This is a genomic window from Variovorax paradoxus (genome assembly GCF_030811855.1).
GTDB lineage: Bacteria > Pseudomonadota > Gammaproteobacteria > Burkholderiales > Burkholderiaceae_C > Variovorax > Variovorax paradoxus_L.
The window spans coordinates 279,780-393,700 of record NZ_JAUSRN010000002.1 but is presented as its reverse complement, the minus strand read 5'-3'; the positions used below and the strand labels follow the sequence as shown (position 1 = coordinate 393,700).

General features: G+C 65.5%; 100 protein-coding genes (2 of these 100 cut by a window edge). 68 read left to right on the top strand and 32 right to left on the bottom strand.

The window, feature by feature from the left end; all coding sequences use genetic code 11:
• Window positions 1–272, top strand: partial view of a CBS domain-containing protein gene (locus J2X92_RS06660; protein WP_307574394.1) — the 3' portion only. Its footprint begins 202 nt before the window's first position; the window shows 272 of its 474 coding nt (coding positions 203–474); its start codon lies beyond the left edge, outside the window; it ends in the stop codon at window positions 270–272.
• A gap of 74 nt (window positions 273–346) precedes the next feature.
• Here J2X92_RS06660 and J2X92_RS06655 read toward each other — a convergent pair whose 3' ends face one another.
• On the bottom strand, window positions 347–943 hold the full coding sequence (locus tag J2X92_RS06655; RefSeq protein ID WP_307574392.1) for a cysteine hydrolase family protein: 597 nt from the start codon (window positions 941–943) through the stop codon (window positions 347–349).
• A gap of 586 nt (window positions 944–1,529) precedes the next feature.
• Here J2X92_RS06655 and J2X92_RS06650 point away from each other — a divergent pair.
• The 3 genes from J2X92_RS06650 (at window position 1,530) to J2X92_RS06640 (ending at window position 11,115) form a co-directional block, all read left to right on the top strand.
• Window positions 1,530–6,683: an ESPR-type extended signal peptide-containing protein gene (locus tag J2X92_RS06650; protein ID WP_307574390.1), complete on the top strand. Its 5,154-nt coding sequence runs from the start codon at window positions 1,530–1,532 to the stop codon at window positions 6,681–6,683.
• Window positions 6,684–6,793: 110 nt separating this feature from the next.
• The gene (locus J2X92_RS06645; protein ID WP_307574737.1) at window positions 6,794–10,267 is read left to right on the top strand and encodes a DUF637 domain-containing protein; all 3,474 of its coding nucleotides are present in this window, start codon (window positions 6,794–6,796) and stop codon (window positions 10,265–10,267) included.
• 11 nt (window positions 10,268–10,278) lie between these two features.
• On the top strand, window positions 10,279–11,115 hold the full coding sequence (locus tag J2X92_RS06640) for a hypothetical protein (protein ID WP_307574389.1): 837 nt from the start codon (window positions 10,279–10,281) through the stop codon (window positions 11,113–11,115).
• Here the strand turns inward: J2X92_RS06640 and J2X92_RS06635 are convergent.
• Window positions 11,105–11,596 carry a hypothetical protein gene (locus J2X92_RS06635; RefSeq protein ID WP_307574388.1) on the bottom strand — a complete coding sequence of 164 codons (492 nt, stop codon included), beginning with the start codon at window positions 11,594–11,596 and terminating at the stop codon, window positions 11,105–11,107. The genes J2X92_RS06640 and J2X92_RS06635 overlap by 11 nt on opposite strands.
• 55 nt (window positions 11,597–11,651) lie before the next feature.
• Here J2X92_RS06635 and J2X92_RS06630 point away from each other — a divergent pair, with 55 nt between their 5' ends.
• From J2X92_RS06630 to J2X92_RS06605, 6 genes are all read left to right on the top strand, one after another.
• On the top strand, window positions 11,652–12,101 hold the full coding sequence (locus J2X92_RS06630; protein WP_307574386.1) for a hypothetical protein: 450 nt from the start codon (window positions 11,652–11,654) through the stop codon (window positions 12,099–12,101).
• 74 nt (window positions 12,102–12,175) lie between these two features.
• A complete protein-coding gene (locus tag J2X92_RS06625; protein WP_307574385.1) occupies window positions 12,176–14,410 on the top strand; it encodes a DUF637 domain-containing protein in 2,235 nt (744 codons plus the stop codon).
• 2 nt (window positions 14,411–14,412) lie between these two features.
• Entirely contained in the window at window positions 14,413–14,817 is a 405-nt protein-coding gene (locus tag J2X92_RS06620) for a barstar family protein (protein ID WP_307574384.1), read from the top strand.
• Between the two features lie 218 nt (window positions 14,818–15,035).
• Window positions 15,036–16,742: a ShlB/FhaC/HecB family hemolysin secretion/activation protein gene (locus J2X92_RS06615; RefSeq protein WP_373424802.1), complete on the top strand. Its 1,707-nt coding sequence runs from the start codon at window positions 15,036–15,038 to the stop codon at window positions 16,740–16,742.
• 170 nt (window positions 16,743–16,912) lie between these two features.
• Complete coding sequence (locus J2X92_RS06610; RefSeq protein ID WP_307574382.1) at window positions 16,913–17,605, top strand: AP2/ERF family transcription factor; 693 nt, start codon at window positions 16,913–16,915, stop codon at window positions 17,603–17,605.
• A gap of 18 nt (window positions 17,606–17,623) precedes the next feature.
• Window positions 17,624–18,046 carry a hypothetical protein gene (locus J2X92_RS06605; RefSeq protein WP_307574380.1) on the top strand — a complete coding sequence of 141 codons (423 nt, stop codon included), beginning with the start codon at window positions 17,624–17,626 and terminating at the stop codon, window positions 18,044–18,046.
• Between the two features lie 118 nt (window positions 18,047–18,164).
• On the opposite strand, the gene J2X92_RS06600 is transcribed toward J2X92_RS06605, so the two are convergent.
• Entirely contained in the window at window positions 18,165–18,368 is a 204-nt protein-coding gene (locus J2X92_RS06600) for a hypothetical protein (RefSeq protein WP_307574378.1), read from the bottom strand.
• Window positions 18,369–18,640: 272 nt separating this feature from the next.
• Between J2X92_RS06600 and J2X92_RS06595 the strand changes: the two genes are divergently transcribed.
• The 6 genes from J2X92_RS06595 to J2X92_RS06570 all read left to right on the top strand — a co-directional run bounded on the left by J2X92_RS06595 (window position 18,641) and on the right by J2X92_RS06570 (window position 22,516).
• Entirely contained in the window at window positions 18,641–18,766 is a 126-nt protein-coding gene (locus J2X92_RS06595) for a hypothetical protein (RefSeq protein WP_307574377.1), read from the top strand.
• A gap of 15 nt (window positions 18,767–18,781) precedes the next feature.
• Window positions 18,782–19,954 carry a DUF3182 family protein gene (locus tag J2X92_RS06590; RefSeq protein ID WP_307574376.1) on the top strand — a complete coding sequence of 391 codons (1,173 nt, stop codon included), beginning with the start codon at window positions 18,782–18,784 and terminating at the stop codon, window positions 19,952–19,954.
• Window positions 19,935–20,714: an alpha/beta hydrolase family protein gene (locus J2X92_RS06585; protein WP_093011491.1), complete on the top strand. Its 780-nt coding sequence runs from the start codon at window positions 19,935–19,937 to the stop codon at window positions 20,712–20,714. The genes J2X92_RS06590 and J2X92_RS06585 overlap by 20 nt, the downstream gene beginning before the upstream one ends.
• 8 nt (window positions 20,715–20,722) lie before the next feature.
• Entirely contained in the window at window positions 20,723–21,211 is a 489-nt protein-coding gene (locus J2X92_RS06580; RefSeq protein WP_307574374.1) for a hypothetical protein, read from the top strand.
• A gap of 118 nt (window positions 21,212–21,329) precedes the next feature.
• Entirely contained in the window at window positions 21,330–21,827 is a 498-nt protein-coding gene (locus J2X92_RS06575) for a hemerythrin domain-containing protein (protein WP_307574372.1), read from the top strand.
• A 95-nt stretch (window positions 21,828–21,922) separates the two neighbouring features.
• Window positions 21,923–22,516, top strand: coding sequence for a hemerythrin domain-containing protein (locus J2X92_RS06570; protein WP_307574371.1), 594 nt, complete (start codon window positions 21,923–21,925; stop codon window positions 22,514–22,516).
• A 17-nt stretch (window positions 22,517–22,533) separates the two neighbouring features.
• Here J2X92_RS06570 and J2X92_RS06565 read toward each other — a convergent pair whose 3' ends face one another.
• Both J2X92_RS06565 and J2X92_RS06560 read right to left on the bottom strand, forming a co-directional pair.
• Window positions 22,534–23,847, bottom strand: a complete 1,314-nt coding sequence (locus J2X92_RS06565) for an NAD(P)/FAD-dependent oxidoreductase (protein ID WP_307574370.1) — start codon at window positions 23,845–23,847, stop codon at window positions 22,534–22,536.
• The gene (locus J2X92_RS06560; protein WP_307574368.1) at window positions 23,848–25,272 is read right to left on the bottom strand and encodes a homospermidine synthase; all 1,425 of its coding nucleotides are present in this window, start codon (window positions 25,270–25,272) and stop codon (window positions 23,848–23,850) included. It lies immediately after the preceding gene.
• 204 nt (window positions 25,273–25,476) lie between these two features.
• Between J2X92_RS06560 and J2X92_RS06555 the strand changes: the two genes are divergently transcribed.
• Window positions 25,477–27,132: a phospholipase D family protein gene (locus J2X92_RS06555; protein WP_307574366.1), complete on the top strand. Its 1,656-nt coding sequence runs from the start codon at window positions 25,477–25,479 to the stop codon at window positions 27,130–27,132.
• 13 nt (window positions 27,133–27,145) lie between these two features.
• On the opposite strand, the gene J2X92_RS06550 is transcribed toward J2X92_RS06555, so the two are convergent.
• From J2X92_RS06550 to J2X92_RS06535, 4 genes are all read right to left on the bottom strand, one after another.
• The gene (locus J2X92_RS06550) at window positions 27,146–27,649 is read right to left on the bottom strand and encodes a murein hydrolase activator EnvC family protein (RefSeq protein WP_055804502.1); all 504 of its coding nucleotides are present in this window, start codon (window positions 27,647–27,649) and stop codon (window positions 27,146–27,148) included.
• A gap of 130 nt (window positions 27,650–27,779) precedes the next feature.
• Window positions 27,780–28,295 carry a CreA family protein gene (locus J2X92_RS06545; protein ID WP_307574364.1) on the bottom strand — a complete coding sequence of 172 codons (516 nt, stop codon included), beginning with the start codon at window positions 28,293–28,295 and terminating at the stop codon, window positions 27,780–27,782.
• Between the two features lie 5 nt (window positions 28,296–28,300).
• A complete protein-coding gene (locus J2X92_RS06540; RefSeq protein WP_055804497.1) occupies window positions 28,301–28,852 on the bottom strand; it encodes an NUDIX hydrolase in 552 nt (183 codons plus the stop codon).
• Window positions 28,853–28,873: 21 nt separating this feature from the next.
• Window positions 28,874–29,575 carry a fumarylacetoacetate hydrolase family protein gene (locus tag J2X92_RS06535; RefSeq protein ID WP_307574363.1) on the bottom strand — a complete coding sequence of 234 codons (702 nt, stop codon included), beginning with the start codon at window positions 29,573–29,575 and terminating at the stop codon, window positions 28,874–28,876.
• A gap of 88 nt (window positions 29,576–29,663) precedes the next feature.
• Here J2X92_RS06535 and maiA point away from each other — a divergent pair, with 88 nt between their 5' ends.
• Together maiA and pgeF are read left to right on the top strand one after the other, a co-directional pair.
• Window positions 29,664–30,302 (top strand): maleylacetoacetate isomerase, encoded by a 639-nt coding sequence (maiA, locus tag J2X92_RS06530; RefSeq protein WP_307574361.1) that lies wholly within the window; start codon window positions 29,664–29,666, stop codon window positions 30,300–30,302.
• A 21-nt stretch (window positions 30,303–30,323) separates the two neighbouring features.
• Complete coding sequence (gene pgeF / locus J2X92_RS06525) at window positions 30,324–31,109, top strand: peptidoglycan editing factor PgeF (RefSeq protein ID WP_307574733.1); 786 nt, start codon at window positions 30,324–30,326, stop codon at window positions 31,107–31,109.
• Here pgeF and J2X92_RS06520 read toward each other — a convergent pair.
• On the bottom strand, window positions 31,041–31,373 hold the full coding sequence (locus J2X92_RS06520; RefSeq protein ID WP_307574360.1) for a hypothetical protein: 333 nt from the start codon (window positions 31,371–31,373) through the stop codon (window positions 31,041–31,043). The two genes, pgeF and J2X92_RS06520, sit on opposite strands and share 69 nt — an antisense overlap.
• Window positions 31,374–31,487: 114 nt before the next feature.
• Between J2X92_RS06520 and phaC the strand changes: the two genes are divergently transcribed.
• Together phaC and J2X92_RS06510 are read left to right on the top strand one after the other, a co-directional pair.
• Complete coding sequence (gene phaC / locus J2X92_RS06515; protein WP_307574359.1) at window positions 31,488–33,242, top strand: class I poly(R)-hydroxyalkanoic acid synthase; 1,755 nt, start codon at window positions 31,488–31,490, stop codon at window positions 33,240–33,242.
• Between the two features lie 55 nt (window positions 33,243–33,297).
• The gene (locus J2X92_RS06510; protein WP_307574358.1) at window positions 33,298–34,476 is read left to right on the top strand and encodes an acetyl-CoA C-acetyltransferase; all 1,179 of its coding nucleotides are present in this window, start codon (window positions 33,298–33,300) and stop codon (window positions 34,474–34,476) included.
• Window positions 34,477–34,677: 201 nt separating this feature from the next.
• Here J2X92_RS06510 and J2X92_RS06505 read toward each other — a convergent pair whose 3' ends face one another.
• Complete coding sequence (locus J2X92_RS06505) at window positions 34,678–35,589, bottom strand: LysR family transcriptional regulator (RefSeq protein WP_307574357.1); 912 nt, start codon at window positions 35,587–35,589, stop codon at window positions 34,678–34,680.
• A gap of 107 nt (window positions 35,590–35,696) precedes the next feature.
• Between J2X92_RS06505 and J2X92_RS06500 the strand changes: the two genes are divergently transcribed.
• The 5 genes from J2X92_RS06500 to J2X92_RS06480 are packed head-to-tail and all read left to right on the top strand — an operon-like array spanning window position 35,697 to window position 40,712.
• Window positions 35,697–36,680, top strand: a complete 984-nt coding sequence (locus J2X92_RS06500; protein ID WP_373424796.1) for a tripartite tricarboxylate transporter substrate binding protein — start codon at window positions 35,697–35,699, stop codon at window positions 36,678–36,680.
• A 19-nt stretch (window positions 36,681–36,699) separates the two neighbouring features.
• Window positions 36,700–37,596, top strand: coding sequence for an FAS1-like dehydratase domain-containing protein (locus J2X92_RS06495; protein WP_373424795.1), 897 nt, complete (start codon window positions 36,700–36,702; stop codon window positions 37,594–37,596).
• A gap of 20 nt (window positions 37,597–37,616) precedes the next feature.
• Complete coding sequence (locus tag J2X92_RS06490) at window positions 37,617–38,798, top strand: CaiB/BaiF CoA transferase family protein (RefSeq protein WP_307574354.1); 1,182 nt, start codon at window positions 37,617–37,619, stop codon at window positions 38,796–38,798.
• A 2-nt stretch (window positions 38,799–38,800) separates the two neighbouring features.
• Entirely contained in the window at window positions 38,801–39,658 is an 858-nt protein-coding gene (locus tag J2X92_RS06485) for an HpcH/HpaI aldolase/citrate lyase family protein (RefSeq protein WP_307574352.1), read from the top strand.
• 49 nt (window positions 39,659–39,707) lie between these two features.
• Entirely contained in the window at window positions 39,708–40,712 is a 1,005-nt protein-coding gene (locus J2X92_RS06480; protein WP_307574350.1) for a tripartite tricarboxylate transporter substrate-binding protein, read from the top strand.
• Here J2X92_RS06480 and J2X92_RS06475 read toward each other — a convergent pair.
• A complete protein-coding gene (locus tag J2X92_RS06475) occupies window positions 40,709–41,227 on the bottom strand; it encodes a CinA family protein (RefSeq protein WP_307574348.1) in 519 nt (172 codons plus the stop codon). The genes J2X92_RS06480 and J2X92_RS06475 overlap by 4 nt on opposite strands.
• Window positions 41,228–41,436: 209 nt before the next feature.
• On the opposite strand from J2X92_RS06475, the gene J2X92_RS06470 reads away from it, so the two are divergent.
• The 4 genes from J2X92_RS06470 to ybaL all read left to right on the top strand — a co-directional run bounded on the left by J2X92_RS06470 (window position 41,437) and on the right by ybaL (window position 46,907).
• Window positions 41,437–42,681, top strand: a complete 1,245-nt coding sequence (locus J2X92_RS06470; RefSeq protein ID WP_307574346.1) for a glycerophosphodiester phosphodiesterase — start codon at window positions 41,437–41,439, stop codon at window positions 42,679–42,681.
• Window positions 42,682–42,945: 264 nt separating this feature from the next.
• Complete coding sequence (phbB, locus tag J2X92_RS06465; protein ID WP_307574344.1) at window positions 42,946–43,683, top strand: acetoacetyl-CoA reductase; 738 nt, start codon at window positions 42,946–42,948, stop codon at window positions 43,681–43,683.
• A gap of 128 nt (window positions 43,684–43,811) precedes the next feature.
• Window positions 43,812–45,155, top strand: a complete 1,344-nt coding sequence (locus J2X92_RS06460) for a dicarboxylate/amino acid:cation symporter (RefSeq protein WP_307574342.1) — start codon at window positions 43,812–43,814, stop codon at window positions 45,153–45,155.
• Window positions 45,156–45,203: 48 nt separating this feature from the next.
• Window positions 45,204–46,907 carry a YbaL family putative K(+) efflux transporter gene (ybaL, locus tag J2X92_RS06455; RefSeq protein WP_307574341.1) on the top strand — a complete coding sequence of 568 codons (1,704 nt, stop codon included), beginning with the start codon at window positions 45,204–45,206 and terminating at the stop codon, window positions 46,905–46,907.
• A gap of 21 nt (window positions 46,908–46,928) precedes the next feature.
• Here ybaL and J2X92_RS06450 read toward each other — a convergent pair whose 3' ends face one another.
• On the bottom strand, window positions 46,929–47,333 hold the full coding sequence (locus tag J2X92_RS06450; protein WP_307574339.1) for a hypothetical protein: 405 nt from the start codon (window positions 47,331–47,333) through the stop codon (window positions 46,929–46,931).
• A gap of 386 nt (window positions 47,334–47,719) precedes the next feature.
• On the opposite strand from J2X92_RS06450, the gene J2X92_RS06445 reads away from it, so the two are divergent.
• The gene (locus tag J2X92_RS06445; RefSeq protein WP_307574337.1) at window positions 47,720–49,081 is read left to right on the top strand and encodes a homoserine dehydrogenase; all 1,362 of its coding nucleotides are present in this window, start codon (window positions 47,720–47,722) and stop codon (window positions 49,079–49,081) included.
• Between the two features lie 104 nt (window positions 49,082–49,185).
• On the top strand, window positions 49,186–49,527 hold the full coding sequence (locus J2X92_RS06440; RefSeq protein WP_307574335.1) for a DUF1090 family protein: 342 nt from the start codon (window positions 49,186–49,188) through the stop codon (window positions 49,525–49,527).
• 9 nt (window positions 49,528–49,536) lie between these two features.
• On the opposite strand, the gene J2X92_RS06435 is transcribed toward J2X92_RS06440, so the two are convergent.
• Window positions 49,537–50,388 carry a PA4780 family RIO1-like protein kinase gene (locus J2X92_RS06435; protein WP_307574334.1) on the bottom strand — a complete coding sequence of 284 codons (852 nt, stop codon included), beginning with the start codon at window positions 50,386–50,388 and terminating at the stop codon, window positions 49,537–49,539.
• Window positions 50,385–51,482, bottom strand: coding sequence for a GNAT family N-acetyltransferase (locus J2X92_RS06430; RefSeq protein ID WP_307574333.1), 1,098 nt, complete (start codon window positions 51,480–51,482; stop codon window positions 50,385–50,387). The genes J2X92_RS06435 and J2X92_RS06430 overlap by 4 nt, the downstream gene beginning before the upstream one ends.
• Before the next feature lie 451 nt (window positions 51,483–51,933).
• Here J2X92_RS06430 and J2X92_RS06425 point away from each other — a divergent pair, with 451 nt between their 5' ends.
• From J2X92_RS06425 to J2X92_RS06410, 4 genes are all read left to right on the top strand, one after another.
• Window positions 51,934–53,328: an acyclic terpene utilization AtuA family protein gene (locus J2X92_RS06425; RefSeq protein WP_307574332.1), complete on the top strand. Its 1,395-nt coding sequence runs from the start codon at window positions 51,934–51,936 to the stop codon at window positions 53,326–53,328.
• Window positions 53,325–53,696, top strand: coding sequence for an AtuA-related protein (locus J2X92_RS06420; RefSeq protein WP_307574331.1), 372 nt, complete (start codon window positions 53,325–53,327; stop codon window positions 53,694–53,696). The genes J2X92_RS06425 and J2X92_RS06420 overlap by 4 nt, the downstream gene beginning before the upstream one ends.
• Before the next feature lie 47 nt (window positions 53,697–53,743).
• A complete protein-coding gene (locus tag J2X92_RS06415; RefSeq protein ID WP_307574330.1) occupies window positions 53,744–54,712 on the top strand; it encodes a Bug family tripartite tricarboxylate transporter substrate binding protein in 969 nt (322 codons plus the stop codon).
• Window positions 54,713–54,773: 61 nt separating this feature from the next.
• Window positions 54,774–56,870 (top strand): alpha/beta hydrolase domain-containing protein, encoded by a 2,097-nt coding sequence (locus tag J2X92_RS06410; protein ID WP_307574328.1) that lies wholly within the window; start codon window positions 54,774–54,776, stop codon window positions 56,868–56,870.
• On the opposite strand, the gene J2X92_RS06405 is transcribed toward J2X92_RS06410, so the two are convergent.
• Window positions 56,867–57,664, bottom strand: a complete 798-nt coding sequence (locus J2X92_RS06405; RefSeq protein WP_307574327.1) for an NAD(P)H-dependent oxidoreductase — start codon at window positions 57,662–57,664, stop codon at window positions 56,867–56,869. The genes J2X92_RS06410 and J2X92_RS06405 overlap by 4 nt on opposite strands.
• A gap of 63 nt (window positions 57,665–57,727) precedes the next feature.
• Between J2X92_RS06405 and J2X92_RS06400 the strand changes: the two genes are divergently transcribed.
• Window positions 57,728–58,621 carry a LysR family transcriptional regulator gene (locus J2X92_RS06400; protein WP_307574326.1) on the top strand — a complete coding sequence of 298 codons (894 nt, stop codon included), beginning with the start codon at window positions 57,728–57,730 and terminating at the stop codon, window positions 58,619–58,621.
• A gap of 30 nt (window positions 58,622–58,651) precedes the next feature.
• On the opposite strand, the gene J2X92_RS06395 is transcribed toward J2X92_RS06400, so the two are convergent.
• A complete protein-coding gene (locus tag J2X92_RS06395) occupies window positions 58,652–59,458 on the bottom strand; it encodes a helix-turn-helix transcriptional regulator (RefSeq protein ID WP_307574323.1) in 807 nt (268 codons plus the stop codon).
• Between the two features lie 571 nt (window positions 59,459–60,029).
• On the opposite strand from J2X92_RS06395, the gene J2X92_RS06390 reads away from it, so the two are divergent.
• The 5 genes from J2X92_RS06390 (at window position 60,030) to J2X92_RS06370 (ending at window position 70,087) form a co-directional block, all read left to right on the top strand.
• The gene (locus J2X92_RS06390; protein ID WP_307574322.1) at window positions 60,030–63,710 is read left to right on the top strand and encodes a DUF5801 repeats-in-toxin domain-containing protein; all 3,681 of its coding nucleotides are present in this window, start codon (window positions 60,030–60,032) and stop codon (window positions 63,708–63,710) included.
• Between the two features lie 88 nt (window positions 63,711–63,798).
• Entirely contained in the window at window positions 63,799–65,595 is a 1,797-nt protein-coding gene (locus J2X92_RS06385) for a type I secretion system permease/ATPase (protein ID WP_307574320.1), read from the top strand.
• Window positions 65,592–67,325, top strand: coding sequence for a type I secretion system permease/ATPase (locus tag J2X92_RS06380; protein WP_307574318.1), 1,734 nt, complete (start codon window positions 65,592–65,594; stop codon window positions 67,323–67,325). The genes J2X92_RS06385 and J2X92_RS06380 overlap by 4 nt, the downstream gene beginning before the upstream one ends.
• 45 nt (window positions 67,326–67,370) lie before the next feature.
• Complete coding sequence (locus J2X92_RS06375) at window positions 67,371–68,744, top strand: HlyD family type I secretion periplasmic adaptor subunit (RefSeq protein WP_307574317.1); 1,374 nt, start codon at window positions 67,371–67,373, stop codon at window positions 68,742–68,744.
• Window positions 68,741–70,087 (top strand): TolC family outer membrane protein, encoded by a 1,347-nt coding sequence (locus tag J2X92_RS06370; RefSeq protein WP_373424794.1) that lies wholly within the window; start codon window positions 68,741–68,743, stop codon window positions 70,085–70,087. Before J2X92_RS06375 ends, J2X92_RS06370 begins: the two co-directional genes overlap by 4 nt.
• Before the next feature lie 11 nt (window positions 70,088–70,098).
• Here J2X92_RS06370 and J2X92_RS06365 read toward each other — a convergent pair whose 3' ends face one another.
• Window positions 70,099–70,593, bottom strand: a complete 495-nt coding sequence (locus J2X92_RS06365) for an Lrp/AsnC family transcriptional regulator (protein WP_307574313.1) — start codon at window positions 70,591–70,593, stop codon at window positions 70,099–70,101.
• 65 nt (window positions 70,594–70,658) lie between these two features.
• Between J2X92_RS06365 and ilvB the strand changes: the two genes are divergently transcribed.
• On the top strand, window positions 70,659–72,449 hold the full coding sequence (ilvB, locus tag J2X92_RS06360; RefSeq protein ID WP_307574311.1) for a biosynthetic-type acetolactate synthase large subunit: 1,791 nt from the start codon (window positions 70,659–70,661) through the stop codon (window positions 72,447–72,449).
• A 152-nt stretch (window positions 72,450–72,601) separates the two neighbouring features.
• Here the strand turns inward: ilvB and J2X92_RS06355 are convergent, their stop codons facing one another.
• The 3 genes from J2X92_RS06355 to J2X92_RS06345 all read right to left on the bottom strand — a co-directional run bounded on the left by J2X92_RS06355 (window position 72,602) and on the right by J2X92_RS06345 (window position 79,557).
• On the bottom strand, window positions 72,602–73,615 hold the full coding sequence (locus J2X92_RS06355) for an alpha/beta fold hydrolase (protein ID WP_307574309.1): 1,014 nt from the start codon (window positions 73,613–73,615) through the stop codon (window positions 72,602–72,604).
• A 113-nt stretch (window positions 73,616–73,728) separates the two neighbouring features.
• Window positions 73,729–74,205, bottom strand: a complete 477-nt coding sequence (locus tag J2X92_RS06350; RefSeq protein WP_307574307.1) for a MarR family winged helix-turn-helix transcriptional regulator — start codon at window positions 74,203–74,205, stop codon at window positions 73,729–73,731.
• A gap of 150 nt (window positions 74,206–74,355) precedes the next feature.
• Entirely contained in the window at window positions 74,356–79,557 is a 5,202-nt protein-coding gene (locus J2X92_RS06345) for a beta strand repeat-containing protein (protein WP_307574305.1), read from the bottom strand.
• A gap of 461 nt (window positions 79,558–80,018) precedes the next feature.
• Here J2X92_RS06345 and J2X92_RS06340 point away from each other — a divergent pair, with 461 nt between their 5' ends.
• The 7 genes from J2X92_RS06340 to fae (J2X92_RS06310) all read left to right on the top strand — a co-directional run bounded on the left by J2X92_RS06340 (window position 80,019) and on the right by fae (J2X92_RS06310) (window position 86,697).
• Window positions 80,019–81,062, top strand: coding sequence for a beta-ribofuranosylaminobenzene 5'-phosphate synthase family protein (locus J2X92_RS06340; protein ID WP_307574303.1), 1,044 nt, complete (start codon window positions 80,019–80,021; stop codon window positions 81,060–81,062).
• A 47-nt stretch (window positions 81,063–81,109) separates the two neighbouring features.
• Window positions 81,110–82,027 carry an NAD(P)-dependent methylenetetrahydromethanopterin dehydrogenase gene (locus tag J2X92_RS06335; protein WP_307574301.1) on the top strand — a complete coding sequence of 306 codons (918 nt, stop codon included), beginning with the start codon at window positions 81,110–81,112 and terminating at the stop codon, window positions 82,025–82,027.
• Window positions 82,028–82,043: 16 nt separating this feature from the next.
• Window positions 82,044–83,192, top strand: a complete 1,149-nt coding sequence (locus J2X92_RS06330; RefSeq protein ID WP_307574299.1) for an ATP-grasp domain-containing protein — start codon at window positions 82,044–82,046, stop codon at window positions 83,190–83,192.
• Window positions 83,189–84,196: a methenyltetrahydromethanopterin cyclohydrolase gene (gene mch / locus J2X92_RS06325; RefSeq protein WP_307574297.1), complete on the top strand. Its 1,008-nt coding sequence runs from the start codon at window positions 83,189–83,191 to the stop codon at window positions 84,194–84,196. Before J2X92_RS06330 ends, mch begins: the two co-directional genes overlap by 4 nt.
• A gap of 10 nt (window positions 84,197–84,206) precedes the next feature.
• Window positions 84,207–85,163, top strand: a complete 957-nt coding sequence (locus J2X92_RS06320) for an ATP-grasp domain-containing protein (protein WP_307574295.1) — start codon at window positions 84,207–84,209, stop codon at window positions 85,161–85,163.
• Entirely contained in the window at window positions 85,163–86,101 is a 939-nt protein-coding gene (locus J2X92_RS06315) for a triphosphoribosyl-dephospho-CoA synthase (protein WP_307574293.1), read from the top strand. The genes J2X92_RS06320 and J2X92_RS06315 overlap by 1 nt, the downstream gene beginning before the upstream one ends.
• A gap of 83 nt (window positions 86,102–86,184) precedes the next feature.
• On the top strand, window positions 86,185–86,697 hold the full coding sequence (gene fae, locus J2X92_RS06310; protein ID WP_307574291.1) for a formaldehyde-activating enzyme: 513 nt from the start codon (window positions 86,185–86,187) through the stop codon (window positions 86,695–86,697).
• Window positions 86,698–86,792: 95 nt separating this feature from the next.
• On the opposite strand, the gene J2X92_RS06305 is transcribed toward fae (J2X92_RS06310), so the two are convergent.
• Complete coding sequence (locus J2X92_RS06305) at window positions 86,793–87,224, bottom strand: dihydroneopterin aldolase (RefSeq protein ID WP_307574730.1); 432 nt, start codon at window positions 87,222–87,224, stop codon at window positions 86,793–86,795.
• Window positions 87,225–87,508: 284 nt separating this feature from the next.
• On the opposite strand from J2X92_RS06305, the gene J2X92_RS06300 reads away from it, so the two are divergent.
• Genes J2X92_RS06300 through J2X92_RS06280 form a run of 5 tightly spaced genes read left to right on the top strand, consistent with a single transcriptional unit; the run spans window position 87,509 to window position 92,981 of the window.
• A complete protein-coding gene (locus J2X92_RS06300) occupies window positions 87,509–89,557 on the top strand; it encodes a sigma-54-dependent Fis family transcriptional regulator (RefSeq protein ID WP_307574289.1) in 2,049 nt (682 codons plus the stop codon).
• Between the two features lie 19 nt (window positions 89,558–89,576).
• On the top strand, window positions 89,577–90,236 hold the full coding sequence (locus J2X92_RS06295; RefSeq protein ID WP_307574287.1) for a flavoprotein: 660 nt from the start codon (window positions 89,577–89,579) through the stop codon (window positions 90,234–90,236).
• The gene (locus tag J2X92_RS06290) at window positions 90,215–91,702 is read left to right on the top strand and encodes a DUF6513 domain-containing protein (RefSeq protein ID WP_307574285.1); all 1,488 of its coding nucleotides are present in this window, start codon (window positions 90,215–90,217) and stop codon (window positions 91,700–91,702) included. Before J2X92_RS06295 ends, J2X92_RS06290 begins: the two co-directional genes overlap by 22 nt.
• Window positions 91,699–92,280, top strand: a complete 582-nt coding sequence (locus J2X92_RS06285) for a DUF447 domain-containing protein (RefSeq protein ID WP_307574282.1) — start codon at window positions 91,699–91,701, stop codon at window positions 92,278–92,280. Before J2X92_RS06290 ends, J2X92_RS06285 begins: the two co-directional genes overlap by 4 nt.
• Complete coding sequence (locus J2X92_RS06280) at window positions 92,277–92,981, top strand: (5-formylfuran-3-yl)methyl phosphate synthase (RefSeq protein WP_307574280.1); 705 nt, start codon at window positions 92,277–92,279, stop codon at window positions 92,979–92,981. Before J2X92_RS06285 ends, J2X92_RS06280 begins: the two co-directional genes overlap by 4 nt.
• 26 nt (window positions 92,982–93,007) lie before the next feature.
• Here the strand turns inward: J2X92_RS06280 and J2X92_RS06275 are convergent, their stop codons facing one another.
• Genes J2X92_RS06275 through J2X92_RS06265 form a run of 3 tightly spaced genes read right to left on the bottom strand, consistent with a single transcriptional unit; the run spans window position 93,008 to window position 95,683 of the window.
• The gene (locus J2X92_RS06275) at window positions 93,008–93,607 is read right to left on the bottom strand and encodes an amino acid kinase family protein (protein WP_307574279.1); all 600 of its coding nucleotides are present in this window, start codon (window positions 93,605–93,607) and stop codon (window positions 93,008–93,010) included.
• Complete coding sequence (locus J2X92_RS06270; protein WP_307574277.1) at window positions 93,607–94,707, bottom strand: hydantoinase/oxoprolinase family protein; 1,101 nt, start codon at window positions 94,705–94,707, stop codon at window positions 93,607–93,609. Before J2X92_RS06270 ends, J2X92_RS06275 begins: the two co-directional genes overlap by 1 nt.
• Window positions 94,694–95,683: an ATP-grasp domain-containing protein gene (locus J2X92_RS06265; RefSeq protein WP_307574275.1), complete on the bottom strand. Its 990-nt coding sequence runs from the start codon at window positions 95,681–95,683 to the stop codon at window positions 94,694–94,696. Before J2X92_RS06265 ends, J2X92_RS06270 begins: the two co-directional genes overlap by 14 nt.
• 29 nt (window positions 95,684–95,712) lie before the next feature.
• Here J2X92_RS06265 and J2X92_RS06260 point away from each other — a divergent pair, with 29 nt between their 5' ends.
• The 8 genes from J2X92_RS06260 to J2X92_RS06225 all read left to right on the top strand — a co-directional run bounded on the left by J2X92_RS06260 (window position 95,713) and on the right by J2X92_RS06225 (window position 104,554).
• Window positions 95,713–96,450: a HisA/HisF-related TIM barrel protein gene (locus tag J2X92_RS06260; protein WP_307574274.1), complete on the top strand. Its 738-nt coding sequence runs from the start codon at window positions 95,713–95,715 to the stop codon at window positions 96,448–96,450.
• Window positions 96,451–96,681: 231 nt separating this feature from the next.
• Window positions 96,682–97,914 carry a formylmethanofuran dehydrogenase gene (locus J2X92_RS06255; protein WP_307574273.1) on the top strand — a complete coding sequence of 411 codons (1,233 nt, stop codon included), beginning with the start codon at window positions 96,682–96,684 and terminating at the stop codon, window positions 97,912–97,914.
• Window positions 97,911–99,599 carry a formylmethanofuran dehydrogenase subunit A gene (locus tag J2X92_RS06250; RefSeq protein ID WP_307574272.1) on the top strand — a complete coding sequence of 563 codons (1,689 nt, stop codon included), beginning with the start codon at window positions 97,911–97,913 and terminating at the stop codon, window positions 99,597–99,599. Before J2X92_RS06255 ends, J2X92_RS06250 begins: the two co-directional genes overlap by 4 nt.
• Window positions 99,596–100,552, top strand: coding sequence for a formylmethanofuran--tetrahydromethanopterin N-formyltransferase (gene fhcD / locus J2X92_RS06245; protein ID WP_307574270.1), 957 nt, complete (start codon window positions 99,596–99,598; stop codon window positions 100,550–100,552). Before J2X92_RS06250 ends, fhcD begins: the two co-directional genes overlap by 4 nt.
• A complete protein-coding gene (locus J2X92_RS06240) occupies window positions 100,549–101,376 on the top strand; it encodes a formylmethanofuran dehydrogenase subunit C (RefSeq protein WP_307574269.1) in 828 nt (275 codons plus the stop codon). Before fhcD ends, J2X92_RS06240 begins: the two co-directional genes overlap by 4 nt.
• 31 nt (window positions 101,377–101,407) lie before the next feature.
• Entirely contained in the window at window positions 101,408–101,941 is a 534-nt protein-coding gene (gene fae / locus J2X92_RS06235; protein WP_307574268.1) for a formaldehyde-activating enzyme, read from the top strand.
• Window positions 101,942–101,943: 2 nt separating this feature from the next.
• Entirely contained in the window at window positions 101,944–103,866 is a 1,923-nt protein-coding gene (pabB, locus tag J2X92_RS06230; protein ID WP_307574266.1) for an aminodeoxychorismate synthase component I, read from the top strand.
• A 31-nt stretch (window positions 103,867–103,897) separates the two neighbouring features.
• Complete coding sequence (locus J2X92_RS06225) at window positions 103,898–104,554, top strand: HAD family hydrolase (protein WP_307574264.1); 657 nt, start codon at window positions 103,898–103,900, stop codon at window positions 104,552–104,554.
• A gap of 24 nt (window positions 104,555–104,578) precedes the next feature.
• Here the strand turns inward: J2X92_RS06225 and J2X92_RS06220 are convergent, their stop codons facing one another.
• Genes J2X92_RS06220 through J2X92_RS06210 form a run of 3 tightly spaced genes read right to left on the bottom strand, consistent with a single transcriptional unit; the run spans window position 104,579 to window position 107,603 of the window.
• Entirely contained in the window at window positions 104,579–105,229 is a 651-nt protein-coding gene (locus J2X92_RS06220) for a response regulator (protein ID WP_093011307.1), read from the bottom strand.
• Window positions 105,226–106,605: a histidine kinase gene (locus J2X92_RS06215; RefSeq protein ID WP_307574262.1), complete on the bottom strand. Its 1,380-nt coding sequence runs from the start codon at window positions 106,603–106,605 to the stop codon at window positions 105,226–105,228. Before J2X92_RS06215 ends, J2X92_RS06220 begins: the two co-directional genes overlap by 4 nt.
• Window positions 106,602–107,603, bottom strand: a complete 1,002-nt coding sequence (locus tag J2X92_RS06210; protein ID WP_307574261.1) for an alpha/beta fold hydrolase — start codon at window positions 107,601–107,603, stop codon at window positions 106,602–106,604. The genes J2X92_RS06215 and J2X92_RS06210 overlap by 4 nt, the downstream gene beginning before the upstream one ends.
• Before the next feature lie 162 nt (window positions 107,604–107,765).
• On the opposite strand from J2X92_RS06210, the gene pqqA reads away from it, so the two are divergent.
• The 5 genes from pqqA to pqqE all read left to right on the top strand — a co-directional run bounded on the left by pqqA (window position 107,766) and on the right by pqqE (window position 111,072).
• Window positions 107,766–107,840 carry a pyrroloquinoline quinone precursor peptide PqqA gene (gene pqqA, locus J2X92_RS06205; RefSeq protein ID WP_010100094.1) on the top strand — a complete coding sequence of 25 codons (75 nt, stop codon included), beginning with the start codon at window positions 107,766–107,768 and terminating at the stop codon, window positions 107,838–107,840.
• An 81-nt stretch (window positions 107,841–107,921) separates the two neighbouring features.
• Complete coding sequence (gene pqqB, locus J2X92_RS06200; protein ID WP_307574260.1) at window positions 107,922–108,845, top strand: pyrroloquinoline quinone biosynthesis protein PqqB; 924 nt, start codon at window positions 107,922–107,924, stop codon at window positions 108,843–108,845.
• A 24-nt stretch (window positions 108,846–108,869) separates the two neighbouring features.
• Window positions 108,870–109,634, top strand: a complete 765-nt coding sequence (gene pqqC / locus J2X92_RS06195) for a pyrroloquinoline-quinone synthase PqqC (protein ID WP_307574259.1) — start codon at window positions 108,870–108,872, stop codon at window positions 109,632–109,634.
• Complete coding sequence (gene pqqD / locus J2X92_RS06190; RefSeq protein ID WP_307574258.1) at window positions 109,631–109,924, top strand: pyrroloquinoline quinone biosynthesis peptide chaperone PqqD; 294 nt, start codon at window positions 109,631–109,633, stop codon at window positions 109,922–109,924. The genes pqqC and pqqD overlap by 4 nt, the downstream gene beginning before the upstream one ends.
• Complete coding sequence (pqqE, locus tag J2X92_RS06185; protein WP_307574256.1) at window positions 109,921–111,072, top strand: pyrroloquinoline quinone biosynthesis protein PqqE; 1,152 nt, start codon at window positions 109,921–109,923, stop codon at window positions 111,070–111,072. Before pqqD ends, pqqE begins: the two co-directional genes overlap by 4 nt.
• Here the strand turns inward: pqqE and J2X92_RS06180 are convergent.
• The 4 genes in view from J2X92_RS06180 to J2X92_RS06165 are tightly spaced (at most 15 nt apart) and all read right to left on the bottom strand, a layout consistent with a single transcriptional unit that may run on beyond the window.
• Complete coding sequence (locus tag J2X92_RS06180) at window positions 111,056–112,054, bottom strand: vWA domain-containing protein (RefSeq protein WP_307574254.1); 999 nt, start codon at window positions 112,052–112,054, stop codon at window positions 111,056–111,058. The two genes, pqqE and J2X92_RS06180, sit on opposite strands and share 17 nt — an antisense overlap.
• Window positions 112,051–112,602 (bottom strand): MxaK protein, encoded by a 552-nt coding sequence (locus J2X92_RS06175; RefSeq protein ID WP_307574253.1) that lies wholly within the window; start codon window positions 112,600–112,602, stop codon window positions 112,051–112,053. Before J2X92_RS06175 ends, J2X92_RS06180 begins: the two co-directional genes overlap by 4 nt.
• Entirely contained in the window at window positions 112,599–113,600 is a 1,002-nt protein-coding gene (locus J2X92_RS06170) for a vWA domain-containing protein (protein ID WP_307574252.1), read from the bottom strand. The genes J2X92_RS06175 and J2X92_RS06170 overlap by 4 nt, the downstream gene beginning before the upstream one ends.
• A gap of 15 nt (window positions 113,601–113,615) precedes the next feature.
• Window positions 113,616–113,921, bottom strand: the final stretch of a protein-coding gene (locus J2X92_RS06165; RefSeq protein WP_307574251.1) for a calcium incorporation protein MxaA. Its footprint extends 567 nt past the window's final position; only the last 306 of its 873 coding nucleotides appear in the window; the start codon falls outside the window, past its right edge — the gene reads right to left on this strand; it ends in the stop codon at window positions 113,616–113,618.

Here is a 113,921-nt window from a genome sequence, read left to right as displayed (position 1 = left end):
TGTCCGACGTGATGTCCAAGGACGTGAAATGGTGCACCGACAGCGACGACGTTGAAACCGTGATGAATGAAATGGCGGGCTACCAGGTTCGCCGCATGCCGGTCGTCGACCGCGACCGCAAGCTGGTGGGCATGCTCTCGCTGGGCGACACGGCCGCCAAGGGCGACGTCGCCAAGGCGGGCGATACGCTCAACATCATTTCGCAGCCGGCCGAGCCCGACCGCTCGAAGCAATCCGCCGCCAGCGGCCCCGCAGGGGGCGGCGCCTCCTGAGCCAGCCGCGCGGATCGCCTTCGGCCTCAGAGGCTTGGGGTGTGCACGAAGCACAGCTTGGGTCCTCCATTTTTTTAACGCTTCGCGGGCAGTCGGATGCGCGATGCGAGGGGCGTGGACACGCGCAGCGCTTCCTTCGCCTGGCGCAGGAAGCGCTCGTTGCGCGCGGCTGTCTGCGAGGCCACGCAATCGCGCGGAACAATGGATTCCAGGTCGCGCATGCCCGCATCGGCCACGGTGGCGACGATGCACTGGTCGCTCGCCACGCCGGTCACGATCAGGCGACTGGCCTTCAGGTAGGCGAGCAGCAGCTCGAGCGGCGTCGCAAAGAAGGCCGACTGTTTGGGCTTGAGAACGAAGTAGTCCGCCTCCTGGGGCAGCAGCGCCGAAGTGATCTCGGCGCCGGCGCCGCCCGCAGCGAGCGACAGCTCCACCAGCTTGGGAAAATCCGACCGCCATCGCCCGCGGTTGTCGTTGACGTAGATGGTGGGCACGCCGGCGCGCGTGCACCGTGCCTTCAGCGTGGCAATCCGTGCGGCGATGGCGTGTGCGCCGGGCAGTAGCTTTTCCGCATCGGGGAAATCCCAGCAGCTGATCATGTCGATGACCAACAGGGCCGTTTGGCCGGCCGCGGGAACGGGTGCAAGCACGGGAGGCTGGGAACGCGCCATGAGCCGGATTCTTTTTGCGAGCGGAGACCCCACGATTCCCAACGGCCGGCGCGCGTGCCGTAGGAAAGCCGCGCGAGGCGGCGAAAGGCGCCGCCACGCGCAAAGGTCAGGGTCCAGTGAGGGCGCCCGTTCAACGGTCGTCTGGCACGCCGAACGCCTGAGCTGCGGTTTGTCCCCGCTTCGGATGCATCACCCGCCGATCGGCATCCTCGGCCGTTGCCATTTGCCATCTCCCTGGAACAGGTTTTGAAAGCAGCTCTCGCAGGTGCTCATCATTCATAGCAGGTCATCCCGCCCCGGGTTCACTCCGGGTTTCAATTTTTGGTGCTGGCGCTGCGGATATCGAGTGACTGGGCTCGCGTAGAACCTAAAGCGTTATTCGTCGACGGGCGTCGTTGCGGCGCCGCGACTTGCGGTGTGAAGTAAGTAGCGCTTCCGAACTGAATCAGCGCGCTGCGAGATTCCGCGACATTTGTTCTGGCCTCTCGATCCCAGAATCCGTCATGTAGTCGCCGACACACGGCGATCCAGCACGTTGCCTTCGCAGCGTGCATTGCTGTCACATGGGCGATCAGGGAAGAACGAGATGAATAAGAATTTGCACCGCATTGTGTTCAATGCCAAGCGCGGTCTGAGGATGGTGGTGCAGGAGACTGCGAAAAGCACGGGCAAGGGTGCTTCCAAGGCTACGGGAGGTGGGGGTGCAGCGTCAGCATCGGCGGTGGTGGCGCTCGTCGGCGTGCTGGTCGCGTTCCCTGGACAGGCCCAGATCGCCGGCGCGCCCAACGTCCCCGGCAACCTGCGTCCCACCGTGCTCGTGGCGCCCAACGGCACGCCCCTGATCAACATACAAACCCCGAGCGCCGCCGGTGTCTCGACGACTACGACCACGGCGCCGGCACCGCCTCCCATCGAGCCGGGCACCGTCACCGCCGCCGGGGCAATCTTGAACGACGGCGGCAAGATCTACGCGGGTGGCCCGATCACGCTGCAGACCGCCAATCTGATCAACAACGGCGGCACGCTGAGCGTCGCTAGCATGGCGCTGAACCAGCCGAGCTTCTCCAACCACGGGGGCACCCTCAACGTCTCCGGCGCTTTCACGGGCAACCTGGGCACCTTCGACAATTCGGCAGGGACGCTGAACGCCGGCAGCCTGAACATCGCGACCAGCGGCGACTTCGTGAACACCGACGGCGTGCTGACCAGCGCGACCGATGCGAACCTCTCCGTGGGCGGCGCGCTCGAGAACACACGGGGAACGATCACGGCGACCGGCGCGCTGACCGCCAACGTGGCCGGCGCGATCCAGAACACCTCGGGCACTCTGGCCTCCAACCAGGCCGTCACGCTCACGGGCCAGTCCCTGAACAACAGCCAGGGGACCATCCAGTCGGCCGGCGGCAACGTCCAGCTCGGCATCGGCCAGCAGCTGCTGAACACCGATGGCCATATCGCCAGCGGCGCGAACCTCGCGATTCAGACCGGCAGCCTCGAGGGCACGAATGGGTCGCTGCAAAGCACGGGCGACCTGTCCGTCACCGCCGCGCAAGGGCTGACCGCCACCGGCGCCACCGTCGCGGGCGGCAACGCCACGCTGCAAGGCGCCTCGGTCGACCTCTCGGGCAGCCAGACCGGCGCGTCGAACATCGCGATCACGGCGACACAAGGCGACGTGACCACCAGCGGCGCCACCGTCGCCACCCCCGGTACGCTCGCCGTCACGGCCAATGCACAGTCCGGCCAGACGCTCGTGAACAGCGCCGGCATCCTGAATGCCGGCCAGCTGCAGATCAGCGTCTCGAACCTTGCCAACACCAATGGCGGCGAGATCGTCCAGACCGGCACCGGCGCCACCACGCTGGCGACCAGTGGCACGCTGAATAACGACGGCGGACGCATCGCGAGCAACGGGCAGGACCTGACCCTCCAGGCCGCAACGATCACGAGCACGGGCGGAACGATCGAACACGCAGGCACCGGCACGCTGACCATTGCGGGCGGCAGCTACAGCGGCGCCAACGGCACCATCACCGGCAACGGCGCGTTGAAGGTCGCGATGTCCGGCGACTTCAACCAGGACGGCGGCACCACCACCGCCCAGCAGATCACCATCGACACCGGGTCGCTGAGCAACCGAAGCGGCCAGATCACCCAGACCGGCACGGGCGACACCCACATCGCCACGGCCGGGGCCCTGGACAACAGCGCGGGCCTCATCGCCAGCAACGGCCAGAACCTGAGCCTGAGCGGCGCGAGCATCACGAATACCGCCGGCAAGATCGAACACGCCGGCACTGGCACCCTGAGCCTTGCAGGCGGCAGCTACAGCGGCGCCAACGGACAGATCACGACCAACGGCGCATTGGCGGTCGCCGTGTCGGGCGACTTCAACCAGGACGGCGGAACGACCTACGCGCAGCAGATCGACCTGTCGGCCGGCTCGCTGAGCAATCAGAGCGGCGGCAGCATCGTGCAGGCCGGCAGCGGCACCACCACGCTCAACGTCGGCGGCGCCCTGACCAACAGCGGGGGAGCCATCGCCAGCAATGGCGCGATCGTCGCGAGCGCAGGCTCGATGGCCAACCAGGGCGGCACGCTGCAGGCGGCCGGCACCTCCGACCTGAGGCTCACGGTCACCGGTCCACTCGACAACTCGGCGGGCGGCAAGATCCTCGCGGGCGGCAATGCCACCGTCGCGGCGGGCAGCCTGAACAACAACGCCGGCAGCGTGACGGCAGTCGGCGACCTGACCGCCACCATCGGCGGCGCCGCGACCAACGTCGGCGGCACGCTGGCCGCCAACGGCCACACCACGCTCGTGGCCGGCACGCTGGACAACAGCGGCGGAACGAGCGCAGCCGTCACCGGCGACCTGAGCGTCACGACCTCGGGCGCGACGACGAACAACGGTGGCACCCTGCAAGCTGGCGGCGCCACCACCTTGAGCAACGGCGGCCTGATCAACCAGACGGGCAAAGTCTTCGGCAACAGCCTGTCCGTGAACACCAACGGCAACACCCTGGACAACAGGCAGGGCACGCTGGCCGCGACCACCACCGTCGCGCTGAGCTCGGGCGCGCTGCAGAACGACGCCGGCCTGATCCAGTCCGGCGGGGCGATGACCGTCAACACAAACGGCCAGGGCCTGAGCAACACCAATGCAGCCGGCTACGCCAACGGCCAAGGCGGCATCGCCAGCGGCGACGCGCTCGACCTGACCACCGCAGCGCTCGACAACACAGGCGGTTTCATCGGCGCGAAGAACGCACTGGCGGCCCACACGCAGGCGTTCTCGAACACCGCTGGCGGGCAGGTCATCGGACAGGCCGCCGTCACGATCGACACGAACGGCGCAACCTATGACAACGGCGGCGGCCAGACCCAGGCGATTGGCGCGCTCACGATCAATGCCGGCACCGTCCAGAACACGGGCGGCCTGCTGCGGTCCAGCGACACCACGACGCTGAACGCCGCCTCCGTCGTCAACGCCAACACCAGCGGCACGAACCAGGGCATCGAAGGAACGAACGTCGTCATCAATGCGGCCACCCTCGCGAACCAGGGCGGCGCCGTACACGCCGCGCAGGACCTGACCGTGACCAGCGGCGGCACCGTAGACAATTCCGCGGGCGGATTGCTCTCGGCGGGTGGCAGCCTCAGGATCATCGATCCGAACGCGGCGAATCCCGGCGCCAAGACGCTCAGCGTGATCAACACCGCAGGGACGCTGGTCGCCACCAACGACCTGCAGATCGACGCGGCGAACTTCAGCAACGACGGGAGTTTCACGGCCGGCCGGGACCTGTCGATTCTGCTCACGCAGGACATCGTCAACAACCGCGACATCAGCGCGAGCGGCAATCTCACCTACGGCACCACCGGCCAGCTGACCAACAACGCCAAGCTGCTCGCGGGCGACACGCTGACGGTCAACGGCAACGTCGTCGACAACACCGCCACGGGCGAGATGTCGGGCACGAACACCACCGTCAACGCGGCCGCCACCCTGACCAACCGCGGACTGATCGACAGCCAAGGCGCCACGCAGATCAACGCGGGCACGCTGAACAACATCGGCACCGGCCGCATCTATGGCGACCAGATCTCGATCGGCGTCGGCACGCTCAACAACGACACCGAGACCGTCAATGGCGTGACCAAGGCCGGCACCATCGCGGCACGCGACACGCTGGACATCGGCGCGACCACCATCAACAACCGCGAGCATGCGCTGCTCTTCAGTGCCGGCGACATGTTCATCGGCGGCGCACTGGATGCCAATCGCTACGCCATCGGCCAGGGCGGCACGCTCAACAACCTGAGCGCCACCATCGAATCGCTGGGCAACATGTCGATCTCGATGGGGCAGATCAACAACTGGGACACGCACATCCAATTGGGGCCTAAGGCGATCACGACGACGCAGACGGTCACCGTCGCACCGGTCGGCGGCAGCGGCTTCTACACGCTCGATGAGGTCGTTGTCATTCCCGGTCAGCCCTTCGTGTGGGCGCGCAACCCTGACGGTTCCACAGGCGCTCTGCTGTACAGCAACGGCTACGGCATCTGGACCACCACCGCCACGACCACGGCCGACATCGCCATCAACGCCGACCCGGCCCTCATCTCGTCAGGTGGCAACATGACGCTCGTGGGCGCGGTCTACAACCGCGACAGCCGGATCATCGCGGGCGGCACGCTGACCGCGAGCAACGTCACGAACGAGGCCCTGAAGGGGAACTACCAGACCACCAGCTTTTCGACGGTGGTCAATGACAAGGGGCAGCTGCAGCCGCTGGTGATCGGGCCGACACAAACCGGAACGGTCGACGTCGGCGCGTTCGAGTACGTCGACCACGTCAACGCCACGAGCGGCTACAACGCCGGAACTGCAGCCACCGGCTCCGCCAGCGCCAATGGCGGCGGGGCGACGGGTGCGGGTGGTGGTTCGCGAGTGGGAACTATCGTCGAGGTGGCCGCGAACGTCGGCGGCGTGGCCGGGGCCGCTGGGACGGGTGCCGCAGGTGCGACTGGCACAGGCGCGGGAGCTGCGGGCGGCGCCGGCGGCGCGAGCGGCCAGGCCATCCCGATCGTGGTGCGCACCAGCACGCCGAACCTCGCGGTTCCGCAGGCCAGTCTCTTCAGCACCCATCCCGATCCATCGAGCCACTACCTGATCGAGACCGATCCGCGCTTTGCGAACTACCGCAATTGGCTCAGCAGCGACTACCTGCTGAACAGTCTCGGGCTCGATCCGAACAACACGCTCAAGCGGCTGGGCGACGGGTTCTACGAACAGAAGCTCATTCGCGAGCAGGTGGCGCAGCTCACGGGTTATCGCTATCTCGACGGCTACGCCAACGACGAAGACCAATACATCGCGCTGATGAACGCGGGCGTGACCTTCGCCAAGGAATACGGCCTGCGGCCCGGCATCGCGCTGACGGCTGGCAGATGGCGCAGCTCACGAGCGACATCGTCTGGCTCGTGGAGCAGACGGTCACGCTGCCGGACGGCAGCACGCAGCGTGTGCTCGTGCCCCAGGTCTATGTGCGTGTGCGGCCCGGCGACATCGACGGTTCGGGGGCCCTCCTGTCCGGCAACCAGGTCCGCATCGACGGCAAGGACAATAACCTGGTCAACACCGGCACCATCGGTGGGCGCCAGCTGGTCAGCATCAATGCGAACACCATCGACAACCTGGGCGGCCGCATCAGCGGCGGGCAGGTGGGCCTGACGGCCCAGGTCGACATCAACAACCTCGGCGGAACCATCGATGCACGCGACAAGCTGACGCTGGACGCCGGGCGGGACATCAATGTCCGGACGACCACGGCTTCGGGCGGCATGGGCAACACCAATATCGATCGGGTCGCCGGCCTGTACGTGACCAACCCGGGCGGAACCTTGGTGGCCAGCGCCGGGCGCGACGTCAACCTGATCGGTGCGGTCGTGTCGAACCAGGGCGCGGGCGGCCTGACTTCCATCAAGGCCGGGAACGACATCAACCTGGGCACCGTGACCACCTCCTCGACCAGCGTGACCTCCGGCGGCAAGGTGAGCGGCAATTCGACCACGACGCGCGAACTCGGCACCACGATCACCACGAACGGCGCCACCTTGCTCGACGCCGACCGGGACATCAATGCCCGGCAGGCCACGGTGGACGCCGGGAACGGGCTGTTGAACCTGCACGCCGACCGGGACATCAACATCGCCTCGGGACAGACCACGACGGCCGGCAGCTTCAGCACGCAGTGGAGCGACAAGGGCACCTTCAGCCGGACGGACCATCAACTCACCGGACAGTACGGCAGCAGCACCAGCGTCGGGAGCCAGTTCTCAGGCGGTGTTGTGGCGATGGGGGCCGGAAGGGACATCAGCATCGAAGGCTCGCACATCAGCGGCACGCAGGGCGTGGCGATCAGCGCCGGACGCGATCTGACCATTGTGGAAGGACGCAACACCTCGAACGCCAGCACGCAGGTGCAGAGCGACAAGAGGGGCATCGGCGGCCTCGGAGGGCTGCTCACGGGCGCACCAATCATTCCTACGTTGCCCTACGGCAAGACCACCACCAACGGCATGGACTTGCAGACGGACACCGCATCGGCCAGCACCATCAGCAGCAGCCAAGGCGGCGTGCTGCTCCAGGGCGGCAATACCGTTTTCCTGCAGGGCGTGCAGGTCGATGCGGCCAAGGACATCAACATCAAGGGCGGCAACGTCATCATCCAGGCGGCGACCAACACCACGTCGGCAACGTCGTCAGCCAGCGCCCGCACCAAGGGCATCGAGCCGGGGCAGATCCTCTGGCACGACCCGAGCACGGGCATCAATGCGCGCAAGACGACCGACACCACGGTCAAGGACAGCACGCTGACGCGCACCACCCTGAACGGTGCGAATGTGTCCATCGAGGCCGTCGATACGCTGGCAATGGCCGCCACCACGGTCAACACACCCGGCAAGCTGACCCTGACCGCCGACAACCTCATCCTCGGCACGCAGAGCACGGAGCACAGCGAGCAGACCACCAGCCAGGGCCGCGACCTGGCCTACCAGAAGTTCAAGGACCAGGGGCAGAGCGACCAGACCACGAACTACAACCAGTTCAATGTGGGCAACCTCACCGTCAACGCCAACCACATCCAAGCCGGTCTCGGCGCCCGGGACAGCGTGGAGGCATTGGCCAAGCAACCGGGCATGGGCTGGGTGGATCAGATCACCAAGGATCCGAACCTCAGCGGCAAGATCGACTGGCAACGCGTCGAGGAAGCGCACAAGAAGTGGGACCATGACCAGCAGGGGCTGACGCCGGAGGGCGCGGCGATCGTGACGATCGTGGTGGCGTACTTCACAGCAGGGGCGGCTTCGGAGATTGGGGCGGCCGCTGGTGAGGCGGCGGCCGGGGCGACCACCGGCAGCGTGGCGGCCCTGGGCGAGGGCGGCTTTATAGCGGCCGGAGGTATGACCGTTTCAGGCGTGGTGGGCGGGGCCGTCACAGCGGGCCTCACCGCCTTGGCCAGCCAAGCGGCGGTGGCGCTGATCAACAACCAGGGCGACATCGGGGGCGCGTTGCATGACCTGGGCAGCAGCGCGAGCGTCAAGAACCTGCTGACGGCGGTCATCACCGGAGGCGTGCTCGGCGGGATGAACCTGAACCCAACCGGGTTGCCGACCGTCGGGGGAGGCAGCGAGCGGTTCTTGAACCAGTTGGGGCAGAACTTGCAGGCAGGTGCGGCCCGTGCGTTGATCGATACCGCGATCAATGGCGGCAGTTTTGAAGAAAACCTGAAGAACGGGTTGAAGAATGCCATTCTGGACACCATCGCGGCGCAGGGCGCCAATGCGATTGGGGACAACTTCGAGGGCTTGAGCAACAAGGTCGCGCATGCAATTGCGGGATGCATGGTTGGTGCTGTGAGAGCAGATAGTGCGAGCGGGTGCGGTGCTGGCGCGCTGGGTGCGGCTATCGGTGAGATCGCGGCGGAAGCCTATGGGCGACAAGCTGACACCGTGCAGTTCGCCGCCATGATGAGTGCACTTGCCGTGGCAATCACGGGCGGAGATGCGGCGCAGATCAACCTTGGAAGCCAAGCGGGCAGTAACGCGGCGGCGAACAATTATCTGAATCATGCCGAAGCCCGGGAGCGTGATCGCCTCACGGAAGAAAGAACTGCGTGCCAGACGCAGGCGTGCAGAGACGAAAAGCAGTCTCAGATCGACACGCTCAACACCGTCGATCGTTGGCGTGACCGGCAGCTGAAGAACGCCTGCACCAATCCGGCGGCCCAGGCTCAGTGCGGCGTTCTGTATGCGGACCTGCAAGCAGCAGGAGCGACCTACAAGGACATCTGGCCCCTGGCAACCTCCGTAAGGGCAGAGGGAGAGAGCATCCGTGCCGACCTGCGCGAATACGCGTTCGCGCAGGCCTATCCCAAGACGTACGGCGCATTGACTGCGGGCGTCAACACCGTGGAAGGGCTCATGGGAGCGCCCATCATGCTGTCCGGTCTGGCGGCCAGCGCCGCACTGGGAGACGAGGCGGCACAGGACGCATTGAAGAATCTGGTTGTTCAGACCGCCGTCACGATCACCGATCTGCCGGCCGCGGTGCAGACCAAGCTGAACGAAGCGGATGCCGCCGAGGCGCGAGGCAACACCACGCGGGCGACGGAGATTCGGACCCAGTTGCTGCTGGACGGCACGCTGGGCGCGATCGGTACAACCTCGCTGCTGAAGGCCATGGGGTGGACGGGGTTGGTGCAGCGGCCGATGCTGCGGCCGGTCGCAGCCGTGGCGGATTTCGATGGAAACCTGATTCCTACGTATGCAGCCGATGCGAGGTATGCGTATGTCAGAGATTCGAACTTCAGAGAAACTGGCAAAAATCTTGAGGCGTCCGCCCTTCAATTGGCAAAAGAAGAGAATGGCCAGAATTTTGTCGCCTCGTTTGAAACCAAGATTGGAAAGTCGGACAACGGTTTCGATTTGGGCTACGCCAAAATGGTGGACGGCAAGCCTCAACTCGTCATCGGCGAAGCCAAAGCTGGCGACTCGTCACTGAGCGCGCTGGGTGAAAATCGACCACGCACGCTGGACACGAATTTGGCAAAGCTCGAGAAGAGCATTAAAGAATCAACCCTAAATGATGAAACCAAATCCATCTTGCTGAAGCAACTAGAAGAAAAGGCATATCAGGTCGAGTTGTACGTCGGTCCAACGAATGCGGCTAAGGCAGGAGTCAGGTTCGATGGCACTTTGGTTGGTCGGATAGGTAGTCGCCCAACGCGCATCATCAAGTTTCAACAGCAATAGCGAGCGTCGAGATGAAATTTCAAAATGAATGGCGTGCCAACATCGAAGCACGAATCGCGCGTGAAGGTGGGCTAAAAAAGGTCGTCGAAAAGAAGGATAAAGACGGTTTTTATGCATACGGAGACTGGTCCAAGCTAGCAAGGCCCGGATCACTCGACCAAGATCTGGAGACCGCCGTAGAAGTAGCCATAGGCGAATACGGTCATCCTTATGTCTGCAAGTTCTTGGGTTGGGCAATCGAGGGCTTGGAGAAAGCACTTGTCGATCCCCGCTTCGAGAGCGACGACGACTCAATGCGTGGCTGGAAGATCGACGGCATCTTCCCAGGCAACCATGGCCAAGTGCTGGTCGCCTTGGCGCTCGCGAGGGCGATGCGTGACGATGCTGAACCTGACAGCCCGATGCTTGTACAGGGCGCTCGCGAGATCGCACAAACGGAGCTGGAGTCAGGAAGCTACTGGACCCAGGGGCAAAGCGCCTATATGCGTGCGATCAACCTGCTGCTGATCGCGGGCGAAGTTGCAGAGGCCAAGATGATGTTCAAGACGCGCAAGAAATTCATCTATACGCAGCAGCACTTCGATTGGCTCAAGACCTTTGTGATGGCGATCCCCGATCAGCCGCCGCACGTGCTGACGGACCCTGCAATGCACCAGCATTTCCAGGGCAAGTTCGACATGTACCGCAATCCTGCCTATGTCGCGCCGTCGAAGGATGATCACGGCGGCAATCTGACTGGCAGCATCACGATGCTGCGGCTTGAGCTAGCTCTTCTGAAGCAACGCTATGTGCTGGGCTTGCCATCGGCTGGCCGGTGGGAGCACATCGTCAGTCACATCAGTGAATGAGTTTCTGAACGACGGAGCAATGCGCGCCACTAGGACCGTTGATGCAGCCAGAAAGATGGCCTCGCGCTTCGATGACACGCTGATCCAGCGTCTGGGCGGTCGGCCCACGCGCGTCATCGAGTTCCCACTGCAATGAATAGCGAGCATTGATATGAATTTCAAGAATGTATGGCGTACTCAGGTTGAGGCGGACATCGCGGACGAACAGGGGTGGAGTAAGGTCGTTGAGAAGAAGGAACTCAAGGGGTTTTATGGCAATGGGGACTGGTCCAAATTGGCGATGCCTGGGATGCTCGATTCCGATTTTCAGTACGCCATAGAAATCGCCCTTGGCGAGTTCGGACACCCTTATGTTCGTAAATTCTTGAACTGGGCGATCGAAGGCCTGGAGAAGGCATTGATCGACCCGCGCTTCGAGACCGATGATCCGAAAGTTCGTGGCTGGAAAGTCGAAGGCATCTTCCCCGGCAACCACGGCCAAGTGCTCGTTGCCTTAGCGCTCGCAAGGGCCATGCGGGATGACGCGGAACCGGACAGTGCGGCTGGCACAGGGTGCTCGCGAGATCGCGCAAACGGAACTGGAGGCGGGCAGCTACTGGAGCCAAGGGCAAAGCGGCTACATGCGTGCGATCAATCTGCTGCTGATCGCGGGCGAAGTTGCGCAGGCCAAGGCGATGTTCAAGACGCGCAAGAAGTTCGCCTACACGCAGCAGCATTTCGATTGGCTCAAGACCTTCGTCATGGCGATTTCTGATCAGCCGCCGCATGTGCTGACGGACCCTGCGATGCACCAGCACTTCCAGGGGAAGTTCGATATGTACCGCAATCCTGTCTACGTCGCGCCATCAAAGGATGATCACGGCGGCAATTTGAGCGGCAGCATCACGATGCTGCGGCTGGAGATCGCGCTTCTCAAGCAGAAATACATCTTGGGGCAGCCGGTGGCCGGGCACTGGGAAGACGCCATCGCTCACATCAGTGAATGATCCGGACCTCTCGACGCGCAGGAGTCATCGGTGCCCGTGAACGATAAGACGATAGTCCATCGGCAGGTTGTCGAATGATTCTGCGCGCGAGAAAGCCGCCCGTGATTGAGATAACTGAGCGTGCATGCGGCTCCGCGCGACGGGCTTCCGCACCAAGGCGTCGAGTTGGTCAGATCCTCTGGCACGACCCGAGCACGGGCATCAATGCGCGCAAGACGACCGACACCACGGTCAAGGACAGCACGCTGACGCGCACCACCCTGAACGGTGCGAATGTGTCCATCGAGGCCGTCGATACGCTGGCAATGGCCGCCACCACGGTCAACACACCCGGCAAGCTGACCCTGACCGCCGACAACCTCATCCTCGGCACGCAGAGCACGGAGCACAGCGAGCAGACCACCAGCCAGGGCCGCGACCTGGCCTACCAGAAGTTCAAGGACCAGGGGCAGAGCGACCAGACCACGAACTACAACCAGTTCAATGTGGGCAACCTCACCGTCAACGCCAACCACATCCAAGCCGGTCTCGGCGCCCGGGACAGCGTGGAGGCATTGGCCAAGCAACCGGGCATGGGCTGGGTGGATCAGATCACCAAGGATCCGAACCTCAGCGGCAAGATCGACTGGCAACGCGTCGAGGAAGCGCACAAGAAGTGGGACCATGACCAGCAGGGGCTGACGCCGGAGGGCGCGGCGATCGTGACGATCGTGGTGGCGTACTTCACAGCAGGGGCGGCTTCGGAGATTGGGGCGGCCGCTGGTGAGGCGGCGGCCGGGGCGACCACCGGCAGCGTGGCGGCCCTGGGCGAGGGCGGCTTTATAGCGGCCGGAGGCATGACCGTTTCAGGCGTGGTGGGCGGGGCAGTCACGGCCGGCCTCACTGCACTGGCGGGTCAGGCAGCTGTAGCCTTGATCAACAACCAGGGCGACATTGGCGGGGCGCTGCACGATCTGGGCAGCAGCGCAAGCGTGCACAGTCTGCTCACGGCAATCATCACCGGAGGTGTGCTGGGCGGGCTTGACCTGAATCCAATGGGCCAACCGACGTTGAGCGGCGGCGCACAACCATTCATGGCCCAACTGCAGCAAAACCTGACCGCAGGTGTCGCACGCGCGGTCATCGGTACGGCGATCAACGGCGGCAGCTTGGAAGACGCATTGAGGGATGGGATCAAGGGTGCGATCTTGGACACGGTGGCGGCACAAACGGCCAACGCTATTGGTGACCTCACAGGTCCGGGCAAGCTGAACACCTTCACGAATGCGCTTGCTCATGCGATCGCCGGTTGCGCCGTCGGCGCTGCACGAGCCGACAACACAGGTGGGTGTGCCGCTGGTGCCTTGGGCGCGGCGGTTGGCGAGTTGGCGGCGACAGCTTATGGCGGACAGGCCGACACGGTTCAGTTCGCGGCGATGATGAGCGGACTTGCCGTGGCTATTGCAGGCGGGGATGCCGCACAAATCAACCTAGGCAGCCAGGCGGGAGCTAACGCTGCGGCGAACAATTATTTAAACCATCTGCAGGAAACTGCATTTCAAAATGCATTAAAAAACTGCAATAAAGATACCGAATGCATTAAAGATACCGTTGCCAAGTGGCAAGCTTTTGAGCGCGAACAAAGTGCCAAGGTTGATTCTTGCGAAACAAGTAAAATCTGCACCACCTATTCGCATGACGCTCGCGACAGCAGAGGTTTCACGAACAACGAAATTAACGAAATGTGCGGAGGCGTCGCGACTTGTATCTCGTTTGCTTCAGACTTACCTCGGCTGAATGTAATCGACGAAATCAATGGGCGCCAAAATGGCCATTCAGTTGCACTGGCACGCGCCGTTCAGCAACTCGTTGATTTAGGCATAAGTCCGGAGACGGCTTCTGTTGCCGCAGGATTAACCCCGGCGGATCTTGCAGGCGTCGCCTTGGGAGTTGGTGGGGCTATCAGAGGGGTTTTGACGCCTGTCCTCTCCGCCAATGGAGTGGTGGTGCCACGCATTGTTGCTGGAACGTTGCCAGCAGCAGAAGAGGCCCTAGTAAGAACGACGATGGACCACATCACCGCTGGAACTACCCCGAGCGGCAATTTGAGCATACGATGGGGCATTCCTTTTGAAAATAGAGCGGGCGATTTGCCGGGCGGGCAATACGCGTCGTCTCCATACAGGGAGTATCGCGTGGCGCCGCTTCCTGGACAGGCGGGCCCAGGGCCAAATCGGATCGTGGTCAACAGTGTAACTGGCGAAATGTATTACACATGGAATCACTACGGCAGCGGCAATGCAAAGCCGCCTTTTGTACAGGTGAAGTAAATATGAATATATCTGACGGCGTTTTGATCGCAAAAAAAGATGAAGTTCTAGAGATTTGCGAAGAGAAGGCAAAACTGGGATGGAGAGTGTTTGATTTGCCATCTGACATAGGCAATAAGTTCGAGTTTTTTGATGCAGTGCGGGCAGTGTTGCCACTTGACCCCCCCTTGCATCCGGTTGGCGAAAATTGGGACGCATTGAACGATTCGCTATGGGCCGGCCTTCACTCTTTGCGCACTCCGGGCAATATAATTGTGTGGAGGAGATTTGATCTATTGAAAAACAACTCCCGTTCGGATTTTGAAATTGCTGTGGGAGTTTTTAACTCTATTGCAAACACGATTTCGGATCCAAAATATGGCGGCGGATTTTCGAATCATCTGATTGTTTTTCTGACTGAAAACTAAATGCTTTGTGGCACTTCAGATATTGTGCATTTCATCGTTGACCATTAGATTGGGGTTTCGAGGCATCGATCGTGAAATTTTGATGATTGCCGGCCGTCGCCATCTGTCTATCAGCGTTCTGAGACCAAAAAGCCAAGCAGTTGGCATCTTCGGGATGACCAAGAGCTCTACAAGAAAACAGGGAGAAGTATTTCGTGAAACTCAATTGGACGGTCGCGGTGTTGGCGGCCATTCCCGTGGCCGTGGTCGCCCAGCAGTCCCCCACCACCCCCCAACCCTTCGTCGAACAGCAACGCCAGCAGGAACGCGAACGCGCCCTGCGCGAGCAGAACGAGCGAACCGTCGACCAGCGCCTGCAGGCGGCACCGCCCGTGCCCACCCAGCGCATCCCAGCCTCCGAAGCCCCGTGCTTTCGGATCGATCGCGTGCTCTTGGTCGGCGAGCAGGCCGCGGCCTTCCAGTGGGCCGTCTCTGATCTTTCGGGCCCTGAAGGAAATGATTCACCGGTGGGCCGCTGCCTCGGCACCGCCGGCGTGAACGTGGTGCTCGCCCGCGCCCAGCAGGCTGTGATTGCGCGCGGCTTCGTCACCACCCGCGTGCTGGCCGCGCCGCAGGACCTGTCCAGCGGCACCCTGACCCTGTCGCTGGTGCCAGGGCGCGTCGCGGCCATCCGGACCACGCCCGATTCCTCGGCCACGCTGCTGGGCAGCGGCGCCTTGCTGGGTTCCGCCATTCCCGCGCGGCCCGGCGACCTCTTGAACCTGCGCGACATCGAGCAGGGGCTGGAGAACCTCAAGCGCGCCCCCACGGCCGAGGCCGACATCCAGATCGAGCCCTCGACCGCCCCGAATGTCCGGCCCGGCGACAGCGACCTGGTGGTCAAGTACGTGCAATCCAAGAAGTGGCGCGTCACCCTGAGCCTGGACGACAGCGGCACCGAGGCCACCGGCCGCTACCAGGCCGGCGCGACCGTCTCCATCGACAACCCCTTGGGCCTGAACGACCTGTTCTACGTCAGCGCCAACCACAACCTCAACGGCCATGTCTTCAGCGACCCGGCCAAGGGCACCGAAGGCCAGACGGTGCACTATTCGCTGCCCTACGGCTACTGGATGCTGGGCTTCACGGCCTCCAACAGCCAGTACCACCAGCGCGTGGCCGGGCTGAGCCAGGACTATGTCTATGCGGGCAAGACCAACAACGCCGAGGTCAAGCTCTCGCGCCTGCTGTACCGCGACCAGCGCCGCAAGACCACGCTGGCGCTGAAGGGCTTCCGCAGGGAATCGCGCAACTTCGTGGACGACACCGAAGTCGAGGTGCAGCACCGCGTGGTGGGCGGCTGGGAGCTGGGCCTGAACCACAAGGAGTTCATCGGCGACGCGACGCTGGAAGGCACGCTGGCCTACAAGCACGGCACCGGCGGCTTCGGGTCCATCGCCGCGCCGGAGGAACAGTTCGGCGAAGGCACCTCGCGCCTGCGGCTGTACACGGCCGAGGTCAGCCTGAACGCACCATTCAAGCTGGGCGAACAGAAGCTGCGCTACTCGGGCCTGGTGCGTGCGCAGTGGAACCGCACGCCGCTGACACCGCAGGACCGCTTCGCCATAGGCGGGCGCTACACGGTGCGCGGTTTCGATGGCGAGACCAGCCTGATGGGCGAGCGCGGCTGGCTGATCCGCAACGACATCGGCTGGGCGATGGGGCAGAGCGGGGCGGAGTTGTATGTCGGGGCCGACTACGGGCATGTGGGCGGGCGTTCGACTGCGGACCTGCTGGGCCGCAATCTCGCCGGTGCCGTGATCGGCGTGCGCGGGCAGTGGAGCAAGCTCAGCTATGACTTCTTCATGGGGGCGCCGATCAGCAAGCCCGAGGGGTATCGGACGGCCAAGACCACCTTCGGGTTCAACCTGAATGCGAGCTTCTGAAGCGGCATAGTAAGAGGCGAACGCATGTCCGATAGCAGAGTTTCCAAGCGCACCGACATCGAACCTGCGCAAAAGCACAACGCACCAGTCGAACGAGGCCAAGCCCGTAAGTCCAGGCTCCATCCGTCAGCTATGTACGGCATTACCCCCTCCAGCGACGGCAGGAGCTGGTGCGTCAGCTTGACACGCGAGGGCGTGCATTTGTACAAGACTTTCTCCTTCACATCTACGACGGTAAAGAAGCGGCACTAGTTCGAGCGCAGGCCTGGCGCGACGAGATGGCGAGAAAGCACCCGCCGGCGTCGCGTCAGAAGTTGGCCGACAAGGTACGGCGCAACAACAAGTCTGGCATTCCCGGTGTGGTGTGTATGTTTGATCCGCAAGGTGCGCCGACGGGTTGGATTGCACAGACATACCTCGGACCCGGCAAACACCTCAGCAAATATTTCGGCGTGACCCGCTACGGTGCGACCGAAGCCAAGTTGCTGGCAATCGCAGAGCGCCAGAGGCAGCTGCAGCAGATGACGGGCCTGCGGTGCGTACATCCGGGGGAGGCGCTCGTCAGAACCGCGCCGAAACGCGCACCCGACTCGCTGCCAGCTCCCAAGGCGCGCGGCACCATCTTTTTGTCCACAAACTCTTCGGGCATCGTTGGGGTTTCGTCGGAGAGGGACAAAAACGGGCGACCGACGCGATGGATCGCGACAACGCGCCTAGGCAGCAAGCAGTTGAGCAAGAGTTTCTCGGTGCTGATCCATGGCGATGAGCAAGCCAAGGCACTGGCGGTCGCGGCCCGCGAGGAGCAGTTGCAGAAGAGAGCAGAACTGCAGCGCCAAAAATCGCAATCTGAGAAAACCAACTAACAGGATGAAGGTTCTCGCATGCCGTTGAAAGAAGCTTTCGATATCCTTGACAAGGTCAATACACGCCCGTTGCTCACTGCGTTCTGCGGGCTTTCGCTCTCCGAGTTGTTGGCCAGTTGGGCTTCGTTCCCGGACCCGCTCTCTTGGGGGCGAATGTTGCTGTTGGCATGGTCTGTGTTCGTTGCGTTCGCGTTGGTCTGGGGGTGGATCTATCTGGTCATGAGCATGAACTCGAGGCTGAAGAGCGGCGACATCGTGAGTTGGGGACCGATGCTGGGCGCCATTCTGCTTGCAGGCTGTGGTCGCATAGCGTTCTCATATTTGTCGGCGCATCCGGAGGGGCTGACCTTTGCACTGCTTGGCGAGCCGAGCTTCATCTATTTCTGTACATTGTTTCTTCTTGCCGCGCAAACACTCAAGATCCGGCGCCGCCGTGAATAAGCATCGCACTGCGTTGACCAATACTTGGAAGACAGAACGGACGTAACCAACGGCGGGCGCGCATGCCGTAGGAAAGCCGCCGCCACGCGCACGCGTCAGGGCCAGTGCGCGCGCCCGTTCAACGGTCCTCTGGCACGCCGAACGCAGCGCGCATTTCGTCGAGCCGGGCCTGCGCGATGTGGAAGCATTCGGACAGCTGCTCGGCCGTAGCCGGCGGATAGCCGGCAGGCGGCTGCAGCGCATTGCCCAGCCGTTCCCAGGCCGCCTCCCATGCCAGCTTGGCAAGCGCGCGGGACTCCGAGGTGGAAGGAAGGGCGGGCATATTCGTCCTTGGTTGCAAACCAATGGAGTATGCGCCCGGACAACGCTGGATGGTCCTGGCGGGGCGGCGGCGTAGGAGGCCGCTTTCACCGGTGACGCGCGTTATCCCGCCCCGCCGGGGCCAAAGCTGCTCAACCATGGGGCGAGGATGACGGCTGCTGCTGCAAACGCAAAACTAGGCCGGAGCACGAAGACGTCTTGTAGGAGCCGGACCCATCCACATGCACGGATCACCGCCGTGCGCCCAGCCACCGTTCACAAGGAGCTGTCCCGATGAACACGACTGATCTTTCCTGGCAGAGCAAACCCCAGTCCACGGTGGCCGGCATCACGCCTTCGGCGATGCCCGGCTGGCCGCTTCGCAAGATGGCCGGGCCCGGCGCGGCGGAGCATCGCTGATACCGGGCCGATGCCATGGACACCCTTTTCAGTTCGGGAGTCGCCGTCGTGGACACGGTCCTCAAAAACACAGGCGGCAGCGTGGTGGTCTGGAGCGCGGATCCGGAGGCCTACAGCAGCGATCATGAACGCGCCACGCGCAGCAATTTTGCACAGCGGCTGGCGGCGCTGAAGCAGTTCCGCTTTGCCGGCGAATACGACGCTTCTCGCGCCCACGAGTACACGCCGCTGTACTTCGTGCCGAGCGACACAGTCTCCAGCACGCAACTCGCGCGCTCGCTCGGCATTTCGACGCTGCACGACCTGTTCGGTGGCGTGGTTCCATACCCCTTCGTTGCCACCAAAGCCATCACGCATCCGCTGGTCGGCCGCGCGGCTGCCTGCCCCGAGGGATGGTCGCAGGCCTTTGCCGCCAGCGTCCCGGATGCGGTGCTCGACGGCTACACGGCGTTCTCGCTGGAGGATGCGCGATGGGCCGGGCGCCAACTGCTGGAGAACGGCCCCGTGCGCGTCAAGGCCGTGTGCGCGACCGGCGGGCGCGGCCAGTCGACGGTCACCGACGCCGAGGCGCTGGACCGCTGTCTTGCCGACATGGACGAGAGCGTGATCGCGGCCAACGGCGTTGTGATCGAAGAGAACCTCGAGAACCCCGAAACCTACAGCGTGGGGCAGGTGATCGTCGACCATCTGATCGTGAGCTACTACGGCCGCCAGCGCATGACGCAGGACAACGACGGGCAAAGCGTTTATGGCGGCTCCGACCTCACGCTCGTGCGCGGCAACTTCGACGCGCTGCTCGCCACCACCAGTCCGCCGCCGGCGCTCTGCCTGGCCATCGAGCAGGCACGGCGCTATAACAAAGCCGTGATCGATTGCTTCCCGGGCTTCTTTGCCTCGCGCGTCAACTACGACGTGGCGCAGGGCGTGGGCGCGGGCGGCACCTGGCGCTCGGGCGTGCTGGAGCAGTCCTGGCGCGTCGGCGGTGCGACCGGCGCCGAAATGATCGCGATCGAATCCTTCTGGCGCGACCCGGCGCTCGACCGGATTCGCGTTTCCTGTTTCGAGGCGTATGGTGCGGCAGCGGAAATCCCGGCGGATGCACAGGTGCACTACCGCGGTATCGACAGAAAGACGGGACACCTCACCAAATACGCATTGCAAAAGCCGTATGACAGCGACACGACATAACTTCATAGACATATCCGTAGACGGTCAGCACATTGCCGGAACGTTGGTTGCCGCCTCCACCATGGTTCCCGGCGTTCTCCTGGTCCATGGCTGGGATGGCAGCCAGGAGCAGTACATCGCGCGCGCGCACGAAATTGCGGCGCTCGGCTGTGTCTGCCTGACCTTCGACCTGCGCGGCCACGCGCGCCACGCCTCGCTGCGCCAGGAGGTCACCCGCGAGGACAACCTGCGCGACGTGCTCGCGGCTTATGACACGCTCATCAGCCACCCGACGGTCGACCCCGGCGCCATTGCCATCGTCGGCAGCAGCTACGGGGGCTACCTGGCGGCGCTGGTCAGCGCCATGCGGCCGGTGCGCTGGCTCGCACTGCGTGCGCCGGCGCTCTACCGGGATCGCGAATGGCTGGCGCCCAAGGGGCAGCTGAGCAGGCCCGATCTCGTGGCTTACCGCCGCACGCTGGTCGGCCCGCGCGACAACCGTGCGCTGGCGGCGTGCGAGGCGTTCACGGGCGACGTGCTCATCGTCGAATCGGAGCACGACCAGATCGTGCCGCATCCGGTGATCGAGAACTACCTGGGCGCATTCAAGCGCGTGCGCTCGGCGACCTATCGCGTCCTTTCGGACGCCGACCATGCGCTGTCGAAACAGGCGCACCGCCAGGCCTACGGGCAGCTGCTCGTGTCCTGGATGACGGAGATGACCATCGGCGCCAGGGCGACCGGCGCCATGACGCGGCCCGTGGCCGCGAGCCCTGCGTAGGAGGCCCCATGAAAATTGCAAGCCTGCGGCAGCTGCCCGTGCTGCGAACCGGCCTCGTGGCTGGCACCCTGGCCAGCCTTGCCTCCACAGGCGCGTTGATGCTGTGCGGCCGCCGCGACGCCGGCAGCATGGTGGCGCCCACCAACGCCACCAGCCACTGGCTGTGGGGCGACCAGGCTTTTGCGGTGCGCGAGCCGACGCTCAAGCACACCGCCATCGGCTACGCCACGCACCATGCGAGCGCCATTTTCTGGGCGCTACTCTATGCCTGGCTGCACGCGAGCCGGCACCCTGCGCAGTCGGTGCCCGCAGCGCTTGCCAGTGCCGGCGCCGCCACGGCGGTGGCATGCGCGGTCGACTACACGATCACGCCGAGGCGGCTCACGCCGGGTTTCGAGCATCACCTTTCGAAACGCTCGATGGGCATCGTCTACGGCCTCTTCGCCGTGGGGCTGGCGGCTGGCTGCCTGCTGGCTCAGCAGCAGCGGCGCGTATAGGGCCGCGACTCAGGCGTGGGTAGTGCGCCTTGCTACGCGCACTCAAGGAGCTTTCCTACGTCGCGCGGTTTGCGGTCCTTTCATCGTTCAGCTTCCATTAACCCAACCGGAGCCCACGATGCCCACCTCCACCAAGCGCGCAGCACCCGATGCATGCAGCCTTCTCGACTCGGATCACCGCAACGTCAAGAAGATGTTCAAGGAGTACGAGGAACTGACCCACTCGCGCGCTGCCAGTGCGCAGCAGAAGAAGCGCGAGCTTGCCAACCAGATCTGCACCGAGCTGACCATTCATGCGCAGATCGAGGAAGAAATTTTCTACCCGGCGTTGCGCGGGGCGATCAGCGAAACCGACCTGCTTGACGAAGCCGAGGTCGAGCATGGCAGCGCCAAGGAACTGATCGCACAGATCGAATCGGCCACCGACGTGGACGACAAGTTCGACGCCAAGGTCATCGTGCTGGGCGAGTACATCGACCACCACGTGAAGGAAGAGCGCAACGAGATCTTCGTCAAGGCGCGCGCCGCCAAGGGCCTGGACCTGGTGGCCATGCGCGAGCAGCTTGCAACGCGCAAGGAAGAGTTGATGGAAGAACTCACCGGAATGGCCGCCTGAGCGGGCGCTCCGCTCGGGTTGTCCTAAATCGGTTCATGCACCCGGCCGACATCGGCCGGGTGCGCCGCTTTTTTCGTTTCGCCTTGGAGCTCACCATGACAAACATCGTCTCCCGGCTGTTTCCCACGGCGACCAACATGATTCGCCTGGACCACACGCACGTTCTTTCCACCTTTCACCAATACAAGGCCAGCGCGCCCGCGCGCGTGAAGAAGGGCCTGGTCAACACCATCTGCACCGCGCTTGAAATCCATGCACAACTGGAGGAAGAAATCTTCTACCCCGAGATGCGCAAGGTCTGCGAGGACGAGCGCATCACGAAGGCGCTCGACGAGCATTCCGAAATGCGCCGCCTCGTCGGCCTGCTGCGCACCATGGAGCCCGAGGCGCGCGACTACGACGAAACCCTGCAGACTCTGATGCGTGACGTGATGCATCACGTCGCGGACGAGGAAACCATTCTGCTGCCCGCGGCCGAGAAGCTGCTGGAAGACAAGCTCGGCGACTTGGGCGCGCAGATGACCAAGCGCCGCCTGCAGCTTGCAGGCCCGCGGTCGGGCGAGATCGCGCTCGACATGGGCCGCGCGGCATCGGGCAACACGGCGGCCATCGCGATGGTCGGCCTGGCCGCGGCGGGCCTCCTGCTGGCACGGCGTTCGGGCCATCGGCGCTGGCATGCGCGCGCCTGAGGAACGCGCCATCGCGCCTACATCATGTCCCTGAGGCGGTAATACATCATTCCCAGCACCAGAGCGGGCGTGCGTAGCATGGTGCCGCCCGGAAACGCATGGTGTCCGATGCGGGCGAAAAGATCGAAGCGTTCGGCCTGGCCCGCGATGGCCTCGGCCGCCAGCTTGCCGGCCATGCCGGTGAGTGCCAGGCCATGGCCCGAGAAGCCTTGCAGGTAGTAGATGTTGCTGCCAATGCGCCCGAAGTCCGGCGCCTGGTTCATCGTGATGTCGACGAAGCCGCCCCATGCGTGGTCGATGCCCAGGTCCGAGAGCTGCGGAAACACCGTGAGCATGCTCTTGCGAATCTTGTCGATGAGATTGCGCGGCGTCCTTCCGCTGTAGCTGTCGCCCGATCCAAACAGCAGGCGGTGGTCGGCGCTCAGGCGAAAGTAGTCGAGAACGAAGTTCGTATCTGACGCCGCCGGCCTGCCGCGCATGAGCGCGTCGGCGCGTTCCTTGTCCATGGGTTCGGTGGCGATCATGTAGGTGCCCACGGGCATGATGCGCGATGACACCTCGGGCGCCACGTCGTCGCCGTATTCGGCCAGGTACACGTTGCCTGCGAGCACCACGAAGCTGCATCGCACCTCGCCCTGCGCCGTTTTGACCACTGGCCGGGGCCCGCGCTCGATCACCTGCGCGGCCGAGTTCTCGTGCAGCTGCGCGCCCGCGGCACGCGCCGCGCTTGCCAGGCCGAGCGAGTATTTCAGCGGATGCAGGTGGCCCGAACGCGCATCGTAGGTGCCGGCGTGAAAGCGATCACTGGCCACGCACTCCGCCACTTCCTTGGGGCTCAGCCATTGCAGCGGATAGCCGTGCACGCGCTGCACGTGGTCCATCCATTCGCGAAGCGCGCGCGACTTCGATGGCTTGACCGATAGATTGAGGTAGCCGGGCTGCCAGTCGCAATCGATCGCATAGCTCGCGATCCGCTCCTGCATCAGGTCCAGTCCCTCGACCGAAATGTTCCAGGCGCGGCGCACGTCCTCGGGCGAAAACTGGTCTTCAATGGCTTCTTCGCCATCCGAGCCGAAGCCGACGATCACCTGTCCGCCGTTGCGCCCCGATGCCCCCCAGCCGACCCGCTGCGCCTCGAGCAGCACCACGGAGAAGCCGCGCGTGGCGAGCTCGAGTGCCGCCGAAAGCCCCGCGAGCCCGCCGCCCACCACGCAGACATCGGCTGTTGCGATGCCTTCGAGCGGTCGCGCCGGCTCGAACCGCGCCGCGCGCTGCACGCTGGCTTCGTAGTACGAGTTCTCGACGACGCCGAGTTCCTTACGCAGCAGCAATCACGTCACCCGGAAGTTGAGAAACTGCCACGGGTCGTCCTTGTCCATTTCCTCCTTGAAAAGCGCACAACGGTCTTTCAGCGGGGTCCAGTCGCCATACACGCCCACCACCTCACCGAGATAGGGCAGGGCGGCTTCCAGCACCACGCGGTGGTCGAGGTCGTCGGGCTCCACCAGGCCCGCATCCGGGTTCTGCAGCGCCCACAGCATTCCGCCCAAAATGCCGGCCACCACCTGCAGGCTGGTGGCGCTGTTGGCGGGCGCGAGTTCGCGCGCCTGTTCGATGGTGAGCCGCGAGCCATACCAGTAGACGCCCTTGGAGTTGCCCATCAGCAGCACGCCGAGTTCGTCCATCCCCTCGACGATCTCGTCGCGCACGATTCTCTGGCGGTGCTGCAGTTGCCAGTTGTTGCCCGCCAGTTCGTGCAGCGAGAGCACGGCGTCGTCGCAGGGGTGGTAGGCGTAGTGCACCGTGGGGCGGTACACCACCGCGCCGTCCTTGCGCAGCGTCAGGTGGTCGGCAATGGAGATCGACTCGGCGTGCGTGACCAGGAAGCCGTGGTAAGGGCCTTCGAGCGGCGTCCAGCTGCGAACCCGCGTGCCGATGCCCGGGCGGCTCAGGTAGATGGCGGCATCGCTGCCGAAGCCGTGGCGTGCCGCGTCGGCCGGCCAGTGCCGCTCGTGCGTTCCCCAGCCCAGCTCGGCGGGTTGCAGCCCTTCATCGACGAAGCCCTGGATCGACCAGGTGTTGACGAACTCGTTTCTCTCCTTGCGCTGGGCGGCAACCTGCGTGTCGCGCTCGGCGATGTGGATCACCTTGATCCCCAGCTGCTGCGCCAGCGCGGCCCAGTCTTCGTAGCTGGCGGGCATCGACTCGAGTTCGGCGTGCGTGTCGGCTGCGATGTTGAGCAAGGCCTGCTTGACCAGGGCCGACACCACGCCGGGGTTTGCACCTTGCGTGATGACCGCCGTGGGGCCGTTGCGCTTGTCCAGGCGATACGCCAGCAGTTCCTCGCGCAGGCTGTAGTTGGAACGTCGCGAAGGCGGGAGGCCGGCGTCGTCGTAGCGGCCGTCCCAGGGCTCGTTGCAGGTGTCGAGATAGAACACGCCGCGCTCGCGGCAGAGCTTGATGAGCGCAAGGCTGGAAACGTTGACCGACAGGTTGACCAGGAAGTCGCCCTTGCCCAGCATCGGCTCGAGCACGGCGGCAAAGTTGCCTTCTTCGAGCCGCGTGGGTATGAGTTCAACCCCCAGCTTCTTGGCGAGTCCGCTGCGGTCTTCGCCGGCCTGCACGATCTTGATGTCCGAAGGCTTGAGGTCGAAATGGCGCAGCAGCACGGGCAAGAGCGCCTGGCCGATGCAGCCGAAGCCGATCATCGTCAGCTTGCCGCCGAAACGCGCCAGCAGTTCGTTCTTCTTCGCCATCCGCACACCTCGCTGAATGCACCGGCCGGGGCCTCCGGAATGCGCGGCCCGCTTCGGTTCGATTGGCTCCAATGTGGCGCGGCCGCGAGGGCCAATGCGTCAGCTTGCATTTGCCGATGGTGTAGGAAGACTCCATGCCCGCAGATTCTTTGCGCTCATGGTAGAAACCGGCCACCTTGCGCGCGTCGCGCACCGCATCGACCGATGTCAGAACACCTCATCCCGCAGATTTCAGAGAAGACCAACGGCGCTGCCCTGCGCCTCTCATGGCGGCAACTGCCGCTGTGGCTGTTGCTCGTCATCACGCTGCTGTTTCTGGGTGGCTGCGCCGGTCTGCCGGCAGGGGTCGAGCGCAAGCCTTCGGTGGCCATCACGGACGGCGCCGACACGGTGCTGGGCCGAATGGTCACCGCGGCTTCGCCACCCGAGCAGGGGCTAAGCGGCTTCCGTCTGCTGCCGATGCCGCAATATTCGCTGCATGCGCGCATCGAGCTCGCCCGCCGGGCCCAGCGTTCCATCGACCTGCAGTACTACCTGGTGCAGAACGACGAGACCGGGCGCTACCTGCTGCGCGAGCTGCGCGATGCGGCGGAACGCGGCGTGCGCGTGCGCCTGCTGGTGGACGACCTCTACACCGCGGGTGCCGATACCTTGTTTGCCGGCTTTGCGGCGCACCCGAACGTCGAGGTGCGGATGTTCAATCCGTTCCCGGCCGGGCGCGGCCGGCTGGGCACGCGATGGGCGTCGTCGCTGCTCGACTTCGACCGCGTGCACCGCCGCATGCACAACAAGCTGTTCGTGGTGGACAACAGCATGGCGGTGATGGGCGGGCGCAACATCGCCAACGAATACTTCCTGCGCGACGGCGGCTCCAATTTCATCGACATCGACACGCTGGTGGCAGGCACGGTCGTGCCGCGGCTTTCATCGCTGTTCGACATGTACTGGAACAGCCCCTACGTGTATCCCATCGAGTCGCTGGCCTCGACAGGCGGCGCCACGCCGCAGCAGCTGCGCGAACGCTTCGAGCAGCTGACCGGCGGGCCGAACACGCTGCACCCCGAGCCCATCGTTTCCACCGATCTGCTGGGAAACAACGCGCTGGCCAAGGACCTGGACGAAGGCGTGCTGTCGCTCGTCTGGGCGCGCGCCGAAGCGTATGCCGATGCGCCCGCCAAGGCGCTGGGCCCCACGGACGAAGCGCGCGGGCTGCCGGCTGACGAGTCGACCGACAGCGTGCTCTACAACGTGCGTCGCTACATACGCAGCGCGGAGCATGAGGTTCTGCAGACCACGCCGTACCTGATTCCCGGGCGCGGCGGCATGGAGACGTTCCGCCTCGTGCGGCAAAAGGGCGTGGGTTACACCATCGTCACCAATTCGCTGGCGGCCACCGATGAGTCGCTGGTGCACATCGGCTACCGCCGCTACCGGCCCGAGATGCTGCGGCTCGGGTTGGCGCTCTATGAACTGAGCCCCAAGCGGATCGAAGAAACCAAGCGCTTCGGCATCTACGGTTCTGCGAGCGGGCGGCTGCACGGCAAGTCGGCCGTGGTCGACCGCAACATCGTCTTCGTCGGTTCGATGAACTTCGACCCGCGCTCGATGCTGCACAACACCGAGATCGGCATCTTCATCTTCAGCCCGCAGCTCGCGCAGCAGCTCACCAGCCTGATCGGCTTCATCCGGCTGGACGGCGCCTACCAGCTGCAGCTGGGCCCCAGGGGCGGCATCGAGTGGGTGAGCCCCGCGTCGGGTGACGGGGCCGACACCATCCTGCACGTGGAGCCGGAAACGGATTTCTGGTCGCGCTGGAAGCTGGAGCTGTTGGCGCCGCTGGTGCCGGAGAGCCTGCTTTGAGGCCCGTTGTGCGCTATTGCTGCAGGCGCCCGCTCAGGTAGGGCTCGGGATCGACGGCGGTGCCGTTCTTGCGGATTTCGAAGTGCACCTTTACGCGGTCGGTGTCGCTCTTGCCCATTTCGGCGATCTTCTGGCCCTGCCGCACCACCGCGTTTTCCTTCACGAGGATGGTTTGCGCGTGCGCGTAGGCGGTGAGGAAGGTTTCGTTGTGCTTGATGATGACCATGTTGCCGTAGCTGCGCAGCTCGCCGCCCACGTACACCACCCGGCCGTCGGCCGAGGCAACGATGGGATCGCCGACATTGCCGGCAATGTCGAGACCCTTGTTGCGCACGCCATCGAAGCGGGCAATAGTGGTGCCGCTGGCGGGTCGGATGAACATGGCCTGCGGCTGCTGGACGGGCGGCGGTATGTACACGCCTGGCCGCGCGGGCGGCTGCGGGGTGGTGCAGGCTGCGAGGCCGGCCGCCAGGAGAACCGCGGCGCCGGTACGAAAAGCTAGATCTTGAAGGTGCATGGCTCTGTTGGAACGATTTCGTTGCGGAGGGTTCCTTCGGGTCGGCGCGCCGGGCAAGCCGCCGCGGGGCATGCTAGCAAACTCGCGAAAGCCGCCTGAAGCAGGGCGGTGCGGCCGGACCTGGCGGAAGCTACTTGAGCGGGATGGGGGTGCCGCGGTCGATGGGCACGGCGGTGACGCTGTTCTTGGGTGACCCGTCGATCAGCAGGTCGGAATAGGTGAGATAGACCAGCGTGTTGCGTTTGGGGTCGACCATGCGAACCACCCGCAGCCGCTTGAAGAGAATCGACAGCCGCTCGGTGTAGACCTCCTCGCGCTTGGGCAGGGGCTGCGTGACGCTGACCGGGCCGACCTGGCGGCAGGCAATGGAGGCCTCCGACTTGTCCTCGGCCACGCCGAATGCGCCGGCCAGTCCGCCGGTCTTGGCACGCGAGACATAGCAGGTCACGCCGTTGACCTTGGGGTCGTCGTAGGCTTCGACCACGATTTTGTGATCGGGCCCGATGAGCTTGAACGCGGTGTCGACGTCGCCCACGACTTCAGCGTGCGCCACCACGGCCAGGCCCGCACCAAGGGCAAGGCCGCAGGCGAGGGCGCCGCGGCGCAGCAAGGTGGTCGTGGGGGTGGTGCGGGGTGCCTGGGTCATGCGGTTCAAACGATGCTGAGTTCGTGCACGCGGTCGAAACTGCCGCGCCGCCGGTCTTCGAAGAAGTGCTCCAGCGCCTCGCGCACCGTGCGAAAGGCGATTTCTTCCCAAGGGATTTCTTCCTCGGTGAAAAGCCGGGCTTCGATGGTTTCGTGGCCGGGATCGAAGCGGTCGTCGAGCAGGCGCGCGCGGTAGAACAGGTGCACCTGGCCCACGCGCACCACGCTGATCACCGCGAACAGGCCCTGCATCTCGTAGTGCGCGCCGGCCTCTTCATCGGTCTCGCGGGCCGCGCCCTGGGCCGCGGTTTCGCCAAGCTCCATGAACCCCGCGGGCAGCGTCCACTTGCCCCAGCGCGGCTCGATGTTGCGCTTGCACAGCAGCACCTTGTCCCCCAGGACGGGAATGGTGCCCACTACGTTCAGCGGGTTCTCGTAGTGGATGGTGCTGCAGGCCGGGCAGACCGCGCGCTCCTTGGTGTCGCCGTCGTCGGGGACGCGGTAGACCACTGCGGTGCCGCAGTTCTTGCAGTGCTTGATGGGTACGCGCAGGATCATGGAATGTTGAAATATGGGGGCTCAGACGACCTTGACGGTCAGCTTGGGCAGGCCGGCCACTTCGCCCACCAGTGTGTCGCCCGCCACCACCGCGGCCACGCCTTCAGGCGTGCCGCTGTAGATGAGGTCGCCGGGCTGCAGATCCCAGGCGGCCGACAGGTGCTCGATGGTCTCCCCCACGTTCCAGATCAGCTTGCTCACGGTGCTGCGCTGGCGGTCGACGCCGTTGACCTGCAGCGAGATCTCGGCGTTCTCGGCGTCGCCGGCCTTTGCCACCGGCACGATCGGGCCGATGGGCGCGCTCTGCTCGAAGCCTTTTCCGATGTCCCATGGGCGGCCCTGCTTCTTCATCTCCCCCTGCAGGTCGCGGCGCGTCATGTCCAGGCCGACGGCGTAGCCATAGATGTGCTTGTGCGCATCGGCCGCCTTGATGTTCTTGCCGCCGGTACCGATGGCGACGACGAGTTCGATCTCGTGGTGCAGGTTCTTGGTGAGTGAAGGGTAGGCCATCGTGCCGGTCTGGCCTTCGTCGACCACCAGCAGCGCGTCGGTCGGCTTCATGAAGAAGAAGGGCGGTTCGCGGCCGGTAAAGCCCATTTCCTTGGCGTGATCTTCGTAGTTGCGGCCCACGCAATAGATGCGGTGCACCGGAAAGCGGGCGGCCTGCCCGACCACCGGAATGGAAACGGCCGCGGGCGGGGCGAAAACAAACTCGGAAGCCATTGCGTCTGTCCTTTTCAGCGAATCTGGAAAAACGGCAGTGTGCCAGAGGCAGGCGGGGGCTGCCGGTGAGCGCTATGCTCTCCGGATCATGAAGCTGCACAACTACTTCCGCTCCTCTTCATCGTTCCGGGTGCGCATTGCGCTGAACCTCAAGGGCCTGGAATACGACTACGTGCCAGTGCACATTGCCCGCGGCGACCATCGCACGGGGCCGTATTCGGCCATTTCGCCTGACATGCTGGTGCCGCTGCTCGAAGACGAGGGCGAGCGCTTCTCGCAGTCGATGGCCATCATCGAATATCTCGACGAAACCAACCCCGAGCCGCCGCTGCTGCCGAGCGACCCGGTCGGCCGTGCCCACGTGCGAGCGCTTTCCCAGTCGATTGCCTGCGAGATCCATCCGCTGAACAACCTGCGGGTGCTCAAGTATTTGGTGAAAGAGCTCAAGCTCGACGACGCCGCCAAGAACGCCTGGTATCGGCACTGGGTTCGCGAAGGCATGCTGGCCTTCGAGCGCCAGTTGGCGCTGCAACCCGCCGGCATTTTCTGCTACGGCAACACCCCCACGATGGCCGACTGCTGCCTGGTGCCGCAGATCTTCAACGGCAAGCGCTTCGACTGCGACTTCAGCGGCCTGCCGCGCACCATGGCCGCCTACGAGGCCTGCATGGAGCTGGACGCTTTCCAGCGCGCCCAGCCCTCGCAGGCGCCCGACGCGGAAGCCTGAACGGGTGACCGGACTGCCATGATGGACGCGCACTGGCTCGTGCCCGACTGGCCGGCGCCGCCAAACGTGCGGGCCGTGTGCACCACGCGGCAAGGTGGGGTTTCGCAGGGCCGCTATGAGAGCCTCAATCTTGGTGACCACGTGGGCGACCTGGCCGCCCATGTCGCCGAGAACCGCCACCTTCTCGAGCAAGCCGTCGGCGCGCATCCTGTCTTTTTGCTGCAGGTGCATGGCACCGCTGTCGCGGCGCTCGACGATGCCGACACGGACGGCATCGCACGCGACGGCACAGCGGCCGACGCATGCACCGCCACCGCCATCGGACTGGCTTGCACGATCATGGTCGCCGACTGCCTGTCCGTACTTTTCACCGACGGATCAGGGCAGCGAGTGGCGGCCGCGCACGCCGGCTGGCGCGGGCTTGCCGGCGGTGTGCTCGAAGCCACTGCACGCTGCTTCACTCCGGAGCCTGAAGCGGGTCCAACGCACGGCGCTAGCAAAGTCATAGCGTGGCTCGGCCCGTGCATCGGGCCCAAGGCTTTCGAAGTCGGGCCAGAGGTCAAGGCTGCGTTCGAGGCGCACGCACCCGAAGCCGCAAGTTGCTTTCAACCCGCCACGGCCGCCGGCAAATGGCTCGCCGACCTGCCAGCGCTCGCACGCCAGCGCTTGCGCGCGGCCGGCGTGGATGCCGTGTACGGCAACGACGGCGGCGACGGCTGGTGCACCGTCGCCAACCCATCACGGTTCTTTTCGCACCGGCGGGACGGCGTCAGCGGGCGCTTCGCTGCCTTGGTCTGGAAGGCCTGAATCATTTTTGGCGGCCGCCGCTGCATCCGCGGCCGCCGCGGCAGCCAGGCGTGCCGCCTCCTGCGCCTCGGCTTCGCGCTGCCTCATGGCGCGGCGCCGGCCCGGCGTTCCCATCAGGTAAACCACCAAGCCCACCGGCGCCAATCCGTACAAAAGAAATGTGAAGATGGCGCCCAGCACGGTGCCCGTGGTGTTGGTGGCTTCGGCCACGGCCATCATCACGGCGACGTAGAGCCAGCCGATCACGATCAGGTGGATGAACACAAGAAGTTTCAGTCGGTAAGTAGGTGGGCGGCGTTGTGAGCGCCTCATGAAATGCAGCATACTCAAAACACGAGAAGCCATCCGTTCAGACTCAGGTGAGGACCAGGAGACATGATGAAGCAACAAGCGACGGGGGCCGATGCGTTCGCGCCCTTCCAGCAGGCACTTTCAGAGGGATGGAACAAGGCGCTGGAATCATTCCAGCAGTCCGCCGCACAGGGGGCCTCGGCCTTCAATGTCACCGGCGGCACGCCGCTGTGGCAGATCCCGCAGGCGGGCGGCATGCCCGAGCTGCCCAAGATCTCCATCGATCCCGAAAAGCTTCAGTCCATCCAGCAGCAATACGTGGCTGATGCCACCGAGCTCTGGCGACAAGGTTTTGCCGCCAAGCCCGAAGGCGACAGGCGCTTTGCGTCCGATGCTTGGGGCAGCAACCCGCTCTCGGCTTTTTCGGCGGCCGTGTACCTGCTCAATGGCCGCACGCTGCTGAACATGGCCGACGCCATCGACGCCGACGAAAAGACCAAGGCGCGCCTGCGCTTCGCGGTCGAGCAATGGATGGCGGCCTCCTCGCCGAGCAACTCGCTCGCCTTCAATGCCGAGGCGCAGAAGAAAGCCATCGACACCCAGGGCGAGAGCATTGCCAAGGGCATCCAGAACCTGCTGCACGACGTGAAGCAAGGCCACCTCAGCATGACGGATGAGAGCGCATTCGAAGTGGGGCGCAACGTGGCGACCACCGAAGGCGCGGTGGTTTTCGAGAACGAGCTCTTCCAGCTGCTCGAATACAAGCCGCTCACGGCCAAGGTGTATGAACGGCCGTTCCTGCTGGTGCCGCCATGCATCAACAAGTACTACATCCTCGACCTGCAGCCCGAGAATTCGCTGATCCGCTATGCCAACGAGCAGGGCCATCGCGTCTTCGTGGTGAGCTGGCGCAACCCCGATGAATCGCTGGCCAATGCCACCTGGGACGACTACATCGAGAACGCCGCCATCAAGGCGATCCACACGGTGCAGGACCTTAGCGGCAGCAAGCAGGTCAACGTGCTTGGTTTCTGCGTGGGCGGCACCATCCTAAGCACCGCGCTGGCCGTGCTCGCGGCGCGCGGTGAAAAGCCGGCCGCGTCGGTCACGCTGCTCACCACCTTCCTCGATTTCAGCGACACCGGCATCCTCGACATCTTCGTGGACGAGCCGATGGTGGCCTACCGCGAAATGCAGCTGGGCAAGGGCGGCCTGCTGCCGGGCATGGACCTGGCCTCGACCTTCAGCTTTCTGCGCCCGAACGACTTGGTGTGGAACTACGTGGTGGGCAACTACCTGAAGGGCGAAACCCCGCCGCCGTTCGACCTGCTTTACTGGAACAGCGACGCCACCAACCTGCCGGGCCCGTTCTATACCTGGTACCTGCGCAACACGTACCACGAGAACAAGCTGGCAAAGCCGAACGCGGTCACGGTGTGCGGCGAGAAAATCGACCTCGGCAAGATCGACATTCCGGCCTACATCTACGGCTCGCGCGAAGACCACATCGTGCCCATCGGCGGCGCCTATGCGTCCACGCAGCTGCTGCCGGGCAAGAAGCGCTTCGTCATGGGCGCATCGGGCCACATTGCTGGCGTGATCAATCCGCCGGCCAAGAAAAAGCGCAGCCACTGGATTCGCGACGACGGCAAGTTTCCGAAGACGCAGGCCGAATGGCTGGCCGGCGCCACCGAGCAGCCCGGCAGCTGGTGGACCGACTGGGCACAATGGCTCAAGGGCCATGCGGGCAAGCAGGTTCCGGCGCCCAAGGCGTACGGAGACGGCAAGAAATACAAGGCCATCGAGCCGGCCCCGGGCCGGTACGTCAAGGCCAGGGCATAACCGGCCGGCCGACGCACTCGTTCACTCACTTCAAATCACTTCAACGGAGAACCTCATGGAAGACATCGTCATCGTTTCGGCTGCACGCACGGCGGTCGGCAAATTCGGCGGCTCGCTCGCCGGCATTGCGGCCACCGAGCTGGGCGCCCTCGTGATCAAGGAAGTGATTGCGCGTGCCAACCTCACGGCCGACCAAGTCGGCGAAGCGATCATGGGCCAGGTGCTGGCCGCTGGCGCTGGCCAGAACCCCGCACGCCAGGCATGGCTCAAGAGCGGCGGCGCCAAGGAAACGCCGGCGCTCACCATCAATGCGGTGTGCGGCTCCGGCCTCAAGGCCGTGATGCTCGCGGCGCAGGCCGTGGCAACGGGCGACAGCGAAATCGTGATTGCCGGCGGCCAGGAGAACATGAGCGCCGCGCCGCACGTGCTGCCCAACTCGCGCAACGGCCAGCGCATGGGCGACTGGAAGCTGGTCGACACCATGATCGTGGACGGCCTGTGGGACGTCTACAACCAGTACCACATGGGCATCACGGCCGAGAACGTGGCCAAGAAGTTCGGCATCGACCGCAACGCGCAAGATGAGCTCGCACTCGGCAGCCAGACCAAGGCCGCGGCCGCGCAGGACGCTGGCAAGTTCAAGGACGAAATCGTCGGCGTGAGCATTCCGCAGAAGAAGGGCGACCCCATCGTCTTCGACAAGGACGAGTTCATCAACCGCAAGACCAGCGCCGATGGCCTGGCCGGCCTGCGCCCCGCCTTCGACAAGGCCGGCGGCGTGACCGCGGGCAATGCGTCGGGCCTGAACGACGGCGCAGCCGCCGTGATGGTGATGACCGCGAAGAAGGCCGCCTCGCTCGGCCTCAAGCCGCTGGGCCGCATCGCGAGCTTTGCCACCGCTGGCCTCGACCCGGCCATCATGGGCATGGGCCCCGTGCCCGCGTCGACCAAGGCGCTGCAGCGCGCTGGCTGGAAGGCTGCCGACCTCGACCTGCTCGAGATCAACGAAGCCTTTGCCGCACAGGCCTGCGCCGTGAACAAGGAAATGGGCTGGGACGTGAACAAGGTGAACGTGAACGGCGGCGCCATTGCCATCGGCCATCCTATCGGCGCGTCGGGCTGCCGCATCCTGGTGACGCTGTTGCATGAAATGCAGCGCCAGAACGCCAAAAAGGGCATTGCCTCGCTGTGCATCGGCGGCGGCATGGGCGTTGCGCTGACGATCGAGCGCTAAGGCGGTTCTTTGGGCGACGCACTTTGTGCACCGCCCAAATTTTGAGCACACTGATTATTCCTTATATAAAACAACGACTTAAATCGTGTTTACAAGGAAGAACATCAGTTATCCCCAAAGTTGTCCACGGAAATTGGGGACGGCACGCGCTTCATCACGATTCGCCCGCAAGTCCTTGTTTTCAGTAGCGCGAGGCGGCCTTCAAGCAACGGCCGCCTGCTCATTGGCATAGTGCCGGCACAGCGTGTCGACCAGCGCCTGTGCATAGATCGGCAGGGCAGCCCGGTCTCGCACCAGCAGATAGCGCTCCCGTACGCACCACGCATCGCTGAGGTCGATCAGCGCGAGCTGCATGCTCTCCTGGTTGCGACGTGCGGCCGATTCCGGCACCACGCCAATGCCCACGCCGCTGCCGATCATTCGGCACATGGCGTCGAAGCTCCCGAGCTGGATGCGCAGCTTCTGCCGCTTGCCCAGGTTGTCGGTGATCTGTGCCAGAAAGGCCTGCAAGGTGCTGCCTTGCTGCATGCCGATGGCGTCTTCATCGAGCGTCTCGGCGAATGAAATCTTGCGGCGCTTCGCGAAGCGGTGCTTGCGCGAGGTGACGAGCACCAGCCGGTCGGTGCTGAAGTGGATGGCTTCCAGGCCCAGCGTATCGACGCGGCCCGCCACGATGCCGATGTCGGCGCGGCCGTCGAGCACGCCGCGCGGGATCTGAGCATTCGGTTTTTCCTGAAGGTCGACGTTGATGCGCGGGTTGTGCGCAAGAAAGCCGGGCAAGATCTCAGGCAGGAAATCGGTCACCGCCGTGGTGTTGGCAAACACACGCAGATGGCCGCGCAGCCCGCCGCCGTATTCGAGCAGGTCGGCGCGCAGCTGCTCGGTCTGGTGCAGCACCAGCCGCGCATGATGCAGGAAGGCTTCGCCCGGCGGCAGCAGGCGAACGCCTCGTGCTTCCCGCTGCAGCAGCTGCAACCCGGCCTGGGTCTCGAGCGCCTTGATGCGTGCACTGGCCGCCGCAAGCGACAGATGCTGCCGCTCGGCCGCCCGCGTGAGGTTGCCCAGCTCGGCCGTGGCAACGAAAAGGCGCAGGTCTGTCAGGTCGAAAAGCATGGCGCCATCGTACCCAAGCCTTCGGAATTTCAGAAGACTGGGTTCCGAAATCGCAGATTGCGCGAAGGCTGGGGGCCAACGACCATGCGGGCATGGAGACAACACACATGACCCTCAAATTCCGCGTCGGCGCGCTGCTTTCATTGGCTGCCGCGCTCGTGTTTGCGATGAGCCCGGCGAGCGCAGAGCCTTATCCCTCCCGGCCCATCACGCTGGTTGTGCCGCAGGCCGCGGGCGGCACCAACGACATCGTCGGGCGTCTCGTGGGGCAGAAGCTCGGCGAGGTGATGAACAACGCCAGCGTGGTGGTCGACAACCGGCCCGGCGCGGGCGGCAACATCGGCACGCAACTGGTCGCCAGGGGCCCGAAGGACGGCTACACGCTGCTCATGACCATCAGCAGCAGCCAGGCGATCAATCCGGCGCTCTACAAGAACCCGGGCTTCGATCCGGTGAAAGACTTCAAGCCCGTGGGCCTGGTCGGCGCGGTGCCCAACGTGCTGCTGGTCAACCCCTCGTTTCCGGCCAAGGACTTCAACGAGTTCCTGAAGCTTGCGCGGCAGAAGGGCGCCAACTACCAGTACGCCTCCGCCGGCAACGGCACGCTCAATCACCTGCTCGGCGAAATGCTCAACAGCATGGCCGGCATCTCTTTGCAGCACGTGCCGTACAAGGGCGTGGCGCCTGCGATCAACGACGTGCTCGGTGGGCAGTTGCCGATCGTGTTCGCGAGCCTGCCGTCGGCACTCTCGCACATCAAGGCCGGCAAGCTGCGGGCGCTGGCCGTGAGCGGCGACAAGCGCTCGCCCGTGCTGCCCGACGTGCCCGCCATCCGCGAGGCGGTGCCGGGCTACAACGGCACGCTGTGGATCGGCCTGTTCGCGCCCGCGGGCGTGCCGGCCGATGTGCTGGCCACGCTGCAGGATGCGACGCGCAAGGCGCTGGCCGCCAAGGACCTGCGCGACAAGCTCGACCAGCAGGGCGTCGAGATCGCGGCGCCCACCACGCCCGATCAATTCTCGAAACTGCTGCAGGACGACCTTGCCAAGTGGGTGCGCATCGTCAAGGCATCCGGCGCTGCGGTGGATTGAAAGAACCATGAGCGATCCCATGCATGAAACTACTTCCGCGTTGATCGACGGCGATGCGCTGGCCAGGCTCCAGGCGTGGCAGGGCCGCAGCGAAACGCTGGCTGACGAGGTCACGGCCGCGCCCGTGCGCGCACTCTCCGCCACGCTGGATCGCGACGACACACCACCTTTGGCCGGCACGCGCCTGCCGGAGCTCTGGCACTGGCTCTACTTCCTGCCTCACCATCGCCAGTCCGAAATCGGCGACGACGGACATGCGAAGCGCGGCGGCTTCCTGCCACCCGTGCCGCTGCCGCGACGCATGTGGGCCGGTGGGCGGCTGGCTTGGGAAGAGGGCAACCCGCTGCAGGTGGGCGACAAGGTGGAGCGCATCTCGACCATCGCGTCGGTCACCCACAAGGCGGGCCGCAGCGGCGAGCTGGTGTTCGTGCTGGTGCGCCATGAAGTGCGCAACGAACGCGGCCTTGCGCTCACCGAAGAGCACGACATCGTCTACCGCGCCGCGGCCGCACCCGGTGAAAAGGCTCCGCCGCCCACGCCGGCCCCGAAGGACGCCGCCTTCAGCCGCGAGATCGTGCCGGACGACGTGCTGCTGTTCCGCTATTCCGCACTCACCTTCAACGGCCACCGCATCCACTACGACCGCCGTTACGTCACGCAGGTCGAGGGCTATCCAGGTTTGATCGTGCACGGGCCGCTGATCGCGACGCTGCTGATCGATCTGCTGCGTCGCAACGTGCCGGGCGCACGGCTCGCACGGTTCGAATTCCGCGCCGTGCGGCCGACCTTCGACACTGCGCCGTTCCGCGTGCACGGCAAGCCGGCCGAAGGCAGCACGGACGGCAAGACATTCAGCCTCTGGGGCGAAGACGCCGACGGTTGGCTCACGATGCAGGCCACGGCCGTGCTCGCATGAACAACAGGAAGAACAAGCACATGACCAGACCTCTAGACGGCATCACGGTGATTTCGCTCGAACATGCGATTGCGGCGCCGTTCTGCACCCGGCAGCTGGCGGACCTCGGCGCTCGCGTCATCAAGGTGGAGCGACCCGGCGTCGGCGACTTTGCACGCGCCTACGACGCACGCGTGGGCGGCGAGGCCTCGCACTTCGTGTGGGTCAACCGCTCCAAGGAAAGCCTCACGCTCGACCTCAAGCAGCCCGCCGCAATTGCGGTGCTGCAGGAGCTGGTGGCCGAGGCCGACGTGCTGGTGCAGAACCTCGCACCCGGCGCGGCCGCACGCATGGGGCTGGGCGCCGAAGCGCTGCAGGCAAAGCATCCGCGGCTCATCGTCTGCGACATCTCGGGCTACGGCGAAGACGGGCCGTACCGCGACAAGAAAGCCTACGACCTGCTGATCCAGAGCGAGGCGGGTTTCCTGTCGGTCACGGGCACGCCGGACGATCCGTGCAAGGCGGGAAATTCCATCGCCGACATCGCGGCGGGCATGTATGCGTACACCGGCATCCTCGCGGCGCTGCTCCAGCGCGGAAAGACCGGCAAGGGCTCGCACATCGACGTGTCCATGCTCGAATCGCTCGCGGAGTGGATGGGCTACCCGATGTACTACGCCTACGAAGGCGCGCCGCCGCCGCCGCGCAGTGCCGCCTCGCACGCCACCATTTATCCGTACGGGCCATTTCCGGCGGGCGATGGCGGCACGGTGATGCTGGGCCTGCAGAACGAGCGCGAATGGCGCCTCTTCTGCGAGAAGGTTCTGCTGCAGCCGGGGCTCGCGACCGACATGCGCTTTGACAGCAATGCGCGGCGCAACGCGAACCGCGACGCGCTGCGCGCCATCATCGTGGAGACCTTCAGCACGCTCGACACAGTGCAGGTGGTCGAGCGGCTCGACGCCGCGCAGATTGCCAACGCACGCATGAACGACATGGCCGGGCTGTGGGCGCATCCGCAGTTGCAGGCGCGGGAGCGCTGGCGGAACGTGGGCTCGCCGGCCGGCGACATTCCCGCGTTGCTGCCGGCCGGACGGCAGAGTGCCTTCGACTACCGCATGGACCCCGTGCCCGCCGTGGGCGAGCACACCGAATCCATCCTGCGCGCCCTGGGCCGAGGCGATGCCGACATTGCCGCGCTGCGCGAGGCAGGGGCGGTGTGAGCATGTCGACGACGCTGGCATTGGCACGCACCTTTCTCTTCGTGCCCGCCGACCGGCCCGAGCGCCACGCGCGCGCGCTGGCCACGGGTGCGGGTGGTGTCATCGTCGACTTGGAGGACGCCGTGGCGCCCGATCGCAAGGTGGTGGCGCGCGAGCAGCTGCGAGCGTCTGTCGCCGCGTTGACCGCCGCGGAAAGAGGGCGCCTGCTGGTGCGCATCAATGCCCACAGCACGCTTTGGCACGACGGCGACCGCGCGCTGGTGAGTGAGCTTGCCGCCGAAAGCCTGATTGCCGGCGTGGTGCTGCCGAAGGCCGAGCGCGCCGCGGACCTGCATCGGCTGGCCACGGACATCGGACCCAAGGGCGTGCTCGTTCCGTTGATCGAATCCGCTGCGGGCCTCGAAGCCGCCGCTGAACTCGCGGCCGCGCCGCAGGTGCTGCGGCTCGCCTTCGGCAACCTCGATTTCCAGGCCGACCTGGGGCTGGCCTGCGACGCCAGCGAGGCCGAGCTGGTGCCGGTGCGCCTGGCGCTGGTACTGGCCTCGCGCCGGTCAGGACTCGCCGCGCCCATCGATGGCGTCACGCCCGATTGGCGCGATGCCGAGCGGCTCGCGGCCGACACCGCACGCACGCGCCGCGGCGGCTTCGGCGCCAAGCTTTGCATTCACCCCGACCAGGTCGCACCGGTGCACGCCGCGCTGGGGCCGAGTGACGATGAGCTGGCATGGGCGCGCCGCGTGCTGGATGCGACCCAGGCCGCGGGCGGCGGCGTGGTCAGCCTCGACGGGCGCATGGTCGATGCCCCCGTGGTTCGGCTGGCCGAGCGCCTGCTCGCGCTCGGCGCTCAAGCCGCGCCCTGACAAGTACCGCAAGTTCCGCGGATCGAACCAAGACTTAGGAGACAAAAAGATGAACGCAATCAAGAACCGAACAACACGCGCAATGTTTGCGGCCGCGCTGGGCGCCAGCCTATTCGCCGCCCAATCGCCCGCGGTGGCGCAGGCGCCATGGCCCGAGAAGCCCATCACCATGGTCGTGCCGTATTCGGCCGGCGGCCCCACCGACGTGGTTGCGCGCATGCTCGCGATTCCCATGGGCAAGTCGCTCGGGCAGACCGTGATCGTCGAGAACACCGTGGGCGCGGGCGGCACCATCGCGCCTGGCCGCGTGGCCAAGGCTGCCCCGAACGGCTACACCATCCTCATCCATCACATGGGCATGGCCACCGCGCCCGCGCTCTACAAGAAGCTCAATTACGACCCGCTGAAAGACTTCGAATACGTCGGCCAGGTGATGGACGTGCCCATGACCTTGCTTTCACGCAAGGACTTTCCGGCCAACAACTTCCAGGAGCTGCTGGCCTACGTGAAGACCCACAAGGACAAGGTGACGCTGGCCAACGCCGGCGTCGGCGCCGTGTCGCAGCTGTGCGGCATGCTCCTGGCGCACCAGATCGGCGTGCAGCTCACCACCGTGCCCTACAAGGGCGCCGGTCCCGCGCTCAACGATGTGATGGGCGGGCAGGTCGATCTGCTGTGCGATCAGACGACGCAGACCGCGCCGGTCATCAAGGACGGCAACCGGGTCAAGGTGTTCGGCGTGACCACGCCCAAGCGCCTGTCCAGCATGCCCAACATTCCCACACTCGACGAGCAGGGCCTGAAGGGTTTCGATGTGAAGGTGTGGCACGGCATCTACGCACCCAAGGGCACGCCGCCGGCGGTAATGGAAAAGCTCAACAGCGCCCTGCGCGCCGCGCTGCAGGACGACATGGTGAAGCAACGCTTCGCCGAACTGAGCACCGAAGCCGTGCCCATGGACAAGGTGACGCCCGAGGCGCTGCGCAAGCACCTTGCGGCAGAGACCGAGAAATGGGGCAAGGTGATCCGGGCGGCAGGGGTGCAGGCCGACTAGCCTGCTGAAGATTGCGCGCGCAGCGTCTCGTCGAAGAGCAAGAGCAACTGCCGCGCGAACACGTCCATGTTCGACACGCGGTCCGCATCGCCGGTCTCGATGGTCCTGCTTGCGGTGGCCGCACCGGCGATGGCCACGCACACATGCCCCGGCGCGTCGCCGTACGGGCTGCCGAACGGGCCGGCCGCGCCGCTCTCGGCGATTCCCCACGTGGCGCGGTGGCTGTCGCGGATCCTGCTCGCGATGAACCTGGCATAGGGTTCGGTCTCGGCGCGCATGCCGTCGGCCATGTCCTCGGGAGTCAGCCCCAGCAGCGCTTTGGCGGCGCGGCGCGAATAGACGACCGCGCCGCCCAAAAAGAAAGCCGAGGCGCCGGGGATGGCGAGCAGTGCGGCCGACACGAGGCCGCCGGCCGAAGATTCGGCCACGGCCACCGTCTGGCGCCGCTCGCGCAGGGTGGCGCCGACGCGGGCGGCGAGGACGGAAAGCGGTTCCAGGCCGGAAACGTCAGGCATTGGACCGCCGCATGTACGCGACGAAGTCGAGTTCCTCGACCTCGGGGAAGATGATGATCCCGAAATTCATGCTTTCGAACTCCTTGACAGGGGAAGAGCGCCTGCGCAACAACAGCAACAGTGCCGCGGAGATTGTGCGCGCCCGGAACGGGCGTCACCGCTGCGTCATCGCAGGTTTCTAGCATGCGCCCACCAACGAGGAGACTCCCTTGAACAGCTTGAGAAAAGTCTGCAGTGCCCTTTTCGGCCTGGCCATGTTGCTTGCCGCTGCAACACCGGTCGCGGCGCAAGTAGAGAACGCACGGCGTCGTGCCGACAATGCACCACTGGTGATTGGACACCGGGGCGGCGCCAACGGCTACCTGCCCGAGCACACGCTGGAGGCTTATGCGCTGGGCATCTCGCTGGGCGCCGACTACATCGAGCCGGACCTGGTCGCCACGAAGGACGGCCATCTGATCGCACGGCACGAACCCAACCTGATCGACACCACCAATGTCAAGGACCTGCCGCAGTTCGCCAATCGGCGGCGCACGGTCATGCTCGACGGGGTTGCGACCGACGGCTTCTTCGCCAGCGACTTCACATTGGCCGAGATCAAGCAATTGCGCGCCGTGCAGTCCTTTCCGGAGCGCGACCAGGGCTTCAACGGCAGGTTCCAGATTCCGACGCTGGTCGAGGTGATCGAACTCGCCAAGCGCAAATCCCGGGAGGAGGGGCGGCGCATCGGGATCTATCCGGAGACCAAGCATCCGACCTACCACCAGGGCATCGGGCTCCCGCTGGAAGACCGGCTGCTGAGCGTGCTGAGTGCGGCGGGCTGGAACCAGCGCAACGCCCCCGTCTTCATCCAGTCCTTCGAAACCGCCAATCTTCGCTACCTGCGCAGCAAGACGAGCGTGCGGTTGATTCAGCTGGTCGACGCGAACGACGTCAAGCCCGATGGTTCGCTGGACTTCAGCAAGCCCTACGACAAACCGTACGACTGGGTGGTGTCGAACCGCGACGGCCAATTCAAGGATCTGCTGACGCCGCGCGGCCTGCAGGAAGTCAGGGGCTATGCCGACGGCATCGGGCCATGGAAGCCATACCTGATCTCCAGCGCCTGCAAATCGATACAAGGTGGCGCGTGCGCCGACGTGACGGGCGATGGCGTGGTGGACGAGCGCGACCGCGTGCTGCTGCCGCCGAGCGACGTGATCGCGAACGCGCACAAGCTGGGTTTGCTGGTGCACCCCTACACCTTCAGAAGCGAACAGAAGCGCTTGACCGGAAGTTTCGCAGGCAATCCGATCAACGAGTACCGGGCGTTCTACGAGGCCGGCGTGGACGGACTGTTCAGCGACTTCGCAGACACCGCCGTTGCCGCGCGCGCCATGTTCCTGCTGAAGCATGACCCCCACTATGCCGGCTGTCTCGTCAACGCGCGCAAGTGCGAGCGCAACAACGATTGACGACGCGGCTATCGCAATTGGCCCACGACCGGGAAACGGGCTCGCCATTTCGAGAGCTCGGAAATTCATACTTTCGAACTCCTTCAAGGCGCCCGCAGTGCGCAAGAAGGTACAGACTCATGCATATGGTTGCACATCGCCCATGCATTGACAGCTGCTTGCCAGCTTGGCTCAGTGTTTTCCTCAGCGATAGGTGGCTTGAAATTCGCTAGAGTGAAGGTGGCCGTTCAGGCTTTAGCTTCGCAACACATCAAGGAAGATTACATGAGCAAAAAGGTTGCATATGTCACCGGAGGCATGGGTGGCATCGGAACTGCCATCTGCCAGCGCCTGCACAAGGACGGGTTCACCGTCATCGCAGGCTGCGGCCCGACGCGCGACCACGCCAAATGGCTGGACGAGCAGAAGGCGCTTGGCTTCGAGTTCCATGCGTCGGTCGGCAATGTTGGCGACTGGCAATCCACTGTCGAGGCGTTTGCGGCCGCGAAGGCGGCGCACGGCCCCATTGACGTGCTGGTCAACAACGCGGGCATCACGCGGGACCGCATGTTCCTGAAGATGACGCCCGAAGATTGGAGCGCCGTCATCGAGACCAACCTCAACAGCATGTTCAACGTCACCAAACAGGTGGTGGGCGACATGGTCGAAAAAGGCTGGGGCCGCATCATCAACATCAGCTCGGTCAACGGCGCCAAGGGCCAGGCGGGCCAGACCAACTACTCGGCGGCCAAGGCCGGCATGCACGGCTTCACGATGGCGCTGGCACAAGAGCTGGCAAACAAGGGCGTCACGGTCAATACCGTGAGCCCGGGCTACATCGGCACCGACATGGTCAAGGCCATCCGCCAGGAAGTGCTCGACAAGATCATCGCGACCATTCCGGTCAAGCGACTGGGCGAGCCGAGCGAAATTGCCTCCATCATCGCGTGGCTTGCCACCGACGAGGGCGGCTACAGCACCGGGGCCGATTTCTCGGTCAACGGCGGCCTGCACATGCACTGATCATGCTGACCGCAACCTGATTGAAAAGACCCGCTTCGGCGGGTTTTTTCATTTGAAGGGATGTGGCTTCTACGAATGGAAAGCGGCTCAAACGGTCCTACAGTTTCCAACCCGATCCGGAGGCAAACATGGCAGACACAACAAGCACACCACCCAGGAAGCTCCCACTTTATCGCTCGCTCTACGTTCAGGTGATCACCGCGGTAATCATCGGCGTGCTGCTCGGCCACTTCTATCCCGACATTGGCGCGTCGATGAAGCCGCTGGGCGACGGCTTCATCAAGCTCATCAAGATGATCATTGCGCCGATCATCTTCTGCACAGTGGTGGTTGGCATCGCGGGCATGGAAGACATGAAGAAGGTCGGCAAGACCGGCGGCCTGGCGCTCTTGTACTTCGAGATTGTGAGCACCATTGCGCTCGTGGTCGGGCTCTTGCTGGTCAATGTTCTCAAGCCAGGCGCGGGCATGAACATCGACCCGGCCACGCTCGACACCAAGGCCATTGCCTCGTACACCGGCCCGGGCAAGATGACCGGCACGGTCGACTTCCTTCTCAACGTCATTCCCAACACGGTGGTCGACGCGTTCGCCAAAGGCGAGATTCTTCAGGTGCTGCTGATCGCGGTGCTGTTCGGTTTTGCGCTGCATCGCTTCGGCGGCCGCGGCACGCTGGTGTTTGACGTGATCGAGAAGGGCTCGCACGTGCTTTTCGTGATCGTGGGCTACATCATGAAGCTCGCGCCCATCGGCGCCTTCGGCGCAATGGCTTTCACCATCGGCAAGTACGGGCTCGGCAGCCTGTTCTCGCTCGGCAAGCTCATGGGCACCTTCTATCTCACCTGCATCTTGTTCATCTTCGTGGTGCTGGGGCTCATTGCGCGCTTCCACGGCTTCAGCATATGGAAGTTCATCAAGTACATCAAGGAAGAGCTGCTGATCGTGCTGGGCACCTCTTCGAGCGAATCGGTGCTGCCGCGCATGATGGAGAAGATGGAGAACCTGGGCGCCAACAAGGCTTGCGTGGGGCTGGTGATTCCCACCGGCTACTCGTTCAATCTCGACGGCACGTCCATCTATCTGACGATGGCGGCGGTGTTCATTGCGCAGGCCACCAACACGCCGATGACGCTCACGCAGGAGATCACGCTCCTGGCCGTGCTGCTGCTCACATCGAAGGGCGCGGCGGGTGTCACAGGTAGCGGCTTCATCGTGCTCGCGGCCACGCTATCGGCCGTGGGCCACGTGCCGGTGGCGGGCCTGGCGCTCATCCTCGGCATCGACCGTTTCATGTCCGAGGCCCGTGCGCTTACCAACCTGATCGGCAACGGCGTGGCGACCATCGTCGTGGCCAAGTGGACCAATGAACTCGACACCGAGCGATTGCAGGCCGGGCTCAACAACGAGACCTGGATCGAGGCGCAGGAGCCCGAGGTGCTCGAAAGCGCTCGCGTCAGCAAGATGGCCAATTGATGGCCGTGTGAAGTCGAGGGAAAGGCATCGTTCCTGCAAAATGGAACGATGCCCCACAGCGTTTCCCTGATCAACACCATTGCCGCCGGCTTGGGGCTGGCGCTTGTTCTCGGCTTCTTGGCGGTGCGGCTGCGATTGCCGGCCCTTGTGGGCTACCTGCTCGCGGGCGTGATCATCGGCCCCTTCACGCCAGGCTTTGTGGCCGATGCGGGCATTGCGGCGCAGCTGGCCGAAATCGGTGTGATGCTGCTCATGTTCGGCGTGGGCCTGCACTTTTCTCTGGACGACCTGCTGGCGGTGCGCAAGATTGCTTTGCCCGGCGCGTTGGCGCAGATCGCAGTGGCCACGCTGCTTGGAGGCGCGCTGGCGCTCTGGTGGGATTGGCAGTGGGGTGAGGCGCTGGTCTTCGGCCTTGCGTTGTCGGTGGCGAGCACGGTGGTGTTGCTGCGGGCGCTCGAGCATCTGGGCATTCTCGACTCGTTCACGGGCCGCATCGCCGTGGGTTGGCTGGTGGTCGAGGACCTGGCCATGGTGCTGGTTCTGGTGCTGTTGCCGCCGCTGGCGGGAGCAATGGGTGGCCATGCGGGCGATCCGACGGGTGGGCCGCCGGACCCTCTCTGGCAGACGCTCGGGCTGAGGCTGCTGCAGGTGGGCGGCTTCGTGGCGCTGATGCTGGTGGTCGGAAGGCGCGCTTTCCCGTGGATTCTCTGGCAGGTCACGCGCACCGGCTCGCGAGAACTGTTCACGCTGTGCGTGATAGCGGCGGCCGTGAGCATTGCCTTCGCATCGGCGGCGCTGTTCGGCGTGTCGTTTGCGCTTGGCGCATTCTTCGCGGGCATGGTGATGCGCGAGTCGGAATTCAGCCACCGTGCGGCGGAGGAGTCGCTGCCGCTGCGCGATGCCTTCGCGGTGCTGTTCTTCGTGTCCGTGGGCATGCTCTTCGATCCGTCCGTGCTCATCGATCGTCCGCTGCAGGTGCTGGCCGTGGTGGGGGTGATCGTGCTGGGCAAGTCACTGGCGGCCTGCGCGCTGGTGCTTGCGTTTCGCTACCCGCTTCGAACCGCGCTGACCGTGAGCGCGAGCCTCGCGCAGATCGGGGAGTTCTCGTTCATTCTTGCGGGGCTGGGCGTGTCGCTCGGCGTGCTGCCGGTCGAAGGCCAGAGCCTCATTCTGGCCGGTGCGCTGATCTCCATTGCCACCAATCCGTTGTGGTTCAGCTTGATCGCGCCCTTGCAAAAATGGCTGCATGCCCGTTTCCCCTTGGCGCGGGGGCTCGAATCGCGCGATCATCCGCTGGCCGAATTGCCAAGCACCACCGAGGCCAGGTACCTGTCCAGGCAGGTCGTGCTGGTGGGCTATGGCCGCGTTGGGCGCCGCATAGCGGCCGAGCTCGAGGCGAATGACGTTCCCTACGTGGTGGCCGAGCAGAACCGCGAGCTGGTCGAGAGGCTGCGCGAAGCAGGCATTGCGGCCGTGTGGGGCGATGCGGCCGACTCCGAGGTGCTGATCCAGGCGCACATTGCGCGCGCCCGCGTGCTGGTCGTTGCAACGCCGGACGCCATCAACGTGCGCCAGATGATGAAAATCGCGCGCACGCTCAATCCTGCGATCGAGACCGTGATCCGCAGCCACAACGAAGACGAAGCGCTGCTGTTGACGCAGGAGACGGCCGCAACGGTCTTCCTGGGGGAACAGGAGTTGGCGCAGGCCATGGCTCGCGACGTGGTGCGGCGTGCCGTGGCTCCAGCATGAGCTGCCGTAGCGGTCAGGGACTCACAGGTCCTCGATGACCAGCGTGCGATAGCGCTGTGCGATCGAGTAGGGCACCGTGCGCACCACCTCCATCAGGTTGTTGGCGGCCTGTTCGTTCTTCGTCCTGACCAAGAGGCCGGTATGGCCTTCGCGCGCAAGCTTGGTGTAGGCGCGCACGGTCGCGGCGTCGGTGCCGGCCGAAGGCAGCGGCTCGTCGGCCTCCCTCACGGTGGGGCTGATCTCCTCGAGGATCGTTGCCGCGGGAATCAGGTAGATCTCGTCGCCGCTCACGCCGTCTTCGATCAGTTTGTGGCCGATGCGGCTGGCGTCTTCCGCGCTCGGAAACATCACCATCGAATAGCCAGTGGGGTAGAACGCCCCGCCGAAGCTTGCCCGCATGTGGGGCTCTAGGACGAAATTCTTCATGATGCTGCCTCCTGGATGATGCAGTTCTTTTCCCCACGACATTAGGCCTGCCGCCGGCAGAGCGATGTAGGCCTGCTCCCCGAATTTCAGAGCTTTGGCGCGGGAAATCCCCGCTGTCAGGCGGGTCTTGTGTACACTCGCGCTTCATGTCGTGCCCTTTTTCCCCCACCTCCGTCTGCGCAGCCTCCGAGGCCCGCCTGGCGACGCCTGCCTTCGCGCGGGCGAACGGGGCTCTGGTTGCACGAATGATTACCACCATTACCACCGCGGCCTCCTGAGCACGCGCAGGTGGCCGTTTCGGCAGCCACCTGGTGTATCGCTCTTCTCCGAATGAATGAAACCCAGCTCTGGCAGCTGGGTTTTTTGTTTTTCACCCGGAGATTTCCATGTACCGCGATCCAGTCCAGTCACTCGAACCCTTGCCCAGCCGTTCCGCGGCCCCTCGCGCACTGCGCGTGGGCATGATCGGCATCGGCACCGTCGGCGCAGGCACTTTCCGGGTGCTGGCACGCAACCAGGCCGACATCGCGGGACGAGCGGGCCGGCCGATCGAACTGGTGATGGTGGCGGCGCGCAACCTGGAACGGGCCGCGAGTATCGTGGGCGGTGCTGTTCCGCTGACCGACGACCCGCTGCGCGTGGCGACGCATCCGGACGTCGACGTGGTGGTGGAAGTGGCCGGCGGCACCGGGCCGGCGCGCGACTGGGTGCTGGCCGCCATTGCGCACGGCAAGCACGTGGTTACGGCCAACAAGGCCCTGCTGGCGGTGCATGGAGCCGAGGTCTTTGCCGCGGCCCGGCAGCACGGCGTGGCCGTGGCCTACGAGGGCGCGGTGGCGGTGAGCATCCCCATCGTCAAGGCGCTGCGCGAAGGGCTCACGGCCAACCGCATCGAGTGGGTGGCGGGCATCATCAACGGCACCACCAATTTCATCCTGAGCAAGATGGAGGGTGAAGGACTGGACTTTGCCGCCGCGCTCGCCGAGGCACAGACGCTGGGCTATGCCGAGGCCGACCCGTCCTTCGACATCGAGGGCATCGATGCCGCGCACAAGCTCACCCTGCTGGCCGCCAATGCGTTCGGCACTTCCGTGCGGTTTGACGACGTGCAGGTGGAAGGCATCACATCGCTTCAGCGGATGGACGTGGCTTGCGCCGCGCAGCTGGGCTATCGCATCAAGCTGCTGGGCGTGGCCCGCCGGAAGGAGGAGGGCATGGAGCTGCGCGTGCAGCCCGCGCTCGTGCCCGCATCGCACCTCATGGCGCATGTGAACGGGTCGATGAACGGCATCATGGTCAAGGGGGATGCGGCCGGGGTGACGATGTACTACGGCGCGGGTGCCGGGTCGGAGCAGACCGCGTCGGCGGTGATTGCCGACCTGGTGGACGTGGCGCGGCTCGATGGCACCCATGCGGCGCAGCGCGTGCCGCACCTCGGGTTCCATGCGCATGCGATGAGCGCCTTGCCGGTGCTGCCCCGCGCCGCGACGTGTTCATCACACTACCTGCGCGTGCCCGTGCATGCGGCCGGCGACATCGAGGCGGTGTCGGACTGGCTTGCGGAGCAGCAGGTGCCGGTGCGTCAGGCAACGTTGGCCGCGGTTGCAGAGGCCGACATGGGCCCCCAAGTGCTCGTGCTGACGCAGCCGATGCGGCAGGACGCGCTGGACAGTGCGCTGCGTGCGCTGGAGGCACATCCCCAGGTCGCAGGAAAAATCACGGCGCTGCGAGTGGAAGAACTGGCCTGAGACAGAATGAGGCACAGCGGGCCTGGGCCTCCGCTAACAGAATGGAAGCGGCAATGGGTTTCGATCGGCACGGTGGCTTTCAAGGGCAACAACAGGAGCCGGGCATGAAGCGCGGCCTCCTCGCCGCTGCGCTGCTGGTCCTGGCCGCATCCGCCTTCGCGCAGGCGCAAGCGCAAGCCGTTGAACCGCCGAGCGCCGCTTCGTGCCAAGCCGAAGAAGCTGCGCTGGAGCGCGACATCGACCTTGCGCGCTCGCGGGGCCAGATGCTGCGCCGGCGGCAACTCGCCGAAGCCCTGGCTGCGCTGCGCACGCGCTGCGAGGCGTCCGACCCTTCCATGAGCCGTGCCGCGCGCATCGACAAACTGGAGCACGACATCCAATTGCTCAGGGCAGAACTCGAGCATGCCGAGGAGCAATTGCGCGAGCTGAAGAACCAACGGCCCTGAGGCCTGGCGCTACAGCCTCGGCAATTGCATGCGCAGGCGCCGCGCCGCTTCTTCCTCGCGCGCGTCGTCCACCTCGCGCAGCACGTTGCCCAAGTCGACCGGCCCGGTGTCGCGTACGTGGGTGCCGGTCAGCACCGTTTCGACGCGCAGCAGACCGCGCTCGTACAGGTGCCAGATCTCGTCGCCGTAGTGTGTGCCCAGGAGCGCCGGCGCAAACTGGCCGAAGAAGTTGCGCAGGTTCTCCACGTCGCGCAGCAGCATGCGTTTGGCGTGGTTGTTGCCCGCCGCATCCACGGCCTGCGGCAGGTCGATGACCACCGGGCCGTCGGCTGCCAGCAGCACGTTGAACTCCGACAGGTCGCCGTGCACGACCCCCGCGCACAGCATGCGCACCACCTCCTTCAGCAGGCTGGCGTGGTGCTGCATGGCCTCGTCGGGCGTGAAGGCCACGTCGTTCAGGCGCGGGGCCGCATCGCCGTTGGCGTCGGTCACCAGCTCCATCAGCAGCACGCCCTCCAAGAAGTTGTAGGGCACCGGCACGCGCACGCCGGCCGCCGCCAGCCGGTAGAGCGCATCGACCTCGGCGCTCTGCCAGATGGCCTCGGTCACCTGGCGGCCGAAGCGCGTGCCCTTGGCCATGGCGCGCGTTTCGCGCGAATTGCGCACGCGGCGGTTCTCGGTGTAGTCAACCGCCTGGCGAAAACTGCGCTTGTCGGCTTCCTTGTAAACCTTGGCGCAGCGTGTCTCGTCTCCGCAGCGCACCACGTAAACCATGGCTTCCTTGCCGCTCATCAGCTGTCGTACCACCGTATCGATCAGTCCTTCGTTGACCAGCGCCTGCAGGCGTGGTGGTGCTTTCATGGGTGCCGCTCCGTCGGTGTTGTCAGCGGCCGGGTCGAGAGGAAGGCCCTCAGGCTTTCCGGGCCGATCTGGTAGACCCCATCATGCCTGTGCGCGGCAAAGCCCAGACGGTGGTTGATGGCAAGCATCGGCGCGTTGACTTCGGCGTTGTTCGTGATGGCGGTCGCCACCTCGGGATGGCGTTCGCGCACCAGCGCCAGCATGGCGGCTTTCACGCCCTTGGCAAGACCCCTGCCGCGCCAACGGGGCGCCACGGCCGTCAGCTGCTGATACATGCGATCGGGAAAGCGCTGGTCCCAGCTGGCATCGCACACGGCGGCCACCTCGTCGCCATCGAGCAGCAGCACCAGAAAGTGCTCCCCGCCGCGCCGGTCCATGTCGGCATACCAGGTGCGATAAGCCTCGAGCTCGTAGCGTATCCGCGGCATTTCCAATGCATTCGTGGGTGCGTCGTTGATGAGCGCAGACATCGGCTCGATCAGCTCAGCCAATCGATCGAAGGGAACACGTCCCGCGTGGATCTCCGCGCGCAAGCCTGTGCTCGAGTCGAATGCCCGTGATTGCCAGTGGGCCAGTTCGTTCCAGGGCATCGTTGCAAGCGCGGCACGGTTCTCGATGGCCCGATGTTTTTCAACCGCGCCGATGGCCGAGAGGAAGGCATGGCCTTCGGGCAGGTGAGCCCTGACGCTTGCCGTGGTCTTGCCGCGCTCTTCCATGAACACGAGAAGCGCGTGCAGCAGTGCGCGCGCTACGCCACGGCGCCGGTGAGGCTGCAGCACGCCGCCCCACGCATCGACGTAAGGTGCAAAGGCGTCGCAATCGGGAGAACCCTCGCGGCGGAAACTCAGCGTGAGGCTGCCGATGAATTCGCCGTCGCAGCTTGCCAGCACTCGATGGAAGGCTTGCAGAGGCAGGTACTCCCGCACCGCATGCTCGGTGTCGGCATCGGAGCTGCGGCGCTCTCCCGGATGGTCTTCCTCGGTGCGAAGCCGCCAATAGCGATGGAACTTCTGCCAGGTTTCGGCGGAAACACTGTGAGGGTCGAAAACGGATATCGAGAAATGCCGCGAATGCGCGGCACGGGTTTCAAGCATGGTGTGCCTTAAAGATTCGGGAAACGAGCGGATCGCGGCCGGCACCTTGTGCCGACCGCGGCGTTTTGAATCTCGGGCGGTTTGTCTGTGTTGCGGCCAGGAGGCGCCGCAATGGTCGAACTGGCCTTGGCCCGTGAGGGCGCGCGCTACAAATGCGCTTCAGCAGTTCTTTGGCGACCCGACAAACCGACCGAAAGTGGGGCAATGAATTGCTGTGTCTTCCATCGCTCACCTCCGGTCTGTTTGTTTGTCGAGACGCTCAATGTAGCGGCCATGTTGCACATTGGGAAGTGGCGTGTGGCGTCCACGCAGCGGCTAGCAAGTGCCGGAGAGCAGAGTGGGCTCGGCCCTTCCAGGTCCCAATGGCCGGAGGATTCAATCTGAAATCCAGATCAATTGATCCGAATTTTCGATTTTACGGATGACGACGCGCTGCCTAAAGTCGGCTCCGATGAATGCCATTGCACCGCCTCCACTGCTGATCGGCTGCGCGGCCGGCTTTTCGGGCGATCGCACCGATGCCGCCGGGCCGGTGGTCGACACGCTGATCGCGCGGCTCGCCAGCGGGCCGGCACATCGGCGCGCTTTCCTGATCTTCGAAACTCTGGCCGAACGCACGCTCGCGCTCGCTCAACTGCGGCGCCGTGACAACCCCGAGGCCGGCTACGAGCCCTTGCTCGATGCGATGCTGCGGCCCGTGCTGGCGCGTTGCCTGGCACACGGCATTCGCATCGTCAGCAACTTTGGCGCGGCCAACCCGCGCGCCGCGGCGCGCCACATCGCCCGCATGGCGCGCGAGCTTGGCGCCGCGGCGCCTCTCATCGCGGTGGTGGAGGGCGACGATCTGTCGGGCCCCGAACACCGTGCGCTGCTGCATGAAACGCTGGGCGCGCAGATGGAGGGCCTTCGCATCGTCAGCGCCAATGCCTACATCGGCGCCGAGCCGATCGCCGCCGCTCTGGACGCCGGCGCGCAGATCGTGGTGTGCGGCCGCGTGGCCGACCCGTCGCTCACGGTCGGCCCGGCCATGTCGCACTTCGGCTGGCGCGCGGACGACTGGCACCGGCTGGGCCGCGCCACCATGGCGGGCCACTTGCTGGAGTGCGGTGCGCAGGTGTGCGGCGGCTACTTTGCCGACCCGGGCTACAAGGATGTGCCGGGTCTCGAAGCGGTGGGCTTCCCCATTGCCGAGATCGACGCCGACGGGAACTGCTCCATCGGCAAGGCCGACGCGACAGGTGGCCTCGTGAGCGAAGCCACGGTGAAGGAGCAGTTGCTGTACGAGGTGCACGACCCGAGCGCCTACCTCACGCCCGACGTGGTGGCCGACATTGCCGAGGCCGAGGTGAGGCTGCAGCAGGGCGCGGCCGATCGCGTGGCGCTTTCAGGCGTGCGCGGGCACATGCGGCCGAGCCACTACAAGGTGAACGTATGCCACGAAGGCGGCTGGCTCGCCGAGGGCGAGATCTCCTATGCAGGGCCGCGCGCGGAGGCGCGTGCGCGGCTCGCGGCCGAGGTGCTGCGCAAGCGGCTCGATGGGCTCGTGCTGCGCGTGGACCTGATCGGCGCACTCAGCATTCTGGGCGACGACGCCGGCCGCATGCTCGCGGACACGCCCGACACAGGCCTTCGCGACGTGCGCCTGCGCGTGGCGGCTACGCATGCGGAGCGCGGGCAGGCCGAGCGCCTGGCGCGCGAAGTGATGGCGCTCTACACCTGCGGGCCCGCTGGCGGCGGCGGGGTGCGTACCGCGCTCACGCCGCGGCTCAATACCTTGTCTTGCCTGCTGCCGCGAGAGGCGGTGCCGGTGCGCTTCGAAGTGCTCGGTGAGGGGGCCCTGGCATGAACACGAACGCGACAGCAGACATGGTCGAAGTGCCGCTGTACCGCGCCGCCCATGGCCGCACCGGCGACAAGGGAGACCGCTCCAACATCAGCGTGATCGCCTGGCATCCGGAGCTCTATACGTTGCTGGTGGAACAGCTCACTCCTGAAAGCGTGTCGATGCAGTTTCGCCATCGCGCGCCGGCACGGGTGCAGCGCTTCCTGCTGCCCCGGCTGCATGCGATGAACTTCGTGCTCGACACGGTGCTCGACGGCGGGGTCAACGATGCGCTGAACCTCGATGCGCACGGCAAGGCGCTGTCGTTCCTGCTGCTCGACATGCCCATTCGGGTGCCGACAGCACTGATACCGCTGCTGACAGGGCCGTAGCGGCTGCCTTCCTTTTTTTCCTAGCCATTCCATCCGGAGACAAAACAATGAAACGACGTACCCTGACCCTCTCTGCCGCCGCGCTCGCCCTGGCGCCGCTGCTGGGCCATGCGCAGCAGGCCTTTCCAGAAAAGCCCATCACCTTCGTCGTGCCCTTTGCGGCCGGCACCGCCACCGACCAGATCGCGCGTGCGCTGGGCAACAGCATCACGGCAGAAACGAAGCAGCCGGTCGTGATCGACAACAAGGCAGGCGCGAGCGGCTTCATCGCCTCGCAGCAGGTGGCCAAGGCCGCGCCCGATGGCTACACCGTGCTGATCACCACCAACACCACCCACGCTGCCAACGAGCACCTGTTCAAGAAGCTGCCCTACGACCCGGTGAAAGACTTTGCGCCCATCACAGCGCTGGGGAAGGGTGGCCAGATCATGGTGGTGAACCCGTCGTTCCCGGCCAAGAGCGTGGCCGAGTTCGTGGCGCTCGCCAAGAAGGAGCCGGGCAAGTACAGCTTCGGCAGCGGCAGTTCGTCCAGCCGCATGGCGGGCGAGCTGCTGCAGCAGATGGCCGACATCAAGCTGCTGCACGTGCCTTACAAGAGCAACACGCTGGCCGTGACCGACCTCTTGGGCGGGCAGATCCACATGATGATCACCGACGCGGCCACCGGCCTGCCGCAGGTGAAGGGCGGCAAGCTGCGCGCGTTGGGCGTATCGAGCGCCGCGCGTTCGCCGCTCGCCCCCGACGTGCCCACCATCTCGGAAGCGGGCGTGAAGGGTTACGAGATGGGCTACTGGTTCGCGGCCTATGCGCCCGCCAAGACGCCGCCGGCGGTCATCAAGCGCCTCAACGAGCTGCTCGTGAAGGCCGCGAAGAGCGAGTCCGCGAAGACTGCTTTCTACGAACCCACGGGCACCGAGGTGTTCACCACCTCGCCCGAAGAACTCGCCAAGTTCCAGACGGCGGAGTCGCAAAAGTGGGGCCGCATCGTGAAGGCAGCCGGCATCGAAGCCGAGTAAGCGAGCAGCAGCCGTAGCGGAGACCGGCGCCGCACAAATACCTCAACGAAGGAGACAAACCATGAAACGCTGGAGCCTGTTGGCTGCCACGGTGGCTTCGGCCGCCCTTTTTCTGAGCGCATGTGGCGGAAGCGGCGGCGGTGGAGGTGGAGGCGGTGGCTTCGTGCTGCCGCCGCCAGGCGCGACGACACCACCCCCCGCCGCCTCCGAAGCGCCAAAGTTCAAGCTGGCCATCACGAAGACCGAGGACGTGGCCGGCACCTTCGGCAGCGTGGGAGCCTACGAGAAGATCACCGGCACCTTCACGGGCGAGGTCGATCCGAAGGACCCGCACAACGCCATCATCCAGGACCTGTTGCTCGCACCGCGCAACGCGAATGGCAAGGTGGAGTACAGCTCCGACTTCGTGCTCTTCAAGCCAAAGGACATGAGCAAGGCCAGCGGCGTGCTGCGCTACGACGCACCCAACCGCGGCAACATCGTCAACCTCGATCCGTACTTTGCGTCGCGTGGCTACGTGTTCCTCACGGCTGCCTGGCAGGGCGACGTACCCGCCGCGGCAGGCAAGCTCACGCTCCAGGTGCCGGTCGCAAAAAATGCGGACGGCAGCACCATCACCGGCCCCTACCGCGCCGAACTGCTGCCCACTGCGGCCACCAACGATTCGCTGCCGCTGCCCGGCGGGCCGTACAACTCGGCGATGCAGGCCTATGCAACGGCGAGCCTGGACAACACGCAGCCCGGCTACGTGCTCACGCGACGCATCAACGAAGCTGACGCGCGCCAGCTCATTCCCGCAAGCGAATGGAAGTTTGCCAAGTGCAGCGCCGCCGCACCGTTCCCTGGCACACCGGACGAAACGAACGTGTGCCTCAGGGAAAAATGGGACCCGGCCTACATGTACGAGCTGGTCTACGTCGCGAAGGATCCGAAGGTCATGGGCCTGGGGCTCGCGGCCGTGCGCGACATGATCGCCTTCTTCCATCGCGAGGCGAGCGACGCCGCGGGCACCGCCAACCCGGTGGCCGCCGCCATCAAGAACACCATTGCGTCCGGTGTGTCGCAGTGCGGCAACTTCATGAAGACCTTCATCCACCTCGGCTTCAACGAGGACCGGGCAGGGCACAAGGTGTTCGACGGCGTGTACGCGCAGATTGCAGCGCGGCAGACCAACATCAACATGCGCTTTTCGATTCCCGGCGGCGGCGGCGGCGTGCGCACCGATCACACGGCCTTTGGCCAAGCCGGCACTCGCGGGCTGTCGAAGGACTACGTGGACGACGTGGCTCAGCGCCGCGGCGGAATTTTGTCGCGCTGCGAGGCGAGCGGCACCTGTCCCAAGCTCTTCATCGGCTTCAGCGGCACCGAGTTCTTCGTGCTGCAGGGATCGCCGCTGCTGACGGACGCATGGGGCACGGCGGACCTCGTGCAGCCCGGCAATGCGCGCATCTACTACTACGCGAGCACGCACCATCTGCTGGGTCTTCCGTCGCTTCCTGGCGCGAGCGCGGGGGCGCTCTACGCCACCAACGCGAACGCAGGCGTAGTGCCGGTGGTGCGCGCGCTCTACCAAAACCTCGAAGAGTGGGTCGTCAAGGGCATCACGCCGCCCGACAACCAGGTGCCCAAGCTGGCCGATGCCACGCTGGTGCGGCCGCAGCAGCTGAAGTTTCCGGCGATTCCGGGTGCGAGCTACACGGGCCTGGTCAACACCTATTCATTGCTCGACTGGGGTCCGAACTACCGGCCGCAGGACGAGACTGGCATTGCCACGCAAGTGCCACCCGCTTACCTGGGCCGCGACTACGCGATTCTCGTACCGCAGGTGGATGCCGACGGCAATGACATCGCAGGCATTCGCAGCCTGGACGTGGCGGTGCCCGTGGGCACCAACACGGGTTGGAACTACACCAACAAGCCGGGAACCATCGACCTGGCCGGCCTCTTCGGCTCGTACTTTCCTTTTGCCAAGACGCCGGCCGAACGGTCGGGCAGCGGCGACCCGCGGCCTTCGCTCCAGGAGCGCTACACCGACCAGGCCGGCTACGTAGCGGCCGTGACCGCCGCCGCCAACGACCTGGTCACCAAGCGCTTCCTGCTGCAGGTGGATGCCGATGCGGCCATTGCGAAAGCGGTGGCGAATCCGGTGCTGCCCTAACGCGTGTTGTTGTCCGATGCGGTGGTGTGCACCGCAAAACCTTCTTCACCCGGCGCGATGTCGTCGCGCAGGGTGAGGGCGGGGATCTCGTAGTCGCCGAAGTTCTGCGGCCGGAATGGGATCGGATCGGTGGTCCACAGCGTGTCGAGCCGACGGCCCAGGTCCTCGGTGATTCGGTCATAGGCGGCCGTATCGACCTTGCCGGTGCGGTACACCACGAAGGGCGGCAGCACCTCGAAGCCTGGGTAGTAGAGGATGCCATGATGGATCGGGAATAGAAGGTCGTCCATCGGCCCATTGATGCCGCGCGGGCTGTAGTGCGAAGCCCACCCGCCGGTCGTGACCACGAGCATGGCGCGCTTGCCGGCCAACACGCCTTGGCCGAAGCGGTCGCCCCAATGACTGTCGGAATGCTCGCCTACGCCATAGGCAAAGCCATAGGCATAGACGCGGTCGACCCAGCCCTTGAGGATGGCCGGCATCGTGTACCACCAGAGCGGAAACTGGAAGATCACGGCGTCGGCCCACAGCAGCTTGGCTTGTTCGGCAGCGACTTCTTCGCGCTGGGTGCCGGCCTCGAAGGCGCGCAGCGAATCCGTGATGGGATCGAAGGGCGCGCCGGGCTCGAGATGCGCAAAGTCGTCGGCGGCCAGTGTCGCCTTCCATTGCATGGCGTACAGGTCTGACACGCGCACTTCATGTCCCGATTGCACGAGACGTTCGACCATGAATTGCTTCAAAGATCCATTGAGCGAGCGGGTTTCAGGATGGGCATGAACTAAAAGGATTTTCATGCACGCAGCTTAGGCACCGCACGGCTATATTGGAAATGAATAATCTGAATTCCAGGAATAGCCATGGACAATTTCAAGCGGCTCGACCTCAACCTGCTGCTCACCCTCGACATGCTCCTGGCCGAACGCAGCGTGACGCGCGCGGCCCAGCGCCTCAACCTCTCGCAGCCTTCAGTGAGCGTGCAGCTCGCCAGGCTGCGAGAGGTGTTCAACGACCCTTTGCTGGTGCCCGCCCAGCGCGGCATGCGGCCAACCGCGCGCGCCGACGAACTGCGCGAGCCCTTGCGCGAAGCGCTGGAGGCATTGGGCCGCGCCGTGGCGCCCACCAAGCCTTTCGACCCCGCAGAGGCGACCACCACCTGGCGAGTGGCAGCGGCCGACTACGCCGAGTCGGCGATCTTGCTACCCGCGCTTGCAGGGCTTCGAGCTGCTGCACCGAACACCCGGCTCGCCGTGGTGGAGGCGGTGCCCTCGCGCATGGCAAGGCAGCTGGAGCAGGGAGAGATCGACCTGTTCTTTCACACCAGCGTGGGCGCGCCGCCCGGGCTGCACCGGCGGGTGCTGTTCAATGAGCGCTACGTGCTGGCCGGGCGCGCGGGCCATCCGCGGCTGAAGAGAAGGCCCACGCTCGCGCAGTTCTGCGCGCTGGAGCACGTGGTGGTGTCGCTCGGCGGCGGAGGCTTCGCCGGGCCGACCGACGATGCGCTGGTCCAGAAGGGCTTGGCGCGGCGCGTGGCCCTATCGGTGCCGCACTTTCTTTTCATGATGTCGGTGCTGGCCAGCACCGACATGGTTGCGATGCTGCCAGAGCGGCTCGCTCGCGGCGCGCCCGGGCTGCGCGTGGTGGAAGCACCGCTGGAAGTGCCCGGCTTCGAGATGGCGATGCTGTGGCACGAGCGGCGGCACCGGGATCCGGCGCACCGGTGGCTGCGCGAACAAATTGCCGCAGGCCTTTAGGCGGTTTCGGATCCGCCGGTCTGCCGATGGCTACTTGCCAGAGTTGAAGATCCGCTTCAGCACCGGCACCGTCGAGAAGACATTGGGCCACCCGCCGTAGCAGGCTAGATGCGAGACGTTCTTCGGCGCTACCGTATGCACAAGACCGTCGTCGTCCGTCACACCGTCGAGGTGGTAGGAAATCCGTTGAAACGTGGCCGCCATTTTTTGCACGGGATGGCGCGAAGGCGCCGGCTCCAGTTGCGGGATGAACGTAGGTGTTGCTGCGAGCCCAGGTCGAGCCAGATGCCAGCGCCGGCTGTGCTGCCCCTGCTTCGCGAACGCATGAGCGAGGTGCGTCTTGACCGTATTCACGCTAATACCAAGCTGCTCGGCAATTTGCTTGTTGGACAGGTCGCGGTTCATCAGCGACAGGACCTCGTCCTCCCGCGCGGTCAGCCCCACCGCTGGCAAGGCCGCACCGGCGGCCGGACGCCCGCCGATCACCGCCAGTTGCAGCACCGAAAGATACAGCGCCTGCAATACGGGACTCGGAAAGCCCAGCGCGCCTGCCAGGACTGCATCGAGCGATTGTGCGAACTGCTCTGCGCTGGCTCCCCAGTCGACGCAGCCGCGCGCCTGGATCCGGATCGCTGCGTTCAGTCCCTTCGTCGAAGGCTGCTCCCAACCCAAAAGCCAGTCGGTGGCTGGAAAGCGGCGGCGCATATCGTCCAGCCGGCTGATTTGTTCTATCGAGATCAACGTGATGTCCACCAACAGCAGGCGTGGCACTCGTTGCTGGCAGCGGGCTTCCAACTCATCAATGGCGTTCAACTGCGCGTGCTGGATGTCATACATCCGCTCAGGCCTGTGCCGCGAGGCTAGCAGGCCCATTCCCAAGAACGCGGACTTGCGGCTTGCGCAGGTTGCGATGAGAACCGGAACACAGCCTTCCAACGCAGGCTGCGCCACGGGAGGCCGGAGCCAGGCAGGTTGAAGAGAACTCGACGTGCGCAGCGCGGGTTGCGCGAATGGCGACGGCGGGCGAGAGCCTTGCGTAGGCGGCGATGAACCTGCATTCCATGCAGATTCCAGCTCCGCAGACGACGAGCGTGGGACCTGTTTCATGCTTCCCCCGGGCGTTTGTTGAGGAGCCCTTGAAGTAATGATAAAGGTTACACACTTGTCTGGATTGGTTCCGGCCCCTTGCAAGGTATCGAGTTGTATGCCGGGCCAAAACGCTGATGAGTTGTGCGCCGCGTCATCCTTTGGGTGACAACTTTAGAACTATGGACAGCGCGCGGGCCCGAAGTTCAGCATCGGCTCCCCTTTGCTGATAAGTGAACCTGGTCAATTGCCAGTGAACGCACCTCGTTCGGAGTTGCGCTGTTCTCTGTTGGCGTTTTTTTAACCAATTCGAGGAGCGTTTATGTCTTTGCTGGCTTTGACACCCGGATCGACTGTGACTCTGGACGAAACCGCAGGTTTGCAGAACGCTGCTGACCTTCTCGCACTTCCAGGCGACAGTAACGACAACGACACCGCACTTACGCTGCCGACCGCATTCAGCAATCGCCTGACGGGTTTGGGAACACCTCTCGACACCGCCCTGAGTGGCTATACCGGAAGCAACTCCGGCACCAACGCATTCACGTTCAGCGTAACCGGCGCTGTCACCGATATTTCGTTCACGGACTCAACTGGCGCTCCACTCGCTGGTTTGGACAGCGGCCTCGATACGGCCAGCGGCGCCAGCATCTTGCTGTACACCGACACGATCAACAACAACGTCGTCTACGGGAAGGTCGGCACTGTCGTCGTGTTCGCGGCCTATCTGGAGGAGACGGGAAGTCCGGTCTCTGGCGCCAAGATCTGGATGGTCCAGTACCAAGCGATAACGAATCCTGATGCGACCAACCCCGACGATTCAGTCAACCTGCTGAACAAGATTTACGTCAGTGTTAGCCAAGATGCGGAGTTCAATCTCGCAGGTGCGCCTTCTGGTCAGAACCTGTTCCTGATGTTCACGAAGACTAACCCGACGATCGTTGATGGCCGGATTACTGACGTGTCGATCATCGCGACGGGTAAAGAGCCGGCAAATCAGTCGGGGGCGACCGACAGCACCGCCGACGACATCAGCATCACGACCGGTGACACGATCAACACCAGCAAGGCTGGCGGGCCGACCACGTTCGGCACCAACAGCCAGATGATCACGGAGCAGGAGGGCATCCGCTTCACCTTCGTGACCGGCGCCAGGGCGGACGTCACCATTCCGAACCTGGACCAGAACGAGGCCGATCTTGAGTCGAACATCGATTTCCAGGCCATGTTCGGAGCAAGGACTGCCGATTTTGATGTTGTGCAGTTGCAAAGCGGAAAGAGTGCGCAGGTCAAGGTCACCGCGTACACCACTGCCAAGGAGAGCGGCAACAGCTTCATCGAGGGCTATTTGAACGACACGGTCGTTCCTATCTCGGGCGTGCGCGTGCTTGACTCCGTCACTGGGGCGGTTCTCGAAACCTTTTCGAGCGGTGCCGAGGGCGCGCTCAGTTCGACCATCGGCATCAGCATCGACAGCATCACCGGCGTCGCGACGATCATCGGCGTCAAGGCCGGCTACTCAATCGAATACACGACGTCCGCCGACCACAACCGCGTGCTCATCGAAAACGGGGCGGAGACCAATGCCTCGGGCAACACCCACGCGGACTTCGACATTGGCGGGTTCCGGCTGCTGCAGGTTTCTGCCGCAACGGCCGAGGTCGGCTCGATGATGAACTTTGAGGACGATGGCCCGTCCATCGTGCTGGCGACGCCTACCGACACGGCGGTGGTCAACACGCAGGACGCCGACACCATCGGAGCAGCGACCGACTCCGCTACCATGAACTTCGCGACCGCCTTCGGCACGACTTCGAGCAGCTATGGCGCGGACGGAGCAGGCTCGACCAATTCGGTCCTCGCTCTTGGCGTGAAAACGCAAGGTGGCGACTCGGGGCTCAAGAGCAATGGCGTGACCATCTACCTGTACCTGGTGGGCGGCAAGGTCATCGGTTCGACATCCGCTACCGAAGCCGGCATTCTTGCCGCCAACACCATTTTCGACTTGGCCGTGGCAAGCGGCTCGGTGACGCTGCAGCAGTTTGCCGAAATCGATCACGCACTTCCGGGGTCTTCGTCGAACTACGCGGACCAGGAGGCCACGATGGCCGACGATCTGGTCACGCTCCGCGATACGGTGACCATCACTGATAGGGACGGCGATACCGCAAGCGATTTCAAGGTGCTCAATATCGGCGCCAACATCAGGTTCGACGACCATGGTCCATCGGTCGTACTGGCGGCGCCGACGGACACGCTGCAGGTCGGCACGCAAGACGCCGACACCATCGGAGCCAACACAGATTCCGCCGTCCAAAGTTTCGCGAGTGCCTTCGGCGTGACTTCGAGCAGCTATGGCGCCGACGGGGCGGGCACCACCAATTCGAGCTTCACGCTCGGCGTATCGACCCAGGGCGTCTCTTCCGGGCTCACGAGTGACGGCGCAACCATCAGGCTATACGTGGTGGGCCTCAAGGTGATTGGTTCGACTTCGGCCACCGAGGCTGGCATCACGGTGGGCAACACCATCTTCGACGTCGCGGTCAGTGGAGCCGGCTCGGTCACGCCTCAGCAGTTCGCCGAAATTGACCACGCGGGTCCGGGCGTCGGATCCAACTACGCGGCCCAGCAGGCCACGATGACCGACACGCTGATCACCCTGACCAACACGGTGACGCTCACCGACGGAGATGGCGACACCGCCAGCGATTCGAAGCTGCTCAACATCGGCGCTAACATCAAGTTCGACGACCACGGCCCAACGGTGACCGCTATCTCCGACCTCACCGGAGCAAACGACGGCCAGCCCATTGCGGGAACCTACAACTTCTCCGTGGGCGCTGACGACGTGGACAACGCCTCGACCGACGGCATCGTGCTGACAGGGACAGGCCTGACCGGCACGACTGCCGGCGGACGGCCGATCACCGATACGGCCGTCACGCACTTTGCCGAAGACGCCACGACGGTCACTTACCACTTCAGCTTCAACTACTACCCAGGGCCCACCTCGACGACGACACAGGCCGCAACCGGCTCGGTCATCTTTAACAAGACGAACGGTACTTACAGCTTCGACCTGGACCAAATCTTCGGAGGACAAACGACGTTCTCCACGAGTGCACCACTGGCTACCTTCAACTACGACACCGAGGGCAACAACTCGCCCGAGATCGTGGTTCAGAAATACAGCAACGACTTCTTCGGGGTGCTGTCCGCCAGGGCCGCCACACCTCCGAGCGACACCAGCGACCTGGTGTCAAGCACTCTCAATGATCACGAGTATGTTGCGGGCGACACCTTCAACAGCGTGAGTGCCGGTTTTGTCAATGTCGCAACCAGCACCCTTGGCGTGAACTCCGACACCGTGCAGGCAGGCGAGTTGCTGAACTTCGACTACTACAGATCGAATCCGGTGAGCAACCCCACTGTGACGAGTCCGCCGCCAAGGCCCGACGCGACGATCGTCGGTACGGACAGGGCCTACGCTGACGCGATCAACATCACGATCGATCAGATCACGGACGGTGAAGACGTGGCTGTTCTGCTGAAGTTGGTCAGCAAGACGAACAGCGCCAACACGACGACCACGCTCCTGATTGCCAACTCTGCGACGGACTATCAGTCCGCCGGAGGAGGCATGAAGATCGTCAGCATCGGCACGGACGACTACGACAGCGCTAACTACAAGATTGCCGGCGTGCAGGTCGTGAGCAGCACTGAAGACCTCACCGGTACAGGCGTCAGCCTGAGTACCCATGGCTCGGTCGATCTGACCGCGGCCGGGATGAACTACGCCGATACATCGGACAACGACGTGTTCAAGATCATCAAGATCGACGTGATCACATCGACCACCATCAACTCGGATGTGGACCTGAACTTTGCGGGCCAGCTGATCGACGGCGATGCGGACTACGCGAACTTCAACTTTGACGTACACCTGGAGATCGATGGCGTCGCCAACCTGATCGGCACGACCAACCAGCCTGAGGTCGTGTAGCGGTCTCTCGGGCAAGGGGAGGCAGCGATGCCGCCCCTTGCCACTTCGCCTGTTTCCAGGCGAATCGATGTCAAAGGAGCGAGTTGGCATGAAAGCTCAGGAAAAGTCCGGCGAACTGCGGCAGGCGATGACGTCGCTCCACGCCTACTTCGTGCGGGCGGCCTGGTTCAGTGTGTGCTCGGGCCTTCTCTTGCTGGCGCCGAGCGCCTACATGCTCGAGGTGTATGGGCGGGTCGTGAACAGCCGCAGCACGCTCACGCTGGCGATGCTGACGTTGCTGGTCCTGGCCGCCTACTGCCTGATGGAAGTGCTCGACTGGGCGCGCGCGGAGGTGATGTACCGGGCGGGGCAGAAGCTCGATCAGAAGCTGCGAGACCGCGTGTTCGTCGCCATCTTCGAAGCGGGTCTCAAGCGCGTGTCGGGCGGAACCGCGCAGCCGCTCAACGACCTTCGTACGCTGCGGGAGTTCCTGTATTCACCGCCGCTGCTGGCGCTGATGGAAGCGCCGGTGGCGCTGGTCTTCATGGGGCTCATGTTCGCGATCAGTCCTGTGCTGGGCTGGTCGGCCGTGGTGGGCTCAGTTTTGCAGGTGTTCGTCGGTTGGCTCAACGACCGGAACACGCGGCCACCGCTGGTGTCGGCCAATCGCTGCGCGATCGAAGCGCAGCAATATGCGGATGCTGCCCTCAGAAACTCGCAGGTCATTGAGTCGATGGGCATGCTGCGTGACGTCCATCGCCGCTGGATGGGCAAGCGGCGCGATTTTTTGCAGCGCGAGGCTGTGGCCTCGGACCGCGCCGGGGCCTACCAGGCCATCAGCAAGTTCATGCAGATCACCATGGGTTCACTGTTGCTTGGCCTGGGTGCCTGGCTGCTGCTGAAGAACCAGCTCAACGGCGATGCCGGAATGATGGTGGTCGGCTCGATCCTCGGCGGCCGTGCCCTGGCGCCGCTGGTGCTGCTGGTGGCGCAGTGGCGCACGGTGGTCCAGGCGGGCGATGCGTGGCAGCGGCTGAGCAGCCTGCTGAGCGCCATTGCGCCGCGGCCGGAAACGATGCCCTTGCCGCCGCCCAAGGGCGCGCTGCAAGTCGAAAACCTTGTCGCAGGCGCTCCGGGTGGTGGCTCGGCCATCTTGAAGAACGTGGCCTTCAGCCTGCTGCCTGGCGAGGTGCTTGCCGTCGTCGGTCCTTCTGCTGCGGGAAAGACGACGCTGGCACGCCTGATCGTCGGGCTTTGGCCGACGGCGAGCGGCAAGGTGAGGTTGGACGGCGCTGACGTATTCGCATGGGACAAGACCGAGCTCGGTCCGCACATCGGCTATCTGCCGCAGGACGTGGAGTTGTTCGAAGGCACCCTGGCCGAGAACATTGCGCGCTTTGGAGACGTGCGGCCTTCAAAGGTCAAGGAAGCTGCGCTGGCCGTCGACCTGCATGCCTACATCACCAACCTTCCGCTGGGCTACGACAGCCCCATCGGGCCCGAAGGCACGGTGCTGTCGGGCGGCCAGCGGCAGCGGGTCGCATTGGCGCGTGCGCTGTACGGCGATCCCGCACTGGTGGTGCTCGACGAGCCGAACTCGAGCCTCGACGACGCCGGCGATGCCGCGTTGACGGCCGCCATTCTGAATCTCAAGGCGCGCGGCACCACGTTCGTGATCATGACGCACCGCACCAGCGTGCTGTCCGTGGCCGACAAGATGCTGGTGCTGTCCGACGGCGCGATGCAGGGGTTCGGCCCGCGCGACGAAGTATTGGCTGCGCTGCGGAAAGCGGGCGAGCAGGCAATGGACCGCGTGCGAAAGGCCGCCAACCAGCCCGTGTCGAGACGGCGCGACGCCGAAAACGCCGCGAGCGTTGCGCCAGAAGGGGCGAGCCCACAGCCATGAAAAAACCATCGTTCTTCAACCGCAGCGAAATGGCGCGCGCACTTTGGGGATTCCGAAAGGAGTTCCTGCTGGTAGGGGCGCTCAGCTTCCTGGCCAACCTGCTCATGCTGGGGCCGACCCTCTACATGCTGCAGATTTTCGATCGCGTGCTGTCCAGCCAGAGCGAACTGACCTTGCTCGCGGTGTCCTTGATCACGCTGCTGCTGTTCGTGGCGCTGGCCTTGTCGGAATGGCTGCGTTCGCGCCTTTTGGTGCGTGCCAGCCTGCGTTTCGACCGGCAACTGAGCACGCGGGTGTTCAACGGGAGCTTCCGGGCCTATCTCGGGCAATTCGGCCAGTCGGCGTCCAACAAGTCCAGGCCCTTCTCGGACCTCAACCAGATCCGCCAATTTCTCACCGGCCCCGGCGTCTTTGCGCTCTTCGATGCGCCTTGGACCCCGATCTACATCGCGGTGATTTTCTTTCTTCATCCCTGGCTGGGCATCCTCGCGCTCGGCTTTGCGCTGGTTCAGGCTGCGCTGGCATGGTTCGGACAGCGGCAGACCGTCGCGCCGGCGGAAGAGGTGCTGAAAGCCTCAGGCGAAACGATGGGCGACTTGCAGGGCAAGCTTCGGAACATCGAGGTGCTCGAATCGATGGGCATGATCGCCAACCTGCAGAAGCGCTGGAATCGCCAGCATGCGGCTTGCATGGACAAGGGCGCCATGGCGCAGGGCTTCATCAACCGCGTGGCCGGCTGGAGCAAGTTCATTCGCTACAGCCAGCAGTCGCTCGCATTGGGGGCAGGCGCGCTGCTGGTGATCGATGGCCAGTTGACGCCAGGCGCCATGATTGCGGCGAACGTGCTGATGAGCCGCGCGCTGGCGCCTATCGACCAGCTGGTCGGCACGTGGCGCGGCTTTGTCTCTTGCCGCAGCGCATTCCAGCGGCTCGAAAGACTGTTGGACGAATACCCGCAGCAGGAACACGTTCCTTCCCGGGCCGCACCGACCGGGGCCATCAGCCTGCAAGGCGTCTTTGCAGGTGCCGCGGGCCGCCCCGCACCCATCCTCAAGAATATTTCGTTTGCGGTTTCCGCAGGCACCGTGGTCGCGGTGCTGGGCCCTTCGGGCTCGGGCAAGTCGACGCTGGCGAAGGTGATGGTGGGCATCTGGGGCGCGTCTTCCGGCGCAGTGCTGCTAGACGGCGATCCCATCAGTGACTGGAATCGCCTGGAGCTGGGGCCGCACATCGGCTACCTGCCGCAGGACGTGGAGTTGTTCGGCGGCACCATCGCCGAAAACATCGCGCGGCTCGGCGAGGTCGATTCGCGCAAGGTCCTCGAGGCCGCAAGCAGCGCCGGCATGCACGAGACGATCCTGCGTTTTCCCAAAGGCTACGACACCCCCATCGGCGACGCAGGCAGCCTGCTTTCCGGCGGGCAGAAGCAGCGCATCGGCCTGGCGCGTGCGATCTATGGCGACCCTTCGCTCATCGTGCTGGATGAGCCGAACGCCAACCTCGATGACGCGGGGGAGGCTGCACTGGTCATCGCCATTCGGCAGTTGAAGGCCAAGGGAAAAACAGTATTCCTGGTGACGCACCGCCAAGGCGCGATCTCCGTGGCCGATCGCCTCATGGTCTTGAGGGATGGCGTGCTGGCCGCGGACGGCCCACGCGACGCCGTGCTCGCGTCTCTCCGTCGCCCGCAGCCTGCGGTGCGAACGGTGGCCCTGGTGCAGTCGGCTTGAGGCGGCGCCTTCGTCCATTTATCGATTCATCTCCGGGAGCTTCAAATGGCCAAACCGAATCTTCTCAGGGACGTCACCTCCAACCCGTTGCCGGCTGAAGACGTCGACCGGTCGCAGGACGATGCAAATGGCCTCAAGAGCGATTTCGGCCGCGCAGGGCGCATCGGCGCGTGGGCACTGGCCGCCGGTTTCGGCGGCTTTCTGCTGTGGGCTGCATTTGCGCCGCTGGACGAGGGCGTGCCGAGCCAGGGGCAGGTGGCCATCGACACCAAGCGCAAGGCTGTTCAGCACCAGATCGGCGGCATCCTCAAGGAGGTGCGGGTGGGCGAGGGCGACCAGGTCAAGGAAGGCCAGTTGCTCTTCAAGCTCGACGACGCCGCGGCCCGGGCGAGCTTTGAAACCGTGCGACAGCGCTATCTGGGTTTTCGCGCCATACAAAGCCGGCTGCTGGCGGAACAGGCGGGCCAGAACACCATCGACTTTCATCCGGACTTGCAGGCGGCGGCCTCGGACCCGCTGATCCGGCAGCAGATGTTCAACCAGGAGCAACTGCTCAGGTCGCGCCGGGCCGCCTTGCGCGCCGACCTGCAATCGATCGAAGAGAACATCCAGGGCCAGCAGGAGTTGTCTCAAGCTTATTCGAGCATGCTGGTCAGCCGCAGAACGCAGCTTTCGCTTCTGCACGAAGAACTGGGCCAGACGCGCAAGATGGTCGGCGAAGGCTTTGCCCCGCGCAATCGCCAGCTGGAAATGGAGCGCCAGGTTGCGGAATCGAACACCTCCATTGCCGAACTCATCGGCAACATGGGCCGCGCGCGGCGCTCCATCGCAGAGCTTCGCCAGCGTGCCATTGCCCGGCAGCAGGAGTACCACAAGGAAGTGGAAACCCAGCAGGCCGAAGTCAGCCGCGAAGTGCTTGGCGACTACGAGAAGTTTGTCGCCCTGCGCGATGAACTGGGCCGCACCGAGATCCGCTCGCCCGCATCGGGCCAGGTGGTGGCGCTGGTGGCGCAGACCGTTGGCGGCGTGATCGCGCCGGGGCAAAAACTGATGGACGTGGTTCCTGTCAACGAGCCCTTGCTGCTCGAGACCCGGGTGCCGCCGCACTTGATCGATCGCATCCGCGCCGGCATACCGGTCGATGTGCGCTTCTCATCCTTTGCGCATTCTCCGCAGCTCGTGGTGCAAGGCAAGCTGGTTTCGGTTTCTGGCGACCTGCTGACCGACCCGCAGACCAACGCGAGCTACTACTTGGCGCGCGTGGCCGTGACGCCGGAAGGCCTGAAGAAGCTCGGAAAGCGTTCGCTGCAGCCGGGCATGCCGGTCGAGGTGGTCTTCAAGACCGGGGAGCGCTCGCTGCTGGTCTACCTCCTGCATCCGCTCACCAAGCGCATTGCCGCCTCGATGACGGAAGAATGAAGGTGAAGCAAAAAAAACAACTGCTGGCATTCGCTGCTGCTGCCGCCGGCCTGTTCTCCGGGCAGTCTTGGTCGCTCGACTTGTCGCAGACCTATGGGGAAGCGCTGGTTCAAGACTCGACGATCCGCGCCGTGCGCGCGGCCACGGACGCCCGGCGCGAGCGCTTGCCGCAGGCCCGGGCGCAGCTGCTTCCGAGCGTGTCGGCAAGCGTCTCCCGCTATCGAAATTCGCTGGAACGAACCTCGCCCGATGCCTCCGGGCAGCTGGTCACCGCAAACCTGCGCTACACCAGCAGCAGCGAAGCGTTGACCTTGCGGCAGCCGCTCTTTCGCATGCAACTGCTGGCCGACTACCGCCAGGCGCGAGCGCAGGTCGACGATGCGGAGGCAACGCTGGAGCGCGAGACGCAGAACGTCGGCGTTCGTGTGAGCGCTGCCTATTTCGAGGCGCTCCTGGCCGAGGAACATCTTGCGCTGGTGCTGGCGCAGAAGACGGCCTACACGACCCAGTTCGATGCCGCGCAGAAGCGTTTCAGCGCAGGCTTGGGCACGCGAACCGACATTGACGAAGCACGTGCGGCGCTGGACCTCAACGTGGCGCAGGAACTCGAGGCGCGCCAGAACCTGGACTTCACACGCAGGCAGATCCAGAGCCTGGTCAATCGCCCGATCGACAGGCTGGCGCCGCTCGATCCGTCCAGGATGCGGCTGGTCCCGCCGGTGCCAGACCGGCTGGAAGCCTGGGTCGAGCAGGCCGAGATCAACAGCCCGGAACTCCAGTCGCTTGTCGCGCAAGTCGAAGCGGCCAAATACGAGGTGGAGAAGGCCCAAGCCGGCCACTACCCAACCTTGGACGCCGTCGCCCAGTGGTCGCGCAACGACAGCGACACGATCACCAGCATCAAGACCCGCTACACCAATCGGTCCATCGGCCTGCAACTCAACATTCCGCTCTATGCCGGCGGCTACGTGAGTTCGACCGTGAGGCAGGCGCTTGCAGGGCAGCAGCGTGCCGAAGAGGCCCTCGAAGCCATGCGCCGCGACCTGGGGGTGCGCCTGCATCGCGAGTTCCGCGGTGTGACGGAAGGCGTCCTCCGGGTGCGGGCGCTCGAACAGGCGGTGCGGTCCGCGGAGCAGGTCGTCATCTCGAACAGCCGATCGTTCGAGGCCGGCAGCCGCACCTTGCCCGACGTGCTGAATGCGGAGCAGCTGAAGGTTTCCGCGCAGCGCGACCTGGCACAGGCCCGCTTTGTCTACATGCTGTCGCGCGTACGCTTGCAGGCGCTTGCGGGCGGCCCCAAGACCGAGGTCATCGACGAGATCAACGGCTGGCTCGTGCGTTGATTCCTTGCCCGTCAGATGACAGGCACGCTGGTCTCCTTCAGCACGCGCAGCACGAAGTGCGATTTGCTGTGGCGGATGCCGGGGATCTTGTAGAGCTTTTCGCGCAGCAGCCGCTCGTAGTCGCGCGTGTCGCGCACCGCGATGCGGATGTAGTAGTCGTAGTCGCCTGACACGAGATACGCCTCCTGGATCTCCGGAATGGTTGCGAGCACGCGGCCGAAGTCGTACAGCGTTTCGTCGGTGTGGCTTTCGAGCGTGACCTGCACGATGACCGAATCGTGATAGCCGAGCTTGGACGGATCGACGTCGATGGTGTAGCGCTTGATCACGCCCTGAGCCTCCAGCTTTTTGATGCGCGTCCAGCAACTGGTGGGCGACAGGCCGACCTCTTGGCCGATCTCCTGCAGGGTCTTGCGCGAGTCGAGCAGCAGCACCCGCAGGATCGCCATGTCGATCTTGTCGAAAGATCCTTCTTCTTTGGTGGGTATTTTCCGAAGGGTTTTCATTAAATGGGGTGAATGAGCCAAAAGAAAGACGCAAATTCTGCATCAGAATCGGAAGAATCGACGGCATGCGACTGCTCGACCTTCCTCCCACTTCTTCTCCATCCCTTCAGCACGCGGGCTCCGTCGATGCGACCCGCGTGCGCAATGGGGCCGAGGCGCTGCTCGACACATTGGTCGAATGCGGCGTCGACACTCTTTTCGGCTACCCCGGCGGCGCCGCGCTGCCGCTCTATGACGCGCTCCACGGCGAGCCGCGGCTGCGCCACGTGCTTGTGCGGCACGAGCAGGCCGCAGTGCATGCCGCCGAAGGCTATGCGCGCACCACGGGACGCGTGGGTGTGGTGCTCGTCACGTCTGGGCCGGGCGTGGGCAACACCATCAGCGGCCTGCTCGACGCCATCAGCGACTCGGTGCCGCTCTTGTGCATCAGCGGGCAAGTGGCGACGGGGGTGATCGGCACGCAGGCCTTTCAGGAGAGCGACGCGCTCGGCATGTCCAGGTCGGTGACCAAGTGGAACCAGCAGGTGCGCGCGCCCGACGACGTGCCGCAGCTGGTGCGCCGCGCGCTGGAGATCGCCGCATCGGGGCGGCCCGGGCCGGTGCTGCTCGACGTGCCCAAGGATGTGCAGCTCATGCGGCTTGGGCACGGTGCCGAACCCCGGCCGCTGCGTGCGCTGCGCACGGGCAGGGCCGCGCTGCCGCCAAGGGCCATGCTGCAGCGCGCGGCCGACCTGATCTCGACGGCTCGCCGCCCAGTGCTCTATGGCGGCGGAGGGCTGATCAACTCGGGCCCCGCCGCGTGCGAAGCCTTCGCGCAGCTGGCGCACCGCCTGCACGCGCCGTGCACGCTCACGCTGATGGGGCTGGGCGCCTTTCCCGCATCGGACCCGAAGTTCATCGGCATGCTGGGCATGCACGGCATGCTCGAAGCCAACCTGGCCATGCACGAGGCCGACCTGGTCGTATGCGTCGGCGCACGCTTCGACGACCGCGTGACCGGCAAGCTCGACGAGTTCTGTCCGCATGCGCGCAAGATTCACATCGACATCGATCCGGGCAGCATCAACAAGGTGGTGAAGGTCGACGTGCCGATGGTGGGCGATTGCGGCGACATCGTCCAAGCCCTGCTCGCGCTGTTGCCCGCGAACGACTTTGCGCCGGAGCGCCTTGCGCCCTGGTGGCAGCGCATCGAACGCTGGCGGGCGGAAGATTGCCTTGGCTTCACGCCGCGCGCTGATGCGATCCTGCCGCAGCAGCTGATGTCGTCATTGCAGCGCGCCATCGCCGGGCGCGATGCCATCGTGTCGACCGACGTGGGACAGCACCAGATGTGGGCCGCGCAATACCTGCGCTTCGATCGGCCGCGGCGCTGGCTCACATCGGGCGGCGCCGGCACGATGGGCTACGGATTGCCGGCAGCCATTGGCGCGCAGGTTGCGCACCCTGGCGCGCTCACGGTGTGCGTGAGCGGCGATGCGTCGGTGCTGATGAACATCCAGGAGCTTTCAACGGCTGTGCAGCACCGCACGCCGGTGAAGCTGGTGCTGTGCAACAACGGCTACATGGGCATGGTGCGCCAGTGGCAGGAGCTCAACCACGGCAACCGGCTGAGCCACAGCTGGAACGAGGCGCTGCCCGATTTCGTGGCACTGGCCAAGGCTTTTGGTTGGGGTGCGCGGCGCGTGAGTGATCCGGCCGAGCTGGAGGCGGCGCTTGCAGAATGCCTTGGCAGCGAAGGGCCGTTTTTCCTCGACGTGCAGGTTGCTGCACAGGAGAACTGCTTTCCGATGATGCCGGCGGGGTGTGGGCACCACCGGGTGATGCTTTCGAAGGACCGGTGGTACGAAGCGGCCTGAGGTCTTTCTCCCTCTCCCTCTGGGAGAGGGCAGGGGTGAGGGCATGTGCTTGTGATGAGGCGCGGCCGTTTCATCGACGCCGACGCCCTCACCCCAACCCTCTCCCAGAGGGAGAGGGGGCAAGAGGCCCTGCTACAGGGCCGGTGGAACGCTCAGGACTTGATGAACGCCAGCAAATCCGCGTTGAACTTGTCCTTGTGCGTATCCGTCAGCCCATGCGGCGCGCCCGGATAGACGATGAGCTTGTTGTTCTTCACCAGCTTGGCCGATGCCAGGCCCGAAGCGCCGATCGGCACGATCTGGTCGTCGTCGCCGTGGACGATGAGCGTGGGCACGTCGAACTTCTTCAGGTCTTCGGTGAAGTCGGTTTCCGAGAACGCCTTGATCGAGTCATAGGTGTTCTTGTGGCCGGCCATCATGCCCTGCGTCCACCACGCGTCGATCAAGCCTTGCGAGACCTTCGCTCCCGGACGGTTGAAGCCGAAGAACGGACCCGTGGGCAAGTCCTTGTAGAACTGCGAACGGTTCGCGAGCTGGGCCGCGCGCAGGCCGTCGAACACCTCCATCGGCAGGCCGCCCGGATTGGCGGCGGTCTTCAGCATTTGCGGCGGCACGGCCGAGATCAACGCGGCCTTGGCCACGCGCTTGGTGCCGTGGCGGCCGATGTAGCGCGCCACCTCGCCGCCGCCAGTCGAGAAGCCGACCAGGATGGCGTTCTTCAGGTCCAGCGTTTCGATGACAGTGGCCAGGTCGTCGGCGTAGGTGTCCATGTCATTGCCGTTCCAGGGCTGGCTGGAGCGGCCGTGGCCGCGGCGGTCATGCGCCACGGCGCGGTAGCCCTGCGATGCAAGGAACAGCATCTGCGATTCCCAGCTGTCGGAATTGAGCGGCCAGCCGTGGCTGAACACGACGGGCTGGCCCGATCCCCAGTCCTTGTAGTAAAGCTGGGTGCCGTCCTTGGTGACGATGGTGTTGCTCATGAGTTGCTTTCCTTTTGAAGATGCAGGTACCGCACCGGCTTTCGGCGCGGCGGTTGAAGCGGCGGATGCCACTTGGGAGAAGCCGGTCCCCACAAGGGCCCCGGCTGCAACGGAAGCGCCGCCGACCAGCAGGCTGCGGCGGGTCGGGGCGGCGGTAGTGAGATTCTTGTTGCTGTTGGCGGACATGGTGCGTTCCTTTTTTGACGTGGTGGTTAATGCAAACTAAAACTATCGTTCGTATGAATATCGCGTGCGATATAAATCCGAGAGAAAAACAGGAAGGCAGACGCGGCAGGCCATCACGCGTTCCTGTCGAGGTTGGAACGCAGCGTTTTCAGCTGCGTGCGCAGCTTGACGATGTCCTTGGGCGGCAGCTCCATGGCCTCGGCGAGGCATGACGGAAGCGCCTTGGCCTTGGCGCGTAGTGCTCGGCCTTCGGCGGTGAGCGACACGATCACCTGCCGTTCGTCCGTTGCCGACCGCACCCGCTGGATGAGGCCGCGCGCTTCGAGCCGCTTGAGAAGGGGGGTGAGGGTGGTTGTTTCGAGCGCCAGCCGTGCGCAGATCTCGGATACGTTCACGCCGTCCTGCTCCCACAGCACGAGCATGACGAGGTATTGGAGGTACGTCAGGTCGAGGCCCCGCAGCAGGCCGCGGTACACCTTGTTGAGGCTCAGCATCGTCGAATAGAGGGCGAAGCAGAGCTGCTCGTCCAGCGCCAATGCATCGCCCTGGGGGGCGGCTGCGGACTTGGCGGGAAGTGGCTTGGAAGGCATGGGCCGAATGATATATCGCATGCGATCTAATTGCAAGCGATAGAGTGCAAGTGCCAGATGAGCAACTCCGGCATTTGTACACCTGGCGCAGGCCAGATGAAAAGGGGGCGGCATTTTTGCCGCCCCCTTTTTCCCTTGCTTGAGAGCCCGCTACACGATCACCGCTGGCTGGCCGGTCGTGCCAATCAGGTTGGCGATGCCATCGATCTCCAGGTGCACGTCGAAGTCGAAGTTCGCGAAGTCCTCATCGTCGTCGATCACCTGGCCTGCAAAGTTCAGGTCCACGTCCGAGTTGATGGTCGTTTCCGTGACCACATCGATCTTGATGATCTTGAACACGTCGTTGTCCGCCGTATCGGCATAGTTCATCCCGGCCGCGGTCAGGGTGACCGCGTCATGGGTGCTCAGGCTGACGCCCGTGCCGGTGAGGTCTTCGGTGCTGCTCAGCACCTGCACGCCAGAGATCTGGTAGGTGGCGCTGTCGTAGTCGTCCTCTCCGATGCTGACGATCTTCGTGCCTCCCGTGCCCGATTGATAGTCCGTCGCGGAGTTGGCAATCAGCAGCCGTGTCGTGGTGGTGTTGGTCGATGCATCGAACAACTTCAGAAGGATCGCCACGTCTTCGCCGTCCGTGATCTGATCGAGCGTGATGTTGATTGCGTCGGCATAGGCCTTGTCCGTACCGACAATGGTCGCGCTGGGCCGTTGTGGCGGACTCGTGAGGTTGGGACTGCTCACCGGATTCGACCTGTAGAAGTCGAAGTTCAGCAACTCGCCGGCCTGCACGGTGTCGGAGTTCACGCCGAGAGTGTTGGTTGCGACGTTGACGAAGGCTTTGCTCTCGCTGGTGAAGATTTCGCCCGCTGCAAACGCGTGATCGTTGCCCGACATCAGATCGCCAGTGTCGCTCGGTGGCTTGGCGGAACTCGCGGACAGCACGCCAAAGAAGTCGCTGCTGTATTGCTGGACCACGATCTCGGGCGAGTTGTTGCCTTCGGTGTCGTAGTTGAAGGAAGCCAGCGGCGAGCTCGTGGAGAACGTCGTTTGTCCACCGATGAGCTGATCCATGTCAAACGTAAAGGTGCCGTCGGTCTTGTTGAAGACGACCGAGCCGGTTGCCGGCTGTGTCGTCGCCGACGTGGGCCCTGGGTAGTAGTTGAAGCTGAAGTGGTAGGTGACCGTCGTGGCATCTTCGGCAAAGTGCGTAACGGTCGCATCGGTGATCGGCCGGCCGCCGCCGGTCGTGCCGCTCAGGCCTGTCAGCACGATGCCGTCGGTCGGCGAGTTGTCCACGTCGTCCGCGCCCACGGAGAAGTTGTAGGTTCCCGCAATGGGTAGGCCGTCGTTTGCTCCGGTGAGGTCGGAGATGGCCGTGACCGTCGGGCCGTCGTCGTCGAACCGGATGTTGGCGCCGATGTTGAGCACCTTCGAATCGCTGGCGGTGTCGCCATCACCATCGGTGACCGTTACGGAATTGGTCAAGGTAATCAGCGTGTCGGCCAGCGTGGCTTCCTGGTCCGCGTAGTTCGACCCCACACCTGGCAGCGCGTGATCGATCTCGGCAAACTGCTGCAGCGTGACCGAACCGGCTGCGCTGACCGCCACGTCGAAGATGGTGTTGCCCGCCGTGATACCGGCTTCGGTGGCCGACGTCGACCCGATGACCTTGCCAGCCACCAGGTACAACCGGATGGTGGCGCCATCGCTCTTGAGCCCTGAGTCACCGCCCTGCGTGGCCACACCGAGCGTGAAGGTCGAGACGGTGGTGCCCGGCCCGTCGGCGCCGTAGTTGACCGAGGCCGTGCCAAAGGCGGCTGCAAAGCTCTGCGTGTCGGAGTCGGTGGCTGCGCCAATGGTCTGTGCATCCTGCGTGTTGAGCACCACCGTGTCGGCGGCCGCTCCCAGCGACACGGACGGACCGTCGTCATCGAACTTGATGTTGGCACCGATGTTGAGCACCTCGGAGTCCGTGGCGGTGTCGCCGTCCCCGTCGGTCACCGTCACCGTGTTGGTGAGCGTGATCAGCGTGTCAGCCAGCGTGGCTTCCTGGTCCGCATAGTTGGACGAAGACCCTGGCAGCGCATGGTCGATCTCGGCAAACTGCTGCAAGGTCACCGACCCGGCTGCGCTGACCGCCACGTCGAAGATGGTGTTGGTGGCAAGAATGCCGGCCTCGGTGGCCGATGTAGAACCGATGACCTTGCCGCCGACCAGGTACAAGTAGATGGTGGCGCCATCGCTCTTGAGCCCTGAGTCACCGCCCTGCGTGGCCACACCGAGCGTGAAGGTCGAGACGGTGGTGCCCGGCCCGTCGGCGCCGTAGTTGACCGAGGCCGTGCCAAAGGCGGCCGCAAAGCTCTGCGTGTCGGAGTCGGTGGCTGCGCCAATGGTCTGTGCGTCCTGCGTGTTGAGCACCACCGTGTCGGTGGGCGCTGTCAGCGAGACGGACGGACCGTCGTCATCGAACTTGATGTTGGCCCCGATGTTGAGCACCTCGGAATCGGTCGCCGTGTCGCCATCCCCGTCGGTGACCGTCACGGTCTGGGTCAGGGTGACCAGCGTGTCGGCCAACGTGGCCTCCTGGGCCGCGTAGTTGGACGAATCACCCGGCAGTGCGTGGTCGATCTCGGCGAACTGCTGCAGCGTGACCGAGCCGGCTGCGCTGACCGCGACGTCGAAGATGGTGTTACCCGCCGTGATGCCGGCCTCGGTGGCCGATGTAGAACCGATGACCTTGCCGGCCACCAGGTACAGCCGGATGGTGGCGCCATCGCTCTTGAGCCCTGAGTCACCACCCTGCGTGGCCACGCCCAGTGTGAAGCTCGACGTGGTGGTGCCCGGCCCGTCGGCGCCGTAGTTGACCGTCGCCGCGCTGAAGGCGGTCGAGAAGTCCTGCGTGTCCGAGTCGGTGGCCGCGCCGATGGTGTCGGCATCCTGCGTGTTGAGCAGCACCGTGTCGGTGGGCGCTGTCAGCGAGACGGACGGACCGTCGTCGTCGAACTTGATGTTGGCACCGATGTTGAGCACCTCGGAATCGGTCGCCGTGTCGCCATCCCCGTCGGTGACCGTCACGGTCTGGGTCAGGGTGACCAGCGTGTCGGCCAGCGAGGCCTCCTGGGCCGCGTAGTTGGACGAGTCACCCGGCAGCGCGTGGTCGATCTCGGCAAACTGCTGCAGCGTGACCGAGCCGGCTGCGCTGACCGCGACGTCGAAGATGGTGTTGGTGGCAAGAATGCCGGCTTCGGTGGCCGACGTCGATCCGATGACCTTGCCGCCCACCAGGTACAGGTAGATGGTGGCGCCATCGCTCTTGAGCCCTGAGTCACCACCCTGCGTGGCCACGCCCAGTGCGAAGCTCGACGTGGTGGTGCCCGGCCCGTCGGCGCCGTAGTTGACCGAGGCCGCGCTGAAGGCGGTCGAGAAGTCCTGCGTGTCCGAGTCGGTGGCCGCGCCGATGGTGTCGGCATCCTGCGTGTTGAGCAGCACCGTGTCGGTGGGCGCTGTCAGCGAGACGGACGGACCGTCGTCGTCGAACTTGATGTTGGCACCGATGTTGAGCACCTCGGAATCGGTCGCCGTGTCGCCATCCCCGTCGGTGACCGTCACGGTCTGGGTCAGGGTGACCAGCGTGTCGGCCAGTGAGGCCTCCTGGGCCGCGTAGTTGGACGAATCACCTGGCAGCGCATGGTCGATCTCGGCAAACTGCTGCAGCGTGACCGAGCCGGCCGCGCTGACCGCGACGTCGAAGATGGTGTTACCCGCCGTGATGCCGGCCTCGGTGGCCGACGTCGATCCGATAACCTTGCCGCCCACCAGGTACAGGTAGATGGTGGCGCCATCGCTCTTGAGCCCTGAGTCGCCACCCTGCGTGGCCACGCCCAGTGCGAAGCTCGACGTGGTGGTGCCTGGCCCGTCGGCGCCGTAGTTGACCGTCGCCGCGCTGAAGGCGGTTGAGAAGTCCTGCGTGTCCGAGTCGGTGGCCGCGCCGATGGTGTCGGCGTCCTGCGTGTTGAGCAGCACCGTGTCGGTGGGTGCCGCAAGCGCGGCCGACGGCCCGTCGTCCTCGAAGATCATCATGGAGCCGACTTCTCCCGTCGACTGCATGGTCTGGGGCAGACTGAATCCACCGATGTCGAAACTGGCGTTGAAATTCTTGTCGGTCGAGCCGACGTTTTCAATCAATACGCGGTTGTGGCCGCCACTCGTCTGGTATTCGATCACATAGCCGGCCTTGACTCCGCTGATCACGGCGGTGTCACCGCTGAGATCAATGGACAGGCCGGTTACGAGGTTTCCGGCTGAATCACGGACGACGACCGAACTGATATTGACGGCCGTATTATTTTGAAGGTTGTCCACATAATCGTCGCCAGTTGCCAGCACTGTCGTAAAGGCACTGATCTTGATAGTGGCCGCTTTATCGGGCTGCAATTGCGCGACCGTGAAAGCTGCCGATGTGGTGCTGACAAGGCCGGTGAAATCGATGTTCGATTCTTCGTCGGCCTCATTCTGATCGAGATTGGGAACCGTGTCGTCGGTGCTTGCGCCACTCACGAAAGTGAAATACATCCCTTCGGCAGGGCTCTTGGCGCCGGGAGGATCAATCATCTGGTTGTTGGTACCCAGGCTCGTGAACCCGCCGCCCTGACTGGAATTGACCGTGTCTCCTTCGTTGAATTTAGCGCCCGTCGATTCATTCGCCGGATTCTTGCCAGTCACGACGATGGCGGTGGTCGCATTGCCGAACATTGCGAACAGATTCTGGCCTGAGGGCACATTGGCAAAAGAAAACGCGTTATCCGAAGTGACGGAGACAAATATCTTGTCTGCAAGATTGACGGGGTCGTCCGGGTTCGAAGCGTCGGGATTCGATATTGCTTCGTATTGAACCGTCCAGAGCTTCGCGCCTGACACAGGTGTTCCGGTTTCCTCCAGGTAGGCCGCAAACACGACGACATTGAGGGCCGTCTTCCCGTAGACGATGTTGTTGTTGGTTGTGTCGGTGTAAAGGAAGATATCTTCGCCGTCGGTGGTATTGAGGCCGCTGTCGGCACCGTTGAACAAAGCGCCGTTGGTGTCCGTGAATGCAAGATCGCTCACCGTTCCGGACACGGTGAATGTGAATGCGTTGGTGCCGGTATTCGTGCCGTCGTAGCCGCTCAAGGCGGCGTTGATGGCGGTCCCGACATTCTGGGTCGCCAGGCGGGTGCTGAAGGCAGTCGGCAGCGAACTTGCGGCAATGTCGTTGTCGTTACTGTCGCCCGCAACAGCGGGCGAAGTCGCAAGGTTCTGCAAATTGGCGGATTCGTCCAGAGTGACGGTCGAACCGGCCGTCAAATTTAGCGCGGGCATGAAACACTCCTTTGCTGAAAAAATACTCCGTCAGGAATAAGAACTTCGAGGGAGGCGTCTGCGGTCACCCAGGCTCGCGTACGAAGCGGGATGTCGATGCTGAACCGCGCGACTGCGCCATGTCCATAGGCCGAAAGTTGTCACCCAAAGGATGATGCGCAGTGGCATTGGCGCACTCATCCGTCGGGAGGAGCCGTGGCGCCTAGATGCGTCAGCGCCGCGCGTGTTGCGCGCGCCTGGCTGTCTTCACACTTCGATACCTTGCCAGGACCAGAGGCGGCGGAGGACAACGGCCTTCGACGACGCCGCAGCCGGTCCGCGTGACACATTGTCCCGCTCCTGGAACATCGCCGCGCTTCTCCACGCGCGACTCAGCAGTGCGCCCCTGTGAAGGCGCGGACGGAACGGGCCTTGCTATGACAAGCGGGTCCATGACTTCGCCGCGTCGCCCACCACCGCCCATGAACTCCGCCGATCTCGCCTTCGCCCCCCGGCACGACCTGGGCATTCGCATGGTGAGCGTGAGCGCCCCCGGGCGCCTGCACCTGGGCTTTCTCGATCCCTCCGGCTCCCTGGGGCGCGCCTTTGGCAGCCTGGGCGTGGTGATCAACGGTTTCACGACCGAGCTCGAGTTGTCCGCTTCATCGTCGGACCACCTGGCGGCCGACACGCCTGCGGCCGAAGCCGAACTGGGCCGCGCCGCCGCGCATCTCTCGGCGCTTCGGCAGCGCAGCGGGTGCCATGCGCCGCTGGCGCTGCGCCTCTGCCAGGTGCTGCCGCCGCATGCGGGCTTCGGTTCGGGTACGCAACTCGCCACGGCCATCGGGCGCGCCTTTGCCGAGTGGCATGGCCTGGACGCGAGCACCGCAACGCTGGCGCATTGGCTCGGCCGCGGCTTGCGGTCGGGCATCGGCATTGCGGGCTTCGATACCGGCGGCCTGCTGCTCGACGGCGGTCCCGGGGCCGACGGCCTGCCGGCGCCGCTGCTCTCGCGCATTCCATTTCCGGAGGATTGGCGAATCATCGTGGTCCAGGACCCTGGACACCGCGGCCTCTCGGGAGGTGCCGAAAAAAGCGCCATTGCAGCCTTGCCGCCGCTGCCGCAAACGGCGGCCGCCGACATCTGCCACCAGGTGCTGATGCGCGTGCTGCCCGGCGCTGCGAGCGAGGAGTTCGCGCCGTTTGCCGCCGGCATCAACCATATGCAGCAGCTGCTCGGCGAGCACTTCGCGCCGGCGCAGGGCGGTGTCTTCACCAGCCTGGCTGTCGCGCGGCTGATGCAATGGTTCGCCGATGCGAGCCGCGCCAACGGCGCAGCCATCGGGCAAAGCTCATGGGGCCCGACCGGCTTTGCGATCGTGCAGTCGGAAACCCGCGCCCAACTGCTCGTCGACGCCGCTCGGGCCGGCGGGCATGTCGACCCGGCGCTCGAGATCCGCATCGTCACCGGCCGCAACCGCGGTGCCGTGGTGCGTGACCGCAACGCGCCGCCGCGCACGCGCTGAAGCCGTCCGCCTACTTTTTTCAACCACTCCAACGCAGGCTCTCTCACATGGAACGTCCCCGCATCCTCCACATGTTCACCCCTGGCCCCCAGATGAGCCCGTTCGACATCAACATGGCGGCGGACGCGGGCTACCAGATCATCGTGCCCTATTGCGGGGTGGCCATCGACCGTATCACGGGGCTCACCCAGGACACCATCTTCTCGCGCGGGCCCAAGGGCGTTGCGCGCACCGGCATCTTCATCGGCGGGCGCGATGCGCAGCTGGCGGCCGACATGCTCGAGCGCGCACGCACCTCGATGGTCAAGCCCTTCGTGGTCTCGCTGATGGCCGACCCGAGCGGTGCCTACACCACGGCCGCGGCCATGGTGGCGTGCGTGGAAGCCGCGTTGAAGCGCAACCACGGCCACGGCCTGGAAGGCCAGCGCGTGGTGATCCTCGGCGGCACGGGCCCGGTCGGACGCGTGGCCGGTGTGATCGCGGCGCAAGCCGGGGCCGACGTGTACCTGTCGAGCCGCAACGGCATCGACGCGGCGCAGGAGGCCGCGGACGAAACCGGGCAGCGCTTCGGGGTGAAGCTGCACGGCCTCTCGGGCGGAGACCCCGACGCGGTGCGCCGCTCCATCGCCGATGCCGACGTGCTGCTGGCCTGCGCGGCCGCGGGCGTGCAGGTGGTGTCCGCCGAAGCGCTCGGCGCCGCGACGCGGCTCAAGGTGGCGGCCGACGTGAACGCCGTGCCGCCCGAAGGCATTGCGGGCGTGGGCGTGATGGACGACGCCAAGCCGCTGCCCGGCACGCAGGCCGTGGGCATTGGCGCGCTGGCCGTGGGCAACGTCAAGTACCAGACGCAGCACCGCCTGCTGGTGCAGATGTGCGAAGCCGAGAAGGCGCAGGTGCTGAGCTTTGCCGAAGCTTTTGCCGTGGCACGCGCGTTCCTGGTCGAGCAGGCAGCCAAGACGGCTTGACAGGCCTTCGAAAAAAATGCCGACGATTGCTGTTGCCGCCATCTCCGCGCGCGCCATGGCCGAGGCGGCGGCAAGCGATGGCTTCAAGGTCGTCGCGCTCGATCTCTTCGGCGATACCGACACGCGCCGCGCTGCATCGCGCTGGCTGCCGATCGGCGCGCCCGGCAGCTTGCAGATCGATGCAGCCAGCGTGATGGCGGCGTTGCGCACCTTGGCACAAGAGGGCGTGGACGGCGAGCCGGTGCTCGGCTGGATCGCAGGCAGCGGCTTCGAAGGCGAGCCCGACCTGATCGAAGAGGGCGCGGCCGTGCTGCCTTTGATCGGCACCGCGCCCGCCGCCGTGCGCCGTCTGCGCGACCCGGCGGCGTTCTTCGGATTTCTGTCGGCGCACGTCATGCCATTCCCGCAGGTGTTGCTGCAGCCGCCAGAGGACCCCGCGGGATGGCTGATGAAAGACGCGCACGGCTGCGGCGGCTGGCATGTGCGCCATGCGCCCTGGTCGATGGACGAGCCGCCATCGCCGCACCACTACTTCCAGCGCGAGATGGCCGGGCTGCCGATGTCGGCCACCTTCATCGCCAATGGCCGCGACGTTCATGTGCTCGGCTTCAACGAGCAGAGCGTGCGCCGCTTTGGCACGCGGCCCTACGTGTTCTGCGGTGCCGTTGGGCCGGTGCCTTTGGCGGACGAGCTTGCGAACCGCATGACAGAGGTCGCGCGTGCATTGACGGTGGAGTTCGAACTGCGCGGCCTCTGCAGCCTCGACTTCATGCGCGACGGCGACACCCTTGGCGTGCTCGAGATCAACCCGCGTCCGCCGGCCAGCATGAGCCTCTACCGCTGGCCTGAAGGCACCCCAGGCGTCATTCAGGCGCACCTGCGCGCCTGCCTGCACGGCGAACTGCCATCGACGCCTTTGCCCGCGCAGGACATCGAAGGCATCGAGATCGTCTTCGCGCGCCAAGCGATAGAGCTGGATGCGTCAGCGGCAGATCGTCTCGCCGCATGGCCAGGACTGCGAGACGTACCGGCCGCGGGCCAGCGTTTCGACATCGACGACCCCGTGTGCACCTTGACCGCCAGCGGCACCAGCGCGCAGGAGGTGAGAACCCGCTTGAACGAAGGCCGTGAACGGCTGCTGCAATCATTGGAGACCCACGCATGAGCAATATATCCTCGCCCACGGCCGCCGCGGGCCTGAGCGTCAACCTGCTGGCCCGTCCGCTGGTCGAGCGGCTGCTGGCGGACGCCGACGCGCTCGGATTGCGGGTGCGGCGTGACGACACCGGCGTGCACATCGTCGATGCCGGCATCGACGCGCCCGGCAGCGTGGCGGCGGGCCTGCAAGTGGGCGAGATCTGCATGGGCGGGCTCGGGCATGTGAACCTGCGAAGCGGCTCGGCTGGCGAGGGCTGGCCCACGTGGCTCGACGTGCGCAGCTCGCAGCCGGTGCTGGCCTGCCTGGGCAGCCAGTACGCGGGATGGAGCCTCTCGGCCAGCAAGGAAGAGACCGGTGGCAAGAAGTTCTTTTCGCTCGGCTCCGGTCCGGCGCGTGCACTGGCTGTGAAGGAAAAACTCTTTGCCGAACTGGACTACCGCGACCATGCACCCTGCGGCGTGCTGGTGCTCGAGGTCGACCGGGCGCCGCCGAAGATCGTCATCGACAAGCTGCTGCGCGATTGCGATCTGGCTCCCGAGGCGCTGACGCTGATCCTCACGCCCACCACCAGCCTGGCGGGCACGACGCAGGTGGTGGCGCGCGTGCTCGAGGTGGCGCTGCACAAGGCTCACGAACTGGGCTTTGCGCTTGCCAACATCGTCGATGGTGCCGGCACCGCGCCGTTGCCGTCGCCGAGCGCAGATGGTGTCGAGGCCATGGGCCGCACCAACGACGCCATCCTGTACGGCGGCCGAGTGCACCTCACGGTTCGCGGCGATGACGCCGCGGCGCGCGAGCTGGCCCGTGCGCTGCCGTCGCGCAATTCACGCGATCACGGCCGTTCCTTCGCGCACATCTTCAAGGAGGTCGACTACGACTTCTACAAGATCGACGGCGCGCTGTTTGCGCCGGCCGAGGTGTGGGTCAGCAACATCGACAGCGGCAACACCTGGCACGGCGGAGCGCAGGAGATGGGGTTGCTGCAGCGGCTTTGGCTGCAGGAAGCATGAAGGCAAGCCCATGACCACTCGCGTCGTCATCATGACCGATGAAATCGGCTGGCACACCCGCCAGCTGCAAGCCGCGCTGCGTGCACGCGGCGCGGTGGGGCGCTGTGTCGATCTGGCCGACTGCAACATCGACACCACCGCCGCTTGGCACGGCCTGGTCATTCCTGGCTATGGGCGCGAACTGCCCGATGCGGTGCTGGTGCGCGGCATTGCCGGCGGAAGCTTCGAGCAGGTCACCAAGCGGCTCGGCGTGCTGCATGCGTTGCGCGAACTCGGCGTGCCGGTCTACAACGATGCGCGCGCCATCGAGCGCACGGTCGACAAGTCGATGACCAGCTTGCTGCTGCATGCCGCGCGCATACCGGCACCGGCCACATGGGCCACCGAGTCGGCGGCGCAGGCGCGGCGCATCGCGATGCGCGAGGTGGCGGCGGGACATGCGCTGGTGCTCAAACCCTTGTTCGGATCGCAAGGCAAGAACCTCCGGCTCGTGGGCAAGGTCGACGGCGTGCACCACCCCATGCCCGACATCGATGCCGGCTATGCGGGCCTGGCCTATCTGCAGCGCTTCGTTCCGCCGATGTCATCGCCTGGTTTCGACTGGCGCGTGATGGTGGTGGGCGGGCGTGCCATCACGGCAATGCGGCGCGTCAGCACGCACTGGGTCCACAACGTCGCGCAGGGCGCACGCTGCGAGCCGGCCGAGCTGGAGCCAGCGCTCGCGCAGATGGCCGAAGGCGCGGCCCGGGCGCTCGACATGGACTATGCGGGCGTGGACCTCATTGCCGCCGCCAGCGGGCCGAAGATCCAGGTGCTGGAGGTCAACGGCGTGGCCGCGTGGCAAGGCCTGCAGCGCGTCACGGGCTTCAACATCGCACGCGCCATCGTCGATGACCTGATCGACCGCAAGTTGGCGCAGGCACACAGCGCCGCGCAGGCGGGCGTTGCGCCAGAGCGCCGCGCCTGATGGCCATGCGCGCAGAGGCCATCGAGCGCGCACGGGCCTGTTTCCTTCGGGCCTGCTGGCTCGACGTGGCGGTGCGCAAGCCGGGCAACGTGAGCCTGGCTTCGCCCGGCCATGGCATGCAGGCGTCGATGTTCATCGCCAGCGCGCGCGCCGCGGCCGTGCCGCTGTTCGAGACCGGCCGCTCCGTAGGCGAGCGCATCGAGGCCGCGGTGGAGGCCACATGGGGCGTGGCGGGATGCAACACCAACCTCGGCATCCTTCTGCTGTGCGCCCCGGTTGCACTCGCCATCGAACAGCATCCCGCCGCCGCGACGCCCGCTGCATTGCGCGCCGCCATTGAGAGCGTGCTGGCCACGCTGGACATCGACGACGCCAGTGCCGCCTACAGGGCCATCGCGCGCGCGCATCCGGGCGGCCTCGGAAGCGCCGCAGAGCAGGACGTGCACGACGCCCCCACCATCGACCTGCGCGCCGCCATGGCGCTGGCCGCCGACCGCGACCTCATTGCGCGCCAGTACCGCGACGGCTTTGCCGACCTGTTCGCCCTGGCGTTCCAGGCACCGGTCTTCCAGCCTGGCTGCGTGGAGGCGCCCGCCGATGCGGAGACGCCGCCGGATACAGCCACTGTGGCTTCGGTCCAACGGCTTTACCTCGCTTGCCTGGGTGCCTTTCCCGATTCACACATTGTTCGAAAACACGGCGAGCGCGTGGCACACACTGTCATGACGGCGGCGCAAGGCTGGCGCGAGCGTGCCGCCGCCGGCACCGTGCTCGATGCCGATCCTGCCTTTGCCGAGTGGGACCTTTCGCTCAAGGCCGCAGGCGTCAACCCTGGGACAAGCGCCGATTTCACCGTGGCGGCGCTGCTGCTTTCAGGCTGGATCCGCTCGTGCGCGGCGCCCACGCGCGATGCGGCAAGCGCATGGCACGGATCGTGATACCCATGGCATTGCGCTGGTCTTCCTGACCGGTGTCGTAATGAACCTAATCACCTTGGACCTCTGAGAGGAGACTCGAAACCATGGCAAAAATCGATCGACTGATGGTGGGCGAATCGCTTGTTGGCGACGGCAATGAAGTAGCCCATATCGACCTGATCATCGGGCCGCGCGGCAGCGCTGCCGAGACCGCCTTCGCCAACGCGTTGACGAACAACAAGGACGGCTTCACCTCGCTGCTCGCAGTCGTGGCGCCCAACCTGCTGACCAAACCGGCTACCGTGATGTTCAACAAAGTGACCATCAAGGGCGCAAAGCAGGCGGTGCAGATGTTCGGCCCGGCGCAGCGCGGCGTGGCCCTGGCAGTGGCAGACAGTGTCGAGGATGGCACCATCCCCATGGCGGAGGCGGACAACCTGTTCATCTGCGTCGGCGTGTTCATCCACTGGCTTGCCGACGACGACAAGAAGATCCAGGACTTCAACTACCAGGCCACCCGCGAGTCCATCCAGCGCGCAGTGGCTGGCTTGCCGACCGCCGCCGAGGTGGTGGACAAGAAGGGCACGACGGCGCACCCGTTCGCCGCCCATCTGTAAGCCTTCCGTCTTTGAAGCGCACAAACAAAAACCGACGCGTGAACCGCGTCGGTTTTTTTCCATCTTCCGCCGCAAGAGGCGGCGGAGGGCACTGTTCAGTGCTTGGCAGGCACCATGCCGCTGGCGAGAAAGTTCAGCACCGTGGCACCTGGGGCCGACTTGGAAGCGCGATGCGTGGGCGCATGGCGTTCGATCTGCACGCCCACCGCCTGCACGTCGTCGAACTTGCGCGGCTTCACCACCTTCACGCGTGCCCAGCTGGCTCCGAACTCGTCGATGAGGATATCGGCAATGGCCTCGGCAAAGGCCTCGAGCAGTTGCAGCCGGTGCTCGGCCATAAGACGCACCAGCCGTTCGCGCACCACGCCGTAGTCGATCGTGTCGCCGATGCGGTCGGTGTCGCAGGCGCGCGCGCGCGGCACGCCGGCATGCACGTCGATCACCAGCGGCTGCGCCTGATGCAGCTCCGAATCATGGATGCCGATTACCGTCTGACCGCTGAAGCCTTCAATGAAGATCAGGTCCATGGGCACAGTCGCCTCCGCATGCGAGACAGTCGAAGCGAAGGGAGCGTTGGAAGGACGCGAGCTGGTGTTCAAGGGGTGTCTCCAGTGATTCGAATGTGTTTGAAAGTGTGTCGGACAGCAGGCAAGTCAGCCAACGACAGGATTCATCTGCAAAATGCAGGCCAGAGATCGGACCCGCCGCAGGGCTGCTGCGAGTGCTTGGTGTTTCACCCGGTGCGCAGTAACTCAGCAGGAATAACAATGGGCCGACCAAGGAGACATATGGAACGCGCCGGAGTAATCCAATGACAGTGACGCTGCGACAAGGCGACAGGCACGCCGACCGTGTGCTCGACGTGGTGAGGCGGGGCTTCCACGAGGAGGGCAATGATCTGGTCACGCGCTCCTGGAGCCGTTGCCTGAATCAGTACCAGCTCGATCCCGGCCGCCCGCGGGAGCCCGTGATCGTTGCTTCTTCGGCCTTGCAGAGCCGGCGCAACCAGCATGCCGACGTGATCGAGTGCGCGCGCTACGAAATGACCACGCTCTACCAGCAGCTCGCGGATGCGGAATCCGCCGTGGTGCTGACCGATACCGACGGCGTCATCGTGCACATGGTGTCCTCGCCCGAGTTCGCGGCCGAGGCTGAGCCCATGGGCCTGCGCGCAGGCGGCATGTGGGGCGAGGCCGAGGCCGGCACCAACGGCATGGGCACTTGCCTCGCCGCCGCACATCCGATCTCCGTGCGGCGCGAAGAACACTTCTTCAGCCACTTCACACAGCTCACCTGTTCGGCGGTGCCGGTGTTCGATCCATCCGGCGAGATCATCGCCGTGCTCGACGTGACCAGCCGCTCCAGCCTGATGCAGCAGCACGTGCTGGTGCTGCTCGGCATGACGGCACGCATGATCGAGAACCGGCTCATCGACAAGCGCTTCTCGAATGCGCATCCGCTGCACTTCCACAGCCGGCCGGAGTTCGTCTACACGCTGCACGAAGGCAAGCTCGCGGTGGGCGACGACGGACGCATTCTCGCGGCCAACCGCAGCGCGCTGTTCCAGCTCGGCGTGCAGACGATGGACGAGATCCGCACGCAGCGCATCGATGATCTGTTCCAGACCTCGCTCGAAGACATCGTGCAGCGCAGTCTTTCTTCTTCATTTCATCCGGTGGTCGCCTACCGAGCCAACGCGGCGCTGCGCTTCTTTGCGGTGGCGCGTCGGCCCGCCTCCGATGCGGCAACGCCGTCGCGCGCAACGCGTGCAGTCGGCGCGGGTTCGGGTCCCATCGTGGCGGAGACCGGTGTCGAAGCCTTCCGCGCACCGTCGCGCCCATCGGCCCCGCGCGCGCCCGGCATTCGCACCTTCAAGGACGCACGCCTCGTTGCGCACCTGGACACCGCCCGTCGTGTGGTCGCGCGCCGCACGCCCGTGCTGCTGTGCGGCGAAACAGGCTCGGGCAAGGAGGTGTTCGCGCGCGCCATCCACGAGACCAGCCCGCATGCCGAAGGCGCCTTCGTGGCCGTCAATTGCGCGAGCCTGCCCGAGACGCTGATCGAATCCGAGCTCTTCGGCTACAAGGCGGGCGCCTTCACGGGTGCGCAGCGCAGCGGCCGGCGCGGCAAGATTTTGCAAGCCGACGGCGGCACGCTGTTCCTCGATGAAATTGCCGACATGCCGCTGGAACTGCAGGCCCGCCTGTTGCGCGTGCTCGACGAGCGCCAGGTCACGCCGCTCGGCACCGAGGAAACGCATCCGGTCGACTTTCAGCTCGTGAGCGCAAGCCATCAACACCTGCCAAGCCTGGTGCGCGAAGGCCGCTTCCGCGAAGACCTTTATTACCGGCTGGCCGGCATCGAACTCGACTTGCCCCCGCTGCGCGACCGCACCGACAAGCGCGAGCTGATCCACGACGTTCTGAAGGACGAGGGCGGTAGCGACAGCCGCCTCGGCGAAGACGCCGAACGCCTGCTCATGGCCTATGCATGGCCCGGCAACCTGCGCCAGCTGCGCCACGTGCTGCGCAGCGCCGCCGCGCTGGCCGACGGCAAGACCATCACGCGCGAACATCTGCCGTCGCTGGCCGCAAGGGTGGTGCCTTCGCCCGTCTCGGCCTATGCCGCGCTGCCTGCTGCATCCGAGCCCGCGGAAGCTTCAGCGGACGCCGCGCCGTCCGACGCGGCACCCGCCGTCAAACTCAACCCGATCCAGGCCAACGAGCGGCAAGTGCTGTTGCAGATGCTCGAGCAGCATCGCTGGAACGTGAGCAACGTCGCCAAGGCGCTCGATGTCAGCCGCAACACCTTGTACCGAAAACTCCACAAGCTTCACATCGAAATCTCTCCACCCGATTGAGCCGGCAGGCTCGCTGGACATGACGACGAACGGGGAGCCACCGGCCACGGGCAGCAAGATCGATCCACGCGGCGCGGCCCTGGCGGTCGAAGACGGAGAACCACCGCTCGCGGCCGCGCCGCCGCGCTCGCGCATCGCGTGGTGCATCACGGGTTCCGGCCACTTCCTGGAGGAGTCGCTGGCGCTCGCCTCGCGGCTGCCGTCGGTGGACCTGTTCCTCTCGGCCGCTGCCGAGGAGGTGCTGCCCATCTACAAGCTGCACATCGAGGCATTAAAGGAGCGCTTTCGCGTTTTTCGCGATAAGACCGCGAGCGGCGTGCCGGTGGGCATGCTCTACGACGACGTGTATCACACGGTGGTGGTGGCGCCCGCCACCAGCAACACGGTGGCCAAATGCGCTTTCGGCATCAGCGACAGCCTGCCGACCAACATGTTCGCCCAGGCCGGCAAGCTCGGCATTCCTGGCATCGTGTTTGCATGTGATACCGAACCGGTGGTGGTGACCAAGTCGCCGCATGACTGGGTCACGCTGCGTCCGCGGCGCATCGAACTGGACAACGTGGAGCGGCTGCGCGGCATCGACTTCTGTCACGTGGTCGCGTCGCCGGCCGAACTCGAAGCCGTGCTCGATGCACGCATGAAGGAACTCTCTCTCGCATGGAACACATCGTCTTCCTGACCGGGCGCCTCGCCCAAGCCAGCCTCACGCGGGTGCTGGCGGGTATCGAGGCGGCACCGTTCACGTGGGAAGTACGGGAGATCGGGTTGCAGGTGGCAGCGCTGATGACGGCCGACATGATCCGTCGCCGCGTCGCCGCACCGGTGGTCACCGAGGCCGAGGGCGGGGGCGCCACGCCGCGCGCAGCCGACCGCATCATGGTGCCGGGCCGCTGCCGCGGCGATGTCGAGGCCCTGAGCCTTCACTTCGGTGTTCCGGTGGAGCGCGGCCCGCAAGAACTGAAAGACCTGCCGCGCCACTTCAACCGCAGTGCGCTTGCCGTCGACCTCAACGAGTACGAGGTCTCAATCTTTGCCGAGATCGTCGACGCGCCGCGCCTCACGGTGCCGCAGATCATCGATCGCGCGCGATTGCTGGCAGCCGACGGTGCCAACGTCATCGACCTGGGCTGCCTGCCCGAGACGCGCTTCGACCATCTGGCCGACAGCGTGCGTGCCTTGAAGGCCGAAGGCTTCCAGGTGAGCGTCGATTCGAGCGAGGCGCAAGAGTTGCTGACCGGCGGCAAGGCCGGTGCCGACTACCTGCTGAGCCTCACGCTCGACACGCTGTGGATCGCCGACGAAGTTGAATCCACACCGGTGCTGATTCCGCGCGTTCCGGCCGATGAAGAATCGCTGTACGAGGCGGTGACGCTGATGCAGCAGCGCGGCCGCGCCTTCCTGGCCGATTCGATCCTCGATCCGATTCCGTTCGGCCTCACGGCATCGATCGTGCGCTATCACCGGCTGCGCGAGCGTTTTCCCGATGCGCCGATCATGCTCGGCGTCGGCAACCTCACCGAGCTGACCGAGGCCGACACCAGCGGCATCAACGCCGTGCTGTTCGGCATTGCGGCCGAGCTCAACGTGGCGGCCGTGTTGACCACCCAGGTGAGCCAGCATGCACGCCGCGCGGTGAGCGAGGCCGACTGGGCGCGGCGCATCATGCATGCAGCGGCACGCAACGCCACGCTGCCCAAGGGCATGAGCGACGCGCTGATGACGGTGCACGCCAAGCACCCGTTTCCCGACACGCCCGAAGAAATCGGCGAGATCGCCTCGCAGGTGCGCGACCCGAACTTTCGCGTGCAGATTTCGCCGCTGGGCCTGCACGTGTACAACCGCGACGGCCTGCGGCTGGGGCAGGGCGCGTTCGAGCTCTGGCCGCAGCTCAAGCTGCAGGACGATGCCGACCATGCGTTCTACATGGGCGTGGAGCTTGCGCGCGCCGAGATAGCCTGGCAGCTGGGCAAGCGCTACGTGCAGGACCAGCCGCTGGACTGGGGCTGCGCTGCGCCAAGGCCTACCGAAGACCTCGCCCGCTGGTGCGCACCCGGAACGACCATGAAGACAGCGAAGAAGAACGACAACAACAACGCCGCCGAGCCCGGCGCCGTGAGCGCGACCACCGCGCCATCACCCTCATGAACGACCAGATCTTCGAAGCCGTGGTGACCACGGTGTCGCCCGGCGGCCAACCGCACGTGGCGCCCATGGGCATCCGCTACCAGGAGGGCGGCATCCTGCTGATGCCGTTCAAGCCCTCGACCACGCACGACAACATCGTGGCCACCGGCCATGCAGTGCTCAACATCGTATGCGACACGCGCGTGTTCGCGGGTTGCGTGACGGGCCGCAAAGTGTGGCCCACGCTGCCGGCCGAACGCATCGAAGGCGTGCGGCTCGCCGCCGCGCTGCGCCACGTCGAATTGAAGTTGGCCGAGCAGCGCGACGACGCACAGCGCCCGGTGCTGCGCATGGCGGCCGTGCACGAGGCCACGCACGCGCCCTTCGTCGGCTTCAACCGCGCACAGGCCGCGGTGATCGAGGGGGCCGTGCTGGTCAGCCGCCTTCACATGCTGCCCCCTGAAAAAGTGGAAACCGAAATGACCTACCTGCAGATTGCGATCGACAAGACCGCCGGCCCCGAAGAGCGCGAAGCCTGGGAGTGGCTCCGCACCGCGGTCGCGCAGCACCGTGCCGGCATGCCGGAGCGCGCATCATGACGCGCATGTTGGTGAGCGTGCGCAGCGTGGACGAAGCCCTGATCGCGGCGCGCGGCGGGGCCGACTTCATCGACCTGAAGGAGCCCAGCGACGGCGCGCTGGGCGGCTTGCCGGTAGCGACCATCGGCGCCATCGTAGGGGCACTGCGCGCGCATGGCATCGGCCTGCCCGTGAGCGCAACCATCGGTGACCTGCCGATGCATGCGCTGGACCGCATTCGTGCGCAAGTGGACGCGGTGGGTGCCTGCGGCGTGGACTACGTGAAGGTCGGCATCGAGCGAGGCCATGAAGCCTTTGCGGTACTCGATTCGCTCGCAGCCTGCGATTGGCCGGTGGTGCCGGTCTTCATTGCCGACAACGGGCTGGACGCTGCGCTGATCGCGCACGCCTGTGCACTCGATTTTCCGGGGATCATGGTCGACACCGCCGACAAGCTCGCCGGCAGCCTGTTCGATGCGGTGCCGATGGCAGACTTGCGCACCTTCGTGGCCAAGGTGCGCGCGTCGGGCCGAATGGCCGGTGCGGCGGGTGCGCTGCGCGTGGCGCACATTCCCTTGCTGCAGGCGCTGGCGCCCGACTTCGCGGGATTCCGCAGCGCAGTGTGCGTGGCGGACCGCAAGACGGCGCTCTGCCCGGAGCGGCTCGCGGCATTGGCCGCGCTGCTGCATGGCGAGGCCGCCCTGGAGCCGGCGGCGGCCTGAGCTTTCTTGCGCGGCAAGCCCGTTGTTCAGCGCGGCGTGAAGGTGGCCTCGCCCAGCAGCAGCGAACGCATGATCGCCAGCTGGTTCTTGTGAAGCAGCGTGATCGGAAATGCCGCGTCGTCGGACTGTGCGGCAAACTGCTGGTCGAGCACGCCGGCATCGCCGAGCTCCGCCAGCGTCATCTGTGGATCGATGGCGCACGACTTGACCAGCACCAGCTGCTCGGCATTGAGATGCTTCGCCAGATCGAGCGCAATGGTGTCCGACGTGGCGTCCCAGCCGGTGCGCTCGTCGGGGTGGTCGCGCCGCAATTCGAGCGGCAGCCACAAGGCCGTCTTTCCCTGGCGCAGCAGGTCGGGGATGTCGGTCTTGCGCGTGGCCAGCTGCAGGCCCGGATTCAGCGCATGCAGCTGGTAGGCCGTCTGTGCCATGGCCAGCACGGCCATGTTGTGCGCCGCCAGATCGTTGAACTGCCAGTGCGACTGCACGCGCCGCACTTCATCCGCAAAGGTGCCGCCGCCGCAGACCACGGTAACGCGCCCGCCGCCGATCTGCGTCAGAAGGTCGAGCCATTGCGGCAGCACCGGGTCCGAACAAAGGCTGCCGCCGATCTTGACGACCCACATCAGTCGTGCTCCCTTTCGAACAGCGCCGCCACCGCGACGCTCGGTGCGCACACCTGTGCCCAGGTGGTGGTGCCCTCGGCGGCATGGCGGGCCACGCTCGCGACGTCGCCGCCATAGGCGGCAAAGCGGCGCGGCACGGAGCCGGGCGTTTCGGCGGCGGCCGCGGCGGCAAGGTCGGGCACCAGGAAGGCACCGCAACCCGCGCTCACGATCACAGCCTCGCGCGAGAGCGCATGCGCGGCCAGCACCCGGCGCAACTGCCCGGCAATGGCTTCGACCTGCGCTGCGCGCCACACCCGCGCAAGATCCAGCCATTCGCCCGCGGAGGCGTCGCGCTCGTCCAGCCCCACCATGCGCGCGAGGCGCTGGCGCGTTGCGGGCAGGCCTTTGTCCGCGTTGTCGGCGCTCGGGTACAGGTCGTGCGCCGGGTCGAGCTCACCGCACAGCCGGTAGACGTCGGCCGTGGTGGCGAAGAACTCGTTCATCACGTGCCGTGCCTGGCCGCGCCATTCGATCCGCTGCGTCAGCGCACATACCGGGGTTCGCACCACGCCGTGGTAGGCGAGCTCGCTGCTCACCAGGCGTTCGGCGTCGGTGCGGCTGGTGGTCAGCACGCCCTCGTTGCCGAAGGCGATGAGGTCGGTGGTGGTGCTGCCGATGTCGACCAGCACGCCTTCAGGGAACACAAGCGCCGCATGCCGCGCGGTGGCGAGCCAATTGGCCGAGGCGATGTGTTCCCAATGCCGTGAGACGTCGGCGGCGGTGGCGCACCAACCGGCATCTCCGGCAAAGAAGTGCAGGGCGCCCGGCGGCACGGGAAGCGCTGCCGACAGCGCCGCGGCAATGCCGCGCACGCCAGCTTCGCGATCGGGAAACAGGTCGACCATCTCGCCCGTCATGGTCACCGCATGCTTCGCTGCGCCGAGGCCGGGCCAACGCGCTTCTGCGGCTTGCAGAGCGCGCGTCAAATGGTCGAGCCCCTGCCAGAGCGGACAGCCCCATTGCGCCACGTCGACCACCTCGCCGCCTTGCAGCAAGCAGGCCTTGACGTGCGCGCCGCCGATGTCCCACCCGATGGTGATGCGTTCAGGCGACCGCACGCGCAAGTTCCCGTTCTTGGGTACCGCCGCCGTGCAGGCGGTCTGCCAGCAGCTCCGCGGCCAGGTTGCGGCCCAGCGCCGCCGAGAGCCCGACATAGGCGCAGGTGACACGCGGATTGACTTCGATCACCACCGGCCCGCGCTCCGGATGCCAGACCAGGTCGATGCCCGCGAAGCCCCGCAGCCCGGGGATGGCATGCGCCACCTGCTGGGCCAATGCCGCCAAGGAGACGCGGCGCGGATCGCCCTGGCCCACGGCATCGACGCTCACGCCGTCGAAGGACAGCCGTCCGTGCGGATCGATGGAGATGCGTTGGCGGTTGATGCTGAGCATTTCGGCATTCTGCGCCGTGCACAGCAGCGAGAGGCTCAGGGCTTCACCTTCGATCCAGGGCTCGAGCGTCAAGGTGGCGCCGGCTACGGTTCGACGTGCCAGATCTTCGAGCGCATCCGCATGGCGGGTGTGCACGTGGGTGGCCACGCCGCCGGCGCCATCGTCGGGCTTGACCACCCAGCGCGTGATATCGGGTGCATTGGCAAAAGCCAGGGTCGTCTGCACACCATGCGCGGCCAGGTGCGCCAGCGTGGCCTTCTTGCCCGCCGTGAGCTCGATGGCTTCGACGCTGCATCCGAGCCAGCGCGCGTTGCCCACCGTGCGCTGAAAGCGCGCCAGCAGGCCGTCCGTTTCGGGTGCCACCAGCCACACCAGGTCGTGCAGCGCGCTTTGCCGCGCCACGAAGTCGAAGGCCGATTCGTTGGTGCGCGGCCGCAGCGGCACGGCGCCGGCGGGCAGGGTGTTCCCCGGTTCGCAGACCGCCGCCGAGACCGAACAATCGGCAGCGCGCCGCAGGTCCGCCACCATGGCATCGCGCATCGACAGGCCCAGCGGCAACAGCTCGTCGGCGGCCGCATCGTCGCCGTAGTCGCTCCAGCCGCCGCCGCTGAGATACTCGTAAACAAAAACGCGTGTCGTCATTTCATCATCCACTTTCCGGGCTCTTCCCCATGACTTCCGAACTGAACCTGATCCCCGTCGTCGACCTGCTGCAGGGCCAGGTGGTGAGGGCCGTGCGCGGCGACCGCAAGGCCTACCGGCCGATCGTGTCGGCGCTGTGCGCCAGCAGCGATCCGGTGACGGTGGCGCGCATCCTGTGCGACCACTGCGCGGCGCGGCAGCTGTACGTGGCCGACCTCGATGCCCTGCAGGGCGGCGCGGTGCAGATCGCGGTGCTGGCCGATCTGCTGCAGGCGCTGCCCGAGGTCGAGCTCTGGCTCGACGCGGGCCTGGCCGACGCCGCCGCCGGCCAGGCGCTGCGCAGCCAGCTGGCGCCATTTGCCTCGCGCGTCGTGCTGGTGTTCGGCAGCGAATCGCTGCGTTCGCGCGAGGCGCTGGAGCGCTGTTTTGCCAAGGAGGAAGGCGGCGCTGGTGAAGGCCAACTGGGCGCCGCGCTGTCGCTGGACCGGCGTGACGGCCAGCGCCTGGACCCTGCCGGCTGCTGGGACGCGGTCGACCTGTGGCCAAAGCGGTTGATCGTGATGACGCTCGAGCGCGTCGGCTCCGGCGCCGGGCCCGATTTGGAAACCTTGCAGGAGGTGAGGCGCCTGGCACCGGCTGCCATGGTCATCGGCGCCGGCGGAATCCGCAGCGAGGACGACCTGGCGCGTGCCAGCGCGGCCGGCGCCGATGCATGGCTCGTGGCCAGCGCTCTGCACGACCTGCAACTGCCGCGCGTGCGCCGCTGAGCTGCCGGGGGTGGCGCAACGGGGGTGGTTGGGGCATGCCATCAACCCGCTGCACTCACGAACCGTGCCATCCCCGATGGCCCTCGCATGCCCCGCCGGAGGCCCCCGCCGGCACGCATTGACCGCCAAAAGCGCAACACTATGTCTCACAAACTGTGTGTCATAGGGCGCTACCCCTAGGCGCACGGGCCTCGCGGCTGAATGGCACATGGCTTGCGTAGTTGCCTGCCCATGAATGATCTCGACACTGCCACGCAGCCCGGCAATGCCCCGTGGACCTGTCCGTTCTGTCCCTTGTTGTGCGACACCTTCGGCGTCGACATCGGGCCGCCCGGCACGCCGCTGAAGCTCACGGGCAGCGATTGCCCGCGTGCGCGCAATGGCCTGGCCAACTTCGACGCGACGGCGAGCGCGGGACAAGCGCAAGTCGACGGCCGCGACTGCGATATCGACACCGCGTTGGCCGCCGCCGCCTCGCTGCTGGCCGCCAGCCGCCAGCCCCTGTTCGGCGGCCTCGGCACCGACGTTGCTGGCGCGCGGGCTCTCTATGCGCTGGCATGCGAAACAGGTGCCATCTGCGACCCCGCGCAGGGAAAGGCGCTGATGCACGGCCTGCGCGCATTGCAGGATCGCGGCGGATTCAGCACCACGCTGGCGGAGGTGCGCACGCGCGCCGACCTGATCGTCTGCATGACCGAGGAGCCTACGGCGCACTACCCTGAATTCTTTCGCCGCTGCGGAGCGGGGGAACGCGAAGACCTGGCCATCGAGACCTTGCCCCTGCACGGCGACCTGTTCGACACCGTGGCCCTGTTGGCCGCGCTCGTGGCGGGTCGCGTCCGGTCGGACGACGATCGCGTGCCCGCCGAGCTTGCAGCGTTATCGGCGCGTTTGAAGGCGGCCCCCTACGCGGTGTTGGTGTACGAATCGGCCCGCCTGCCTGCCCAGGGAGCGCTGATCATCGAGGCCATCCAGCGCATCGTCGGCACGCTCAACCGCGCAACGCGCGCGGCCTCGCTGCCGCTGGGCGGCGGCGACGGCGCGTCCACCGTGAACCAGGTGTTCGCCTGGCTGTCGGGCCTGCCGCTGCGCTCGCGCGCCGGGCCGCGAGGCCTCGAGCACGAGCCGCTGTGCTTCGACACAGAACGCCTGCTGGCGGATCGCGCGGCCGACACGCTGCTGTGGGTGTCGAGCTACGGCCCCGAGCCCGCGCCGCCAGGCACCGACGTGCCGCTCATCGTGCTCGGCCATCCGGCCATGCGCTTGCCGCAAGGTGCGGCCGAAGGCGTATTCATTCCCGTGTCGACGCCGGGCATTGGTTCCGGCGGTCATCTGTTCCGCACCGACGGCTCGGTGATGATGCCGCTGCGGCCGCTGCACGACGACGGACTGCCCAGCGTTGGCGAGGTGGTCCGGCGCCTGGTGCATGCGGTCAAGGCACAGAAGATGGAGCGCGTGCAATGACGGCCACACTTCGCCTGCGCGGCGGCCGCGTCATCGACCCTGGGAACGGTTGCGACGAGGTGCGCGACCTGTACGTGCGCGACGGCCGCATGGTCGAGCTTGCGCCGCACGAAGCTGCCACCGAGGAGATCGACCTCGGCGGCTGCATCGTGATGGCGGGCGGCATCGATATGCATACCCACATCGGCGGCGGCAAGGTCAACCTCGCGCGCATGCTGCTGCCCGAAGACCACCGCGCCAACGCAAACCCGGTGGCGCTGCCCGACAACGTGCTGGAGCTGGCCTCTTGCGGCACCTGCACGCCCGGCACGCTGGCCACCGGCTACCGCTATGTGGAGATGGGCTACACGGCAGCCTTCGAGCCGGCCATGATGGCCTGCAATGCGCGCCACACGCACATGGAGATGGGCGACACGCCCATCCTCGACCACGGCGCCTACGTGATGCTCGGCAACGACGAGCTGTTTCTGCGGATGCTGGCCGAGCGCTGGGATTTCGAGCGCATTCGCGATTACGCGGGGTGGACCATCAACGCCAGCAAGGCGATGGGCGTGAAGGTGGTGAACCCCGGCGGGATATCTGCCTTCAAGTTCAACCAGCGCAAGCTCGACGTCGATGAGAACCACGTGCACTGGCAGGTCACGCCGCGGCAGGTGGTGCACACGCTGGCCCGCGCGCTGCGCGAACTGGGCGTGCCGCATCCACTGCACATCCACGGTAGCAACCTGGGCGTGGCCGGCAACATCCAGTCCACGCTCGACACCATCGCCGCACTCGACGGCCTGCCGGGGCACCTCACGCACATCCAGTTCCACGCCTACGGCACCGAGGGACCGAAGAAGTTTTCTTCGGCCGCGCTGCAGCTGGCCGAAGTGGTGAACGCGAACAAGAACGTGAGCATCGACGTGGGCCAGATCATGTTCGGTCAGACCGTCACGGCCTCGGGCGACACGATGCGCCAGCATGCGCAGTCGGGCCTGGCCGATCCGCGCAAGTGGCTCGGCGCCGACATCGAATGCGAAGCCGGCTGCGGTGTGGTGCCGTTCCGCTACCGCGAGCAGAGCTATGTGAATGCGCTGCAGTGGGTCATCGGGCTGGAGATCTTCTTGTTGGTCGACGATCCGTGGCGCGTGGTGCTGACTACCGACCATCCCAACGGCGGCCCGTTCACGAGCTACCCGCATTTGATTCGCCTCTTGATGGACCGCAGCTTTCGCGAGGAGCAGCTGGCCAAGCTGCACCCTGAAGTGGCGGCGCAGGCCGCGCTACGCTCGATCACGCGCGAGCTCTCGCTCTACGAAATTGCCATCATGACGCGCGCCGGCCCAGCACGTCTGCTCGGCCTGCCTGACCGCGGCCACCTGGGCGCGGGCGCGGCGGCCGACATTGCGGTGTACCGCGAGAACCCTGACCGCGAGGCCATGTTCGCGACCCCCGAATACGTGTTCAAGGACGGTGTGCTGGTGTCGCGCGCGGGGCGCGTCACTGCGGCGCCGGTGGGCGGCACGCACTTCGTTGCGCCGAACTACGATCGCGGCATCGAGCAGCGCTTGCGCCGGCATCTTGCGGCAGAAGGCTCGGTCAACTTCGACCACATTGCCATTGGCCACGACGAGCTGTGCCAGTGCTGCAACGGCGGGCGCCTGCTGCCGGCGGCTTGCTTCCAGGAGACGTCGTCGTCATGACATTCTCCGTGCAGCGCAACGGCGTCGTCATCGACCAAACCTTCGCCGAAGCCTTTCCGATGAAGGCCACGCGCATCGTCATCACGGCACACAACATCGAATGGGCGCGCCACGCCGGCGTGTCGGCGACCGGTTTCGCCACCTCGGTGATCGCCTGTGGCTGCGAGGCCGGCATCGAGCGCGAGCTCGGCCCGCATGAAACGCCCGATGGGCGCCCCGGTGTGAGCGTGCTGATTTTTTCCATGTCGGGCAAAGAACTCGGCAAGCAGCTCGAACGCCGCGTCGGCCAATGCGTGCTGACCTGTCCGACCACGGCCGTGTTCGCGGGCCTGCCCAAAGGCGCGGGCAGCGACGTGGCGGCGCTCGGCAAGAACCTGCGTTTCTTCGGTGATGGCTGGCAGATTTCGAAGGTGATCGACGGCGTGCGCTACTGGCGCGTGCCGGTGATGGACGGCGAATTCGTCGCACAGGAAGACACGCCCGTGGTCAAGGCCGTTGGCGGCGGCAACCTGCTACTGCTGGCGCGCGACACCGATGGCGCGCTGGCCGCCGCCGAAGCCGCGGTAGTGGCGATGAAGCGGCTGCCCAATGTGGTCATGCCGTTTCCGGGCGGCGTGGTGCGCTCGGGCTCCAAGGTCGGCAGCCGCTATGCGAACCTGAACGCATCGACCAACGATGCGTTCTGTCCCAGCCTCGTCGGCCTGGTGCCTCACAGCGAGTTGGCGAGCGGCGGCCAGTCCACACAGGAGATCGGCTGTGTGATGGAGATCGTGATCGACGGCTTGACCGAGGGCGACGTGGCCGCGGCCATGCGCGTCGGCATGGAGGCGGCCATCGGCATCGGCCCCACCGGTGGGCTGTTGCGCATTTCGGCCGGCAACTATGGCGGCAAGCTGGGCCCGTTCCACTTCCATCTGCACAAGCTGCTGGACGATGCAGGAGATGCCTCATGAGCGGATGGCATTTCAGAGTACGGCAGACGCCGGCATTGCGCGTCGACTTGCGCGGCATCACGCCGGCGGCGCTCGCGGAGCTCTCGGCCGATCAGGTCGAACAGCTGTCCGTGGGCCATGGCAACGAGATGCTCGCATTGGCCGAACTGTTCGACGTTGCGCCGGGCGAGGAGGGCGTGCTTCGCTTCGAAGGCAGCCTGGAGCGCTTCGACCGCATCGGATGGCAGATGGACGGCGGCAGCATCCGCGTCGAAGGCCATGTCGGCCACTACGCGGGCGGCTGCATGCGCGGCGGCGAGCTGTCCATCGAAGGCCATGCGGGCCTCCTGGCCGCCTGCGAAATGGCCGGCGGCAGCATCGACGTGAAAGGCGACGTTGGCGACTTTGCCGCGAGTACCTTGCCCGGCAGCATGGACGGCATGCGCGGCGGCACCTTGATCGTCCATGGCAATGCGGGCGAGCGCTTCGGCGATCGCATGCGCCGCGGCACCGCGCTGGTCCATGGCGGCGCGGGCGCGTTCCTGGGCTCGCGCATGGTGGCGGGTACGATCGGCGTGGGTGGCAGTGTCGGCGCGCATGCGGGCTTTGGCATGCGCCGCGGCAGCATCGTCTTTGTGGAGGCTGGAGCGGCCTTGCCGGAAGGCGTTGGATCGGCGCTGACCTTTGTGCCCAACCGGGCTGCAACGCCGGTGTTCTGGGCGCTTCTGGCGCGAGACCTCGCGCGCCATGGCGGATTGTTCAGCGACCTGCCGGCACGCCGCATCGAGCGCCATCTGGGCGATCTTTCGGCCGACGGCAAGGGCGAGCTCATCACGTGCTTATGACTCCCTTCCCAACTTTCAACCTCGAGTGCTTATGACGCATCCTTATCTTTTTCATGCCGGCGAAGCCACCGTGCTCGCCAGGGAAGGCCAGTTCACCGATGCCATGCCGGAGATCCTGATCGGCGCAACCGACGGCCCCGTGGGCCAGGCCTTTGCCAACATGATGGCGCAGAGCAAGGGCCACACTGCGATGTTCGCGATCCGGGCCTGCAACCAGCTGGTGCGGCCCGCGACCATCATGGTGCCCAAGGTCACGCTGAAGGACGCGGCCAACATCGACCTGTTCGGCGGCGTGGTGCAGAGCGCGACGGCCGACGCGGTGGTCGATTGCCTGATCGAAGGCATCATTCCCAAAGAACATGCCAATACGCTGTGCATCATCAGCCTGGTGTGGATCGATCCGCGCTGCGCCAAGGACCAGGACCTGGACAAGAAAGACATGTACCGTACCAACTACGAAGCCACCAAGCTCGCGATCCGCCGTGCGCTCCACAACGAGCCCTCGGTGGAGGAGCTGATTGCCAACCGCCATCGCATCAAGCACGATATGGACGACTGGAGCTGACCGTGCCTTCCTTCGCGCTCCTCGATGACTGCGGCTCGACGCCCGAGCGGCCCACCAGCCGGCTGCACACGGGCTTCGTGCGCGAGCACCGGTGCACCGACGCGGCGCGCCTCGACAGGGTGTGGGCGCGCGTCGATGCCGACTTGCGGCAAGGCCTGCACGCGGTGCTGCTGGCCGACTACGAATGGGGCGCCAAGCTGCTTCACGCGGGGCAGAGGAGGCTCGCGGCCAACGATGCTTCGGCACTGCGCGTGCTGATATTCCGCGATTGCGAAAGGCTCTCGGCTGCCGAGGTGGCGGCTTGGCTCGAAAAACACGAGGCGGACGACACGCATGCAGCCGGCCAGCCGCCACCCGCCGGCGTGATGAACCTGCAACCCAGCATCGACGAGGCCGCGTTCACCGACGCCATCGCGCGCATTCACGGCGCCATTGCGGCGGGCGAGACCTACCAGGTCAACTTCACGTACCGGCTGAACGGGCAGAGCCATGGCTCGCCCGTCGCGCTGTACCGTCGCCTGCGCGAGCGGCAGCCCGTGGCCTATGGTGCGCTGATCGCATTGCCGGAAGGCAGCGAAGACAACATCACGCACGTGCTCTCTTGCTCGCCCGAACTGTTCTTGCGCCACGACGCCGGCGTGCTTACGGCCAGGCCCATGAAGGGCACGGCGGCACGCGCGGTTGCGCCCGAGGGCGACAGCGAGATGGCGCGCCTGCTGTCGGTCGACACCAAGAATCGCGCCGAAAACGTGATGATCGTCGACCTGCTGCGCAACGACATCGGCCGCGTGGCGTGCACGGGCTCGGTCAAGGTGCCCATGCTCTTTGCCGTCGAGCCGTATGCCACGGTGTTCCAGATGACCTCGACCGTGCAAGCGAAGCTACGCCCGGGTGTGGGCATGCCCGAGCTGCTGCGCGCTGTGTTCCCCTGCGGCTCGATCACCGGTGCGCCCAAGCATCGCACGATGGAATGGATCTCCGAATTGGAGAGCACGCCGCGCGGCCTTTATTGCGGGGCCATCGGCTGGATCGAGGCGCCCGCGAAAGGCGCGACCATGGGCGACTTCTGCCTTTCGGTGGCCATTCGCACGCTCACGCTCGGTGCGGAATCGCAGGGCGCGAGGCCGCTGCGCATGGGCGTCGGCGCCGGCATCGTGCAGGACAGCAACGCGGCCGACGAGTTCGAAGAGTGCCTGCTCAAGGCGCGCTTTCTCACCGCCTTGGACCCCGGCTTCGAGCTGTTCGAAACCATGCTGGCCACGCCAGGCGACGGCATCCGCTACCTGGACCGCCACCTGGGGCGGCTGGCGGGCAGCGCGCGTGTGCTGGGCTTCGAATTCAACTGCGATGCCGCGATGGAGGCGCTGCGGAATGCGTTGCCCACACTGGCACCCGACCAGCCTTCGCGCCTGCGCCTTTCGCTGGCGTACGACGGGCGCATGGGCATCACGCATTCGGCGCTTCCGCCTTTGCCCCCCGGCGCGGTGAAGCTGCTCATTGCAAGCCAGCGCTTGCCCAATGCCAACCCGCTGGCCGCGCACAAGACCACAGTGCGCCAGCACTACGATGCCGGCGTGCGCACCGCCGAGCGCGCCGGTGCCTTTGACAGCCTGTTCTTCACGGAGGACGGGCGGCTCGTCGAAGGCGGGCGCAGCACGGTGTTCGCACGCATCGACGGGCGCTGGTGGACACCGCCTGTTGCCGACGGCGCACTGCCCGGCGTAATGCGGGGCGTACTGATCGAAGACTCGATCTGGGAGGCCACGGAACGCAGCCTGTCGCTGGAAGACCTGCAGGCGGCGCAGAAGCTGGTGGTGTGCAATGCGCTGCGCGGCGTGCTGCCGGCGCAGCTGCAACTTCCTCAGGTGCCATCCCGGCTGCGGCCGCCGTTGCAGCCGCAGGTCCATGCGGCATCGGCCGCCTGAGGCGGGAGCGCGCTTCGATCCCGGTTCCGCGATGAAGCTCGCGCTGTTCGACCTCGACCACACGCTGATCCCATACGACAGTGGCATGGCCTGGACGCGCTTCCTCGTGGCGCGCGGCGTGCTGCCGGCGGATGCCGAGACCGTCTACCTGGGCTACTGCCAGCAATACGTGGACGGCACGCTCGACATCCGTGAACTGCATCGCGTCAGCGTCGCGCCGCTGGCAAGCTTTGCCATGGCCACGCTGCGGCAATGGGCGGCGGAGTTCGAGGTCGAAATTTCGCCGCGCGTGCCGGACCAGATGCGTGCGCTGGTCAAGAAGCACCAGGACGCGGGCCACCTCTGCGCCATCGTGACCGCCACCACCCGCTTCATCGCCGAGCCTTTCGGCCGTGTGTTCGGCGTGACCGACGTACTGGCGACGCGCTCGCTGGTGATCGACGACACGCTCGACGGCGGCATCGACGGCGACCCCTGCTTCGGCGTGCACAAACTGATGCACGTCAACCAGTGGCTGGCGCTGCACGGCACGCGCCTTGATGCGCTCGAACGGTCGTGGTTCTATTCCGATTCGACCAGCGACCTGCCGTTGCTGGAGGCGGTGTCGGATCCGGTGGCGGTGGCTCCTGACCAGCGACTGCGCGCCCATGCGCTGAAAGCCGGCTGGCCGATTCTCGAGCGCAGCTGAACCGAAGGCCCGTGCGCGGGCGCCCTAAACCTGGATCAACCCCCAGCGCAGCGCCACCCATGTCAGCTCGGCCTGGTTGACCGCGCCCAGCTTCTGCTTCACGCGGTACAGGTGCGAGCCCACCGTGCTGAGCGACAAATTCAGCGTGCTCGCAATCTGCGCCACCGTCATGCCGCGCGCGAGCTGGATGAAGACAGAGAACTCGCGCTCGCTGAGCAGGTCGGCCGGATTGGCCTCGCCTTCGATCTGTGCCGTGGCCAGGGCTTGCGCGGTGGTCGCGTCGATGTAGCGCTCGCCGCGCGCCACGGCCCTCACGGCGGCGATCAGCGCCTCGGGGGCACTTCGCTTGGCCAGGTAGCCCAGCGCGCCGGCGCGCAGCACCCGGCGCGGATGGATCGTGTCCTCGTGAGCGGACAACGCCAGCACGCGCGCCTTTGGGTCGTGGGCCAGCAGGCGACGAAGCGCCTCCAGGCCGCCCATGCCGGGCATCGAGAGGTCCATCACCACCAGGTCGGGGCGCACTTGCGGATAGTCCTGGCAGGCCTGCTCGCCGGTGTCGGCTTCGGCTGCCACCTCGATCTTCGCGTCGGCCAGCAGCATGCGAAAACCCATGCGCACCAGCGCATGGTCATCGACCAGCATCACTCGAATCGTCTGATCCGCTTGGTTGTTCATGAGTTCTCCGTGGCGGCCGCCGGCAAGGGCAGGCGCACCGTCAATCGGGCGCCGCTGGGTACGGCGGGTTCAAGGCGCAATTCGCCGCCGAGGCTGTCGATGCGCTCGGCGAGCCAACGCAGGCCATAGTGCCCGACGCTGGTTTCCCTTGCGGCTTCAGGGCCGGGAAGCCCGCGGCCGTCGTCGGTGAGCATGAGATTCACCGCGTGTTCGTCGCCCTCCAGCGCCAGCACAATGCGGTGCGCCTCGCCGTGCCGCAGCGCGTTGGTGATGCCTTCCTGCGCAGCGCGGTACAAGACCAGCGCCGTGTCGGTGTCCAGCCGGAGGCGATCGAGTTCGATGCCGAGGCGCCATTCGAGCTCCACGCCGCCGTGGCTGTTACGCGTGCGCTCGACCAGGTCTTCGAGCGCAGCCACCAGCCCGAACTTGTCGAGAACCAGCGGCGTCAGGCGCGGGATCATGCCGTGCATGGCGGTGTACAGGCGCGCCGATTCCTCGGCGATCAGCCGCGCCGCCTGCTCCGCCTGCGGATCGAGCGCCTGCACGCGCTGCGCGATCGACAACGCCATGCTGCGCATCGCGGTGACCGATTGGCCCAACTCGTCGTGCAGCTCGCGTGCGATGAGGCGGCGTTCCTGCTCGATCTTCTGGTCGACCCAGCGGCCCAGCTCGCGGCTTTCGGAAAGGCGGCTTTCGGCCCGCACCGCGCGCCGCTCGGTCTCGATGTGCTGCTGCAGCATGCCGACCATGCGGTTGAACGCGGCGCCGATGGCCGCGGCCTCGGTGCCGGGCAGGGTGCGCAGTGCCACGTCGAAGCGCCCGCTCTCGAGCTGGTTGAGTGCATCGACGATGTCGGCGAACGGGCGCGTCGCGCGGCCCACGAGCCAGAACACGCCCGCATTGACGACCGCCAGCAAGCCGAGCGCACTGAGCATCAGCAATACGAAATCGTCCCAGGCATCGAGTACGGCGCGCGAGGCGTTGGAGTGCACCACCAGTTTGCCGCCAGGAAAGGCGATGGACAACTTAGAGGGCGGCGGCGAGACCAGCCCGGCGAACCAGTCGGGCGCATCGCGGCCGGCCTTGTAGACCGAGGTTGGCGAGCTGTACAAGACCTGGTCGTCGTTGTCGAGCAGCGTGATGTCGTTGGAACGCACGCGCCCCACGCCCTGCAAAAACGACAGCATCGCCGGCGTGCCCTGGGCCGCATAGAGCCATGCGGTGCGATTCAGCAGCTGCGCGGCCACGCGGTTGGCCGCCACGACTTCCTCGTGCACCGATTCGCGCATGGCGCGCAGCTGCAGCGCGAGCATGGCCGTGACGAACAGCAGGGTCAGCAGGCTGACGATGAGGTTGATCTTCAGGCGCAGCGTCATGGCGCAAGTCCGCCTGCGAAGTGGCCGTGCCGCGCATAGCTGTCGAGCGCAGCGACCATCGCGGAGGCCATGGCCGGATGCGAGGGGTCGTGTCCTGCGCCGACGACCCAACGCAGTTGGCTGTGCGCGATGCGGCCGTGCACGGCCTGTGCACCTTCGGGGCGGCAGATGCCGTCGTCGCGCGAATGCAGAAGCAGGGTCGGCACCTGCGGTAGCGCGCCGAGGCGGTCGAGCAGCGGCGGCGCGTCGAGCCAGCAGCGGTGTTGAAGATAGTGGCTTTGCACGCGGTAGCGGTCAACCAGCGCGTCGAGCATGGCGCCATCGGGCTCGCTGGGCGTGGGCTCTTCGTTTCGTAGGGCTGTGCCGCGCGCCAGTGTCTGTTCCCAGCGCCACCAGGCCACGGCAAGGCGCCGCGGCAGATCGCCGGACGATGCATTCAGCAGCCCGCGAGCCAGGAAGCCCAGCATGTCGTGGCGCTCTTCGGCCGGCGCCACGGACGCGAAGCGCGCCCATGCGCTCGGCGCGCGGCCATCCGTGTCCTGGAAGAAAGCCTCGATGTCTTCGGCCCGCGGCAGGAACACCGCGCGCAGCAGCAGGGCCGCCACGGCGCGCGGTTCGAACGCCGCGTAGGCGAGTGCCAGCGTCGCGCCCCATGAGCCGCCGGCCACGAGCCAGTGCGGCACTTCGAGCTGTTCGCGCACGTGGCGCATATCGTCCAGAAGATCGGCCGTGCTGTTGTGCGCCGTCGCACCACGCGGTCGGCTCCGGCCGGCGCCGCGCTGGTCGAAGGCGATCACGCGATAGCGCGCCGGATCGAAGAAGCGGCGCAGCAGCGGCGAGCTGCCCGATCCGGGCCCGCCATGCAGCACCACCGCGCAAATGCCCGCCGGATCACCACTTTCTTCTACATGCAGCACGTGGCCGTGCGACACGGCCAATGCATGGGTTCGCCAGGGCGGAGATTCGGGGTACAGGCCGGTAGGAAGCACGGGGGCCATGGTACGCGGTGACCCCACGGCCGCTATTCATGAAAATCATGAAGTGCCATTCATGATTTCACGGCTAGGTCGCGGGGGGTCATGGGTTCAATATGCGTCCTGGAGCACACGAAGTTCCCGCAGCCGCCACGTGGCGCTGTGCAACTCTGCAGGAGACACTACATGAAATGGGAAACCCCGACGGCAACTGATCTTCGCTTCGGCTTCGAGATCACGATGTACGTCAGCGCACGCTGAATTGCGCGCCTCGTCACAACCCGTCCCGTCAATCGCGGGGCGGGTTGTTTCGAACCTCTTTCTTCTTTTTTATTCCCCTCGATGCGCATCACCGTATTGGGCTCCGCCGCGGGCGGCGGCTTTCCGCAGTGGAACTGCAACTGCCCCAATTGCGCCGGTGTGCGAGCGGGCACTGTGCGCGCCCAGCCGCGCACCCAGTCCTCCATATTTGTGCGGCCCGACGACAGCACCGACGGCGTGCTGTTCAACGCCTCGCCCGACATCCTGGAGCAGATCCGCAGCAGCCCGGTGCTGCAGCCGGCCCGCAAGATGCGCGACACCGCCATTGCCGGCGTGGTTCTGATTGATGGACAGATCGACCATGCCACCGGCCTCTTCATGCTGCGCGAGCGCGGCACGCCGCTCCCGCTGTGGTGCACCGACCCGGTCGCTGAAGACCTGAGTCAGGGTAATCCCGTGCTGCGCGTGCTTTCGCACTATTGCGGCGTGGCGCGCCACCCCATCTCGCTCGACGGCGGCGCGTTCGAAGTGCCCGGTGTGCCCGACCTGAGCTTTCGCGCGATGGCGCTGACGGGCAAGGCCGCGCCGTATTCTCCGCACCGCGAACAGCAGGTGGAGGGCGACAACATCGGCGTGACCATCTTCGACCGCAAGAGTGGCAAGAGCCTGTTCTATGCGCCGGGCCTGGGCGCCATCACGCCGCCCGTGTTCGACGCCATGGCCAATGCCGATGCGGTCATGGTCGACGGCACCTTCTGGACCGACGACGAGATGGTCCGCCTCGGCGTGAGCGGCAAGCATGCTCGGGAGATCGGCCACCTGCCGCAGTCAGGCGAGGGCGGAATGATCGAGTGGTTGTCCCGCTTGCCGCCGACCACCGAGCGGCGCATGCTGATCCATATCAACAACACCAACCCGATCCTCGACGAAGATTCCGAAGAGCACGCGGCGCTCAGGCGCGCAGGCATCGAACCGTGCGAAGACGGAATGACCATTCAACTCTGATTGAAAGCGCTCCAGCGCGACACCATGCACGCCGACAGAATCCAGGACCCATTTCGCACGGCCGCGGGCAGCGACAAATCCGCGCCAGCATGGAGCCGTGAAGAATTCGAAGCCAAGCTGCGCGAGCGCGGCCGCAGCTATCACATCCATCATCCGTTCAACGTCATGCTCAACGGCGGCCGGGCCACGCCCGAACAGATCCGCGGCTGGGTGGCAAACCGCTTCTATTACCAGATCGCGATCCCCATCAAAGACGGCGCGGTGATCTCGAACTGCCCCGACCCTGCGGTGCGACGCGGCTGGGTGCAGCGCATCCTTGACCATGACGGCTTCGAGCTGGGCGGGATCAAGGACGAAGGCGGCATCGAAGCGTGGTTGCGCCTCGCCGAGGCCGTGGGCCTTGCGCGCGAGGAAGTGCTCGACTTGCGCCACGTGGTGCCGGCCATGCGTTTCGCGGTCGATGCCTACGTGAACTTTGCGCGCCGTGCGCCGTGGCAGGAGGCGGTGTGCTCATCGCTCACGGAACTCTTCGCGCCCGAGATTCACAAGCAGCGCCTGGCCACTTGGCCGGAGCACTACGGCTGGATCGAGCCGGGCGGTCTGACCTACTTTCGCAACCGCGTGAGCCAGGCCAGGCGCGACGTGGAGCAGGGCCTGGCCATCACGCTCGACCACTTCGACACCCGCGCGCTGCAGGAGCGCGCTCTGGAGGTGCTGCAGTTCAAGCTCGACATCCTTTGGGCCATGAACGATGCGATGGCCACGCGCTACGGCGTGGGCGGCGCATGACAGCGAGCAAGACCATGCTGACCGCCGAGAGCAAACCTCGCGTCGGCCCCGGCTTTCGCCTGCAATGGGAGCCGGCGCAGGAATGCCATGTGCTGCTTTATCCCGAGGGCATGGTGCGGCTCAACGGCAGTGCGGGCGAGATCATGAAGCGCTGCGACGGCGAACGCAGCGTGGCGCAGATCGTGGCCGACCTGGAACAAGCCTTCGACACCACCGGGCTCGAACCCGAGGTGCGTGGCTTCGTCGAAATGGCGGCGCAGCAGAACTGGCTGCGTTGGGACGCCCCATGACCACCTCGCCTCCGCGCCCCGGACCGCCGCTCTGGCTCTTGGCCGAGCTGACTTACCGTTGCCCGCTGCATTGCGTGTTCTGCTTCAACCCGGTCGACTTCGCCCGGCAGGAGGACGAGCTCAGCACAGACGATTGGCTGCGCGTGCTGCGCGAGGGCCGCGAGCTCGGCGCGGTGCAGTGCGGCCTCTCGGGCGGCGAGCCGCTCTTGCGCGACGATCTTGAAGTCATCATCGCCGAGGCCGCACGCCTGGGCTACTACACCAACCTGCTGACCTCCGGCGTCGGCCTCACGGCGAAGCGCGCCGCCGCGCTCAAGGCCGCGGGCCTGGACCACGTGCAGCTGTCGTTCCAGGACTCCACGCGCGAGATGAACGACTTTCTCTCGCACACCAAGACCTTCGAGCTGAAGAACAGGGTCGCGAAGATCATCAAGGACCAGGGCTGGCCGATGGTGCTGAACGTGGTGATCCACCGCATGAACATCGACCATATCGACCGCATCATCGAGATGGCGCACGAGATGGGCGCCGAGTACCTCGAGCTGGCCAACACGCAGTATTACTCGTGGGCCTTCGTCAACCGCGACCAGCTGCTGCCCACGCACGAGCAGCTGCGCCACGCTGAAGAGGTGACCGACGCTTGGCGCAAGCGCCTGGGCGAGCGCATGCGCATCTTCTTCGTGGCACCCGACTACCACGAGGGCAAGGCCAAGAAATGCGTCAACGGCTGGGGCAGCATGTTCCTTACCGTGGCGCCCGACGGCACCGCGCTGCCTTGCCACACCGCCAAGATGCTGCCCGGCCTCGAGTTTCCGAACGTGAAGGCGCACAGCCTGCGCGAGATCTGGCTCGACTCGGAAGGCTTCAACCGCTACCGTGGTACCGGCTGGATGAAGGAGCCCTGCGCAAGCTGCGACCAGCGCGAGCAGGACCTGGGCGGCTGCCGCTGCCAGGCGTACCTTTTGGCGCAGGATGCGGCCGCCGCTGACCCTGTGTGCGCGAAGAGCCCGGACCACCACCGCGTGGTGGAGGCGGTGGAGCGTGCCGCTGCAAGAGACCCCTCGGCGCCGGTGGAGCATCCGCTGGTGTTTCGAGATCCGGCCAACTCGCGCCGGCTCTCGGCCGCGCTCGTTACGCCGGACGCGTGAGTCCGCGCGGCTGAGCGCGGTCCGTCGCCTTCTTCTCCAGCTTGCTCGGCCGCCGCTCCCGCAGCCAGCCGAAATCCGGCGCGAACCGCCACACCAGCAGCAGCAGCGCCAGCAGTGCGGGGATCCACCGCAGGTCAGTGTCCGTCGGCACGAGCTCTGCATAACGGCGATCGAGCATGGCGGTCATCAGCGCATCCGGCTTGTTCAGGCGCCGGTAGTTCACACCCATCAGCTCGGCCAGCGACCGCAGGTGGTCTTGCCGCAGTTCGGAAAGATGCTCGTGGTTCAGGGTGCCGCCCATGGCCGAGCCTTGCACCACCTCGTCGGCACGCCAGTAGCCTGCGGGCTCGCCGTTGCTGCCGGTCTTGGGAATGGGCACCGGCACGTCGCCGCCCACGCCGATCAGCCAGCCCTTCACGTCGCCGGGCTTGATGTCGGTCATTGGCGGGGTCTCGTTGATGCGCAGCGGCGGCGATTCCTGCCCGTCGCTGATGAAGACAAAGCTCGTGTCCGGCCCGATGCTGCGTGCTCCGCGCACCGCCCAGGTCACGCCCTTGCTGACGTTGCTGGCGTTGGCCCAGCGCATGCGGCCGTCGATGCGCTCCAGCGAGGCCAGCAGCTCTTCATAGTGGCTGCAGACCTCCACGGGCGTGAGGATCACTACCGAGCGGTAGTCCGCAAACACGCTCCAGCCCACCTTGGAGCCGCAGGGCAGTGCGCCCAGCACGTCGCGCATGGCCGCGCGCGCGAGCGTGAGCCGGCTGACCGCCGCATGGTTCAGTTCGACGTCCTCGACGTTCATGCTCTGCGTAATGTCGAAGCTCACTTGCCAGTTGAACACCGGGCGCTGCAGCTGTACGCGCGGCGGCCAGACAGCGAGCGCCAACAGCAGTACGGCCAGCAGCAGCGGCCCGTTGCCCGTGCTGCCGCCGAAGCGTCTTGCGGCGGAGAGCCATCGCCGCGCCGGAGACGATGGCGTCACGGCAGGTCTCCCGCAACGAAGCCCGGAACCCGGACCCGGCGCTGCTCGTGCGCGGGCTGCTGCTCGGCGGAGAAGGCCTCGTGATCTTCGGGGGCCAGCCGCAGCGCGCGCTCGAGGTTGTAGCGCGCATCCCAGTCCTGCGGCGACGCGCGAAGCAGGTCGCGCAGCCGCTGCTTGCCCAGTTCGAACAGGGGTAGCGCGCCGGCCTCTTGCGCCATGCCCTGGCGCAGGTACATGTTGCCCAGGTTGAACAGCGCCTGCTGCGCGATAGGGTCGCGTTCGCCGGCCTGGATCAGCGCTGCGTATCCCTTGAGCGCCGCATCGTGCGCGCCGGCTTTAGACAGCGCCAGCGCCTGCGCCAGTTGCAGCTCGCGCGGCGCCGAAACGGGCGCGGGCGATGCATCCTTGGCGACCGCCGCGGCGGCGATGTGCGCGATTTCGGCATTCAGTCCTTCCGTGCGCTGCAGGCTTAGCCCACGCTCCAGCGCGATGCCGGCGCAGCACAGGCTCATGACGCCAAAGACCAGGTGAACCGTGCGTCGTTTCATGCGTTTTTCCGCCAGCTTTGCAGTTGCACCGCGCGGCAGGCGAGCAGACCCGCGCAGCACAGCATGGCCGCCAAATAGAACGCGGCACCGTGGTCGCGCCGCGGCACCCGCTCATGAATGGTCAGCGGAAAATTCTGCTGCCTGTCGATCTCTGCCATGGCCGCCGCCATCGCGTTGGAATCGTCCACCTGATAGAGCCGGTAGGGCGTGGCGAGCGTCTTGAAGAACTGGTGCAGCGCAAGTTCCTCGCCGAGACCGTAGGCCGAGACCGTCTCGGTGTTGAGGTTGGGCGAGTTCGGACCGCTGCGCACGTAGATCCAGTACAGGCCGATCTTCTCGCGCGCCAAGCCGGCGTGAACGCGCTCGCGCGTCGCTTCGTCGAGCTGGGCACCGCCGTCCGAGACGATCAGGATCACGCGGCTCCCCGAATAGCTGCGGCCTTCGAATTCCTCGATGGCGGCCAGCAGCGCGGCGCCCATGCGGGTCTCGGGCAGGCCGCGGCCGATGGCGGTGGCGGCGAGCGCGGCCTGCACCGTGTCGGTCTTCTGCGTGAAAGGCACGGCGACGATCGGTACCGTGCTGAAGGTCATGAAGGCAAAACGGTTGTCGGGCCGCTTGGCGACGAATTCGCTCAGCAGATCGCGCACGACCTTGGCCTTGGGTTCCTGCGACATCCGGCCCGCGGTCTGCAAGCCGTTGGTGTGCACGGTCGCGTCCATGCTGCTGCTGCGGTCCATGAGGATGAGCACCTCCGCGCCGCGGCCGGGCCGCTCGACCACGGCGCCCGATTGCCCCGGTCCCGCAAGACCGAACACCGTAAACGCCATGGCGCCGGCCGCAAACGCGCGCCACATGAAACCGACAAGGCGTCCAACCCGGTCGGCCGGCAGCCAGGCCAGGTACGAAAAGCCGAGCGTGTCGCTGCGCCTGCGCAGCAGCGGCAGCAGCGCAAGCGGCAGCAGCATGAGCATCCAGGGCTGGGCAAGGTCGAAGCGCATTGTTCGGGGCCGCCGTCAGTGCTTGTGGCGCTTTTCCGCATTGCAGAGGGCGCGGCACAGCGGCTTGAGCGGATAGGCGGCGTGCGGCTGGGCCGATGCGGCAGCAGCGCTCTCGGCAAAGAAGAAGCGGCGTGTCGACTCGCGGTAGAAGTCTTCCAGGCGCGGCTGCAGCGGTCGGAGGTAAGGCGCCTCGGCCAGCAGCTGTGGCAGGCTCGCACCGTGCACGACGCGGCCGGCGCTCTTGTTCAACGCGCGATGCACCACGCGCCATGCCTCGGGGCTCGAGGAATCGCCGAGCCGCTTCAGCTCGCGCCAGGCATT

What these genes read in the sequence shown, in the direction of transcription:
- J2X92_RS06655 (WP_307574392.1), bottom strand. Translation starts at nt 943, where the DNA reads ATGGCGCGTTCCCAGCCTCCCGTGCTTGCACCCGTTCCCGCGGCCGGC.
- J2X92_RS06650 (WP_307574390.1), top strand. Translation starts at nt 1,530, where the DNA reads ATGAATAAGAATTTGCACCGCATTGTGTTCAATGCCAAGCGCGGTCTG.
- J2X92_RS06645 (WP_307574737.1), top strand. Translation starts at nt 6,794, where the DNA reads ATGGGCAACACCAATATCGATCGGGTCGCCGGCCTGTACGTGACCAAC.
- J2X92_RS06640 (WP_307574389.1), top strand. Translation starts at nt 10,279, where the DNA reads ATGAAATTTCAAAATGAATGGCGTGCCAACATCGAAGCACGAATCGCG.
- J2X92_RS06625 (WP_307574385.1), top strand. Translation starts at nt 12,176, where the DNA reads ATGATTCTGCGCGCGAGAAAGCCGCCCGTGATTGAGATAACTGAGCGT.
- J2X92_RS06620 (WP_307574384.1), top strand. Translation starts at nt 14,413, where the DNA reads ATGAATATATCTGACGGCGTTTTGATCGCAAAAAAAGATGAAGTTCTA.
- J2X92_RS06605 (WP_307574380.1), top strand. Translation starts at nt 17,624, where the DNA reads ATGCCGTTGAAAGAAGCTTTCGATATCCTTGACAAGGTCAATACACGC.
- J2X92_RS06600 (WP_307574378.1), bottom strand. Translation starts at nt 18,368, where the DNA reads ATGCCCGCCCTTCCTTCCACCTCGGAGTCCCGCGCGCTTGCCAAGCTG.
- J2X92_RS06595 (WP_307574377.1), top strand. Translation starts at nt 18,641, where the DNA reads ATGAACACGACTGATCTTTCCTGGCAGAGCAAACCCCAGTCCACGGTG.
- J2X92_RS06590 (WP_307574376.1), top strand. Translation starts at nt 18,782, where the DNA reads ATGGACACCCTTTTCAGTTCGGGAGTCGCCGTCGTGGACACGGTCCTC.
- J2X92_RS06585 (WP_093011491.1), top strand. Translation starts at nt 19,935, where the DNA reads ATGACAGCGACACGACATAACTTCATAGACATATCCGTAGACGGTCAG.
- J2X92_RS06580 (WP_307574374.1), top strand. Translation starts at nt 20,723, where the DNA reads ATGAAAATTGCAAGCCTGCGGCAGCTGCCCGTGCTGCGAACCGGCCTC.
- J2X92_RS06575 (WP_307574372.1), top strand. Translation starts at nt 21,330, where the DNA reads ATGCCCACCTCCACCAAGCGCGCAGCACCCGATGCATGCAGCCTTCTC.
- J2X92_RS06570 (WP_307574371.1), top strand. Translation starts at nt 21,923, where the DNA reads ATGACAAACATCGTCTCCCGGCTGTTTCCCACGGCGACCAACATGATT.
- J2X92_RS06560 (WP_307574368.1), bottom strand. Translation starts at nt 25,272, where the DNA reads ATGGCGAAGAAGAACGAACTGCTGGCGCGTTTCGGCGGCAAGCTGACG.
- J2X92_RS06555 (WP_307574366.1), top strand. Translation starts at nt 25,477, where the DNA reads ATGTCAGAACACCTCATCCCGCAGATTTCAGAGAAGACCAACGGCGCT.
- J2X92_RS06550 (WP_055804502.1), bottom strand. Translation starts at nt 27,649, where the DNA reads ATGCACCTTCAAGATCTAGCTTTTCGTACCGGCGCCGCGGTTCTCCTG.
- J2X92_RS06545 (WP_307574364.1), bottom strand. Translation starts at nt 28,295, where the DNA reads ATGACCCAGGCACCCCGCACCACCCCCACGACCACCTTGCTGCGCCGC.
- J2X92_RS06540 (WP_055804497.1), bottom strand. Translation starts at nt 28,852, where the DNA reads ATGATCCTGCGCGTACCCATCAAGCACTGCAAGAACTGCGGCACCGCA.
- J2X92_RS06535 (WP_307574363.1), bottom strand. Translation starts at nt 29,575, where the DNA reads ATGGCTTCCGAGTTTGTTTTCGCCCCGCCCGCGGCCGTTTCCATTCCG.
- maiA (WP_307574361.1), top strand. Translation starts at nt 29,664, where the DNA reads ATGAAGCTGCACAACTACTTCCGCTCCTCTTCATCGTTCCGGGTGCGC.
- pgeF (WP_307574733.1), top strand. Translation starts at nt 30,324, where the DNA reads ATGGACGCGCACTGGCTCGTGCCCGACTGGCCGGCGCCGCCAAACGTG.
- phaC (WP_307574359.1), top strand. Translation starts at nt 31,488, where the DNA reads ATGAAGCAACAAGCGACGGGGGCCGATGCGTTCGCGCCCTTCCAGCAG.
- J2X92_RS06510 (WP_307574358.1), top strand. Translation starts at nt 33,298, where the DNA reads ATGGAAGACATCGTCATCGTTTCGGCTGCACGCACGGCGGTCGGCAAA.
- J2X92_RS06505 (WP_307574357.1), bottom strand. Translation starts at nt 35,589, where the DNA reads ATGCTTTTCGACCTGACAGACCTGCGCCTTTTCGTTGCCACGGCCGAG.
- J2X92_RS06500 (WP_373424796.1), top strand. Translation starts at nt 35,697, where the DNA reads ATGACCCTCAAATTCCGCGTCGGCGCGCTGCTTTCATTGGCTGCCGCG.
- J2X92_RS06495 (WP_373424795.1), top strand. Translation starts at nt 36,700, where the DNA reads ATGCATGAAACTACTTCCGCGTTGATCGACGGCGATGCGCTGGCCAGG.
- J2X92_RS06490 (WP_307574354.1), top strand. Translation starts at nt 37,617, where the DNA reads ATGACCAGACCTCTAGACGGCATCACGGTGATTTCGCTCGAACATGCG.
- J2X92_RS06485 (WP_307574352.1), top strand. Translation starts at nt 38,801, where the DNA reads ATGTCGACGACGCTGGCATTGGCACGCACCTTTCTCTTCGTGCCCGCC.
- J2X92_RS06480 (WP_307574350.1), top strand. Translation starts at nt 39,708, where the DNA reads ATGAACGCAATCAAGAACCGAACAACACGCGCAATGTTTGCGGCCGCG.
- J2X92_RS06475 (WP_307574348.1), bottom strand. Translation starts at nt 41,227, where the DNA reads ATGCCTGACGTTTCCGGCCTGGAACCGCTTTCCGTCCTCGCCGCCCGC.
- phbB (WP_307574344.1), top strand. Translation starts at nt 42,946, where the DNA reads ATGAGCAAAAAGGTTGCATATGTCACCGGAGGCATGGGTGGCATCGGA.
- J2X92_RS06460 (WP_307574342.1), top strand. Translation starts at nt 43,812, where the DNA reads ATGGCAGACACAACAAGCACACCACCCAGGAAGCTCCCACTTTATCGC.
- ybaL (WP_307574341.1), top strand. Translation starts at nt 45,204, where the DNA reads ATGCCCCACAGCGTTTCCCTGATCAACACCATTGCCGCCGGCTTGGGG.
- J2X92_RS06450 (WP_307574339.1), bottom strand. Translation starts at nt 47,333, where the DNA reads ATGAAGAATTTCGTCCTAGAGCCCCACATGCGGGCAAGCTTCGGCGGG.
- J2X92_RS06445 (WP_307574337.1), top strand. Translation starts at nt 47,720, where the DNA reads ATGTACCGCGATCCAGTCCAGTCACTCGAACCCTTGCCCAGCCGTTCC.
- J2X92_RS06440 (WP_307574335.1), top strand. Translation starts at nt 49,186, where the DNA reads ATGAAGCGCGGCCTCCTCGCCGCTGCGCTGCTGGTCCTGGCCGCATCC.
- J2X92_RS06435 (WP_307574334.1), bottom strand. Translation starts at nt 50,388, where the DNA reads ATGAAAGCACCACCACGCCTGCAGGCGCTGGTCAACGAAGGACTGATC.
- J2X92_RS06430 (WP_307574333.1), bottom strand. Translation starts at nt 51,482, where the DNA reads ATGCTTGAAACCCGTGCCGCGCATTCGCGGCATTTCTCGATATCCGTT.
- J2X92_RS06425 (WP_307574332.1), top strand. Translation starts at nt 51,934, where the DNA reads ATGAATGCCATTGCACCGCCTCCACTGCTGATCGGCTGCGCGGCCGGC.
- J2X92_RS06420 (WP_307574331.1), top strand. Translation starts at nt 53,325, where the DNA reads ATGAACACGAACGCGACAGCAGACATGGTCGAAGTGCCGCTGTACCGC.
- J2X92_RS06415 (WP_307574330.1), top strand. Translation starts at nt 53,744, where the DNA reads ATGAAACGACGTACCCTGACCCTCTCTGCCGCCGCGCTCGCCCTGGCG.
- J2X92_RS06410 (WP_307574328.1), top strand. Translation starts at nt 54,774, where the DNA reads ATGAAACGCTGGAGCCTGTTGGCTGCCACGGTGGCTTCGGCCGCCCTT.
- J2X92_RS06405 (WP_307574327.1), bottom strand. Translation starts at nt 57,664, where the DNA reads ATGAAAATCCTTTTAGTTCATGCCCATCCTGAAACCCGCTCGCTCAAT.
- J2X92_RS06400 (WP_307574326.1), top strand. Translation starts at nt 57,728, where the DNA reads ATGGACAATTTCAAGCGGCTCGACCTCAACCTGCTGCTCACCCTCGAC.
- J2X92_RS06395 (WP_307574323.1), bottom strand. Translation starts at nt 59,458, where the DNA reads ATGTATGACATCCAGCACGCGCAGTTGAACGCCATTGATGAGTTGGAA.
- J2X92_RS06390 (WP_307574322.1), top strand. Translation starts at nt 60,030, where the DNA reads ATGTCTTTGCTGGCTTTGACACCCGGATCGACTGTGACTCTGGACGAA.
- J2X92_RS06385 (WP_307574320.1), top strand. Translation starts at nt 63,799, where the DNA reads ATGAAAGCTCAGGAAAAGTCCGGCGAACTGCGGCAGGCGATGACGTCG.
- J2X92_RS06380 (WP_307574318.1), top strand. Translation starts at nt 65,592, where the DNA reads ATGAAAAAACCATCGTTCTTCAACCGCAGCGAAATGGCGCGCGCACTT.
- J2X92_RS06375 (WP_307574317.1), top strand. Translation starts at nt 67,371, where the DNA reads ATGGCCAAACCGAATCTTCTCAGGGACGTCACCTCCAACCCGTTGCCG.
- J2X92_RS06370 (WP_373424794.1), top strand. Translation starts at nt 68,741, where the DNA reads ATGAAGGTGAAGCAAAAAAAACAACTGCTGGCATTCGCTGCTGCTGCC.
- J2X92_RS06365 (WP_307574313.1), bottom strand. Translation starts at nt 70,593, where the DNA reads ATGAAAACCCTTCGGAAAATACCCACCAAAGAAGAAGGATCTTTCGAC.
- ilvB (WP_307574311.1), top strand. Translation starts at nt 70,659, where the DNA reads ATGCGACTGCTCGACCTTCCTCCCACTTCTTCTCCATCCCTTCAGCAC.
- J2X92_RS06355 (WP_307574309.1), bottom strand. Translation starts at nt 73,615, where the DNA reads ATGTCCGCCAACAGCAACAAGAATCTCACTACCGCCGCCCCGACCCGC.
- J2X92_RS06350 (WP_307574307.1), bottom strand. Translation starts at nt 74,205, where the DNA reads ATGCCTTCCAAGCCACTTCCCGCCAAGTCCGCAGCCGCCCCCCAGGGC.
- J2X92_RS06345 (WP_307574305.1), bottom strand. Translation starts at nt 79,557, where the DNA reads ATGCCCGCGCTAAATTTGACGGCCGGTTCGACCGTCACTCTGGACGAA.
- J2X92_RS06340 (WP_307574303.1), top strand. Translation starts at nt 80,019, where the DNA reads ATGAACTCCGCCGATCTCGCCTTCGCCCCCCGGCACGACCTGGGCATT.
- J2X92_RS06335 (WP_307574301.1), top strand. Translation starts at nt 81,110, where the DNA reads ATGGAACGTCCCCGCATCCTCCACATGTTCACCCCTGGCCCCCAGATG.
- J2X92_RS06330 (WP_307574299.1), top strand. Translation starts at nt 82,044, where the DNA reads ATGCCGACGATTGCTGTTGCCGCCATCTCCGCGCGCGCCATGGCCGAG.
- mch (WP_307574297.1), top strand. Translation starts at nt 83,189, where the DNA reads ATGAGCAATATATCCTCGCCCACGGCCGCCGCGGGCCTGAGCGTCAAC.
- J2X92_RS06320 (WP_307574295.1), top strand. Translation starts at nt 84,207, where the DNA reads ATGACCACTCGCGTCGTCATCATGACCGATGAAATCGGCTGGCACACC.
- J2X92_RS06315 (WP_307574293.1), top strand. Translation starts at nt 85,163, where the DNA reads ATGGCCATGCGCGCAGAGGCCATCGAGCGCGCACGGGCCTGTTTCCTT.
- fae (WP_307574291.1), top strand. Translation starts at nt 86,185, where the DNA reads ATGGCAAAAATCGATCGACTGATGGTGGGCGAATCGCTTGTTGGCGAC.
- J2X92_RS06305 (WP_307574730.1), bottom strand. Translation starts at nt 87,224, where the DNA reads ATGGACCTGATCTTCATTGAAGGCTTCAGCGGTCAGACGGTAATCGGC.
- J2X92_RS06300 (WP_307574289.1), top strand. Translation starts at nt 87,509, where the DNA reads ATGACAGTGACGCTGCGACAAGGCGACAGGCACGCCGACCGTGTGCTC.
- J2X92_RS06295 (WP_307574287.1), top strand. Translation starts at nt 89,577, where the DNA reads ATGACGACGAACGGGGAGCCACCGGCCACGGGCAGCAAGATCGATCCA.
- J2X92_RS06290 (WP_307574285.1), top strand. Translation starts at nt 90,215, where the DNA reads ATGGAACACATCGTCTTCCTGACCGGGCGCCTCGCCCAAGCCAGCCTC.
- J2X92_RS06285 (WP_307574282.1), top strand. Translation starts at nt 91,699, where the DNA reads ATGAACGACCAGATCTTCGAAGCCGTGGTGACCACGGTGTCGCCCGGC.
- J2X92_RS06280 (WP_307574280.1), top strand. Translation starts at nt 92,277, where the DNA reads ATGACGCGCATGTTGGTGAGCGTGCGCAGCGTGGACGAAGCCCTGATC.
- J2X92_RS06275 (WP_307574279.1), bottom strand. Translation starts at nt 93,607, where the DNA reads ATGTGGGTCGTCAAGATCGGCGGCAGCCTTTGTTCGGACCCGGTGCTG.
- J2X92_RS06265 (WP_307574275.1), bottom strand. Translation starts at nt 95,683, where the DNA reads ATGACGACACGCGTTTTTGTTTACGAGTATCTCAGCGGCGGCGGCTGG.
- J2X92_RS06260 (WP_307574274.1), top strand. Translation starts at nt 95,713, where the DNA reads ATGACTTCCGAACTGAACCTGATCCCCGTCGTCGACCTGCTGCAGGGC.
- J2X92_RS06255 (WP_307574273.1), top strand. Translation starts at nt 96,682, where the DNA reads ATGAATGATCTCGACACTGCCACGCAGCCCGGCAATGCCCCGTGGACC.
- J2X92_RS06250 (WP_307574272.1), top strand. Translation starts at nt 97,911, where the DNA reads ATGACGGCCACACTTCGCCTGCGCGGCGGCCGCGTCATCGACCCTGGG.
- fhcD (WP_307574270.1), top strand. Translation starts at nt 99,596, where the DNA reads ATGACATTCTCCGTGCAGCGCAACGGCGTCGTCATCGACCAAACCTTC.
- J2X92_RS06240 (WP_307574269.1), top strand. Translation starts at nt 100,549, where the DNA reads ATGAGCGGATGGCATTTCAGAGTACGGCAGACGCCGGCATTGCGCGTC.
- fae (WP_307574268.1), top strand. Translation starts at nt 101,408, where the DNA reads ATGACGCATCCTTATCTTTTTCATGCCGGCGAAGCCACCGTGCTCGCC.
- J2X92_RS06225 (WP_307574264.1), top strand. Translation starts at nt 103,898, where the DNA reads ATGAAGCTCGCGCTGTTCGACCTCGACCACACGCTGATCCCATACGAC.
- J2X92_RS06220 (WP_093011307.1), bottom strand. Translation starts at nt 105,229, where the DNA reads ATGAACAACCAAGCGGATCAGACGATTCGAGTGATGCTGGTCGATGAC.
- J2X92_RS06215 (WP_307574262.1), bottom strand. Translation starts at nt 106,605, where the DNA reads ATGACGCTGCGCCTGAAGATCAACCTCATCGTCAGCCTGCTGACCCTG.
- J2X92_RS06210 (WP_307574261.1), bottom strand. Translation starts at nt 107,603, where the DNA reads ATGGCCCCCGTGCTTCCTACCGGCCTGTACCCCGAATCTCCGCCCTGG.
- pqqB (WP_307574260.1), top strand. Translation starts at nt 107,922, where the DNA reads ATGCGCATCACCGTATTGGGCTCCGCCGCGGGCGGCGGCTTTCCGCAG.
- pqqC (WP_307574259.1), top strand. Translation starts at nt 108,870, where the DNA reads ATGCACGCCGACAGAATCCAGGACCCATTTCGCACGGCCGCGGGCAGC.
- pqqD (WP_307574258.1), top strand. Translation starts at nt 109,631, where the DNA reads ATGACAGCGAGCAAGACCATGCTGACCGCCGAGAGCAAACCTCGCGTC.
- pqqE (WP_307574256.1), top strand. Translation starts at nt 109,921, where the DNA reads ATGACCACCTCGCCTCCGCGCCCCGGACCGCCGCTCTGGCTCTTGGCC.
- J2X92_RS06175 (WP_307574253.1), bottom strand. Translation starts at nt 112,602, where the DNA reads ATGAAACGACGCACGGTTCACCTGGTCTTTGGCGTCATGAGCCTGTGC.
- J2X92_RS06170 (WP_307574252.1), bottom strand. Translation starts at nt 113,600, where the DNA reads ATGCGCTTCGACCTTGCCCAGCCCTGGATGCTCATGCTGCTGCCGCTT.